The following is a 106327-nucleotide window of genomic DNA, read 5'->3' as shown; positions in this document are numbered from 1 at the left end:
GATATCAACTTAGTCAGAACTTACCCTTTGTTAGATAAGGCTGATATCAACTTAGTCAGAACTTACCCTTTGTTAGATAAGGCTGATATCAACTTAGTCAGAACTTACCCTTTGTTAGACAAAGCTGATATCAACTTAGTCAGAACTTACCCTTTGTTAGATAGGGCTGATATCAACTTAGTCAGAACTTACCCTTTGTTAGATAAAGCTGATATCAACTTAGTCAGAGCTTACGCTTTGTTAGATAAGGCTGATATCAACTTAGTCAGAACTTACCCTTTGTTAGTCAAAGCTGATACCAATAATTTCAAAAATATTCTTAGATTTCTTTTGATCAATCAAACTAATATATGTATCCATCTAACATAAAAAAATATGGATAGAATGTCGACGAGCTTGTAAGTATAAGGGTTTACAGTCGTAGAAAAAGCCGTTAGGTTAAATGTATCATTAATAATCCAAATCATTTTATATTGAAATTCGAATGGGGTTAACTTGAAATAGGGGTAAAAACAAAAAAGGTGACTCTAGGAAGAGCCACCTTTTCAAAATAACATATTATGCGCCAAAATCAGAGAACATACCGCCCAACATACTAAACCCAATTGTAAGGATAAAGAATATAGAAATTAAAATTATTGCTTGTTTTTTACTTAAACCAGCAACGATATGCAAGCCTAAGCCAGTTAAAATTAAGCTCCAAATGTTAAAGACTTCAAATGCAGAACCAATGCCATATGCAATTGTTCCTTGTTCAAATAAAGGCCCTAAACTTGTATATTTATCAGCGCCATTCCCACCAAGAATATATCCTAAAGCTACATTGAGAAGACTACCAACATAAAAGACAACATTGGCATATATATAAATAGATAATATCTTCATATATGGAGTATCATTGCTCATAAACATCATAATAACTTTATAAAATCCTGCTACCACAAAAAGACCAACAGCTGTTCCAACTAGACCTCCAATAGCTCCAAATCCAAGTGTAGTCCATTTCATTATCCCCGCCGTATCATCCTTAACCAACTTCGCTAGCTCCGGAGTATTAAGTAACCCTAAATAAGCTACCGCTGCTGATAAGATTGTCCCCATTAAAAGAAATAAGAAAAATCCTCCCCAGACTGGGCTTTTCGTCTTCATTCTCTCAAACTGTAAGCCTGGAGAAGTAACCATTCCAAATAATGACGGCTTCTTCGCACCTTCATCTTGCGTATTAATATTCATTTCCATTATAACGCCTCCTTCTATTTATATATCCCGTTCTAACGGGCGGTTCACATCCTCATTTAGAGGCTACGAACCGCCCACTAGAACGGTAATGTGTAGTAGAGAGTCCCTCTCTACTACAACTTATTCATAACGCAGTGCTTCAATCGGATCTAACTTCGCAGCTTTGTTTGCTGGAATTAATCCGAAAATAATACCTAGTGTCATAGAGAACAGTACGCCTCCAACGACAACTTCCCATGAAACGAGCGGTGGCCATTTTGCGAATGTAGAAACGATATATGCCCCACCATATCCAAGACCAATTCCGATTAAACCACCTAGAAGCGTTAACATAACGGCTTCAATTAAAAACTGTAATAAAATTTTACTACGCGTTGCCCCAAGTGCTTTACGTATTCCAATTTCGCGCGTACGCTCCGTTACAGATACGAGCATGATGTTCATAACACCGATACCACCAACGACTAATGAAATACCAGCGATACCGCCGATGATCATCGTCATGATACCAGTTACTTTAGAAACATTTTCTTGGAATTCTTTTAAATTCACCAGTTCATATTTACCTGGAATTTCACTTGGCTTACGACTATTTAATACATCGATAGCTTTTTTCCCAGCTACCTCTAAATCGTCTACATTTTTAGCTTGAATTGCGATATTTTGAATATCATCGGTTCCGTATAAAACAGGCCATAACGTAAGGGGGATTAACGCTTCTTCCATTTCAAAGCCCATAAACTCATTATCGGATCTATACACACCAATAATTTGCATTGGCTGCCCCTTCATCTCAATAATTTGTCCAACTGGGTTTACGTCCTTAAATAACGTCTCTTCTGTTTTTGTACTAATCATCACGACGTTATTTGCATGAGAAATATCTGATTCATTTAAAGTACGTCCCTTTACGACCTTTACTTTATTAACTGCAAAATATTCATTATCAAGACCAATAACATTCAGATTTGCTTTTTTATCATTTACATCAAGCACCTCTGAATTCTGGTTTGTCGTAATAACGTGTGAAACATCTTTCACTTGTTTTACTTCCAAAATATCCTCTTGAGTTAACTTTGGTATTTCAAATCCACCCATAGCAAACTCATCATTAATATCTGGTTTAAATTGAATTGGCATAAGGTTATTACCGCCAGAACCTGCGAATTTCGACTTCAGCATCGCTTCCCCGCCTTGCCCAATCGCAACGACAGTAATAATAGAACCTACACCGATAATAATACCGAGCATCGTAAGGGCAGAACGCAGTTTATGAGCTAGAATAGAAGATAAGGCGATTTTCATACTATCTAGTAAACTCATACCGCACACCTTCTATCTTCTGTAATTTTCCCATCTCGCAGTACAATACGGCGGGATGAATAAGCTGCAACCTCTTCTTCATGTGTAACCATAACAATCGTCGTACCTTCTGCATTGAGCTTCGTGAAAATATCCATAACTTGCTCACCAGACTTCGTATCAAGCGCACCTGTCGGCTCATCGGCCATAATGAACGTTGGATTATTCGCAATCGACCTCGCAATAGCGACACGCTGCTTCTGTCCACCTGATAACTCATTCGGCAAATGATGAACTCTGTCGGACAAACCAACTTTACTAAGTGCTTCCAGAGCTCTTTGACGTCGCTCTGCTTTCTTCACGCCACCGTATACGAGCGGAAGTTCAACATTTTCTACTGCTGAAAGACGCGGCAGCAAATTAAAATGCTGGAACACAAAACCGATATATTCATTACGAATTAAAGCAAGCTTTGACTCGTCTGCTGTTAAGATATTCACATCATTCAGCATATATTCACCTTCTGTTGGACGATCTAAACAACCGATAATATTCATAAGCGTTGATTTACCAGAACCAGACGGCCCCATAATCGAAACAAATTCACCGCTCTGAATCGTTAAACTAATACCGTGCAAAATCGGCACTGCCAATTTCCCTTGATAATACGTTTTAGCAATATTATTTAACGTAATCATTTCTCTTTCACTTCCATTCCGTCATACACGTCGTCGGAAGGATTTTTAACCACCTTTTGCCCCACTTTTGCGCCTTCAGTAATCTCTGTCCAATCTCCATCAGTAGAACCTTTTTTCACATTTTGTTTACGAAGCTTTCCTTTATCCTCAACATAAACAAATACATCATCGCCTTTTTCTACAATGCTCTTACTTGGGACAGCAATCATCGTCTTATTCTCTAAATTTACTTGCAATGAAACATGGTACCCTGGAGATAAACCATCTTGGCTATCCAGGCTTGCCTTATATGTATATTGAGACATATTTTGAGTCGCTTCGCCTACACCACCAGCTTGAGCCATCTCTGTACTCGTTGGGAATTCACTTACCTCTGTAATCTTACCTGTCCACTTCTTCTTATTATTTGCTTTCGCAGTTACAGTGAATGTTTGATCTTTTTGAATTTGTGACTTCTGAAGCTCTGTTAAAGTCCCTTGAACTTGGAACGGATCTTTAGAAGCTACTTGTAAGAATGCTTTTCCTTGACCACCTAATGCTTGTGATGAACTTTGTGCTGCATCTTTATCTAACTTTTGAACAACACCCGTAAAGTTACTATAAATCGTAAGTTCTTTCTGCTTTTTACTTAACTCTTCTTTTTGCAAATTCCCTTTTTCCTTCTCAAGATCAGTTGTTTTCTGCGTCATCTCTAACTCACTTACTTGCTCTTCCATCGGATCTGTTACTTCTTTCCCAGCTCCGCTATCTTTCACCTTCTTAATTTCTTTCTTCAACGAATCAATCTTCTTCTTCCCTTGATCGTAACGCATATCTGCCATCTTTTGATCAAGCTCAGCTTGCTTCATTTGCAAATTAATCTCTTCATTATCATAAGAGAATAACTTCGTACCTTTCTCTACCTCTTGCCCTTCTTTTACCGCAATATCTTTCACTTTTCCTTTGGTCGGATCCGCATAGAAACTTTCAATATTACCCGGCTTCACCTGACCAGAAATTAACTTCGTATTATTCAGCTTACGCTCTGTTACTTTCTCAAAACTTACAGCATCAGCCGTTGTTGATGCACCCTTCTTCTTGCCTTGCATAATAAAAATATTAACTGCTGCCACAATAACAATTAGTGCGATAACACCCATAATGATCCATTTCTTCTTCTTGTTTGGAGTACGAACCGTATTTGGTACCATATTCTCTCTCCCTTTATAAATTAATAGTTTAATAAACACTCAAATTGTATAAAACTTTCTGAAAACAAATTACATATTATTACATTCTTTTTACAAAGTTTTACACATTCATTTATATTGTAACAAAAATTCCAATGATTAGAAATATGACATCCTATCTTTTAAGATAGTTTTAAGGAAAGATTATATTATATAGAAAAAGCCATCCAAAATGATAATTGGATAGCTTTTCTATATAAAATATTACGCCGCTTTAGGATCTTTTCTCTCATGCCCACGTTGAACGATGAACAAGAAGACTGTTGATAAAATTGCACCTGTTAATAGTAAGATAAAGCAACCATCCCAGCCAGAACGATCAACAATAACACCAATTGCTGCGTTTGCTACAAGACTTCCGCCTACATAACCGAACAGACCACACATACCAACTGTCGTACCTACTGCAAATTTCGGTACTAATTCCATCGCACTTAAACCGATTAAAAACTGTGGTACGTAAATTAAACAACCGATAATAGAAACTGCAATACTTACAACAAGTACGCTAGTTGCTTGCCAATATACAAACGTACCAATAACAACTCCAACCATACTAATAATACACAATGGCATACGTTTCCCTTTAAATAATTTATCACTTAAAAGACCAACGATTAATGAACTTGGAATTGCCATACCTTCAAAGATTGCGTATGCTGCATGTGCTTCATTTTTTGAAAAACCTTTAACTGTCGTTAAATAAAGTGGAACCCAGTTAATAACACCGAAACGAATTAAATAAACAAATGCATTCGCAATACATAAGAACCATACAAATTTATTTTTCACTACGTATTTCATTAAAATTTCTTTTGGCGACATCTTGTTAGCATTATCTGCTTTTTCAAGATTTTCATAGTCATTACGATACTCATCAATTGGAGGAAGACCTTCAGACTCTGGTGTATCCTTCGCATTGATCCAAACAAGAACTGAAATTACCATTGCGATAATCGCTGGAAAAATAAACACGCCGCCTTGCCAATGACTTTCACCGAAAATACCTACACCAATTCCGACAAGTGGTGGCACAAGCATTCCGCCAACGTTATGTGAAATATTCCAAATGCCTGTTTTCGTACCACGTTCTTTCTTTGAGAACCATTTCGTCATAACGATACTACAAGGTGGTGCTCCCATACCTTGTACAATACCATTCAGGACAAGTAATGTAACGATCATCCCAAATGAAGATGCAAACCCGAAACAAATATTTACAAGCCCCGATAAGAATAATCCGACTGCGATAAAGCGCTGGGCAAAAGCTTTATCTGATAAATTCCCCATAAAGAACTTACTAAATCCATAAACAATCGCCATTACTGAACCTAGTAGTCCAATTTCAGCTGTACTAAAACCATATTCTTGTACTAAATACGTACTTGATAACGTAAAGTTACTGCGCACTAAATAATAAGCAGCATATCCAACTGAGATTCCGATTAGCACACGAATACGTAGTAATGTATATACTTTCGCGATCATATCCGCTGGTAATCTCTCAATTGCAGGTGCTGGCTTAAGCCATTTAAACATATACTCTCGTCTCCTTTTCTCACTTTTGAGAGAGACGCTGTCTATTCCATATCTCGATTATTCCACTATTTGATATATTTTGGTTCGTCCTTCTAACCGGCTGTCCTTCTATTTCTTTCTCATTCTTCGCAAACATCGTCGGTACGCCAAACGAAACTTTTTCTAAAATGTGACCCGCTTCTTCTGATAAACAATAATCAATAAATAAATCCGCAATAATACCACTCGGTGCACGTTTTAGTTTGGAAATCGCATTGACAGATAACCCTGTTTGCTCAGGTTCCTTACTTAAAATAGGAAAGCCTTGTTTCTGAAGCATTCTCTGATCTCCCGCAAAATTGATGCCTATCATATATTCACCGCTTGCAACTAGTTCTACAGGCATATAGCCATTCACCGTTACTTCACCAACTTGCCGTGCAAGATTCTTAACATACTCTTTCGCTTCTTCTTCACCTAAAGTATCAATAAGTGCTTGAAACAAAGTATATGCTGTGCCGGAAACATTTGGATCAGGCATTGCAATCTTCCCCGTATATACCGGATCTAATAAATCTTGCCACCTTGATGGATATGGAAGACCGAGCGGCGCTATTTCTTCATTCCACCGCTCTTTATTAATCGCGATTGCTAGTTTCTCCACTTCATAACCGTACCAATAACCATCTTTATCTTTAACAGACTTTGAAATACGGTTCGCATGCTGGCTCATAACAGGAATAGAAAGGTTCTTTTGCTTCATCATTTGATGCGCATCTACTGTACCGCCAATAATAATATCCGCCTTCGGATTTCCAGCTTCCTCTTCTACTCTCCGAAGAAGTTCTTCTGTCGATAGACGAATAAATTCATATGTACACCCGCGTTTTTTACAAAATGATGAAAGCAAAGCTTCACCAACTTCCTCGCGGGCCGCTACATACGCAACAAGATGACGATCATCCAAAATAGGGAGACCACTTTTATTATATTTAATAGAGGTTGTATCTCGAGAGCAACTAGACATCGCTCCTCCAATTACTAGCAAAAAGAAGAAAAAGGCTATCTTTCTCATGACGCATTCTCCTTTACGAATAACTCTGCTAGAGAGCCTTTCATATACATGACATTCCCGTTATTATCACCGAGATATTGCACAACAAAGTACGATGGATACACAGAAATAGTTAGAATATCCTCCCGCTCATTCTTTACACGCTTGCCTGTTTTATAGGCAGTAATATAAGCAATCGGCTCATTCTGTGATTGTAATAATTTCTGAATTTCTCCGTAATCTGTAATTTGCTTTGCGTATCGAATAGAATCAAATATTTGCGTAAGATCTATAGTACGTATTACATCCCCTTGCCTCACTACAACTTCCTTTGCCTCCGCAAAGAAATTACTAATGCGCTCTGGTGTATAATACAGACTTAACAAATACGTTTGCAATGCTGAGATCATCGGATCCGTACCATTCTTTCCGTATACATTATCCTCATACTGGAACAAGTCACCTACTGCAAAAGTACGTTTATGTCCATTCAAGTACGTTACTTCTCCAGTAAATACTTGTTCTTGATTCCTCGCTTCTCTCGGTTCTACTCGAATTCGGTCAAAGAATGAAACAATCGTATGCAAACGAACTTCATCCGTTACAACAATTTCTCCCCACTTCTCATGCCTTACTTTCACTTCAGTAGGAAGGGATTCATTCACTCTTTGTAAAACGGCTTGTTTGTCATCTACAATCGTGATTCGATTATATATTTGCTTCTCAATAACATAAAACAAAATAAGAGAAACGATCATACAAAAGACAAACACAAGAATTTGAAATGATAGCCTTTTCATTTCTGCCTACCTCCAAGATAAAAAAACGTTGTTTCGAAAATACCGCATAATTGTTTCATAAATGTATCATTTAACCGCTTTCAAGTTTTTTATGTCTTCCATCCGTCTTGGGAGTAAAAATGTCATACATATTGTAGTTCCCATTTCTTCACTACTCTCAATTCGCATACTCCCGCCTTGCTTCTTCATAATCTCCTGACAAATGTATAAACCATAGCCATTCCCGTAACTAGAAGGAAGCAACTTACCTTCCGGAGACTCATTCCACTCTGCAAGCACACCTTCATCCATACCAATACCATCATCATGAACAAAAACCTTTGCTTCCTGCTCATTTATAATTACATTCATACGAACTCGCGTAGCATCACTATATTTAATCGCATTATCAAGCACATTCAAGAAAATTTGCTTCGTCTTATCAAAATCCGCAACGACGTGTACTTCCGTTAACTCATTCATAACTTCAATTTCAAACTGCTGTAATCGCAGTTTCACAATCGAAATTGCTTCTTCTGCCAACTCCTTAATATTCACAACCGTAGGTGACACTTCAAACGTGCTCGTCCCATACTTCGAAGATTTAAGTAATTCCTCTACAAGTGATAATAGACGCTCACTTTCTACAGCCACATAATGAAGACTCTCCTGAACATCTTCTTTTGATTGTAACTTCGGAATTAAATCGACATAACCGATAATCGCTGTTAGCGGTGTTTTCAGCTCATGCGTAATTCGGTCTAAGAAATCTTTCTGTTTCTCTTTCTCTTCCTTCAATTGCTTAATATAAAGTTCAATTCCATCAGCCATCGCATTAAAGGACGCTGAAAGCTGTGCAATTTCCACATACTCATTTAGCTCAATCTTACTTTCATAATCTCCATTCGCAAGCCGATGTGCCATTTGTCTTAACTGATCAATTGGTTTATGAAGAGACTTCGCCAAACGAATCGCAAAGAAAATACCGGCAGCCACTAAGCAAAGAGACGTCATTAAAAACGTCCAACTCACATTTGTTAAAACTTCCTTCTCATCCGTTAACTCATTTATAAAACGAATACTCCCGATGACATCGTTTCCATAATAAACTGGACTTGAAAACAAAAGAATTGGAGCTGGGTCTCCCTCTTCGAAAACATAAGATTTCTTTCCCTTCAAAGAACTCTCAATATCGATATTTCGATGAAGTAATGCTCCCTTTTGTGTATCTGCAACAACATCTCCATTCTTCCCAATCATCTGCACTCGGACATCCATTCGCTTCGCTAAATAAGAGGCAATTAAAAGCGAATTCGGGCCTAGCGTCTCCACTTCTGCTTCCTTCTCTAAATAATTCATCGTATAAATTTGTGCTTCCACACTTAATTTTTCTAAGGAATCTGCCGCATTATGATACACATTCTTCTCCAGTGCAATATACACGACTGCATACAAAAGAACAAGAATTGGAATCAACAATCCAACTATTCCAAACACCATATTTCGTTTTAAAGACATATCATCACCTTTTAGCAATCAAGCTTATACCCTACGCCATAAATTGTCTTAATATACTCCCCGCTCTTCCCTAGTTTCTTCCGAAGTCTTTGCACCATAATATCAACCGCTCTCGTATTTCCGATATACTCAAACCCCCATACTTTCTCAAGCAACTCATCTCTCATGAACACACGCTGAGGATTCGAAACAAACAACTGACATAAATTAAACTCTCGATACGTTAACTGAATTTCTTGCCCACTCACATGTACCTTTCTTTCCTTTGGACAAATTACCAATTCCCCTGCTCGGATCACCTTATGAGTAGAAGACACTTCCTCCTTCCTCACACGCCGACTCATATTTTTCACACGAAGAATAAGCTCCGCATAATTAAAAGGCTTCGTCACATAATCGTCCGCACCAAGCTGCAAGCCAAGCAATTTATCATTCATCTGACTCTTCGCTGTCAGCATAAGCACTGGAATATCACGATCCTTCTCTCGGAATAAACGTAATAACTCATACCCATCCGTATCAGGAAGCATCACATCTAAAATGAGTACATCCGGCTGCTCATTCCATCTCTCTAAAGCTTCTCTCCCATCAGCTGCCGTCAATACTTCATATCCTTCCATCTCTAACTGCATCCGAATTAAATTGCGGATACTCGATTCATCATCAACTACAAGTATTTTCATCCTCTTCCTCCTTCCATCCTGTATTATAGTACAGTTTAGTATAGCAAAAATCATACAAAAAAAGAGAGGGTATTGTCGAACATATTTTGTCGACGATACCCTCTCAAAACTTTCTATATTTAAACTACTGCTTAGGTAACTCTAAATGCTCTCTTAACTTATTTGAAAGGTCCTTACGATCTTTCTCTGAAACGAAATAGTACCAAATGCCATCTTGCTTACGACCATCTCCAGGAATTTGGATTTCTTCTTTCTTATTCATCGCAGCTTTATAGTTGCTTTGAAGATCCCACATTTGATCCTGGTTTAAATTTGTTTTTACGTTTTTCTCAACAGCCTCTAACATCGTGCCAAGTTTTGTAATAGATGATATATTTGCACCTTTACTAATAACCGCTTCTAGCACTTGACGTTGACGCATTTGACGACCAAAGTCACCGCGCGGATCTTCCTTACGCATACGCGTATATTTCAGTGCTTGTTCACCATTTAGATGAATAGTTCCTTTTTCAAATGTTTGTCCTTCAAGCGTGAATGCTAAATCATTATTCACATCCACTCCGCCAACTGCGTCTACAATATCTTGGAAGCCTTCCATATTCACTTCAATATAATAATCAACCGGTACATCTAAGAAATTCTCAACTGTATTTACAGACATTTCGATTCCACCAAATGCATACGCATGATTGATTTTATCCTTCTTTCCTTTACCAACAATCTCCGTATATGTATCACGAGGAATACTAACCATCTTCATTGAACTATCTTTCGGATTTAACGTTAACAACATAATGGAATCCGAACGCCCTTTATCTGCGCCACGCTCATCTGCCCCTAATAATAGGATAGAAACTGGTTGACTATTACCAAGCTTCACATCTGTAGATCGTTTTGTTGAATGATCTCGCTCAAGTGGCGTATGCATCTTATCCAATGTACCCGTAACAGATGAGTACATATAATACGCATAACCGCCTCCGGCAATTACAAGAAAAACAATAATACCAAGTATCCATAATAGAATTTTTTTCATCATGTAACCTTCTTTCTTAGATCAGCCTTATAAGCGTACAAAGGAATAAAGTTCCAATCCTATTATACATGGGATTGGCGCCCTCCATCAAATACTGATATGTTTCATATCTAACATCTAACTTATATATTCCCTCATATAACCACTTATCTATACAAAAAACTCTCCGACTTATCCATGCACTGAATAAGTCGGAGAGTTTCTTCTACCAATACAAAGAAAGCCCAGTTGCACAAATGGCAATTGGGCTTTCCACTTCAAACTAAGATTGTTTCTCTAAATCTGGCTTAGACACAAGCTTTGTATACACGATAAAGCGATCTGGTGCATCACCAATATACTCAAACGGATAACATGTTGTTAACGTCAGTGTCTCATAATCAGTTGGAACGATAATTGTATCATCGTTTGCTCCCGTAATTTTAAAGTCTGTTATTTCATACACAAACTCACCATACGGTGTTCCGAATTTGATTTGATCACCCTTCTTCAAATCTTCCAGCTTACGAAAACTCGTATTTCGGTGTCCGCTTAGTACAACATTTCCACCTTGTCCGGGTAACATACTTCCAGCAAAATGTCCCACTCCTGATTTTAATTCTTTCGGATGCGTTCCTTCTACAACAGGAACTTCATACGAATGAGAAGGAAACTTCAATTCACCAAGCTTCTCTCCTGGATCAGGAATTTTAGACCAAATTTGTTTAAACTCTTTTTCAGCCTCCGCTGGCTTATACGGTGTAATCACTGTATGAGCTAACAATGTTGTTTGCTTTGTTAATTCCCATCCGAAAAAAGCAACAATTCCAAGGCCTAACAAAATAATGAAAACGGGAATCCCAATGATTACCCATCTCCATTTTGACTTACGCTTACGTACTTTCTTTCTCTTTTCCATTAGACGTATTACGCTTGTTCTGTCTTACGAGCTAATCGTACTGCTGGAACTAATGCAGCTGCACCTAGAAGTACAATTAAGCCACCAATTAACATATACGTTTGTTCATTAGATGCTGTATTTGGCAGTTCAGCATTTGTCATCGGAACAAAGTGACCTGTTGCGTTCAGTTCACGTTTCGCTTCCATCGCAACTTTTAAAGAATTTACCAGATTTTTAAAATTAGCTGCTTGTACCATTTCTCTCGTTGGATTAATTGTCGCAAGTAACTTTCCATCTAAATCTTTTAATTGAATTAATAAGTTATTATCCTTGCTAATTGTATAATTTAAAAGATCTAACGACTTCCCACTTTCATCTACAAGTGAAACTTGTAAATGTGCAAGTTTCGCGCTATCAAGAAATAAGCGAAGCATTTCTACTTTTTGCTCATTCTTTAAACTCATAACATCCTTCGCACCTGAAAGAATTTCGCTCACTCGAGCTGCATTTGCATTAATTTGAGCTTGCTCTTGATCAGTTAAGCTCGTTTTTTGTAAATAAGTATATAAGTAGTCCACGTGATCAAGATTTAAAGTTTTTAATGAATTTACTAGCTTTTGTGAAGCTTCTTTTCCATTCGTATCTGCATGTGCAGCTGTTGCAGCGAACGCTGTTAAGCTAAGACTAAGCGCAGCCACTAATGAACCTTTTTTCATAACATCTTTGAAATTCATGGTTATTTCTCCTTTTTATAGAAATTTAATCATTTAAATATATCATAAGTACTCCAATGAAGATAATCTATATTTTATTTTTCACTATAAACAAAAAAGAGCTTCTACTTGAAGTACCTCATTCTATCCTTTTTTAAAGCTTGGAAAAACTACTTCTCATAGCCATAAGGTTTCTTTTGATGCCAATTCCACGCATGTTCAATAATTGTTTTAATCTCTACATACTGTGGATTCCATCCTAATTTCTCTTTCGCCTTTTGTGAAGAAGCAACTAGACGCGCTGGATCTCCCGCTCTTCTTGGTGCTACTTCTGCTGGGATTTCATGATTTGTAACTTCACGAACAGCTTCAACGATTTCTTTAACGCTAAACCCATTGCCATTTCCTAAGTTATAGAAATCACTTTCCCCACCGTTTTGTAAATCTTTAAGACCAAGGAAATGAGCTGCTACTAAGTCTTCGACATGAATATAATCACGGACACAAGTACCATCTGGTGTATTATAGTCTTCACCAAACATCATAATCTTCTCACGTTGTCCTAAAGCTACTTGTAAAACTAAAGGAATAAGATGCGTCTCAGGACGATGATCCTCACCAATAATGCCACTTGGAGTTGCACCAGCTACGTTAAAGTATCTGAAAATCTTATATTTTAAATTAGAAGCTTGACTATACCAATGAAGCATTTTTTCAATTGCTAGCTTCGTCTCTCCGTATGTGTTCGTTGGATTTGTCATAGTTTCTTCAGTAATAAGATCAACATCTACCTCGCCATAAGTAGCTGCAGTAGAAGAGAAGATAAACTTATCTACTTTAAACTCGTCCATTACTTCTAGTAAACAAAGAGCACCGTACACATTATTGTTATAATATTGAAGAGGCCTCTCCATACTAACGCCAACTAAAGAATCAGCTGCAAAATGCATAACCGCCTCAATATTTTCTTGTTTAAAAACATCTCTTAAAAATGCTTTATCACGAAGGTCAGCATTATAAAACTTCGCACCTCCCGTAATTGCATCTTCATGACCAGTTTGTAAGTTATCTACTACTACTACAGATAAACCTTCATCCACTAGTTTTTTAACAGCTTGAGAACCGATATAGCCTGCTCCACCGCAGATTAAAATTGAGTTCATTGTTTATCCTCCTGCATATATACTATAATTTCTTAAGTACTTTCTTATTACAAAAGGTATACGATTGCTCGTATACCTTTTGTATCCCATTCATTACTTAGCCACAAAATAATCTGTTACATATTGCGCCCAAACTTCGTGCCCTTTTGCACTAGGGAAACCGAATTCCTCTTGTAAGTATGGTACAATTGCCTTTGTTGATGCATCAGGCCATGCTCCCCAATGATCAATATATATAACCATTTTGCGTTGCAAATTGTTTTAATGCCTCAATCGCTTTCGAATAATTCTTCCCACTATACACTGGGTTTGGCGGTTGAATCATGATCTTAGCGTCTTTTGCACTAGTAGAAAGTGCTTGAACAAATTTCTGTGTATTCGCTACAGAATTTCTATCCCCTGTTTTTCCATTGTCAGTAATAAATGGTGGTTCAAATAAAATTACATCTGGATTGTCTTTCGCAATCTCTTGATCACGTTTTTCAGACTTATCACGATTTAATGGCCTTTGTACTGCATCTAAAGTATTAGAAACAGGAGAATAAATGGTATATGTATAAACACCACCAGCGATAATAAGAAAACCCACAATACCGAGAATCCAGAATAGAATTTTCCTTTTCATAACTATCCTTCTTTCATCTAAAAAAATTTTAAATGAATTTATAAATCTGGGATAAACGGAACTATAGTTGTCTGTTATGTAAAAAAACCAAGCGAACCCCCATTAACTAACAAACAAGAAACTACTTTAACTTACATACACAACATTTCCTAAAATTAGATCCCCATAGTTTCATATAATATAAAATTTATTTACTAATAAATTTTATAATATCATTTACCAATTCTCCTTCAGAAAAGCTGTACGTATTAAATGTTTCCGAATGGATATCGCTAATTTCCTCACCTAATTTCTTGATATCCCAAACTACACTTACATAACCTTTCTTATCTAAAACATTACAAATTTCAATTTGATGGTCATCTACATGTTCATCAAATTGCTTCAAACGAGGTATTACAATAACTTTTTTCTTTTTTTTCAGGCCATTAAAAATACTACTTGTTCCCCCATGAGAAATCAGCAAAGATGCATTTTCTACGTAGTTATCCATCTCTTCTGGTTTAAGCAATTTATGCACTTCAAAATGAGTGGGTACATATGTTGAATATCCAACCTGAGCAATGACCTTTTCTTTAATTACACCTGTTGAACACAGTTCATCTATCTCTTTTAAAAGCCTGTTAAACTGAAATTTTTGTGTTCCAACTGTTATAAAAATCAATATAATCTCCCCTTAAATTCTGCATCCTCATATACCTCAAGAAGCTCTTCCCACTGAACATAGAACTTATCTGCAAAACGATATAAAATTCTTCCTGTTATGGTAGGTGTCTGTACTTTAGCAAAACTTTCAATAAAAATTAGCTTTCCTCCAAAAATTTTCCCAAAAATACAAAAAGGAATAACAGCTCCTGCCCCAGTAGATATAATATACTGGGGTCTTATTTTTATTACGTACCAAAATGATAAAATAATATTAATAAAAAATATAAGAGGAAAGAAAATATTTTTCCTTTCCTGTTGAGCTAAATATGAAACATCATAATTTTTTTGTAATGATACTGTAGTTTCATTTTTCTCTGTAATCACCTTAATTTTTGATGAATCAAATGACTTTATTATATTTTTTAATTGAGTTAGGTGCCCACCTGTGGAACTAATAAAACATACTGTCTGCAAAGAATGCCCCTCCATTTTTTAAAATTTAATTCCTCTATAAAAAGAATAAAATACTTCTTCTTAAACCAATATTAATATACGTAAATAAATCTATTAACACTCTGCTTTTGGTTTTCCAAATATGAAATTTTATTTTATGATACAATGTACCTTCATGATACATAAACTTCTTAAACGCTTCCTCTTGAACAATAATTTCTAATTCATCTAAATATTGTTTATTTTTAATTCCTCTTCCCCACCATTTGAAGAGATAATTACGTATAAAATTTAAAACAACCTTATCATCTGAAACATATAATAAATCCTTATATGTCACTAATCTATCTCGAGCATTCCTTCCAGGATTAGTCATAATTGACCCTTCTCTATATCTCCTTCTATATATATTCAAATTCAAATATTTAATAGAATCTGTTTTCCCTATACATGTAAGCCAAAATGATACATCTTCACCATATATATTTTCATTTGAAAAATATATATTATTATCTTCTAAAAAGCTTTTAGACTGAACTTTTAAACATGCTGGTTGAAGATCTAATAAACAATATTTTTTTAAACTACCAGTATATTTATTCACACTAGAATTAACATTGAAATACTTCTTCTTACATATCTTATAACTTTCATCGTAAAAACCTTCACCATTAAAAATGATAATATTTTGATTAGATTTTTTCATTTCTTCTATTAAATTTTCTAGTGAATTAGGTTGAACATAATCATCTGAATCTAGATACATAATATATTGCCCTTGTGCTTTTTGGGTTCCTAGGTTTCTTGTAGGACCTAGTCCTTCATTTTCCTTATATATGCAAGTAATTCGCTTATCAAGTTTTGAATACTTCTCCATAATACCTTTACTACCATCAGTAGATCCGTCATCAATAAGGAGAATTTCTATATTTTCTATATTTTGTTGCAATAAAGATACTATACACTCTTCCAGGTACTTCTCCACATTATAAATTGGAACGACTATAGATAATATGATTTCGTTTTCTGTTAATTTCATATTTATTTAATCACCTACCCTTTTAACTTGACTATAATTCTATATATACTTAAAGGCATAAAACATTTAATTATCCCTTTACCAAGAGCACTTAGTCCGATTACACCATTTTTTTTCCCATCCAAATAAATTGATAATGCCTTGTTTCTTTGTTTATTAAATATTAATGGCTTTGTCATAACCCTAACTAAAAAAGCATGTTTTACTTCATTAGAAATATCATTACTAACACTATTAATCCATTCTAATGATTGTTTATATTTTAAATTATTACCAATTCTACCTTCTCGATCATCAGAATAATATATAGCTAGATGTTCAGGGAAATTTACAAATTTAGCACCATTCTTCTTTAACCTCAGGCAAAAGTCCCAATCCTGATGTTTTTTTAAAGTAGGATTAAATAGCGTCTGTTTACCTAACTTGCTTGAGAACATATATGTACTAGTTTGAACCCAATTCTTTCCTAAAAATATATATTCCAAAATATCTTCTTCTTCAAAAAGAGCACGATTATTCGAATAAACCGTTTTCTTTGTACCTTTTAGAATCAAATCTGTAAAACACACTAGACTATCATCATTGAATGTTCTCATAAAATTCAATTGATTCTCTAATTTATTTGGTAACCATTCATCATCTGAGTCTAATAATGCAATGTATTCTCCTTTACTTTCTTTAATACCGACATTTCTAGGCTTTGTGCCTTTAGAATTTCCATTTAATTTTATAAACTTAATTCTATCATCATGATACTCATTAACTATTTCCTCTGTATTATCTGTAGAAGCATCATCCACAATTATTAATTCAAAATTAGTATACGTTTGTGCTAATACACTATTAATTGTACGTTTAATAAGCTCACTTCTATTGTATGTTGGTATAACTATACTAACTAATACCTCATTTTTTTCCACAAATATATCCTCCTAAACTTTAAAATAAAAAAGAAAGTTTATTCAACCCTCTGTGAATAAACTTCCCATAATTTCCACCCACTCTTCAAAATGGCCCCTCTTAACTCTTTCTAAATACTTAAGTCACTTGTTTATGATACAATTAAAACTTGAGTATGAAATTTTCCCTTTATTTATTCTTAAGCAGAACACTAAATCCACCTACTCTTTTTAATAATCACCATTTTCCTCATATTATACAATCAATTAAACTCATTAGTTTGTCATGTTCTTTATTCATTAACATTTACCATTCGTTTTCTGAATGAATATTTGGAATTAACAATATTATAAAATATAAGAGAGACACTTGAATTGAATGAATTAATTGTGAAGTCAAAAAAGCACATATAACTATAAAAGGGATATATACTAGACTCACAATTAAAAAATAAACCTCTTTAGTATCCATTGTCTTTTTAATATTAATTATTAAACCATAGATCATTAAAACTACTAATGCTATCGCTCCTATTATTCCAAATTTAGAGTATATAGACAAAAGTAAATTATCTATCCAACTTACTTCACTTACCACACTTCCACTAGCACTAAAAAATTTCAAAGGGTATCCAATGCCATTACCTAAAATAGGAGATTCCATAGAATCGATGATATATTGATTAGTATATACTCTGGAATCTATTGATTCAGTACCACTCTCATTAAATCTTTTTGATACATCCGCTAAGAATGAAGTCTCCATTATATTTATTTTCTGAAAGCAAATGATACTAACAGATAAAATCACTGCACTTCCTAAGAATAGGGAAGCTAACACTTTTAAATTTAAACGCTTAGTAAACATAACCTTAATTACAATAATACATACTATAATAAACAGGCATCCGTAATAAAGCATAATTATACTTCTAGTTTGTGATAATAGAATTGCTATGTTATTCAAGGCAAGTGCACACAACATATTTTTTTTATTTTCCGTTTTAAATATAATATATATCGAGAAGAAACTAATTACAAATAAGGCCGTAACATTTTGAAAAGTAACCCTTCCTGTATCTCCCCATATTGTTCCATAAAATTCCCCATAAATACTTGGTAAAAAACCCTTTCCAAATATAGCCAAGAAAATAGCGATAATGCTATATAGAGCCCCCCCAAATATACACATTCTTAATATGTTTAAAATATGTATTTTAAACATATTTATCCATAGACCAATAGTAACTATGGTCATAAAAAGTTGAATATACAATACCAGCTCAGATTTTATTAATGGGTTATGATTAAGAACTCCCTGTATTAAAGCAATGCTAAAAATACATAAAAATAAAAGTACAATAATTAAATTAGGAATTTTTATTTTCAACACATATTTATTAAGCCTAAATAGCATGTAAATAAACATAATGCTTATCATTACAAAACGAAAATCAAGAAATATATTCCCTTTAATGTCTATACCCATTCCTATCATTTTCTCTATGTGAGTATTCCTAGGAATCCCAAATACACTTACTATATATATCCCTAAAGCTAAATTGTAATTTTTTTTTACTAAAAAGGATATTAAGACTAACAATAAAATAATTCCCATGTTCTTCTCCTACTAAAATAATAATTAACATACTTATTTTGTGAATTTCAGCTTATTTGGTAAGTACTCTTTGATTATCCCTTTATATAAAAAATTTAGTAACACTAAATTAATACCACATAAAATAACATAAAAATGATCAAAATCATTAAATGTTGCATAACTCGCAAATAAAACTAACATTAATGTCATAATATAAAATTTAGTTAAAGAATAATTAACATGATATAAAGATTTTGAAATTATAGTTCTTATAGAAAAGAACACAATATATGCTATCCCCGTTGAAATAGCAGCTCCTTTTGCCCCTAAGCTTGGAACGAGTAATAAGTTACCAATTATATTAACTACAGCTGCTGAAAGTGCTATTATTACATGGTATTTTGATTTCTTTTTAAAACTTATTCCTAAGACTGTCGTTTCTGACACTGTAAACATCAACGGCATAAACACTAAAAATGGCATTATTACGCTTGCTTCTCTAAAATTCTCACCTAATAAAAGGACTATCAAATCTTTAAACATTATCATCATAATACTTACCAAAAACATTACATAAGTAACTAATTGGTTCATCTTTTCGAAAAACTCTATATTTTCACTGTCTTTAATATATTTTTCATAAGCTACTGGTACCCAAAACATCGTGAACGCACTTTGTACAGCGTTTAATAAAGCTATAATAGAAAAAGCTGCTGCATATAGACCTAACTCATTATAATCATTAAAGTATTGTATAAAAATCCGGTCAATTGATTGGAATAACCAAGTAATTAAGAAAGTAAATACTAAAGGCACCCCAAACTTAATAAGCTCAGAACTCTTAGTTTTTAATTCACTTTCATTCTTTGGAAATATCCACACCTCTCTTTCTACATAAATTGCTATTAGTGTTACCAACATATTAGAAATTACGAATGCGTATACCAATACAATAAAATTACTATTAAGTGGTAAACAGAATAAAATGATCAATAGAATATTAGATAATTTTTGAACTACTTGTAACGTTGAATATAATTTTCCTTTTTGTTGCATACGGATGACCAATAGTGAAAATCTATTGAGTAACATAAAAAAATTATTTAGAATTAGCAATATTAAAAGTTGCAAACTGTATGTTCCAAATATTTTATAAAACATTTGTTTGTAAAATAGGACTGTTGCAATACACACAAAAAAACACGCTAACAATGGCACCTTTAGATTGCTATATAGTAGTCTTCCCCTATTTTGAGCTTCTTCTTCATGAAAATACCTAACAAATGATTGATCTAATCCAAACAAAATAATCGCATTGATAATATTGGCTATCAATAAAAACATGGAAAATTTACCGAACTCTTCCGGTGTAAACAAACGTGTATTTAAAGGTGATGAGATAAAACCCAATACTAATACTATCCCACTCCCTAAAGCGTATTCCATAAACTTCTTAAAGAGATTATTCTTTTTACTCAATACTTTCGCCTCAATCTTTATTGTTTACTTATTAATACAATTTTTTATAAGTAAACAATCTTATCTAATTCTTTTTTAATTGTTGCCTCATAATTACATTTTTCATTTATACTAATAGATGTTTTTTTAGACATTTCTTTAAAAACCTCGGGCCGATCATATAAATATAAAATCGCTTCAGCTATTTGGCTTGGATTCTCAGTTAAAAATCCTGTATCCAAATTTGTCACGAACTCTGGAATTGCCGTATTATTTGTAGTAATAGGTATTAATCCACTGGACATAGCCTCGCACATAGAAACCCCCTGTGCATCTTGTCTAGTAGGACATAAAAATATACCAAATCTCTTATGGATACTTGATATTTCCTCTTGTGTTAAAAATTTATTGTGAATTTTCACATTTGAAAAACTAGTTAAATCCCTTGTCTCTTTATCAAAATATGCCCCACTCCCATAGATTTCAATTTCAAAATCTTCAAAGAAACTTCTTTTACTTAATTCCAAAATCGCTTTAACCGCAATATCGTTTGCATATTTTTTATTATGAAAAGGACGAATTAATAATATTTTTTTTCGTTTTTCTACTTCTTTTTCTTCATATTCAAATAAATCTGTATTAATATAGTTAGGAATAATGCAATTTTTTCCGAATTTTGTTTTCACATCTTTTTCAGCAATCTCTTTCATCCAATTAGATACGAAAATATAGCAAAGGTTCTCTAGCTTATTTTTTTCATTAAAATACTTGAACGCCTGTAATTGCTTATAATTTTTTTTGATTTTCAGCCCCCTCCAAGCATCTACACTCAAAGGATTAAAAAGTCTATGATACCACCTTAAGGCTTCAAATCCATGGACCCAAACTATAACAGGGATACGGGTATCTATTTCCAACAAAGAACCAACCATATTTTCTAACAGAAAGTGAACCAGAATCCTGTCTACCTTTGTTTCTTTAATATATTTATTAAATTCTTCTTGATTCCCCTCAATAACCCTAACATCATCAAAAAAATAAACTTCCTTTGTTTCTTTTTCATGCATAACCCATACTACTGGATTATGCCCACATTCCATATAAGCTTTAACTCGCTGATGGACAAAACCATTTCGATATAAATTATTTTCTTTAGGATATTGATGCGTTAAAATAAGAAATTCCATCCTTAACCTCTACTTTCAAGTTATTTGAATCTACCATTTATTATCTTATAATTAAAAGAAATAAGGTGCAGTAAATCTACACCTTATTTCTTTTAATTTTTAACAAGCGAATCTATTAAAATAGATTCTCTTCCCATTGAAATATAGTTCAGCTTAGCGTTCTTGACACTCTCTAGACTAAAACAATTTCTTCCATCATATAAATTAGGAGTTTTCATTTTTTCAGCAAATTTATTTAACGGATATTGTTTGAATTCATCCCACTCGGTTAAAATAAATACTAAATCAGTATCCTCAATTGTCGTATCTGTCCCTTCACAGTATACCACATCATTTGGTAACACTTTTTTCGCATTATCCATAGCTACTGGATCAAATGCTTTTATATTAGCTCCCATTCTAATTAATTCTGGAATAATAACTAGAGCCGGCGATTCACGAATATCATCTGTATTTGGCTTGAAAGATAAGCCTAAAATTCCAATATTTTTATTGCCAAGCGATCCAAGGTCATTAACCGCCTGCTCTAATAATTTTCGTTGTTGACGATTATTGAATTCAATGACTGCGCTAAGCAAATTAAATTCATAATCTACATTATCCGCAATTTTCTTTAATGCCTTAGTATCTTTTGGAAAACATGAGCCACCATATCCAATTCCTGCTCTTAAAAATTGATTACCCACACGACTATCCATGCCCATACCTAATGCCACTTCTTCTATATTAGCATTCACTTTCTCGCATATATTGGAAATTTCATTTATAAATGAAATTTTTGTAGCAAGAAATGCATTTGAAGCATATTTAATCATTTCAGCACTACATATATTTGTACGATAAATTGGTAATCCAAATGGTTTATTAACAACTTCTATGATATCCCCAGCTGCTTTATTATCTGCACCAATTACGATTCGATCACCGTGAAAAACATCATAAATTGCTGAGCCCTCGCGTAAAAATTCTGGGTTCGATACTACTTCCACCTTAAAATCTTTCCCATTCAAACATTTTTCAATATAGGTCTTAACTTTATGATTTGTTCCAACTGGAACAGTACTTTTAACAACCACTGTGACATCTTTATTAATAGAAGTAGCGATATCTTCACATACTTGATAAATATAATTCAAATTAGCAGACCCATCCTCCAACTCGGGTGTACCAACAGCAATATATATCACATCAGCTCCACTATACGCCGATTCTCCTGCGGCTTCAAAAGACAGCGTTCCACTTTCCATATTTTTTTTCAATAACTCTTCAATACCTGGTTCATAAATCGGTGAAAATCCCTGGCGTAACTTTTCCACCTTACTTTTATCTATATCTAGACACGTAACGCTGTGCCCAATTTCAGCAAGCGATACTCCCGTTACTAACCCTACATATCCTGTACCAACGACTAATATTTTCATATTTTTAATCTCCCTTGTAAACTTATTAAGATGCACCATTAGATTTAACCATAACTAGAATTGTTTTAAGAATAATTTTTACATCATAAATTAATCCTCTTTTATTTATATATTCTAAATCTAACTCCACCATCTCTTTAAAACCAACGCTATTTCTTTCTGTAACTTGCCAAAGTCCGGTACACCCAGGAATTACCAATAATCTCTGTTTGTCATAAGAAGTATATTTTTCTACCTCTCTTGGCAATGGTGGTCTAGGACCAACTAAACTCATATCACCTTTTATCACATTTAATAATTGTGGTAATTCATCAATACTCGTTTTACGAATAAACTTACCAATCTTCGTCACACGAGGATCATCTTTCATTTTAAACATTGCACCAGATACCTCATTGTGTTCTAATAAATCTCTTAATCGGTCTTCTGCATCTGTTACCATTGAGCGAAATTTATACATTCCAAACTCTTTTTCATTCTTTCCAATACGAATTTGCTTAAAAAAAATAGGACCTTTCGGATCTTCTAACTTAATAAGTACTGCCACAATAAAAAAAACAGGAGATAACAAAATAAGACCGCACAGTGAACCAAATATATCCATAAAACGTTTCGTAAATAAATATAACCCGTTTTGATTTACCTCTTCAGCAGCAAGCAATCGTTGTTTTTTTACAGTTCCACTTGATACTTTAGTTAAGGCCAATGCCCTTCCACCTCACTTTATACGTGTACATTTTCTTTTTTTACAAGTTCGTTCATATACTGCATTAATTCATCTTTCAATTCTTCATGCTGAAGTGCCATTTCAATTGTCGTCTTAATAAATCCAAATTTCTCACCAACATCATAACGTGTACCTTCAAAGTCATATGCAAACACGCGCTGAATTTCATTTAAACGCTGAATCGCATCTGTTAATTGAACTTCCCCACCAGCGCCTGTTTGTTGATCTTCAAGGAACATAAAGATTTCTGGTGTTAATACGTAACGACCCATAATTGCTAAGTTAGATGGCGCTGTTCCTGGCGCTGGTTTTTCTACAAATTGACGTACTTGATATTGACGACCACTTTGCGTGATTGGATCAATAATTCCATAACGATGCGTCTCATTTTCTGGTACTGTTTGTACACCAATTACAGACGAATGTGTTGCCTCGTACTCATTCATCAACTGACGTAAACATGGCATATCAGCTTGTACGATATCATCACCAAGTAATACTGCAAATGGCTCATTACCGATGAATTTACGTGCACACCATACTGCGTGACCTAATCCTTTTGGTTCTTTTTGTCTTATGTAATGAATATTAATTTTTGAAGATGCTTGTACTTTTTCAAGCATTTCATACTTTCCTTTTTCTAAAAGGCTTTGTTCTAATTCAAAAGAATGGTCAAAATGATCTTCGATTGCACGTTTTCCTTTTCCAGTTACAATAATAATGTCTTCGATTCCTGATTCTATCGCTTCTTCTACTATGTACTGAATAGTCGGTTTATCAACGATGGGTAACATTTCTTTTGGCATTGCCTTCGTCGCTGGTAAAAATCTTGTCCCCAGTCCAGCAGCTGGAATAATAGCTTTTCTTACTTTCTTCAAACTTATTACCCCCAAGAGTATTATTTTTTCCATATGTAGCTATAACAAAAACCCTACCTATAGAGTCATATTTATAACTCCATAGGTAGAGTTTCTATCATAAATAAATTATGGGCATCTAACCCTACCTCACATCATGCTTTTGACAACAAACGCGTCTAAGGTAGAAATTTACTCTACCCACAGCATAGCCGAGTGTCTCCATTGATATTGGTTAGGAGGCATCACCAAGTGGTTTTCTCTTTAAAAGAGACCGAATATTTTTTTCCGTCTTATTTTCTCGGGCTCTTCTCGATAAATCATTTTCCCACTTATTAGTTCATATGTATTTTCCTTGAAGTAGTACAATGTAGAACTCCCAAATGTTTTCTCTACTGTTTCATACGCAGCTTGCAAGTGAAAGGAGCGCGTTGTTGTGTTATGAGCATCTGATGATATGACATGTGTTAAGTGATGCTCAATAAGTTGCAATGAAAACTTCTTGATTTTCTTTCCGAACTTCCCTGTGACGCTTCCTGCGGTAATTTGTGTTAGTGCCCCTTGATTGACGAGCTTATACAACACATCGGGGCGTTCAATAATTTCCATATTCCGTTCTGGATGAACAATAACCGGCGTGATCCCTTTCACACGTAATTCATATAACATTTTTTCTGCATAGCGCGGGACATGGTTTGTTGGAAATTCAATTAATATATGTTTATCCATACGATTCAATGTAACAATACGACCCGAATCATAGTCTTCTAGTAACTCTCCGTACAACCTGATTTCTTGACCAGGTAAAATGGTTAAATTGATAGCCTCTTCTTTTAATCTTCCATTTAACTGCTTTACCTGATGAAGAATGCTTTCTGCTAGATTTATATAAACCCCATTTTGGTGATGAGGAGTAGCAACGATTGTATGAATTCCTTCTTCGCATGCTGCCTTTGCCATTGCAATGCTGTCTTCGATTGATTGTGCTCCATCATCGACATTAGGCAAGATATGACAATGTAAATCAATCATTCTATTTCATCCCCTCTCCACATATTCTTCACATACTGAATATAAGAAGAAAAGATGAATGTTCACCTTTCCTTCTTTTGCATTTAGTTAGAACCGTAATAGTAATATTCGGATCCATTTTGTTCTTTATCGTTTAAGACAACGCCAAGTAATGTACCTTTTGCGCTATCTAATGATTGTTTTGCTTTAAGTGCCGCCTCTTTTTCTGTTGCACCACTTCGAATAACAAGTACAGAAGCATCACATTGATTTGCCATAATTTGTGCATCTGTAACTGGTAAGATTGGTGATGTGTCAAAAATGACAAGGTCATACGTGCCATAAGCTTCTGAAAGTAAATCTTTCATCGAGCTTGCACCCAGTAATTCCGCTGGATTTGGTGGGATTGGACCACATGGTAAAAATGTTAAATTACCGATTTTCGTTTGTGTCACACATGTTTCTAGTGTTTTACTACGTGTTAATACGTTTGTTAAGCCAAATATATTATCCACTTGCATCATTTGATGTAATGCTGGTCTACGTAAGTCTGCATCGATAAGTAATACTTTCTTACCTTGTTGTGCGAAAACAATTGCAATATTAGCAGCCGTTGTTGTCTTTCCTTCACTTTGATTCGCAGATGTTACGATAAGAGAACGAATCTTCTTATCAACAGATGCAAATTCAATATTTGTTCGTATATTTCGGTATTGCTCTGACACAGATGATTTTGGTTGTTCATATGCAATCAGCTGACGGCGAGCACGTAATATTTTTTTCTTAAGAACCAATTGTATGACCCCCTACTCTCTTCGTTGCTGATAAACTATCGCTCTTTGTGCCATCTTCCTCCATATGAGAAACGACGCCAAGAACTGGTACACCCAGTAGTTTTTCAATATCTTCTTCTTTTTTCATCGTGTTATCTAAGTACTCTAGTAAGAATGCAATTCCAACGGAAGCCATTAATCCAACAACAAATGCAATTGCTATATTTAACTTTTTATTTGGTTTGATTGGTGACTGACCTTCTGCTGCTTCTGCTTTTGATAAGATCGTTACGTTATCAATACTCATAATTTTTGCAATTTCACTTTTGAATATTTCCGCTGTTGTATTTGCGATATCACGAGCTAGTTTTACATCTTTATCTTGAACTGTAACAGCTATTACTTGTGAATCTTTCTCATTTTCTACATTAATTTTTCCATTTAACTCTTGAGTAGACATGCCTAACTTTAATTCACTCTTCACCTTATCTAAAATTACAGGGCTTTTTACAATGATCTTATATGTATTAGTTAATTGCACATTGGTTTGCACTTCGTTATACTGAATGATTTTCTCATCTTGTTTCTTTTGGTTAACAAGAATTTGCGTCGAAGTCTGATAAATCGGCGTTATAAAGTAAAAACTTACGATCGCGCTTACAAGTGCTGCACCAATCGTAATTACAAGGATCATAACTAATCGTTTTCTTAAAATAGCAAATAACTCTTTCAAACTTATTGTTTCTTCCATGCCTTCCTCCAGCTTCCAATAATTTGTTATAAAAACTTCTGAAAATAAATAATTTGTCAGGTTTTAGGCTGACAACAAAAATCTGGTATCTAGCCCTAAAGTTGTTTAGCGATAAATAACTATTTAACATATTACATAACTTACATTAGTATAGCAAGAATAGTTGAGAAAATTGTTGGAGAAGTTGACAAATATTATACTACCGAATTTGACGGATTTCGACACAGTTTTTAATGTATAAGTTTTCATTTGCTATATACTGTCGATATATGGGGATTATTAGTATTACTAGTGAATGTACCATTGATTGATCTGTGTATTTATACTATCCTGTTTATAAAAATCTTACCATTGTTAATTTTTATTTTGTTTTTTCTTAATCTTTCGATATCTTTTTTTCAGACTTTAGTTGATAAACTATTTTTTCGAAAGTCCCCTATATTTTTTAATCAAACGTTTGTTTAAAAGTAAGAGAACTTACCTATCGACAAATCCTCTTACCTTTCGTCCATTTCTTCATAATTCGCTTCAATAACAATAAAAAAGATGAATGACTATACTCTCTTCATTCATCTTCTAACATAAAGTTATGTTAACAAATCTTTATTCTTTCTTATCACCAATTGCAAATGTGATTTCAGCTTCACAAGCGATTTCACCATTTACAGTTGCTACTGCTTTTCCTTTTCCAATCGGTCCACGGACACGTGTCATTTCGACTTCTAGGCGAAGTTGATCACCTGGGCGAACTTGACGTTTGAAGCGGCAGTTATCAATGCCAGCAAAGAATGCAAGGCGACCGCGATTTTCTTCCTTCTTTAGTACCGCAACAGCACCCACCTGCGCTAATGCTTCTACAATTAGAACACCTGGCATCACAGGATAATCTGGAAAGTGTCCATTAAAGTATTCCTCATTTGCCGTTACATTTTTAATCCCAACCGCACGCTTTCCTTCTTCTACTTCTAAAATTTGATCGACTAGTAGAAATGGATAACGATGTGGAATAATTTCTTTAATCTGTTGAATATCTAGCATATCATTCTCTCCTTATATACCAAATTGGTCATACCACCAACGCACTGTCCTTATTATCCCATTCTCCATTGTTTTTGTCACGAAAAACAAGAAATGCTTTCTACCCAAAATATCTATTAGGACTATTCATACAAAAAAGATACACCCTTTTCCCTTCGCTAATCGGCATAACAAAATAATAGCAATTAACACGGAGGTTGGAAAAAGGTGTATATCAAAGTTAGGGAGAGGAAATATACATTATTTTCCTCGTATGTCGTATTCATAGCTCATTATAAAGGACAAAAATAAGAAAGAAAAATTTAATATTTACTCCTTTTTACCATTATCCCCTTAATTTTCTACAAATTTCTACAAATTTCTTCATTTTTCTTATATTATCTTAAATAGCATATCTAGAAATTAAGATTCGTAATCCAGAACACTATGCTTTATAAAAAAATAAATCTTCGTGGATTAGCCTTTAATAAAAACCCTATAAAATATCATCACAAAAGATACATTTATATTTTACAGAAATATCCAATATTACATATGAATTCTTTTAAATCTTTTTAACAATACATAAGAATAAAGTATAACTAATAAGAAATTGTTGCTGTTCCTTGTTTATCTATTAAATAAGGCATTCCGGAGTATTTGAGAGAAAAACTCAAATGAAATAAATAGAAATACTTATATAATATTCTTCACTATCTCTCTTTCATCTCCTCAAATCGTTTCCCTTCTTAATTACTTATTTAAAATTAGTAGCAATTCATTAGGTACTACCTCTCATTAATCACTGACCATAAAAATGTCTACAAGGTGGTTCAAAATATATTATCACAACTACACTAATAAACCTTTATATACAAAAAGCAGCGAGACCTCTAGTCCTAAAGACAAGGGGTCTCGCTGCTTTTTGTTATATGGTATAAATAAAATCAGGTTCTATGTTGAATTATAACACGAATATTTATACATGCATATAGACGATATATTAATAAACCACAAAAAGTATTTCTAATTTTTTTACTGGTCACACAATTGAATTAAGCTCATATTTCCATAAAAAGACCAGTACACAAATACCAATTATCCCCCGAACCATAAATAATCAAATTGTGTTACCGGCCCGAAAGAAATAAAGGCAGTGTATTCCTTAAATTTATAAAAAATAATTGTGACTAGTCATATTTAAATGTTTACCTTAGCCTGTTGTCCAAGTAGACTACTAAATAAACCACTTTCATCTTTTGCCAGTTGTGCGAAACTACCGTGTTGAATAATTTGTCCTTGATCCATTACAATTACTTGGTCAGCTTTACGTATAGTAGATAGTCTATGTGCAATGACAATAATTGTCATGCTTCCTTTCAATCTTTCCAATGCTTCTTGTATTTTCGCTTCATTTTCAGCATCTAATGCACTTGTTGCCTCATCTAATACTAAAATAGAAGGCTTTCGAAGTATTGCTCTAGCCAGAACAAGACGTTGTCGTTCTCCCCCTGAAAGTTTGACTCCCCTATCGCCAATCAGTGTATCCAATCCTTGCGAGAGCCTGCTAACAAACTCAGCGGAAGCAGAAAATTCCAAAGCTTCCCAAAGCTGCTCCTCACTTGCATTTGGTTCAACCATTCTCAAATTATCCCTTATACTGGCATTGAATAGAAATGGATCTTGAGGAACATAGCTAATAGATTTCCTCAATGATAATAGGTCCTTACTTGTCAACGGTTTGTTATCTATTAATAACTGCCCGCTCTCCGGCTGCATAAGTCCCATTATGATATCAATTAATGTACTCTTTCCAGCACCGGAACGCCCTGAGATAGCTGTCATACAATTTACAGGAATATGCAAATTAATATCTTTAAGTGAGTACACAGCATTTTCTTTATTGTAGCGGAAAGAGATATTTTGACACTCAATAGATTGTTCTATCTGCATAGGATTTATACAATCATAATCCTGCTCTATATCTTGCAATTCTATACTTTTCTTACACTCTTCCTGTAATTGCAGCAAATCTTTAAAAGCGGGAAGATTCGCTGCAATTTGTTCCATGTTTGATTGTATACCTGCAAATCGTGGCCACAAACGAGAAAATATAAGAATAATTAATAATAATTGCTCCGTTTTCGTCTGAAACAGCTTAACAGATAGAAAGATAAGAATAGCAATGAAAACAGCTGATGCAATTTTATAAAAGAGTTGAGAATTATTTCTCACCTTAATATATGCAAACTGTTCACGTTCCACATCTTCTACCCAATTACGTAACCACATATAACGAGATCGTTCTAGTGTATTGCTCTTAATATCCTTAATTCCATTAAAATGATCAGTTATACCTGCAAGATACGCTTTTGAATTCTCTGAGGTTCGACCACCTAATCTTTTTGATTTTTTAATAAATCTTCGTGAAAGAAAGGCAAGTACCACAGCGCAACATAGTACAAAAATTGTTATATCTGCCGCTAACCAAAAAGCGAAACCAATCTGTATAAATGTAAACATTAAAGAAGTGAGCAACTGTAAAAATAAATTAGTGCCTGCGCTAACACGCCCTAATTCCGTTGTCAAAGAATTGATAAGATCTGATTTTCTCTTTTTCACAAAGAAACTCCAGTTGGCCTGCAACAATCCACGATAAGTTTCCAATCTCAAATGATTAATAAAACGTATCTGGATTTTCGCATTACGAACTGTTATATTCCTTTGCAAAAGCGCTTGTCCCACGACCAATATAATATATATTCCTAATACAAGTGGTAATCCTAAAGTAGTTGGAATCTCACCTAGGAATCCAAGAACCCCTGAAAGAGGACTTGTCTGTTCATTCATCTTCGCAATACCGCTAATACTTATCATAGGAATTAATAATAAAATGCCGATTCCTTCTACGAGACTGACCAATACCATTCCCATGAGATTAACAATGAGAATGTTTCCAGTAAAAGAGTATAACCGCTTTGTAAAATATAAAATATTTCTCATTTTCACTTCTCCTTACGGTACCTCATTTCCCTCCAAATCCATAAAAACGGCCGCAAAGGGAAATATAAAACATGCAGTTGTTTTGGCAGTGGTAAAGTTTCCACATCCTGAGGATAAGGATACAACCAACTAAGATGAAACAGTAGCTTTTGAGAGCTTGTCTTTAACAAATATAAATATCGCTCATGATATTTTGAAACTTCTTCCGGGACAGGATCTGTATGCAAGTTAATCATATTTTCCAAGTAATATATAGCAAGCTGCGCTAATTGCGTTACCTTTCTCCCTGACATTAATACTTTTGCCTCTTCCGCTATTATAAGAGTATCTAAAAGCTCAGAAGATAAAATAAGCGCCTGACCTACCAGTTGTTTACATCCATATCTCCCCAACATAACAGTGAGTTCTTCCCAATCTATTTCTTGCCTTACCATACGGTCAATGTCCGTTAACCATCGAAGCCTGGACCAACCATGCCTAGTTCCATGAGTCACAAGAAACATAAACAAATCCTCTCTACCTAAAAAATAGACAGGATAATTTGTGACAGGACTCGTCCTCTTTCGCCCCCATAACTCATCGAAGTGTGGTTCCTTTCCCGGTCCTGGGTGTAGTCGCCAATGAATCTCCAATTTCACCTTACTTATCGGATGCGTGTAAGTTGTATGGTGGCGTCTCCACTTCCATTCATTCATAACCGTCGGAAAATCATCCTCTTTGACATAACCATTCTTTACAAGTAATTCGTTCACTTTTCCAAGATCATCTATAGGAACAAGGGCATCCAGATCCCCTGATGTTCGAAGGGAAACATCTCCATATAGGTCTGCGCCAAGAATAGGGCCCTTCAAAAATAGAAGTTGAAGTTGGTTTTCAGCAAATAATTTACTTACTTTTCCCATTTCTCCACTTAAATGAAGCATATGGAATGTATTCCTTTTAAAATATGTACTTAATACTTGCACAACATTTGATGGAACTAACTGTTTATCAATAGATTTCATTTTTGGGTAAATGAACGCGTACATGCGATGATGCAGCGCCAGTTTCAAAAATTTGTTCCAATCAATATTTATGAACCAGTCTCCCGGGATTTCTTGTATCTCTTTATCTTCCTTCTTTATAATTTCAAGTAACAATTTTAGTTCTTTAGGTAAATGACTCAAATCAAGATTACAACCGGTATACATCTCATTCTCCTTCAAGATTTTTTTACCCTATCCTTTTTGCAAATTTACCAACAACGGTAAATCTCTTCATTTCTTCTACGCCAGTAATATAAAAGGGCCCGCTACGTAACCACGCATGGGCAATCATATTTCCCGTCTCATCTTTCGCGGTCCCTAAGTAAAGGGTACTTTCAATTTGACGCTTCTCCAACATTTTCATTGCAGCGATAGCTTTAACGAGACACTGGCTTTCCCAAAATGTATAACGGCTCATCATATGCACTGCTTGAGAAATTTTCCTTAACGTAATCTTTTCCGATTCATCATAGCTTAAAGACGTTTCTGCCATATGAATTCCTAATATAGGAGCAGCTTTAGAAAACGGTATACTTTTCAGAATACGAGCCCAGCCTAAATAAAAGAAAGCTTCTATAAGTAATAATTTTGTTCCCATATCGAACGACAAGAAAGCTTTGGCTTTATTTATGATATTCATCGATCCTACTCCTAATCTATTAAATCTGGAACGTTCAATTAAAAATCAAAGTTTTTCATCTACCGAAATTAACCCTTCTGCATACAAATGATTTAAGAAAGAGAGTACTTGTTCCTTACATTCTGCCTCTTCAATCATATATCGAGACAATAATATATCGATCACTTGATTGACAGATATTAATTCATTAATTAAACTCCAAATTTCACCACCTATACCTCCTAAGTTATAGTATTTCCCATTATGGATGCTCATCATCACTTTCTCCCCATCCATATCGCTCACTACATTTTCCTGACCTTGTACAACAAAACTGTGTAATGAAATTGTTTGTTTACTACTCATTATTTTTCCTCCTCTTTTAAAGACTCTAGAATTTTGGATACTAAATCATGTGCCGTAAACTTTGAAATAGGACGTCTCAATTGACACATATCTATTTTGTTGACGATATTTGTTGAATGCATAAAATGCCATTCCATCATCCCCAATCGTGGGATTAATGAATTCCTATATGTATGACGTAGCAATGTGCGTAGTCTCTCCAGTCCTTCAATCTGCTGAAGTTCAACATCACCATTTTCTACTTTCACTAATTCGAATACACCTGCCAATGGTAATGGTTCCTCGAAAAAGTTAGCTGTAACGGGGACAGCATATTTAGTTTCCCTTTCAAATAATGGCTGATAATGCGCTGTCTTCATTCCAAACTGATCAAGACTCTCTTTCCATAACTTTTGTTGCGGGTAAGATGGTGTAACAAAAGGAGTATTATCCTCAGAAAGAGACACAGCAATTACATCATCACTTAAAAGCTTATAGCCTTTGCTTAAAAGGGCTGATGCAAGAGTTGATTTTCCAGCTCCTGATCTTCCTACAAAAGCATACGCCTTTCCATTGATGGCTATTACACTTCCATGCAGAGGGAGTATTTTTCTCTGCATCAACAATGCCCCCATACAAGTCCCAAGAATATAAAGCCGAATCTTATCTTGATCAGACCCTTTCATAGGTGAAACAATGATTTTTTCTCCATTTTTAATACAAAACGTAGCAGTTTCGGGGATTTGAAACATAATTAATTCTTCTTCAACTACAAACACTGACTTCGGAGAAGATAACTCTCCCCATAATTGGGACAAATCTGCAGTTTCTATTTTTACGTCTACTTCATTTTCGTAATTACTTACTTGAGGCAATTCCGGCAGGGGAATCTCACTTAATAGGGCTAATCCGAAGGCTTTGTAAATCTCTTTCTTTACAGTATGTATCATCTTTCTCACTCCAAATAGTTGAAAAATTGATTAAAAAAAACCCTTATACCGTAATTAAACTATATAAGGGCTGTAAAGCATATAAATCTCATTTAAATATTAGTGCATTAGCTGTGGTGAAGAGCGCCTTGCTCATCCTCATCTTCAAAAACTTGGTCAACAAGTCTCTTTCCAGGTCCAGCCATTGTCATGTTGATATCAAGTACTTCTAATACTGGTGATTGCCATTCTTGTTTCATAATTTCACCCCCTTTCAAATATATTTTTTGATAAATCGATAGACAATAAGACTACGCATTAAAATTCTAAAATCTGGATCAAACACGTATTCTACTCGTGGTTCTCCTTGAATTTTCAAAATCGCGCTCTTAATAATCTCCATATTAAAAAAGTTAGAGGCCACTGGGTCTTTACTAAGCTGCTGAAGTTCCTCGATAAACATTTTCCATGAAGGAATCATGCGATGAACCACATCAGCTGCCTGTATTCCCCGCACACGCTGATTTAACCTTACTTTGTCAGGAAGAAATCCTTTTGTGGATCTCCGGACAAGTGCACGATTTAAGCCATTTTGAACAAATTGTTCGAGTGGTAACGATAAACAGAATCGAATTACCCGTAAGTCATTCGTTGGATCATGCCCTTGTAAACCATAACGTAAGGAGAGCTTTGTTCCACTTGTACCCGTTGTATTCCACAAGTTTAGCTGTTCAAAATGTTTCTGCCTTATTTCATATATATTTGGGATAGAGGCCCCTGTTACTTTCACACCATGTTCTTCAAGCTTTCTAAATACATCAGTACGTTTTGCAAGTTCTGGACTAACTAACGTTGGCAGTTCGTATTGCTGTTCTGAGGAAAACATGTTTTTTATCGATGGAAATGCTTTCTCCCCTACAACTTTTAGTATTCTCGATTTTTTGACCCCAACGTTCTTACCATACAAATCAATTTCACGATAAAGCTGCAACCAGCTGAACTTTTTAAGTAAAATCGCATAATAATCTAAAGCTGGCCCCCAAGAGATTGTGAAATTTCCTCTCGCTCCATTTAAGAGCACCCCAATCCCTTGTTGTTGAGCTTTTTCATAAATTCCTTTCACCCAGACGGAATTTTCGAAAAATTTATATGGCATCTCCATAATCTCAAGCCAATCATCAATTTCTGAGAAAGAATTTTCTCCCGGAAAATTCAAATAATTCCCTTTAATATTCCCTACATGTTGTACTGTAGTTTGAATAAATGGCTTTTCATCAGCAATCGTATGACCACGAGTCCAATCAGTAAACCCTTCCGCAGGTACCGAGCTGAATGTATATAATTTTTTGTTCTCTTTTTGCAGGGCTCTCGCAGCAAAGCTAGCAACAGCTCCTGAATCTAATCCCCCACTTAAATGAGAACCAACATTACGATGAGTACGTAACCTTGATGTTACTGCGCTTTCAAATACGTCCCTGAACGCCTCTTCATAATCTTCATTTGATTTGAGTTGCAACTGCTCCTCTACAAATAACGTGTCGTATTTCGCAATACTAATTCTTCCCTTAACTACGGAGATAGTATGAGAAGGCGGGACTTGCTCTATATTTTTATGCACTGTTGAAAATGCATCTATTGTATCAAGCATATTAGGTATCGCTAAATATTCAGCTAACCATTGCTCATTCAATTCCTTCCCAACGTACGGTAAAGAAAACAGTGGTTTTATGCTAGTACAAAAAGCAAATTGATTTTGATTGCGGTAAAAGTAAAAAGTCCGACTTCCTGAAAAATCACGTGCACCAAAGAGCAATTGCTTTCTCTCATCCCAAATCATAAAAGCAAAATCACCAATTAGATACTTTGGTACATGCTCTCCCCACTTTTGATAAGCGAGTAAAATCAACTTACTATCAGGCATCTCTCTTCTATGTACCTTGTCTACTTGCAATCTATCGAATAATTCATTGCGATTATCAATAATAGCATCAGCAGTTATAACCAACTGTGTTTCATAATCATAGTATGGTAATTGTTCATTAATAGATTCAGATGTTATCCATTTTGCATGGGAGCCAAAAAAAACATTTTCCTTGTGCCATATATCGGTATTGTCACCTGGATAACGAGATAAATCTTTCATGATTCCAATCCTATGTTCAGGCGGTATCGGTTCTCCATTTAAATGATAAATTCCGGTTATTGCACTCATTTTTTCCTCCCACTACGAGATAATTAAGGGAAAACCCGATGGATAAGCAAATTACTAGATATATCAAGAAAATGTTATTAATATACCAGAAAACCCTTTCCTCAAACTACCTCGTTTACGCATAACAGATTTTAAAACCCAATTTTATAGCCTTAAATCTTTTTCAGTTGAAGTATTCAAGCTTTCAGGCTACCTATCCTATTGTAAACCCTTGCATTTTAATTTTCTCAAAAAAGAACAAAGGTGTGATTTCCTTAATTCGAATCAAAATATTACCATCTGAATTTTATATAAATAAAAATCACTGAATTTAATATATCAATAAAACGTTTATATTCTTTATAAAGAATATAAACTCAGATTACCATTTCACTATTGCATTGTCAAGTATCTATATACTCAATAAAGTGAATATTTATGTATCTTTTTTAGTAACTGTAAGAACAAATAATACAGTACAACTTTAATCGGTAGGAGGCTTTACATCCCTACCGACTATTAATCTCATCAATCGAGCTTTTACGACCATTCCATCTATCTTCTAAGTTTCCCTAAAATCTTAAGGTAGTGCTCTTAATGCTCATAAATAGCAGGATAAACGTTATATCTTACAAATACACAGGAGAATTTTCATCTTTTTATATTTTTAAAATTTCTGTGCTATGATATTTTATATAATTTATTATTAACCCACTAATTAAAGTTGATTTTTCACTTGTTATGTTCTCTATTACTTTATTCTCCCGCTTCTTTAATCGAAACCGGAGAATAACCTTTTTATATTTATACCATTTTCACAAAGGGGATGATATAATATGCGTTTACCACTAATAAAAAATACCATTCGCATTTACCACAAGATTATGTACGCTTACTATTTCACTCTTTATAGGGATTGCCGTGACTTTCATTCAAAGAAAATTTTTTTCAGTAAAATGAGATTTCACAAAAACAGCACTGAATGAGATATTAAATCCTCCTAGTTCATTAACACCCTTCTTAATTAAAGCTGTTTCTATTTTTTATCTTTACATGCCAGCACTTACCATCAATATATTCTTAATACATGTAATAACTCTTGTCTGATCTTTTTCTGTCATACCTGATCCAGACGGAAGACATACGCCTGTTGCAAATAATTTTCTAGAAACATCCTCACTCTCACTATGCGGATAATACATTACATCTTCAAATAAAGGTTGCATATGAAGAGGCTTCCAAACAGGACGCGCCTCAATGTTTTCATTTTCCAGTTGTTTCAGTAATGCCTGAATCGGTACTCCTGTTTTTTCTTCATCTACAGTAAGAACTGTAAGCCATCGGTTTGAATAAGTATCCTCTAACTCAGGCATAAACTGTATCCCTGAAATATGAGATAATTCTTGATAATATCTATCAAATATTCGTCTTCTTGCATGTACTCTCTCTTGTAAGACCTGCAGCTGTGCTCTACCTACACCTGCTAAAATATTACTCATACGATAATTATATCCAACCTCACTATGTTGGTAGTGTGGAGCCGGATCTCTTGCTTGAGTAGCTAAAAATCTTGCTTTTCTCAATGCCTCGACATCATTTGAAACAAGCATGCCTCCACCTGAAGTTGTAATGATTTTATTGCCGTTAAACGAATAAATACCAAATTTTCCGAATGTCCCGCTTTCTTTACCTTTATAGGAAGAACCGAGCGATTCTGCCGCATCTTCTATCACTGGGACATCATATTCATTACATAACGAAAGAATTTCATCCATTTTAGCGCTTTGTCCATATAAATTTACAACAATGACAGCTTTCGGAAGTATTCCTTTCTCATTTGCATCACGTAATGCACGTTCTAAAGCTTGTGGCGACATATTCCACGTTTCAAGCTCAGAATCAATAAATACTGGTTTAGCCCCTAAATATAAAATTGGATTTGCGCTCGCTATAAAAGTAAGACTTGAACAAAACACCGTATCTCCATCATTTACATCCAGTAAGCGAAGTGCCAAATGGATAGCAGAGGTTCCTGAACTAACTGCAGCCGCATCAAGAACTCCAACATGGGATGAAAGTTCACTTTCAAACGCATCTACATTTGGACCAAGTGGAGCAATCCAATTCATATCAAATGCTTCCCCTATATATTTTTGTTCATTACCGCTCATATGTGGAGCGGAGAGATAGATTCTTGTTTTTTCCTGTGAGTATACCACTTTAAACACTCTCCTATAATTCTTTGTTTATTACTCTAGCTGGAATACCAACTGCCTTACAATTCGCTACAATGTCACGGATCACTGTTGCTCCGGCACCGATAACGGACCAATTGCCAATTGTAATATTTGGAATCACATTAACTCCTGCTCCTATATGTACTCCTATTCCTACAGTAACGGATCCTGTAAGCACTGCATTTGGGGAAATATGTGCAAAATCATTTATCTTATTATCATGTTCAATAATAGCGCCTGAATTGACAATAACGTGATTCCCAATTTCAACATCTGCATTAACAATTGCACCTGGCATAATAACCGTACCAGTTCCAATCTTTGCACTTAAACTAACAATAGATTGTTTATGTATAAGCGTCGCATAGCGATGACTGGGAATCTCTAACTGCTCCATAATTATCTTTCTTGTTCTGTTATTCCCTATAGCTATCACGAACTTTGTATCTACATGCTCATCCATTAACTTTACAGCTGCAGAAATAGGTCCAAAATAGACACCATCCTCAATTTTTAACTCTTTATACACATCATCTAATTGCGCAATGATTTCATAATTTCCATACGATAGGATAATATCTCGGATTACTTTACTATGACCACCTGCCCCAATCATAATTATTCGCATCCATCTCACCTCCTCAAGAATTCTTTGTACCATTAAATTTTTCCACAGTTACATGCCCAACCTGATTGATTCCTTCTGACTTAAATACTTTCTTTACCGTTAACAACAAAATTTTCATATCAAGCCAAAAAGTCCGTTTTTTTGCATACCATACATCAAAATCAAATTTTTCCTCCCAAGAAATCGCGTTTCTGCCATTTACTTGGGCCCATCCCGTAATCCCTGGTCTGACATTATGCCGCTTGGCCTGCTCTTCTGTGTATAGTTCCAAATACTCCATCAATAATGGTCTTGGACCTACCAAACTTAAGTCCCCTTTTATAACATTAAACAACTGTGGCAATTCATCTAAACTATATTTTCTCAGAAACCCTCCGAAACGGGTAAACCTTACATCATCGGGCAACGCATTCCCCTCACTATCCTTCTCGTCAGTCATAGTTCTAAACTTATAAAGAAAAAAAGGGACACCATGCAATCCCGGGCGTTGCTGCTTAAATATGATAGGGGAACCCAACTTAATTCTAACTAAAACAACCACTATTATAATAAGAGGTAAAAGAAACACCAATAATGACAAAGAAACGAACAAATCGAAAAGTCTTTTCATATATAATCATACTCCTAATTTGGTTTATGTATTAACCTCTACTCCATAACTGCCTAAAACTTCTATCTTCATAAAAAGCAGCCCCATTCATAGTTGAAAAACAACGAATTGATTTACTTTTTTATTTAAGGACATGTCATGCAAAATAATTAATTAAAATACTCAGTAATAAGAACACCACCATATTCAACAGAGCATAGTGGTGTTTCATTTCTAAAAGATTCTTAATACTTTCCTTTTATTTACTTGCTCTTACTTTAAGCATTATAATTTTGTGTCAATTCATTAGGCGCTGGTGCTCGATGGATTGGGTCAGTAACGGGATTATAGAAATGTAGATTTCAAATTAAAAAGTGCCCTTTTTGTGTGACTGAATTTTCACCCTCAGGTTTCCAATTATACTTTTAACAACTCCAAATAAATACTTAAATTCATCTGTCTTATAAAAAACAAATACATAAATAGCATTTGGAATTATTAAACAAATCATCCCTCTTAATATTAATTCTAGTAATCCATTATACGGAATAAGACCACATATTAAACTTGTGATAACACAAGCTCCTAACCCTATCATCACATAGTAAGTATATTTTAAAAAATAATCTCTAACCGGTTTACGGAATACTTTCTTATATACTAAATAAGGAGCAATCCAAAATGGAACCACTAGTGTACTTATAAGTGTTCCAATAAAAACACCTGTTATGCCCATATATTGCACCAAGACAATAGAAGCCACCAGATTCACGGCAGCCTCTAAAAAGGGCGCATACCTATCTTCATGAAAAATCCCTGATGTTGTTTTGACCATAGATATAGAACGTCTCATTCCTGATATATAAAAATTTATCATTAATATAATTAATACACTTATATCCATAATAAATTTCGAACCAATCCATAAAGTAATAAAGGGTTGCATTATAATATATAAAAATATGGAAAAAAATGAGTATATCCAAAAATTACAAAGCATAGTAATCTTAAATATGCTATAAATTTTTTCATCGCTTTCTTTTGCAACCAAATTCCCTACACTATGATTTATATTATCAAAGATTTGATTTATAAAAGTTCTACAAATGTTAATTAACATATAATAATTTGAATACAATCCAACAGCTGTAACACTGACAAAAGACGCAATTAACATGTTATCAGTACCAAAGACAATATATCCGCCTATATTATGTAGCACTAAAGCCTTTACATTTTTAACAATATTACTTTTGGTTTCACTATCTAATTTGCTTGCTGCTTTATTTTTTAAAAATGGGTACATCTTATCTACCAATATAGCCAAGAACGCAGAGGTACTGATTGTTATAATAATATCGATTATTAGATATAAAATATAACTATGCGTAAAGTATAAAATTCCTATTTTAATGCAAGTAGATATAATAGATGAGATAGAATAAATCCCTGTAACAATATATCCCTTTTGACAAACATTTAAAAATGAGGTTTTATAAGAAAATAGATAAGATGAAGCTGTATTAATTAAAAATATAATATAAATAAAATGAATATTGTCTACCTTTGCATCTTTAGCGATATATCCAAGAAAAGGTAACAAAAGTAATCCTAGTAACAATACTATTAAAGCTATTGCCATATATGCCTTTCTATAAAAATTCATAAGCATATTGATTCTATCCTGATTATTTTCTGCCACTGGTTTATATAGATTATATATGATAGCAGATCCTATTCCTGCTTCAGCTAAAGATAACATTCCTAATATATTAGTAAATAATCCATTTACCCCCAGATACTCAACACCTAAATAAGTAATAAATATGGTTCTGGAAGCAAAACTTAGTAACGTAATAATAACTTGACTGCCTATACCGGCTGATATATTAATTATTGAATTTTTAACTCTCATTTTTCCTCCCACTTCAGAAAGTATGAAAACACTTTCAACCCAAGAGCATTACCTGATTTCTCTTTTATATGCTGCAACTATTAAAGGATACACTTTAAACTTTATTGCTAAATAATATATATACTCCTTAAAGTTATTGCATCGATATGAAAAACCAATTCCTTTTACACTATCTGAGAACATTTCATAATTCACTATTCTACGAAAAGCATTATTAACATCCACATTAGGGTCGCTTTTTAAATTATTAATCAAGAGTCTATATATGTGATTTATATAATAATTAGCCATATCTTTTTTAAATTGCTTATCGTGTAGTAAACCAAATTCTTGTGAAAGTTGTCTTCTCATTTGATATTGTAAAACTAAACTGTTCTCTAAATTTGGTTTATACGGAACCCTCATTAAGCTATTTGGATTATTAATAGTATAAAAATAAAGAACTTCTGAGACTGCACATACCCTTTGTGAGTGCAATAAAAACTCTAAATTAAAAATAACATCTTCTCCAATAAACACTTGTTCATTAAATCTGATGTTTTTTTCTTTTATAATGCTTAAATTGTATATATACCTCCATGCGAAGCATAGATCATTCTTGGAATGAACATTTGGAGAGCTCAGTATAAAATCTCTCCCATTCATAACAGTATCTAATTTGAAGTTAGGAATAATACTATTATTATTTGGAACAGTTTTGTATCCGCATATTACAGCATCACACTTTTCATCTTCCGCAATACCATATAACCTAGTAAAATAGTTTTCGCTTACCACATCATCGGGATCTATAAACACTATATACTTCCCTGTAGCAGCCTCGATCCCTGCATTCCTTGCGCTACTCACTCCTCCATTTTCTTTATAGATTACTTTAATTCTATTATCCTTTTCTACATATTCTTCACATATTTCACCACATTTATCTGTTGAACCATCATTGACTAGAACTAATTCAATATTGACGAAAGGCTGTTTTAAAACACTTTCAATACATCTAGCTAACCATTTTTCCACATTATATATGGGAACAATAACACTTATTAATTCATGCAATCCTTTCACCTCTACATTACTTACATAAGTTAAACCCTCATGCCTATCTTATTACAGCTTTAATTTCGCTTAAATATTTCTCATCTTGAATATCGCCCACATTTTGTCCAGCACCTGCTTCACATACGTACTTATTTTCAATTTTGATTTTAGTTTTTGCTTGTCTTAAAAACCATTCGTATTCAATATCCACATGCCCTATATCAATTGCTTGATATCCCTCTTTATACAAATCATATGCTAATATAGTAGCAGTAGGCCCTATCGCTAATAGAATCAATTTAGATTTATTATTTTTTTTTGCTGCTGTTAAGATTTTATTGTAATGTAAGAATGCGTGCTCCTCTGGTACTAAAATCCTTTCAATTGATTTAGCATTGTCAAACAGATCATTTCCAATACCTAATCTACTCTTACTACCCTCTATTAAAACTATATCCCTATCTTTCCATATTAATTTTAATAATATAAACCATTCTTTACATTTTGACTTATCTCGAAAGGGATAATAGAATCTCGATATAAAGGAATTATAATATATTTTTCCCTTCTTCAAGTCTTTATACCACTTTAATCTATATTTTGCAGTATGAAGACTCCAATAATCCTTTGGTTCATCTGCATATTTTGATAAACCTTGAAAAACATCCGGCAAACAAACTAAGAACTTCTCATCTTCACTTAGCAATATTTCTTTTAATCTTTTTGATAACAAATGATCAGCCCGTTGAAATGTTATATCTAGATTATGAATTAATTTAAATTCACCATCACCATACCTGGCTACGGAAGCTTTATCATGAATAATTTTTTTTAAAGTTTCATCTATAGATTGAATTCTAGGGGGCTTGAAAAAGCACTTCGTGAATCGATCTTTTATGATAGTTAATCGATTCAAACTCTGAATTTTGATATCGATCAATTTATTCCAAATAAAAACTAACATACTTTTTATTTTTATTTGCACCATACCAAGCTCCTTTCTAATACTTTTCTCGATAGAGCATTAGATTATCTTTCCTCTTTTTCTTAAGAAAATTACTCTTATCCCTCTATTCACATCTTACATACTATTTATTCTTATTATTTTCCAATTTTTCAACTAGCCTTTTTTCTCAACGAAACATCGCCTCTAGAATTTTTAGTGGCAAGTTTCCGGCCTATTTTTATTGATGGAATTTCAATAAATTTATAACATAAGACCGACACAACCATAGTAAATAAGAAAGAAATTAATAAAATTAAAGGCACTGATATCTTTCCATAGAAAATATGAACTGTTGTTAATAGAACAATTGGATGTACTAAATAAAGACTATATGATATTTCCCCTATAAATTGTACTGGTTTAATCAGTAATAATTTAGAAAATAGTTTTGAACTTAGAGCGGATAGAATAATTAAAACTGCACCAAAGCATATATACCAATCGATGATAATAAGATACAAATCATAATCGATTTCACCAATTAGTTTGGAAAGTAACATAAATGGGATACGGGGATAGCTAAAAAATAAAAGACCTAAAGGCAATAATATATATTTTACTTTTGAATTAATAATTTTACTCACTAAATATTCTCTGTTTTTGGCTAGTAGTGCACCAATAATAAACATTGAGCTATAATGTAATGTGATAAAGTAATTGGTGGATACTGGCATATTAAATTCGCTTGGAATGTTCTTCATTAATAAATAACCAATAACTGATAAAAACATCGCTATCCCAATACTTACTTTCCAGTTTACTCTAAGTAAAAGAAAAATAATTAAAGGAAACACTATGGAAATTCGCATCTCGTGAACTAATGACCAAATCACCATAATAAACGCATCAGAATTAAATTCTCTCAAGAATAAAATATGATCTATTACTCTATTAAAAGAAACTTCTATGTTCCATGAACCCCATTGTACCAAACCAGGAATGGTACCAATTTTAGAATGAATCCCCAATTTAATTCCTATTGCAATAAAAAGAATCATAATATAAGGAATGTAAATCCTACAAACTCTTTTAATAAGATACTTTAAATAATTAAATTCCGTCCCTTTATAAAAAGGCAAGGATAGAACAAATCCACTTAACACAAAAAATATAATAACAGCCGAATGACCTTGCCATAATATAGAAAAATAGGTCCCAAATGTTGAATACATTACCTTTTTACCTAATATCGGAAATAATGCTAAGAAGTGCCCTAATAGAACAATGATTGCAGCAATACCCCGAAGGGAATCCAATTCTTTATAACGTCCCGTCATAATTCTTCCCTCTGTTCTAAAATAAAATTTATTAATCTAACTATTTAAATTTAGTCATCTTTATAAGGATGACTAAATTTTATAATTATTACGTAAATTAATTAATCTAATACAAAACCCTTGTGTGAATGGCAAGATATCGAATAACGTAGAATATACACCTATATCCTTCGTATCACCTTGAGAGAAGTCGACCGCTCCGTTTCTTCTTGTCACTCCCATCAAATAACCGATAGCTTTATCTGCACTTTCCAAACATTCCTTTGAAATATCTTCTATCTTTGCTGCATTTAACATAAACCACCCCAGTGTGGATGTAGCGGAAGAATCTGGTCCGCATTCGTTCCTGGTTACAGTCCAATTCCAATTGCCTTGTTGTTGAAATTTCATCGTAGCTTTTGCAAATTTACGTACACTTTCTTCTAATACAGGTTTATAGCTGTTGTTTTCTGGTAATTCATTCCACGTATCTATAAGACCTATAGCAAACCATCCAAGACCTCTTCCCCAGCCATATAAACCTAGAGGAACTTTATCTTCTAATCTATAAGCATGACATGGTATATGACTTAAGTTTAACATTCCATATGTTTCATATTCTTTAATCTGCTTTACAGCCAAATCTATACACTCACTTTTGTTATACCTAATGCCGTAAGTCACTAAAAATGGACATATGAAACCTATGGTATCTACATAGCGATACCCTTTCATAAACTTCCTATATTCTATTGTACCATCTTCACCTAAATGCTCTTGTATCATTTCCCAAGTAGCATCCAAGGCTTTTTTATATTTATCTATATCCTCAAAATCCAGCTTCATGATCGCATAAGCAAGTATTGCCCCATCTACATACTGAGGTTTGTGCGCCCACTGACCATTATGATCAAATTTAGAGTTCAAAAACTTCGTAATTTCATGTTTCACTGCTTTGTCATCGTTATATTTCAGGTATTCAGACAACCCTAATAGTAACGATGCTTCTTGCCAATGCTGTATAGCACTTTTCGTATAATTTCCTTTCAACATATCAATTGCTATTAATCTTGTGTTATCAGTTACCTTAATCTTTGGTGTTTTATTTAGCCACTTAACACCTATATGAGTGATTGACTGATTCCATAAGCTTTTATCCGTATATCTTCCTATTTTTATTCTTCCCAACCAATTCTTTCCTATAGGAATGAAATCAATCACTACAATAATTGCGATTACAGCAAGTAACACAAAGCACGCTGCCTGTATAACCATATAATTATGTCCTTTCTATACTACTCAAATAATATATATAATTTTTTTATCTCCGACTCGGTTCCTAGCTCTTCATCTGATAAGTTCTTTATTAACTTATTTCTTAATTCTTCATTATGTATTAATTTCTTAATTCCCTCCGAAAGTGAGTGAGCATCCATGTCTATAATCAGCCCATTTTCTTCATTTTTAATTTGGTCTTTAGCTGTACTGAAGTTTGTTACCACTATTGGTTTATGCAGTATTTTTGCTTCGTCTATTGCGATAGACTTTCCTTCGAACCTGGATGGTTGTACATATATATCTGCTTCTCTTATATACGGATAGGGATTTTCTTTCAGTCCTAACAGTAAAAAATGATCTTGAAGGTGATTTTCTTCTATCATTTTTTCTAACTTACCTCGCCCTTCCCCTTCTCCAATGATATACCACTTTATTTCATATCCATCTCCAACCAGATTCTTACAGGCTTCTATAGCCAAATCAAATCCCTTTTCATGACTTAACCTTCCTACAGAAACAAGCTTTACCCCTTTACGCTCTAGATCTATCTTTTCCTGTGACATTTTATTTATCGTACTTGGAGATACGATGTTATGAATAACACCTATTTTGTCGTTATATATAGAAAATCTTTGTTTTAAAACATTGGCACATTCCTCAGACACCGTCACTATATGATCCAATGAACGAAAATAACCCCTATCAATGTTAGGATCCATTCCTAATTTGTCATAATCAGTGTGTATAAAACCAATTTTCTTATTCGCATTTACTTTGTCTATACAAAAGTAAACTGGGTTCTTTTCTAAGTACCCAATCGCTACATCATACTTTTTACTTATATTCTGTAAAGATTTTGATAGATATCGCCATACTCTCTGTTCACAACGAGCCTTGTTTTTTTCACTTTTAAATATGTAACCTGCACAAACCCTTGATAAGGCTATATCTAGTCTTCCTTGTCGCAAGCATTTCATGATAGCTGCTTTTATCGGCATATCAAACAACTGATACTCAGGAGGTTCTTCTAATACATTCACTTGTTTAGGAATTTTATTAAGGAATAAACCTTCATGCTTAAATAAAAATAAATCCACATTATAGCGAGAGTAATCCATCGTATTCAACAGAGAGATTAATGACTTCTCAGCCCCACCGCAGTTCAAATTATTGATAACAAATAATACGTCTTTTTTCATAATAATCACCTTTTAAAGAATTCCGTAGAGCTTATTTATTTCTTTTTCGGTTCCTAACTTTTCTGTAGATAAATTATTTACGATTCTTTCCCTTAATTCTATATCTTTGATAAGCCTTTCAATTTCAGTTGCTATTCCTTCTTCAGACATCTCAGCAATAATTCCGTTTATTCCATGATTTATTTGATCTTTTGCAGTTTCAAAGTTAGTCACCACTATCGGTTTATGCAATATTTTTGCTTCATCAATTGCTATAGACTTACCTTCATACCTAGATGGTTGCACATATATATCTGCTTTTCGTATATAAGGATAGGGATTTTCTCGAACCCCCAAAATTGTAAAATGGTTTGATAGATGATGATCTTCTATTAAACGTTCTAATGCATCTTTTTCATTTCCATCCCCTAATACGTACCAATTTATCTTGTATCCTTTTTCAAGAAGTAACTTGCAAGATTTCACTGCTAAATCTAAACCCTTTTCATGACTTAATCTGGCGACAGTAATAATATTGGTATAATGTCTATCAAACAAACTGTCATCTTCTATATCTTCTTTAGATAAATCATATATAACGCCAGGAGCTACTATATTATATATAATCGTAACTTTATTTTTTAGTTGTGGAAAATTTTCTTGTAACGATTTTGCACACTCTTCTGAAACCGTTATTAGATTATCTAGTTGTTCAAAATATGAGTTATCGAACTGGCAATCCATACCTGAATTCGAATAGTTTGTATGTATCCATCCAGCCTTTTTTTTGGCATTGACCTTATCAACTACGAAGTATATTGAAGACTTTTCAAGATAGCCTATCGCTGCATCATACTCTTTTTCTAACACTTCAAATGACTTACTTTGATATTCCCATGTATACTGTTCTGAAATTGCAGCTTCCTTTATCAATCTATTTTTAATAGTGAACATCAATCTTGAATATGCTAAATCAATTTGTCCATTCTTTAAAAAGCCCATTATTGAATTTTTAAGGCTAGATGCAAATATTTTATAATCACTTGGCAGATCTAATATATTTACCTCTCTTGGTATCGAATTTATGAATATTCCTGTTTTATTAAACAAAAATAAATCTACATCATATAAACTGTAATCTATCTGAGATAGTAAATTTATCAAGCTTTTTTCTCCACCACCAGCAGATAAACTAGGCATAACAAATAGTAGTTTTTTTTTCATAATGTACCCCAAATTACTTAGACAATTCTTTCAAATATTCTACTGCTTTGTAAGACATTTTCTTTATATTAGGTATAGATTGTCGTAGCTTTTGCCTTATCTCCTCTTCCTCTCGTACCATCTCATCAAATCTTGCTTTTAATTTATTACTATCAGATATCTCCTCTATATCTAAAACTAATTTTTCTTCCCCAAATATATCTTTAGATATCCCTTTGGACTTTACACTATATCCCAATACCATAGTCGGAATAAAACTAGAGTAAGCAGCTATAGTTGCATGCGTTCGAGCTCCTATAAAGAAACGCATTCTAGCTATATACCCCTTATACTGTATTGCATTTAAGTTATCTGGTAACAGAATCACTCTGCCTGTGTCCTTAAATTCTTTGTAATATTTGTAGAGAACTTCGTAATCATTGTTCCCATCTTCAATAACGTGAGGTGTAAGAGCAATCGTCATATCTGTCGTATTTAATATATGATTAATTAACTCTCTTACCGCAACTTGAGAATTCTCATTTCTATTCCATACAAGCGGGCTAAAATTAAGACCCATTGTATTTCCTTCCTGCCATCCATTAGGCAACTCCAATTCTTCTTTTTCCATTGTAAATGCAGCATCAGCACACAATTGAACGTTATTTAATCCTTGTTTTTTTAACATATTATAGGTAAGACTTTCGCGTGCTAATATTAAATCAAAGAGCTTTAGATCTTCCAACTTTCTTTCAGACATATCCTCTTCTCCTATAGAACATCCCCATAGTACTAGCTTTTTCCCCTGCATTTTTACTCTTCTATCAATCTCATACCACCCAGGTTGCTCTCCATAGCAATAATTATCCCCCCCGATAGATAAACATACATCGGAACTTTTTATATGCTTTATTATGTTATGATGAATTTTCCCTAATGCATAAGACTCATCGTTAAAGAGTTTTACTTTAACTGAGGACAATAACCAATCATATGAATATTTTTTCAGACTGCGGCTAGAACCATCATATATATAATCTAACTTATTGATTACCTTATCTGTTTCAGGTCTATCTGATGCCAAACATACTTTTGCTCCATCTATTTTTTCTTTTATAATATTTGTAGAAGCTCGAACTATCGCTTCGCACCCTCTATTTAAACTGCCCCCATGGGCAAACATCATAAACTTCACACTAAATTCCTCCAGTTTTATTTATTTCTAAGCCTGCTGTAAGAGACTGCGAAGTATAACCCCACAGTAGATTTTCTTTTAATCATATTTATTAAAAATTTCTCATATCTACCAAGCTTGCTATAAGTTACTTCACAATATAGCGGCAATGCCTCTCTAACATATTTATTGCATATCATTTTTTTTATGTATTCATATCTCTCACTAAACCGTATTTCCTTAGACGGTTCAAAATAAATATATACGTAGGAAATTACACTATTTATAAACTTTCTTGATTTCAATTCACGTATCTTTGCCTTATCGACCTTTTCGATGTAAATTTTCGGTAGTTCCATATTATATACTTCCACAGCTCGCTTGAAATAATCTTTTTTTGAGATATCCCGAGTTGCGCTACCCGCTACATCCCTATAATAATATCCCGTATAATCTATATATTTCATATTAGTTGCATTACTAAAAAATTGAATATTAAACATTCCATCTTCTCCTAATGCGACCTTCTCTGGAAACTTCACATTATTTTTCGTTATTATGCTATTTTTATAAATTTTGTTTACAGCAGTATTTAAATTATCGCTTTTAAGAAAATAGGTTAATATCTCTTTATTTATATATTCTTTTTTTAGAACGATATTAGTTGGAAATGGATATTCAATTGTTACCTTATGCCCTTCAATCTCACTTCTTAAATTTGATATAATTACATCACAATTGCTTTGTTTTGCTGAATTATACAGAGTTTCATACATATCCGCTTCTACATAATCATCAGCATCAACAAATCCAATATATTCACCATTAGCTATAAGAAGTCCTTGATTCCTTGCAATACTCACACCTTGATTTTTTTGATTTATAAGTATAATCCTGTCATCTAGTGCCCTATACTTTTCAATAATCTCTACGCTATTGTCCGTTGAACCATCATTAATAAAGATAAATTCGCAGTTATGAAGCACCTGATTTAACAGTGATTCTATACACCGAGTAATATATTTACCAGCATTATAAACCGGTATAATTACACTGACATTTCTATTCATGGGCAATTCACCCCTTTGCTTTGAATCCCTTATACTTTCATTTTTAAAAATTTTTGTAGTTGTACCAATACACTTAATAAACTTTTAAGCCTCTATAATTTCATACAACTTATTTAATTCATATTTATTACTATAATCAGTATTACTACAATTGTTAGCTAACTGCTTTCTTACGGTAGCATCCTTATACAATTTTTCTATTCCATCTGCTATTCCTTCAACGGATAATTCCGTAATATATCCGTCAACCCCATTTTTCACTTGACTGTTTGCGGTTGTATAATTTGTAATTAGGACTGGTTTTGCAAGTATCTGAGCCTCTCCTACTGTAACAGCTTTTCCCTCATATCTAGATGGTTGGACATATAAATCAGCTTCTTTTATATATGGATATGGATTGATTTGCTTTCCTAGCAACACAAAGCTATTTTCTAATTTCAAATCCCTTATTAGATTTTTAATCATTGTTTCGTCTCCACCATATCCAACTACATACCAGGCTATATTCTCATAGCCTTTATCTTTCAATATCCTTAAAGCCCTAACAGCATTATCGATTCCTTTTGCATGAGATAGTCTAGCCACAGTTATAACTTTAAAACGGTTATCAAGAAGCATAGGGGTATCTATTTCTTCATTCGCCATATCTCTAATAAACTGCGGGGAGGTTATATTTTCCATTACTATAACCTTATTTTTTAATGCACTATATTTTTTTAAAAATGAATTTTTGCATGCCTCTGATACAGCTACAATACAATCAAATTTATTCCATACTTTTAAATCCATCTCTATATCTGTCTCAATTGTAGAATAATCTGTATGAATCCATGCTATTTTTTTCTTAGCCTTGACCTTATCTGCTACAAAATAATGTGGCCACAAATAACTAATTGCAACATCATACTCTTTATCTAGTTTAGGTAAAAATGGAATAGCATATTTCCACATTAATTGCATTTGATAATATCCTGTCTCTACTATTCCTTTAGCTTTTCCTGCAAAACGAGTATTTATCTTAGATAAAATTCTAGAAAATCCAATGCCATACTCTTTATCCTTTAATGTTTCTCCGATTGACTTCCTAAAGGTGGTGTATTGTGGAATTTCTTCTAATAAATTTACCTTGTTACAAACTAATTCCATAAAATCCCCTTGATGCCTATACAGCATTAAATCAACAGCGTATTTTTTGTAATCAAAACCCTCAAGCATACTTATAAGGCTTCTTTCTACTCCTCCAACTTCCATATCAAATGAGGCCACCAGTATATCCTTCATATATGCCTCCTAATTTTTTGTAACAAATTTTCTTATCCGCGCTATATTTTCTCCACCTATAACCTTAGATGCTAACAGTTTTAAACCACTCTTCAATCTTGCTTTAGGTGGTAACCAACTTTTATAAAAATGATGCATTGCATATGTATTTGGAGTAATAAATTTTCTACAGTTAATATAATCATATGGAGAAAAATATGTTTGAGGATAGAAGGCTCCTATCCCACTTATTTCTTGATATTTTCCATTCAACTGTAATCCTTTATTTTTTAGTATCTCGCTTATAATGGCCACATTGGTTAAACTGTCATACTTTCCGTCCTCTTTAATAAAACTTTTTTCTTCGTATGAATCTAGAAACATTCTTATTAACACATTTCCTTTAGTCGCTCCTATTGTACTTGTAGCTATATAGTTCTCTTGTTCAAATCCCCAAAATGAATCATGATGTAGCATATCATCAAAAGATTTGAATACCTCCACATCCGTATCTAAGTAAATTCCTCCAAATTTATAAAGAGCGTATACTCTTACATAATCACTTACAAATGCAAATTTTTTGTATTCATAGGCTTCCTTGACATATAAATTACAATTTATATCAAAATTATCTTCATTCCACTCAATTATTTCATAACCAGCTAAATTCTCTTTCCAGCTATCTATACATTTTTTTACTATTATAGGTTTTTCTCCTTTACCAAACCAACAATAGTGAATGGTGCGTGGAATCTTTTCTGTAAATGCCAACTCAGTATCCCCTTTCTAAACTATATAGAATAATATACCTATACACCTAAATTTCCATATTTCATTGATCAACTAGTCATTAACATATTTCACCTTAAAAAACTTAGAAATTTAAAAAATTACTTTTATAAATAATGTTTAATGTTATTACATTCTCGTATGCATAGAAAATAAAATAAAATACTAATATTGCATAATAAACTAGTTTTTGGTCTTTATCAGTAAATAATTTTATAATCCATGAAATTAAAATTAATTGGTATAATCCAAAATATATAGAAAATCTTGCAAAAATCCAATTTTGTGTTGAAATTATCATGAATACAAGTCCTAATATAGACATATTTACTACATAGTCACTTTTAGGAAATATTTCCCTAAGTTTCTCTCTTCCAATGTAAGCAATAATAATTGGAGGAATATTAACTCCAACTCTAAGTATATTTGCTCCGCCCTCAGAAAAGTTCTTGTAATCTCCATACTGACTATCTCCTATGACTGAGAATAACGTATCTAAAAATTGATTAAACCCTATAACTATGAATACAGAGCAAAAAAGGGTTACATACGTTTCCCATGACCATGCTTTTCTCCTAATCATAAAATATATTGGAATAAGGATAAGTGCAGTTTGATGTATTGTTGATGCAAATAGAATAATTAGAATATACTTTTTCCAGTTACCTTCAAATATATATTTTGTTGCAGCAAAAATAATTGCTGCTGCAAGAAATTGCCTTATCCCATTCATTGATATTAAATACATTCCACCTGTTATATATACATATAAACTTAATTCGAACATTCTTGTATATTTATATAAAACCAACACAATAAGTACATTTGTTATTAGTGCCGTTACAAAAATCAATATTTGAGGGTCATTAGAGAACTGTTTTAAAATCATCTGAAGCACATTAAAACCCATATCTTTTCCTTCTTTTATATGTTCCCAATCAAACGTATCTTTTTTATAAGAATACATATAAAAAAAAGTATCCCCGATATTATTACGGAGACCAGACACCATTACAAGAATAACTATTGTTAAAAATACTAACAGCTTATTTGGCTTTGATTGAACAATGTGTGGTCCCATTATTACAGGAGTAGAAAAATATCTTGCTAAAAAAGAAAGAATATAAACTAAGACCAGCGTAACCCAAAATATAAACATTTTTAAATTCCTTTCATATTATAGATTGTAAATATAAAACTCTTTGCTATTCTTTAACCAAATAATTCAATAATATAGCCTATCAGTCCTATATTTCTCTTACAATCTAAATACATGTGACAATAAAATACATAGTTAATTAAAGACCTACTATTTATTTTTCAAAACAGTAGCTTTACTCGTCTTTTGAATATAAAAATGAAGCATAATCCCAAAAGGTGTAGCCACCAAAGTAATAAGCTTACATGGGGACTCAATAAGAAATTTATAGTTTTTGATCATCAAGTTGCTAGATACATAATGTATAGATTCTCGAAATTTTTCTTTTAATGTAGGAGCATATTTCATAGCAACTTTTCTAAAGAATGAGAACCCTTGGGGGTTTTTTCTATATTGCTTAATAATGTTCATGCTAGATCCATCTGCTAAATACTCAACATGACAAAGAACTTTATTCATGATGAGTAAAGGCTGCTCTTGATCAATAAGAATATATTTATAACTTAAAGGACAGTACTTTTCGCCCGGAAATATTGGATATGGTGGGGTTTTTCGTGTTAACTCTGATCGATAAACTAACTTTTTATCACCTGTGACTTTATATTTCGCATGCAAATCTGTCAGTTTAGATTCCTTCACATGTTCCGGCATCATCGTTCCAATAACTTTTCCATTTGGATTAGCGTCTAATCCTATTATGCCAGCGTAATCATTACTTCCATACTCCTTCCAAAAACGAGTGATATTTTCAACGGCATCATCCGCCATATAATCATCAGAATCAATACAAACATTAAGTTCCGTATCAATTAATTCGTAAGCAGTATTATGTGCCCCGTGCATTCCCTGATTCTCTTGATAATGATACTGAATTGAGATACTGCCTTGGGAAATCCAATTTTCTATTAACTCTCTTGTGTCATCTGTAGATCCATCATCAATAATTAACCAAACAAAATCCTTACTTGTCTGTCGCTTTAAACTTTCATAACATAAATGCAGCGTGTAAGCACGGTTAAATGTAGGTGTAAAAATTGTAAGAGTAGGTTTCAATTTACATCTCTCCATCAATCATCTAATCTATTAAAATTCATTCCCTAATATTGTTAATATACTATTTAATACTAATCTATCAGGTCTTACATATTCATGGTAATATCTATAATTGTTAATCATCATTTGATATCTATAATTTTCATCATTTGATAAAGTATATATTTGATTTATACATTCTTCTGGTGTTTTAAAAACAAGATAATTTTGACCATCACGAAAATCACCTGGGACTTCATAATGTAATTCTTCTGTTACTATAGCCTTGCTTGCTGCAACATACTCTGCAAATTTCCAACCAATAGATTGATGTAATCCCATAGTTGCAATACAAATTGCAGATTCTTTTACCTTTCTTAGGTAATTATTCCGTTCAGTAGCTTTTCCGTCTTCTATAACAATATCTGCATAATTTTTATATGCAAATTCTGATGGTGCTACTCCTCCATAAAATTTATCTCCAAACTCTTTTCGACAAAGTCTAATGCATGTTGCTCGAAAATCATTAATATATGCACGTTCTTCCTTTTTATTCGAAGAAATTTGCCCTTCATAATCTCCATTTACATCCCATAACCTAGCCATAAAAAGAATTTTTGAATCTATTTCTTTATGAGGTATATCTTCAAAAGAATTAATACGATATAAACCATTGTAATATTGAGACAACGGAACCTTCCGTATTACTTTCTTAATTTTCTCCCTAAGTGGATCTTGAGGCATCGGTGAATGCGCAATATTTCCAGGTATTGTAACCATATAATTTAATCCAAGAGGATAAATTTTTTCCTTATGCCTTAACTTTGAATTATAAAAACTATTAAAACTTCGCTTAAAGTAAAAGTCGTATTTTTCTAACAACACATTCATAAACTCAACATAATCCTGATTTTGCTTAAGCAAATTATCATAACCATCATTAACATCATATAACACTCGAGTTTTCCCGTTGATTATAACTTCCATCATATTATAAGGTAATTGATCTTGATGATTCTTACTAAGTTTCTCTATCCTCAAGTCTATTACTCCTTGTTGAGCAAGTAGAACAAAACCTGCAGTTATATTATAGAGATGCAGCGGAACTTCTCCTAGCCTAAGACAACATGAAACTCTTGACATCATTGTGCTCCTTTTTAATCCTTTAGACATTATTTAAAATATAGAAGTTACTATTAATTAAAGCGCTTGAAGATAAAAATTCTCAAGCCAAGTAGCCGATTCACTTATATCATATCCTTCTTTCTTGATATATCCTTCTACATCTTGCATACGTTTATTGACATCCAATATATCCTGCGCCCATATTTCGGGAGAGGTATTTATGCTTTCAAAACTCACTAGACCTGCTCCCATGTCTACTTCTTTAGTTATCGCATCCGAGATTACACAAGATAACCCAGCTCCTTGCGCTTCTATAAGAGTAACAGGCAATCCTTCATGAATGGATGGGAATGCAAATACATCAAAAGCTTGAAGTAAATGGTCGATATCGCTCCTTATGCCAAGAAACTTTACATTAGCCCCTAAATTTAATTCTTCCACTTTTTGTTCAATCTTTAACCGTAACGGACCATCCCCCACCAAAACAAGAACGGAATCTCTTCTAAGTTTAACTAACTGAGCAAACACTTCGATAAGGAATCCATGATTTTTTTGATGCGCAAACCTTCCTACATGCCCTACTACAAAGTTATCAACTGTAAGATTTAGTTCCTCTCGTATCTGTTTTCTAATTTCGGGGGAAAATGAAAACTTTTCAGGCTCAATTCCATTTTTTAAAATCGTGGCAGTATCTGTTTTACCTGCAAATAACCAGCGAGATGCTGCATCCGAACATGCTAAAAGATGTGTCGCACTTCGTAATATATACTTCCCTGCATACCACTTATATACTTTCGCAGCAACTCCACCTTCACTGCTAGTATTGTGACTATGTGCGATACGAACTGGTATACCGGCTTTCTTAGCTGCACGTAACACAAATCCACTCATCTTATCCATGTGTGAGTGTACAATCATATATTCTTGATGAGATTCAAAAAAATTATCTAAAGACTTTATGTATTCGTTATGACCACCATCAGTAATATATGGAATCCTGTGCACTTTCCCACCTAATTCCGATATTTCTGTATCGAAAACACCTTCCTTACAAGTAAGAAAATCAAACTGCACTTTATTTCGATCTATATTCCGGTACAAGTTCATAATAAGGGTTTCTGCACCACCACGGTTCATATTGACTACAACATGTAAGATTCTTAATGGACAATCCAATCTAACGCCTCCGTTCTACTCATAAACATGGTGTAAATATAGCTCTTTTCTTCTAATACTTTATTGACGGCATAATTATTTTTAATAATCTCACGACCAGACTCTCCGAATATGCCTTGTAAGCTACTATTTTCAGCAAGATATTTTATCTTTTCTGCCATTGTCTGTATGTCTTCACGACCTACTGTCCAACCATTTACACCATTTTGAATTAACTCTTTATGGCCCCTGTTCTCACTGGCTATAACAGGCAATCCGCAAGCCATCGCTTCCATAATATTAACTGGTAACCCCTCACGTAGACTGGATGCAACAGAAATATCACAAATAGGTAAAATTTTTGCAATATCATTCCTATAACCAAGGAAATCTATCATTTCAAATACACCCATTTGTTTAGCTAAATTTTTGCAATCATTTATCAAAGGACCATTCCCAGCCAATAGAAGCCTCGCATTGGGAACATGATCTTTTATTAAGGCCAATGAACGAATCAAAAACTGCTGATTTTTATTTTTATTAAACTCAGCCGCATAAAACATTAAAAAATCATCCGGTTTATAACCCATCTCAATCCTTAGACAATTCTTTTGAGCCTCACTAACTGGTTTAAAATATTCTGTGTCCACTCCCACCCCATGAATTTGTTCAATTTTAGGTACTTTAAACTTTCGCTGAACAGCCAAGTTATAATCTTCTTGGTTAATTGTAATGAGGCAATCTGTATAATTTGCTAGCATTTTTTCAATTGGATAATATAACAGCCAATTTGCAAGCGGGGCACCTTTACAAAAATGAAATCCATGCGCAGTATATAAAACTTTTGTTCCATGCTTTCTAGACTTTCTTGCTGCCAAACGTGCAACGGCTCCCCCCATCGGGGTATGGCAATGAATAATTTTATATTGATTTTCATCAATAATATCTTTCAGCTCTTTATAAGCCTTAATATTCTTAAATTGCAAAGGTGACCTTTGAATAGAAATGTCATACTTCTTATCCACATATGGAAGTTCCATGTTGCCAGCAGCAGCAACATGGACTTCCCAGCCTTGTTCTTTAAACCATTTCATATACGGCAAATGAAATGCTTTAAAGTGAAAGTCTACCGTCGCACAAAATAATACTTTATTTTCCATATATATCACCCTACAATTGTTATATTGTAACTAACCACCTGTTCATACTTCATTCTCATTTCTCTACATAGTAAAACATAAGTCTAAGCATATATATGCAGATCAAAATCCATATTTACATCATATTTTGTGGAGTTATATGACTATTTGCCAATGTCAATACACGTTTTCTTAATTCCGTCTTCTCCAGATTCTTATAAGTTTGGAGAACTGATTCAATTTCGTTTATACAAAGGTTCGATGTTTTACCTATATAAATTTTAGGATGAATTTGTTGTTCATGTATTTCTTCTTTTTTCAATAGTTCTTCAAAGAGCTTCTCTCCAGGTCTTATTCCAGTAAACTCTATTTGTATTTCTTCTAGCGAATTTCCTGATAATGTAATTAAATTTTTCGCAAGATCTACTATTTTCACAGGATCTCCCATATCTAATACAAATATTTCTCCTCCTTTAGCTAATGCACCAGCCTGTATTACAAGCTTGGATGCCTCTGGAATTGTCATAAAGTAACGAATCATATCTGGATGTGTAACCGTAACTGGACCACCTTGCTTAATTTGTTTTTTAAACAACGGTATAACACTACCGCGGCTTCCTAATACATTACCAAATCTTACAGCCACAAACTTTGTATTACTTGTTTTGTCCAAGTTTTGAATTACCATTTCAGCAAGCCTTTTTGTTGCTCCCATTACACTTGTCGGATTCACAGCTTTATCTGTAGAAATCATTACAAACGTCTCGACCCCATTCCAGCTTGCCGCTTTTGCCACGTTTGTTGTCCCAATTAAATTGTTTTTGATAGCTTCTTCGGGGTTACGTTCCATCAATGGTACATGCTTATGTGCAGCGGCATGATAAACAACTTGAGGCTGATATTGACTCATTACTGACATCATTTTCAGATCATCCTGTACATCAGCAATTTCTGTGGTAACGACAATATCTGTGTCACCGTATAGCTCTTTCAATTCCATTTCGATAGAATAAATACTATTTTCACCATGACCTAATAAAATCAATTGTTTTGGGTTGAATTTTGCAATTTGACGACAAATTTCAGATCCAATTGAACCACCAGCACCAGTTACTAAAATAATTTTATTAGTAATAAATTCTGAAATACTTTCAATATCCAATTCAACAGGATCACGTCCTAATAAATCGTCTACTTGGACATCACGAAATTCATTCACTGAAACTTTTCCAGTCACTAAATCCTCTAGCATTGGAAGAATTTGTGTTTTTACTTTTGTCTTGGAACATTCTTGAAAAATCATATTTAATGCTTTCTTGCTAAGTGAGGGAATTGCTATTATGATGCTATCGATATCTAATTGCTGAACAGCAAATTCAATACGATCAATTCCTCCAACTACCGGTATTCCAAGAATATCCAAACCTTGTTTCTTTATATTATCATCTATAAATACCACAGGCAGTAATTCAGTATCATTACTATTCAAAAGTTGCCTTACAACCATTGTACCTGCAGAACCCGCACCAATGATTAGTGTTCTTTTTTTGTCGTCCCCTTTTTGAATATAAGCATCTCTGAACATCCGCCATAGAAAACGTGATCCTCCAATCAGTAAAATATGAATCATCCAAGTTACAACAAGAAGACGGAAATAAATATCTTGAACCAATATTTGTTGTACTACTGCTGTTGTGATAACAGAAAGTGTGATTGCTTTTAAAATAATTAGCAATTCCCCTACACTTGCATACTCCCATGCTTTTTTATAAAGCTTATAAATAAACGAAAAAATATGATGGCTAAGTAGCAGCGTCATTGCACTCACTACGATGGGAAATGTTATGACATTGAAATCAGCACTTACCAAGAAGCGACTAAAGAAAACCGTAGTTAATACGATTAAGGAATCAATTAAAATTAATAAGGATAATCTCTGACGATATGTCATAATAGGCCCCCCTCTCTAAATTTTTTATATATAACAAAAGGAAATCCTCATAATTGTTATCTTAGAATTAAAAGATTTATATATTGAATATGTCTAGCTAAACATATAGACAAGGAAAATAATCAATAACCAACTAATACAAAGTTCCTATCTACAAAATCCTTTAGAAAGACTTTCTAGACAAGAACCTCAAATAAGTTTGGGCATCTAACCCTCCCTCACACCACACTCTTGACGACTAACGTCTAAGGTTCTTCAACCCACAGTATGATCGAGTGTCTCCATTGATAGTGGTAAGGAGACATCACCGTACCCTATAATTTTTTATAGGTGGTCTTTCATTCTCTACTATAAAACATATGAAAAGCTTCTCATCCTTACGTCACCCATTAGGAAAGCGCTGTATTATCATTTTATGTATAATCAATTCTAATAAATCTCTTATACTTTTTTATTTAGAATAGCCCCTACAAGCTTTCCTTTTGTTAAATCTAAGGCCCTATTCGCTTCAACAACTGCTTCACTAGCAGTTTGATAGCAACTTAACACCAATAATACCCCATCACATTGACTAGCTAGTATATTTGTATCTATAACCTCAAGAAGGGGCGGAGAATCAAATAAAATAATGTCATACTGCTCTACGGCTTTGCTAATTAAGTTTTGCATAGATGGTAAACTAAGCATCTCAGCTGGATTATTAACTTCGGGACCACTTGTCAATATATGTACATTTTTGATTTCTGTCTGCATTACCACTTTTTCTAATGCTGATTTTCCCTCCAAAATATTTGTTAATCCAGATTTATTTTCCATCCCAAAAATCGCATGTAGTTCCGGAGTTCGCAAATCCGCATCAACAACTAAGACTTTTTCATCTCGCTGAGCCATAGAAACCGCCAAATTTGCCACAGTGGTGGTTTTACCTTCTCCATATCCAGGAGAAGTAATAATTATAGTTCTTGTTTTGTCCGTGCCGATTGCAAATTGAAGGTTAGTACGAATTGTTCGATATTCCTCAGCCATCTTCGATTTCGGAGCGATATGAGCAATTAAATGACTATTATCAAGGATACGGCTTTGCTTTTTATTATGAATCAAATGTTTTCCCCTCCACTATTACACTTTCTCTCTTACTTGTTTTATCTACTATATTATTTTTCTTCATTTGAGAAACACTTCCTAAAACGGGAACCGGTAATAATTTTTCAATGTTACGTTCCGATTTAATTGTTTCATCAAGAGAATCCAATACAAAGACTACTCCGATACTCAGTATAAGACCGGCAGCCAAGGCCATCTCAATCGCTTTTGCATGATTCAAGTTTATCGGTAAAGGATGCTCTTGTACTTTTGCTTCTGTTAAGATGCGGACATTCGAAAAATTTAGGATAGCATTGGCTTCTTCTTTATAAACATTTGCTGTAGCATTGGCAATTTTGACTGCCTGGGCTGGATTAGTATCCACAGCCGTAATAACAAAAACCTGTGACTCTTCAATCTTTCCAACACTGACCTGTCCGTTCAATGCATCTGCTGATTTTTGCGAATTTAATTGCTGGGCCACTTTCTCTAAAACAATAGGTTCCTTTATCATCACTTTAAGTGTAGCTATAGCATCGGCATTAGCTGGAATGAGGATTCTTGCAGAAGACGCATATAAAGGCGTTTTCATGAAAATGCTATATATACCACCAATACATGCCGCTAATATCGTAATTACTGCAATAATCCAAAATTTTCTTTTTATAACATTAAATAATTTTTTTAAGTCTATTTCCTTTTCCATGTTTCCCCTCCATTACTGTCTATTTGATTAATAAAAAAGCAAATCGTAGGTAAATTAAATCGTATAACCTAAGTTAATTTTGATTATACCGAACATAACTTACTAAATCATAAACAGGATGAATTTTCCGAGTATATATTTTATTCAGAAAATATATACCTTTTTTCATTAATCTTAATATACTCGATATTCATTTTAGTTCTTGATAATGAACCCGTCAATATAAATTTATACATCAAACCCATCGATTACCTTAGTATATTTCATTCAATTATCCTTATATAAATTCAAAAATAACGGAGTTAGTATAGTCATATGGACACAACTTAGTTAAGTCCTTACACTGGATTTCAAGGAGGCAGTGTCCGGATGACAAACAAGAAATTTAATGAAGAGTTTAAAAAATGGTGGTTGAATTATATCATTCGGGACAATCTGTAAAAGCATTAAGCAGCGAGTATGGCGTATCAGAAGTAACCATTTACAACTGAATTAAATAATGTTCTACAAGTACGATGACCGAAAAAAGAAATATCATTAAAAGGTTAATCCCCAAAACAGATTTACCTTAACTTTTTACCAAGTATATTGACTCTAATTCATAAAAATTTAGCATCCTTTTCTAAAAAAAGACTTCATTTCTAATGAAATAGAAGTCTTTTTTGTGTCGTTAAAACTTAATTATAAACCATTTCGCTTTCTACTAACTTTTTCATATAGTCTAATAGCTCTTTTCTTAGGTTTTCATGTTGCAGTGCCATTTCAACAGTTGTTTGAATAAATCCAAGCTTTTCTCCAACATCATAGCGTATCCCTTCAAAGTCATAAGCAAACACACGTTGGATTTCATTTAAACGCTGAATTGCATCTGTTAACTGAATTTCTCCACCTGCTCCAGTTTGTTGATCTTCTAGGAACATAAATATTTCTGGCGTTAATACGTACCGTCCCATAATTGCTAAATTAGATGGTGCTGTTCCTTTAGCAGGTTTTTCCACAAATTTACTCACTTGATAACTACGATCCTTTTTCTCTAATGGATCAATAATGCCATAACGGTGTGTTTCATTTTCTGGAACCGTTTGAACACCAATTACTGATGATTTTGTTACCTCATATTGATCCATTAATTGACGTAAGCATGGCGTTTCAGCTTGAACAATATCATCGCCAAGTAATACAGCAAATGGTTCATTCCCAATGAATTTACGTGCACACCATACAGCATGTCCTAGACCTTTAGGCTCCTTTTGACGAATATAATGAATATTGATTTTCGAAGACTCTTGTACCTTCTCAAGAATTTCATGCTTTCCTTTTGATAATAGGTTTTGTTCTAATTCAAAAGAATGATCAAAATGATCTTCAATTGCGCGTTTTCCTTTTCCCGTTACAATAATAATATCTTCAATTCCAGACTCAATTGCTTCTTCCACAATATACTGAATTGTTGGTTTATCAACAATTGGTAGCATTTCTTTCGGCATAGCCTTTGTCGCCGGTAAAAAACGAGTTCCTAATCCTGCAGCCGGAATAATGGCTTTTCTTACTTTTTTCAATGAAAATCCTCCTAGTAATCTAAAACGTATTTATATAAATCATAAATCTAACCACTAATAAAAAGAAATAGAGAATTTAATTACAATCCTATATAAAATAAATTATCTATATATTTTATATTTTTAATTTTATGATGTCTACCTATTCATATTTCACACGTTATTATTCTATGACTAAAGATATTACTAATACAACATCAATAAAATATTATATCGATATCTCTGTTAATGCCTTCTTATTCTGTTTTATTTTTTTGTACTTGCTCTTCTAAAATATTTTCCCACTTGTCACCAACGATATTAAAAGTATACCCCTCAACATTCTTTTTAGCCTTGTGACCATATTCTTTTCTTAATTCTTCAGATCCTATTAAAGTCATTAATGAATTAGCAAGATCATCAATATTTCCTTCTTCTACAAGCAATCCGTCTTCTTTATTTTTAATTATTTCAACAGGACCTGTACAAGCAAAACTTACACAAGGAACCCCTACTGACATGGCTTCAATGATACCCCCCCAAAAGGTTCCTATCTGGAACTTAAAACATAAATTGATGAATTAAGCATCTCACCAATAATATCATTCGTCTTTGGCATTAGAAAAATATTATTATAAGCTTTATGATCAAAAATCTGTTGTCGAAGAAGTTGTTCATCTTCTCACGAACCAAACATTCCCAACTTCCAATCCGGATATTTCTCTATAACTTTAGAAAAAACAGGAACTAAAAGATCGAAATCTTTCTGAGGTACATATCTACCTGCAGCAATCACTACCTTTTTATCCAATCCAGCTGTTTTCTCAGGGATTGCTGTAGCATTTTCTGCTTTATATAACTTTACCCGAGTTCCTTCTAATAGTAATTGATAGTCATTAATTTCTGAATCTGTCAAACAAGTTAACAATCTAATTCCCCATGATATTGACTCAAATCCACATTATCACATTAAAAATTTCCCTTGTTATATTAAATATTGATTCCTTTAAATAAGATCAAATGTACCGTATGTAATTACCTTTTTCATACTTCATTGTCCCCTGTGAAATATTCCCTTTATAATTGGTTAAAGAAAGTAAATTAAAACAGAGATTTCCCCGCATCATGAAATCATAAAAGCCCCTGTAAACCTAAACAAATTTACATATAATTTACATCAGGTTCGCATAAAATTCACAATAGTGATTATCGCATACTTTTCATTTACAAACTATTACCATTAATATGCAGTTTTTGTCATACACACTCTAGGAAAGCGCTTTCTTAGTTAATTCTACAAAGTTCTATTTATCTTCTTCAACTACAAAAAAATCAGGAAGAAAACATCCTCTTCCTGATTTTTACTACTTTTATACGTTTTTGAACCTTATCGTAATGCACGACGTGGTAATTTATCGATGTTTTCTAACATGATACCTGTACCAACAGCAACACATTGCATTGGGTTTTCAGCAATTAATACTGGTAATTTTAACTCTTCTGCTAGAAGCATGTCGATACCGTGTAATAAAGCTCCACCGCCTGTTAGAATAACACCACGGTCAATAATGTCCGCAGATAGTTCTGGTGGTGTGCGCTCTAGTACGCCTTTTGCAGCTTGTACAATGATAGCCGCGTCTTCTTTTAGTGCTTCTGTAATTTCTTCAGAGCATACTGTAATTGTACGTGGTAAACCAGTTACCATGTCACGTCCGCGAATTTCAAGCTCTTCACTACGTGCACCTGGGAATACTGTACCAATTTTAATTTTAATATTTTCTGAAGTACGTTCTCCAATCAATAGCTTATACTTACGTTTAACGTAGTTTAAGATCTCCATATCAAACTTATCGCCAGCCATTTTGATAGAGGAAGAGGTAACAATGTCACCCATAGAAAGTACGGCAATATCTGTTGTACCTCCACCAATATCAACAACCATGTTTCCGCTTGGCTGGAAAATTTCCATACCAGCACCAACTGCAGCTACTTTTGGTTCTTCTTCTAAAAATACTGTTTTACCACCTGAACGTTCAGCAGCCTCACGAATTGCTTTTTGTTCTACAGATGTGATATTTGTTGGGCAGCAAATTAAAATGCGAGGTTTTGAAAAGAAGCTCTTCACGTCCAATTTGTTAATGAAATACTTTAACATTGCTTCTGTAATTTCGAAATCTGCGATTACACCATCTTTAAGCGGACGAATTGCCACAATATTACCAGGTGTACGTCCCACCATACTTCTTGCTTCTTCACCTACTGCTAATACTTTTCCACTATTACGATCAATTGCCACAACAGATGGCTCATTTAATACAACACCCTTACCTTTAACATGAATTAATACGTTAGCCGTACCTAAGTCAATTCCGATATCTCGCGCAAACATTCCCGTCTTTTCCTCCTCGATATTCAAAATCAGGTTACACCCGAATTCTTTTACACCTAATTTCTGATTTTATCATAAATTTAACAGAAACGTAATATTCGCAAAAAGAATTTTTCTGAAAAACATTACCGAATCTGTAAGGAATGTTTGCTGTTTTGCATTTATTGACGTACAGGCTTTTCTATATCTTCTTTTCTATACTTCTGCTTCGTTGCTTCTCCCCCTCTTAAATGACGAATAGACTTATGATAATCAAGAATTTCTTTCACTTCATTTGCGAGCTCTGGATTAATTTCTGGCAAACGTTCTGTTAAATCTTTATGGACTGTACTCTTTGATACCCCAAACTCCTTTGCAATTACACGCACTGTCTTTCTTGTCTCCACGATATACTTGCCAATCTTGATAGTTCTCTCTTTGATGTAATCGTGCACACCACTCGCCTCCCTAAATTGGATGTGAGAAGTGTGAAATGAGACTCGCTGCATACGACTATGAAGTAAATGTGAGTGCTGTTTGTAAGCGTTAAACATTCTTGGATTTATAATGAAAGGATTCACGATTTCTCACCTCAAACACTCTCTTTGCATTGGTTTATACCATTGTATTGCCCGCACTACTGATATATGCTACATGTTCACTATTTTTGCGGACTAAGTTAAGAAAAATTACATTTTTTTGTGAGAAATACGTTAAAGATGACAATTATAGCGAAAAAAAGTGACACCTCTTTATAAAAGGTGTCACTCTTCTCGGTCACAATCTTCTTTCAACAACTGTTGGTGGGGAACTTCCTTCTTACTGGCAATATAATAATATAAAGCGAATAAAACAAACAACAAAATAATAGCAATCGACAGAACAGATAAAAATGACACAGTATCCCCTCCCTTTTGTAATATATATTCGAGAATCTCGTCATTTTTCCTTGTTATTGCAACTTTTTTCTCGAAATTGATTATTTTTATATGAAAGTGAAAAAATCAGCTCTCCTAATGAGAACTGATTTTTTCACTTTATTATTCTTGTGAAGAAGAACCGTTAGATGATTCTGTAGAACCATTCGTTGATTTTTCTTCTTTTTGAGATTGCTCATCTTGTTTGCCATTCGTTTCTTTATCACTAGTCGAACCGCTTGTTGATTTCTCTTCTTTTTGAGACTTATCTTCTGTTTTACTTTCTGGTTTCGTGCTTGTTGACTTTTCTTCTTTTTGAGATTTGTCATCAGCTTTTTTACCAGAAGCATTTGTCGCCTTTGCAGCACCTGCATCAGCTTTAATTTCTGCTACTGATTTATTTAAATAACGCTCAGGATTCACAGCCACATTGTCTTTACGTACTTCAAAGTGAACGTAAGAACCTGCATCTTTATTCATTGCACTTAGACCTGATTTCCCTAACACTTCACCTTGCGCAACTCTTGCACCTTTTTCTACTTTCACACTGCCTAAGCTTTGATAAGATGCTGCTACACCATTTCCACTATCTACTGTTACAACATAACCAAGAAGTGAATCTTTTTCAGCTTTCGTTACTGTACCACTTAAAGCAGCTGTAACATCAAATTCTTTTCCGTTCTTCGCAGCAATGTCGATTCCTTTATTAGGGGAATATGTGTTGTTATAAAAGACAAGTGCTTTTTCTTGTTCCGCCTCTGATGCTGCATCTTCATAGAATTTCTTCTGTACTACTACTTCTGCATTTGCTGCAGCTGGCATTTTCACTACTTCTGAAGACTTTGTTACTGGTACTGCTGGATCTTCCGTTTGTGTATACGGCGTTGCTTGATCTTGGTTCGGAGCTTTCTTTGGATTAGCTCCTTGGAACCATAGCGCAACCATTAAGATTACCGCTGCACAAGCAATGTATAGTGCCGGAAACACCCATCTTCTTTGAAATAAATGTACTACTTTTCGCGACTTTTTATTATTTCTTCCTCGCATTCCATCATCACCTCAGCAATCATTTTGAACAATATTCAATCATCCTATACAACCTATAACTAATTAATTTTCGACAAAATATGCGAAAATATGTATAGGAATTGCAAAATTTCCGAGGAAATGATAGAAAAAGGAAAAAACTGAGCGTTTGAGCTCAGTTTTTAGTCCATTTGTTTCTTTCTATAAATGAAGAGCGTAATAACAAGTACTGCAACTAACCAAATAGTTATGTTCAATAAATTACTAGTAATTGCACTTAAACCTCCACCTTTTATAACACCGCTAACTGCAAGACCGATATGACGAGTTGGTAAATAATCGATTATTTTTGTAACGACTTCATTCTTCACAAACATTCCAATTAAATCACCGAAAAGAAATGTCATTAATATTGGTAATCCAATTGTTGATGTTTGCGGCACATTTTGAGCTAATAATCCAATACAAGTACCAATGAGGTTAAATATTAGCATTCCAAGAACAAAGATGAGTAATAATAATGCAAAATTACCTTCTAATTTACCTAAAATAAGTAGATTAATAAAACAGATTGCAACTGTAATCATACCTGTTAATGAACTTTTACCAATTAATACTTCAATAGATGATGCTGGTGATAGCATAAGAACACGAAGCGTATTTTTTTCCTTTTCTTCAGCGATAAGCATCGCCTGTACAAAGCCTCCAACCATAACTAACGCCATCGCAGTTAACGTACTTGCTCCAACTTCTCTCATATTATCTGAGCGACTAAATAATACCGAAAAGACAAGTGGCATTACCAACATAATTAAAGTTTGTGAATTCGTTTTAAAATCCTGTAACTCTTTCCGGAAAATCGCTGAAAATCGTCTCATTGAAAATGTCATTATAATCCCCTCCCAGTAACTTCAATAAAGATATCGCCTAACGTTGGTTCGTGCGAATGAATAGATAGTAATTCGCCTTTTTTCATCCATTCTGAAATGCGTTTTGCCCCTAATTCATCTTTTTTCACAATTTCTTTCTTCTTATCTGTTAACACAACTTGTATTTGATCTTTCGCATATTGCAAGCGAAGGTTTTCTGGTGTATCAAGAGCTACTATTTCTCCTCCACATAGAAAGGCAATGCGGTTACAAAGCGTTTCTGCTTCGTCCATGTTGTGCGTTGTTAAGAAAATCGTTGTTCCTTCTTTATTTAAGTCTTTTAAGATTTTATGAATGTTTTGTACGTTTACTGGATCAAGTGCAGATGTTGGTTCATCTAAAAAGAGGATATCTGGTTTATGAAGAATTGCTCTCGCTAGTATGACGCGCTGCTTCATTCCTTTTGATAACTTTTTCACTTGTGTTTTTTTATCATCTAGTAAGTTCACTTGTGCTAACACTTCATCAATTCGTTCTTTTTTACAATCGTATAAGTCACAAAATAATAGTAAGTTATCATAAATGCTAAGTCTTTCATATAAGCCGCTATTGTCTGTTAAAATACCAATTCGTTTGTAATCGATGCTACTTGGTCCCGTAATGTCTTTCCCTAACACTCTTACTGTTCCAACGCTATGAAGCAATTGAGATGTTAATATTTTTACTGTTGTTGTTTTCCCGGATCCACTCGGTCCGAGGAATCCAAAGATTTCTCCTTGCTTCACCTCAATATTTACATTTCGAAGGGCCGTTTTTCCATCGAAACTTTTCATTACATCTTTCATTTCAATTGCCAATGTCATTTCGTCATCCCCTTTGTTTTTTCTTTTTATAGATGAAAGTCGCCTTAGCGCTTTTCGTTTGTTTGTTTCGCTTTTCTTGACTCAATCATATGAAAAACAAAGGGTTTACGCAGTAAAATACCGGTAAAAGGAGTATTTTTACCGGTGAACGAATCGTATTTTGAGCTTATTGGAGCATTTTTTATAGCCCAATTACACCTTTTAATTCATCCATTCGCCCTTTCGAAAGCGGAATCGAACTTTTTCTTTCATCATCCAAAATTAAACTGAAACTATTACGTGTCCACGTAATGACTTCTCGCACCCTTTGTAAATTAACAAGGTACGAGCGATGACATCTAAAGAAACCGAATCCTGTTAATCTCGTTTCTAGTTCACTTAATGTTAATGCACATACGAAATCGCCTTCACGAACGTGAATATGTGTTACTCCGTTTTGCGTTTCAATAAAATGAATCTCCATTGGGTCTAATAAAATGATTTTATCGTTCACTTTCGCTGGTATTCTTTCTAACTTCATTTGCGGAATCATTTGAACGACTTTTTCTCCGTCCACTTCTTCAACTTCTTCTTGCTCAATTTCTACTTTTTTCACACCATCGTTATTTAATATGTATACATCTTCTGTTAACGAAAGGGCGTCCGATAAGAAAGATGACGTAATAAAGATTGCCTTTCCTTGCTCTTTCATTTTCATAATCGCTTTTCGAATAATAATTGTACTCTCTGTATCTACGTTTTGCTCTGGTTCTTCCAAAATAACTAAATAAGGATTATGAATCATAACTCGCCCGATATGAAGACGGCGTTTCTCTGAAAAGGACAATTTTTCTATTTTAACGTTTAACTTATCTAGGAGACCGACATATTGTACTACTTCTTCTATACTCATATGTGATTCATAAAGCCCTAATAAGAACTTGAAGTATTCCTTCACCTTCAAACGGTCGTATGCTTCATCTTTCAAAAAACAAAAACCGATGTGTGAATATACTTTCTTTCCAATCGGCTCCCCTTCAAATAACACACTGCCCGAAGAAGCCTCTTCTTCTCCGATAATAATGCGATGCAACACTTTAGCTGTATGATTATTACACTGCAAAACAACACATTGTCCTTTTTCAACCTTCAATTCAACTGCCGGTAACTGGTTCGTCTTCCCTAATTGTTTCAACTCCAATAACGCCATTCTGTCTCCCCCAAATGTTTTTTTATCCTATTATACCAAACAATTAATGGAAAATTATGATATTTAATACAATGTTTTTATACTATATCAGCAAAGAAGGCTATCCATCAGGATAGCCTTCTTCTCTATTTCTGCTCTACCATATAAGTCTTCAGCTGATCACGAAGTGCTCTTTTTAGGAATTTCCCTACAGATGTTTTCGGAATTTCATTTACGAATAAAATATCATCTGGCATCCACCATTTCGGGAATTCGGCTTCTAGTAAAGCATACAGCTCTTCTCTTTCTACTGCTTGTCCTTCTTTTAACACGACGCAAGCAACAGGACGTTCTTGCCATTTTTCATGCGGAACTGCCACGACAGATGCTTCTAATACGTTATCGTGTGACATTAAAGCATTTTCTAAATCTACTGAAGAAATCCATTCACCGCCGCTTTTAATTAAGTCTTTCGTACGATCAGCAATTTTAATAAATCCTTCCGAATCAACTGTAACGATATCTCCTGTATGGAGCCAACCATCTTTCATCGATTCCTCTGTACGCTCATCTTTATAATAGCTACCAGCGATCCATGGGCCTCTTAGGCAAAGTTCTCCCATTTCTTTCCCGTCCCACTTAACTTCACCGTCTTGTCCAATCGCTTTCATTTCTAGCCCAGGGAATAAATATCCTTGGCGAGAGCGCAAGTTATAATATTCTTCTTTCGGTAAATCGCGTTGATATGATTTCGGACAATTAATTACAACAGCAGGACTCGTTTCTGTCATTCCATATATTTGTCTAAATGCAATTTCGTATTTCTCTTCATACGTACGAATCATACTTTGCGGAGCCGCTGATCCACCTGACCATATCGTTTTTACGCTACTAATATCATATGGATGCTTCTCAAGTTCTTGTAATAAGCCAATCCAAATTGTCGGCACGCCAGCCGTAATTGTTACTTTCTCACTTTCAATTAACTCCGCTAAAATTTTCGGTGTGAAATGCGGTCCTGGTAATACGAGTTTTGTCCCAAACCATGTACTCGCAAACGGTAATCCCCATGCATTAACATGGAACATTGGAACGATAGGCATACAAGTGTCTACTTCTGATATATTCCCGCCATCCGCAAGCCCAAGTGTATAACTATGGAGCGCAATACTACGGTGTGTGTAAACTACACCTTTCGGTTTTCCTGTTGTAGCTGATGTGTAGCACATACCGGCTGGTTCTTTTTCATCTAAATCTTTTACAAACGGAAATGTCTCATCGCCTTCTTCGAGTAATTGGTCATAATGATATGCTGGTGATAGTGTTGTGTGAAGTAGTTTATGATCGTCTGTCATAATAATAAAGGCTTTTATATGCGGGATTTCGTGTTGAATGCTCTCTAATATGGGTACCATATCTTCATCGACAAGAATGATTTTATCTTCTGCATGATTAATAATATATGAAATGTGATCAGCAGAAAGCCTTAAATTAATCGTATGTAGCACCGCTCCGATTCCTGGAATCGCAAAGTATGCTTCCAAATGCCTATGATGGTTCCAAGCAATTGTCCCTACTTTATCCCCTTGTTCAATTCCCATTTTCGTTAATACACTAGCAAGCCTTCTCGTCCGCTTTGCAATTTCTCCGTATGTTAATGTATGAATACGCGATACAGTCCTTGAAACAACTTCCTTTTTCGAAAAATATTTCTCCGCTCGTTCCATCATGGACGGAATGAGAAGTGGTACATCCATCATCATTTTTCATTACCCCCTGTTATTATATTTTATATATTCACATAACTGTATTATAACACGCGGTATACAGGGTAACTTCCATTTATTTCTACAAATAATGACAAAAAGGACGTTCCAAAATTGAACTTCTGACTAAAGCTATTTTCTTCTTTGTTACGATTGCAATGATAATCGAATTTAAATCAACGCAAATTGAATTATATCGACTTAACTGCAGAATACGACAAAAATAACCTACCTACCAACAAAAGAAAACCGTCCCAACTACCATTTGGGACGGCCTCTTTTTCACCCTACTTCTTCACCATCAATTTTCCTTCATAATCATTCATCGTCTTTATTTCAACGCCTTTATAATAATGAGCGACGATATCTGTATATTTCTTACCTTCCGCTGCCATGCCATTCGCTCCGTATTGGCTCATGCCAACGCCATGACCGAATCCTTTCGTTGTAACGACGATTTTATCCCCCTGTTGTTTCCACGTGAAGTCCGACGAGCGTAAATCTAATTTTTCACGCACTTCTTTTCCTGTTAATGTTTTTCCTTGAAACGCTACATCTTTTACTCGTTTGCCTTCTGTAAGGTCTTTAATATCGCCGACTTTTCCGTCCGCTAGTACTTTCACACCGAGACGTTTTTGAAAGTCCGCTACTGTAAATGTTTGCTCGCTCGTAAATTTTGGAGATGCTTGATCCCACGGACTATCTACGCTTTTCAGGTACGGATAATCATTTCCCCAATAATCAGCTGCATTTTCCGTCCGGCCGTTACTCGTTGAGAAGAAAGAAGCTGAAATTGGTTTTCCATCATACGTTAAAACTTGTCCTGCGGTTTTCGAAACGGCTTCCTCGATTTTCTTTAAATTATTTTCGTAGTTATTACCCCATTGTTTCTTCAATTCTTCTTTGCTTTTGTACACTTGATCTTTCACCGTATCTGTCACGTCCGCATTGTTTTTCTTACCTCCGCTTAGCATACGCTGGACTACAAATGTTCTCGCTGCTAATGCCTGCGCCTTTAGCGCCTCTATTTCAAAGCTGGCATTCATCTCAGAAGCTACTACACCGGTCACATACTCCTCCATAGGTAATGTGTCTACCTTCTTCTGCCGATCACGATATACAGCAACCTGAACCGCTGTATCCACTTTCCCTGGAGCTGGTATACTTTCTATCGCTGGAGGAGTTTTAGAAGCTGCTTCTTCTCCTACTTTTGCTTTCGCAAACGGAATAACAAGAGCAGCAGGTACAATGATGACGAGCGCTATTAAAAGCGCTACTGTAATGAAAAGTGGCTTTGAAAATTTCATCCTATTCCCCCAATATAAAGTTGGCTTCCTTTCATCCTTATGAATCTATGGAATCTTTTAGAACATGCTTTGGGATATCGATATAAAGTGAAATTTTAATGCGGTGAAGTTGTACTGACCACAAATAGCGAAATAAAACGAAAATTTTCTAAATATTTTTACTGAGACGTGCATAAGTATTGAATTTCTTGACTATAACAGTAATAGTAAAAAAAATAGCCCCTATGTCAAAAGACATAGAGACTACTTCAATTAAGCGTGAAGATCAGAAACTTCTTGTTCTGTCACTTCTTCTACTTTTTCGTTTACACGTTCAATAGTTGCACCTAATGCAGCTAATTTCTTATGGAAGTTTACATAGCCACGGTCAAGATGTTTTAACTCTGTTACACGAGTATAACCTTCTGATACTAAACCAGCTAAAATTAATGCTGCTGCTGCACGTAAATCAGTCGCGCCTACTTCAGCACCTTGTAAGCTGTTTGGACCGTTCATAATTACAGAACGACCTTCAATTTTAATATCAGCATTCATACGACGGAATTCTTCAACGTGCATAAAGCGGTTTTCGAATACCGTTTCAGTAATCATGCTTGTTCCTTCAGCTTGTAATAATAATGCCATCATTTGTGATTGCATGTCTGTTGGGAAACCTGGGTGAGGCATAGTTTTAATATCAACCGCTTTTAACTTATCTGGGCCGATAACACGTATACCTTCGTTTTCCTCAATAATTTTAACACCCATTTCTTCCATTTTCGCTGTAATTGAGCGTAAATGTTCAGGTACAGCATTTTCAATTAAGACGTCTCCACCAGTAATTGCTGCTGCAACCATGAATGTTCCTGCTTCAATACGGTCAGGAATAATAGGGTGGTTTGCACCATATAATTTATCAACGCCTTCGATACGAATCGTTCCAGTTCCAGCTCCGCGTACTTTCGCTCCCATCGCATTTAAGAAGTTAGCTAAGTCAACGATTTCTGGTTCTTTCGCTGCGTTTTCAAGGACTGTTGTCCCTTTTGCTAATGTCGCTGCAGACATAATGTTTTCTGTCGCGCCTACACTTGGGAAGTCTAAATAAATTTTAGCTCCTTTTAGTTCTCCCTCTACGTACGCCTCAACAAAACCGTTACCAACTTTTACTTTTGCTCCCATTGCTTCGAAGCCTTTTAAATGTTGGTCAATTGGACGTGAACCAATTGCACATCCACCAGGAAGTGCAATACGAGCACGACCGTTACGTGCTAATAATGGGCCCATTACTTGGACAGATGCACGCATTTTACGTACATACTCAAATGGTGCTTCAATGTTTAATTCTTTAGAAGAATCGATTGTTACTTGGTTATTTTCAAATACGACTTCAGCATTTAAATGACGTAATACCTCGTTAATTGTGTATACATCAGACAAAACTGGTACTTCAGATAGTACATTCTTTCCATCACTCGCTAATAGGGCTGCAGCGATTATAGGTAATACAGCATTTTTTGCGCCCTCAACACGCACTGTGCCGTTTAACCGCTTTCCGCCACGGACGATGATCTTTTCCAAATTATTCCCCTCCGTGTCCTTTTTTCAGTATCTATTCACTCAATACTCAGAAGTTATGATCGGTGTGCCAACCACAATTATATCTTTGTTGTCTGTAGAACGTATTGCTATTTGCACATTTATTTTCTCTCTATTTATCGAAAGAGCGTCATTCCACTTTTTATTATATGCGGAGACTGACACAAATGCTCTTTCTTCTGTCTGTTCGATCGCTCTTGCTGAAAGATCTTTCAAAACCTGATTGGTTTTATTTTGCAAAACACCTTCAATCTTATCATTCAATACACCTTGAACACAAGTATAAATTGTAGGTTTTCCGTTAAAAATTTTATTCATTTTCTGAACGTACTTCGGGTCCCATTTCGCCCCGCTTACTTCAAATATAATGAAAGTGTTTTCTTTAGTATTTTCCTTAGTCCAAGTTACTACTACTCGTTCTTCATAGGAAGAAGATTTTTTATAGGATGTAGCTTTATATCCATCTGGAGATTGTTCTAATTCCCAACTTTCGATATTTGCCTTTTCCTTCACATCGTTTAACAATTTTTGAAACGTATGTATATTAGAAATTGTTTTTGTTTCTCGCGCTAACCATGACCACCGCTCTACTTTTGCATCATTCTTCTCTAAAGCCTTGATCATGCTCTCCATCTTCTGTTCATCGCTTATAGGTTTCATCTCTCTATATCCAACCAAAAATAAAACAACACTTAAGACAACGATAAGAATGGCTTTAAGCTTCAATTTCATCCCCTCCTATCCCCATTGTTAACGGAGATATGAGGTTCTATACACTTACTTTACTAAATACGTTAAACTCTTTGAATAGCCTAAATAATCAAGGAAAAAGTTACTGACAGATGTCCCAATTGCAATCGTAACTAGGATGAGTAATACCCTCGTCTGCACCACTTTCCCAGACTTCATTAAACGCTCAATGTGAATACCTTGCAAGGCCCACCACGTAATAGTAATAAACAATAAATGCGAAACAATGGCAATCAGTGCTTGTTGCCCTAAAAGTTGTGCCAAAAAATCGACCCCTTTTTTGTTTGGCTACTACTTACGCAAAATGTAAAAACGATACCATAATAAGTAGGAGCCACACTTTTTCAAACGCGAATAGGCTTCTTACATTTCAAATCGTAATTTCCTCTCAAAAAACATATACTTATATACGTTTCCGTTTGCTGTTACTCCAAAATAAAAAGCGCAGAGTATGGACTCTACACCTTTTATTTTCACTATTGTACCACGTTCCCCAAGAAGAAGAAATCCTTCATTAATGGAAAATATTCATAAAAGAAATTGTAACCAATCATCGGCATAATTCCCAGTATTACAATCGAAATTGCACAAAAACTCATGACAATCTTTATATTTAACGGTAACCGAAGCTTTTCTTCTGCCCCTCCTGTGCGGAAAAACATTTGCTGTAATATCCGGAAGTAATATACGAATGAAACAACTGTTGTCCCCATCATAATAGAAGCTAATACGTAATGAGCAGGTTCAACATGGAGTGCCCCTAAAAAGATGTTAATTTTCCCGATAAAACCAGCTGTCCCCGGTATTCCAGCTAACGATAAAATAAAGATTGTCATCACTATAGCTGTAAATGGAGATCGCTTGTATAATCCTGTAAAAATCGTCATATTTTCCTTATCATTTTGTAAGATTAATCCGTGGATGATTGCAAATGCCCCTATATTCATAAGCATGTATGCAAGCATATAAAACCACATACTATCCATCGTGAACTGCGATAGCGCCACAAGAGGCACGAGCAAATACCCAGCGTGCGCGATACCTGAATAGGCAAATAGACGTTTTACATTGTATTGCTTTAACGCTACTACATTCCCAATAATCATCGTAATACTAGCTAGCACAGCAATGTATATACTCATACGCCCGTACAAAGATTGTGCGTCTCCTTGGATTGCCACTCCTGCAAAAACCATAAGAAACAAACGCGTAATGAGTAGAAAACCAGCAATTTTAGAAATCGTTCCGAGAAAAGCAGTGACAGGTGTAGCCGCTCCCTCATACACATCCGGTGCCCACATATGAAAGGGAACTGTTGCAATTTTGAATGAGAGTCCAACAAGTAAAAGTAGAAATGCGAGAGCTAACAATAACTGAATGCCCCCGGCCAATCCTTGCGTAAATGCCTTTTGCATTTCCACTATGTTGGTCGATCCTGTAATACCGTATAAATAACTCATTCCAAAGAGCGTAATTGCTGTTCCAATTCCTCCGTTAATGACGTATTTCATCGCCGCCTCATTCGATGCGCGGTTTCTTTTCCGGATTCCTACAAGAATGTAGGAAGAAAGCGACAGCAATTCTAAACCGACGAATAGTGTGATGAAATCAACGCTTGAAGCCATGAACATCGCTCCAAGAAGCGCCATTAACATTAAGTAATAATATTCTCCCTTATCCTCGATAGGATCCTTTTCATCATCGCTCATTGCCATACATAAGACGAGAGCTGCCCCGATTAATAACAACGTTTTAAACCCTTTTGAAAATCCATCTAACACAAACGATCCATTTAAAATATCTCCCGCTGGTTCACTATATAGCGTAATTAATGACACGGCCGCTAATACGACGGCTGCGATTGCACCAATCGCAACGTGCCTATGGTTCAGCTTAAAAAACAAATCACATATGGAAAGAAGGATGGCTGCCCCAAGAATAATGAATTCCGGCACCATCAGATGCCACGACAAGCTAAGTAACGTATTCATATCCATCCTACTTCACCCCCAATGTTTTCAACGTATTTTGAAGCGGATCCCCTAGTAGTTCTGGCATTACTCCAATTGCGATAATACAAACGATAAGTAATATAACAGGAACATACTCCCATCCGTGTATATCAGATTTCGCTTCCCATTCTTTCTTACCAAATGTCACTTGAAGTGTCGCTCTTAATACGTATACAGCGGTTAAAATAATTCCAAGTACACCTACGGCAGCTATAACTGGTTTCCCTTGAAATAAACCGAGAAAAGCAAGGAATTCGCTAATAAATCCAGACATCCCTGGCATTCCAAGCGATGCCATACCTCCCGCTAGGAAGAAGCCGCTAAGCACAGGAACACTTTTTGCGAGTCCACCAAGCGCTGTAATATCTGAAGTCCCAAAACGCTCTTCAATCCTGCCAAGTAAGAAAAAGAGCAATGCCGCAATTAAACCGTGAGACACAACCTGGAACAGTGCCCCTTGTATACCTGGTGCGTTTAACGCCGCAAGCCCCATTAACACAATGCCCATATGCGAAATACTAGAGTAAGCAAGCACCTTTCTAAAGTCCGTTTGGATGAGTGCTAGAAAGGCCCCGTACAATAAATTAATGACTCCTAAAATCGCAATTAGCGTTGCAAAATCACGAAAATGTTCTGGAAATAATCCTTTCCCGAAGCGAATAATACCGTATGCTCCAATTTTCAGTAAAACTCCCGCATGAAGCATAACTACAGCAGGATGCGCTTCTATGTGTACATTGACCATCCAGCGATGCAAAGGGAAAACAGGAAGCTTAATCGCAAAGGCAATCATTATGGCAAGAAACAAGCCGAACTGTAAGCTACTTGAGACAGCCATCCCTCCCCCAGCACCTACACTCGTTAATATTTCTTTAAGCTCCGTAATATTTGTTGTACCTGTTTTCGCAAATAAAACCGAGAAAACGATAAGTAAAATAGCTGATCCGATACCGTTATATATTAAATAACTATATGCAGCCTTTTCACTCGACAATTTCCCCCACTTGCCAATTAATAAAAACATTGGTGGCAGCGTAATTTCAAAGAAGATGAAGAACAGCATTAAATTTTGAGCAGCGAAGACACCGAGCATCCCTATTTCTAGCATGAGTAATAGCATGTAGAATGCTTTTAAATTTCGTTTAATGGAAAATGCCGCAATTGTTGCAAGCATTGCTAGTAGGGCCGTCAGCACCATCATTACAAGCGATAAACCATCAATACCAATCTCGTAATAAATGGAGAACCATCTTTTATCTACCGCTGTAAAATCCCCAAATTTAATCCATTTCACTTTCTCATCAAATATCGATAAACTCTTTCCTGAAGCATATGTACAAGCGAGGACGATAGCGATACCAAATGGAAGCGCCGTCCCAAATAAACCAAGCGCTCGCACTGTACGCGATTCTTTTTTCGGCGTTAATACAAGCAAGAGAATCCCTAAAAGCGGGGAGAAAATGAAGAACGTTAATAGCAATCCATTCATCGTAAATCCCCTCCCGTATATAACAAAATAATTATGAGCACAGCGAGCGAAACGGCCGTTACAGTTCCGTACACTTGTACATTACCATTTTGAAGCCGCGATCCTAGACGGCTCATACCTTTAACCAATCCCGCAATTAAAACTGCAATTCCTTCTACAACGTATACTTCAAATAAACGAAGTACATGAGCGATTCCTTTCGTAATAGGAAGCACCGTAACATTGTAAAGTTCATCCACATAATATTTTTCTTTCAAAAGGTTATAAAGAGGCGTCCCTTCTCCGCCTGCCCAATCTCTAGAGATAGCTTTCTTACCATATATGAAATATGCGAGGACAATTCCCGCAAATGCAACGAGCGTTGCAACAATCATAATCCAAACCGGTCCATGTACTTCCTGCACTTTGAATCCTACATCTTTCGTGAGCCAATCCCCAAGAAACGTTCCGAACCACGGTGTATTTATATAGCCTGCCACTACCGCAAGAACACCAAGGACAATCATCGGATACGTCATTGTGCGAGGTGATTCATGCACCGCTTCCTCCGTCTTCGTTTCCCCTGTAAAAACAAGAAAGTATAGACGGAACATATAAAATGCTGTTAGAAATGCCGCAATTACTGCTAAAACGAATAGAAAGTAATTGCCGTTCATCCAAGTCGCCACTAAAATTTCATCTTTACTAAAAAATCCGGAAAGAAGAGGAACACCACTAATTGCAAGTGTGCCTATTAAAAATAGTGCACCGGTTACTTTCATCTTTTTCTGTAAACCGCCCATTTTATTAATGTTTTGCGTATGGACTGCATGAATTACACTTCCTGCCGCCAAGAACAGTAATGCTTTAAAGAAGGCGTGTGTCGTTAAGTGAAAGACACCAGCTACATAACCAGCAGAGCCTAGCGCAAGCATCATATACCCGAGCTGACTAACTGTAGAATAAGCAAGAACCCTCTTAATATCCGTTTGTACAAGACCAATAGAGGCCGCAAAGATTGCGGTGAAAGCCCCAACGATTGCAACAGTTTGCATCGCTACCACACTTGCTGAAAATAGCGGGAACATCGTCGCTACTAAATATACGCCGGCAGCAACCATCGTTGCTGCGTGAATAAGCGCCGAAACAGGCGTCGGTCCTTCCATTGCATCTGGTAACCACGTATGAAGCGGAAACTGGCCCGATTTCCCCATCGCACCGATAAAAATTAATATCGCCGTTATTGTAATCATAGAAGGAGAGAGATCGCCCGTATGAATCGCTTTAAAAATCGCGTCATATTCAAAACTACCTGCATGCCAAAAAATTAAAATCATCCCAATAAATAGCCCAACATCCCCAATGCGTGTCATAATAAAAGCCTTTTTCGCAGCAGCCTTCGCTTCTTCTTTAAAGAAGTAAAAACCGATGAGTAGAAATGAACCGAGTCCTACTAACTCCCAAAATATATAAAGCTGTAATAAATTCGGCGATATAACAAGCCCGAGCATCGCAAATGTAAAGAGCCCTAAATATGCATAAAAGGTCGGTAATCTTTCCTCCCCTTTCATATAACCTTTTGAGTACACATGTACAAGAAAACTCACAAGCGTAACGATAAACAACATTAAAGCTCCTAATGCGGTAACTTCAAAACCAAATGATATATCTATATCTCCTGTTCTAAGCCATACCCACTTATGCTTCACTGCCTCGGATGAAAACCGTTCTATTAGTACCACTACCGCGGAGAGAAAGGAGAGAAAGGTAAAGAAAATACCTAGTACACTACTTCCCTCTCTAATTTTCTTCCCGAACATAATAAGTATCAAAAACGAAACAAGCGGGAAAAGCGGTATGAGCCATGCATAATCGATCATTGTTTCCTTCCCCCTTTTCGGTCACAATGCTATCCTTTGAGCGTATCCATCTCATCTACATGAACTGTCGGGCGATTACGGTACAAAGCAATCAAAATTGCAAGCCCTACCGCTGCCTCCGCTGCCGCTACAGACATCGTAAACAGCGAAAAAATTTGTCCTGTTAAATTCGGAAACAAACCTAATTTACTAAACGCGACTAGATTTAAATTAGCGGCGTTTAACATCAATTCGATACAAACTAATACAATTACTGTATTTCGCTTTGTTAAAGCTCCAAATAAGCCGATGCAAAACAAAATAATCGCAAGTGTTAAATACGCAGAAGCCGGAACGCTACTCATGGGAATCCTCCTCTCCCTCATCCTTCTTCGCAAGGATAATCGCTCCTACAAGTGCTACAAGTAAAATAACTGAGGTTAATTCGAATGGAATAATATATTTTGAATAGAGAAGTGTACCGATTTGAAGTGTGTTATTTTCATGGAGAGGTAAACTTCCTTGTGTGCTTTGATTTGAAAAATCGATACTATTAACAGCGAAATACATAACTGCTCCAAATGCTACAACCGCAAAGAAGATAATCCATTTTCGAAGAGTAAGGCGCGACTCATTTTCCGCATTATGTTTCGTTAACATAATGCCAAAAATCATAATAATAGTGATCGCACCAGAGTAAAGTAAAATTTGTGCAACTCCGATAAATTCGGCCGATAAAAGAAAGTACAAACCTGCAATGCTAAGGAATGTAAGCACAAGGGCCAGCATCATATGCATTACTTTCGTTAAGTTCAGCATAAGAACGCCGCCGATAATCGCAGAAAAGGATAGGATAAAGAATGCTACAAACTCGCCATTCATGCTTTATTCTCCTTCCTGACATTTTCGTCGTTTTCGTCGAGCCACTGCAAATTTTTAAATAAATCATCACGTGAATACTCTGCGAGTTCGAAGTTATTCGTCATTACAATTGCCTCTGTCGGACAAACTTCTGTACATAAATCGCAAAGAATACAAATTTCAAAATTTATATCATACGTGTCGATAATTTTTCCTTTTTTCATAGGATCAGGATGTTTTTTTCCCGTTAATTGAATGCAATCTGTCGGACAAATGTTAGAACACTGATTACAAACAATACATTTCTCTGGATAAAACTTTTGAATACCCCGAAAGCGATCTGGTAATGGTAACGGCTGGTTCGGATAATCATACGTCACCTTTTTCTTACTTAAATTACTAAGCGTATATTTTAACCCTTTAAATAGTCCCTTCATCTCTTACTGGCACCCCCTTTATAGATTAGAAGAATAACTCCTTAATCAATGCCGTTAAGAAAATATTTGCAAGTGCGATCGGTAATAATACTTTCCAGCCAAACTCCATTAACTGGTCACCTCTTATACGCGGGAACGTAACACGGAACCAAATTAACAGAAAGACCACACTACTGAATTTCAAAGCAAACCATACGGATCCTGGAATAAATCCAAGGAACATAACTGGGTTCCAGCCTCCTAAAAAGAGTACTGTAATTAAAGATGCCATCCCGAAGAAATACACATACTCTGAAAGCATGAAAAACGCCCAGCGAAACCCTGAGTATTCCGTATGGTATCCAGAAACAAGTTCTGACTCCGCTTCAGGTAAATCAAACGGCGTCCTATTTAACTCTGCAACTGCCGCAATTAAGAAAACGACGAAACCAATCGGCTGTGCGAAAATGTACCATACCTTCTCCTGCGCCGCTACAATCTCATTTAAATTAAGGCTACCCGCTAACAAAACGACGCCAATTACACTCATCACAAGTGGAATCTCATAAGAGATCATTTGTGCTGCTGCGCGCATCCCTCCTAAAAGGGAATATTTATTATTTGATGCCCATCCCCCAGTTACAACTCCAATCGTCGTAATCCCAGAGACGGCAATGTAATACAGCAATCCTACGCCAATATCCGCGAACTGAAATTTATCAGTAAACGGTATAACCGCAAGCACCATAAATGCTGGTGCGAATGCAATAACAGGCGCTAATATAAACAACGGTTTATCTGCAGCTTTCGGAATACTATCTTCTTTTAATAATAATTTCAAAACATCAGCTACCGTTTGTAGTAAACCGAATCGGCCTCCAACTTGGTTTGGTCCAATCCGCCCTTGCATAAATCCCATCACTTTCCGTTCCGCCAAAATACCGTATGTAACGAAGCCAAGGACTGCAAATAATAGAAGCACCGCTAATCCGAAAAAAATAAAGAAATTCGTCCAGCTTGAAGGTGATTGTAAGAGCGTCTCAATCATTAGCCATCGACCTCCCCAAGTACAATATCAACTCCACCTAAAATCGTAATTAAATTGGCGATGTTCTCACCTTTCAATAACTTCGGTAAGATTTGCAAATTATAAAAAGACGGTCTGCGAAATTTCAAACGGTACGGCTCTTTCTTTCCATCACTAGCAATATAGCAACCAATCTCTCCCCGCGGTGACTCTATACGGACAAACGCTTCTCCCTTAGGTGCTTTAATAATTTTCGGCACTTTTGCCAGCACGGCTCCATCTTTTGGGAACTGCTCAGCTGCTTGCTCAATAATTTTTAATGACTCCTCAATTTCCTTCATCCGGCAAACGTAGCGGTCCCAAGCATCTCCCGTGCTCCCAACAGGAATATCAAAGTCAAAACGATCATAAATAGAATACGGCTCGTCTTTGCGAAGATCAAAGTGGACTCCCGTGCACCGCAAATTTGCGCCGCTTAAAGAATACGAGATCGCCTCTTCCGCGCTATATATGCCAACGCCTTTCACACGATTTAAAAAAATTTCATTTCCGCTAACAAGGTCGTGATAACCTTCCAATTGCTCTCTCATATACGGAACAAACTCTTTCACCTTTTCAATCCAGCCATCTGGCGCATCCCACTTCACGCCGCCAACTCTCATGTAGTTGAAAGTAAGCCTTGCACCACACAATTCATTTAATAAATTAATAATCATTTCCCGTTCACGAAACGCGTATAAAAATGGACTAACCGCTCCTATATCAAGAAGATTCGTCCCCCACCAGACGAGATGACTTGCAACCCTTCCCAGCTCCATCGCAAGCACACGTAAGTATTCAGCACGCTCGGGAATCTCAAGCCCTATCATCGTCTCTACAGCATGGCAAATGACGTAATTATTCGTCATCGCTGATAAATAGTCCATTCGATCTGTATACGGGATAATTTGCGTATACTGCAAGTTCTCAGCAATCTTTTCTGTTCCGCGATGCAAATACCCGATAACTGGTGTAGCCTCTTTAATAATTTCCCCGTCAATCTTAATTACAAGCCGAAACACACCATGTGTACTCGGGTGCTGCGGTCCAACATTTAAGAGCATCTCTTCCGTACGGATCACAAGCTACACCTCCACATCATACGGTTCATAATCTTTCCTAAGTGGATACCCTACCCAATCATCCGGCATTAAAATACGAGATAAATTCGGATGACCTTTAAATACAATACCTAGCAAATCATACGCTTCACGCTCCGGCCAATCTGCCCCTTTCCAAAGCGGCGTCACCGATTCTACTTGCGGCGCTTCCCTATCCAGCTTTACCTTCACTGCTACTGACTGTTTCTTTCCATATGAAAATAAATGAACATATACTTCCATATGTGTCACAAAATCCGTCGCATGTAGCTCTGACATATAATCAAAAGCAAGTCCCTCATGCAATCGCATTAACTCCATCACTTCATAATATTTTGAAGGCTCCGCCACAAGAGTTGGAACACCTTTTGAAAGTTTATTAATATAGGAATCTACTAATGCATATTCCCCTAACTTCTCCTTAACAACCTCCACATATCGATTTAAATATGGTTGGTTAACTGATGGTTCTTCCTGCTGCGGTTCATCTTCTACCTTATTTACAGCCCCCTTTGCTCTTGCCGCAGCAGCGGCTTTCGCTTTTGCGGCTGCAATAGCCTTTGCTTTTTCATCTCCAGAATTCCCATCACCTTGCGAAGATTTTGCTTTTGCTAGTGCCGCCGCCTTTGCCTTTGCAGCTGCTACAGCCTTTGCCTTCGCTTTTTCTTCGTCCGTTACTTCTTCTGTTCCTCCTCGCTTTTGCTTCGCTAGTGCCGCCGCTTTTGCCTTTGCAGCTGCTGCGGCCTTTGCCTTCGCTTTTGCTTTTTCTTCGTCCGTTACTTCTTCTGTTCCTTCTCGCTTTTGCTTCGCTAGTGCCGCCGCTTTTGCCTTTGCGGCTGCTGCGGCCTTTGCCTTCGCCTTCGCTTTTTCTTCGTCCGTTACTTCTTCTGTTCCTTCTCGCTTTTGCTTCGCTAGTGCCGCCGCTTTTGCCTTTGCTTTTACTTTTTCTTCGTCCGTTACTTCTTCTGTTCCTTCCCGCTTTTGCTTCGCTAATGCCGCCGCCTTTGCCTTTGCAGCTGCGGCTGCAAGACGTTTTGCTTCTTCTACATTAACTTTTTCATCATTTGGTAGCGCTTTCTCTTTTTCTCGATGTTCTCCTTCAAGTTTAGACATTTCCGTCTCATGTTTCGCGGCAAGACGTTTTCGCGCTTCCTCTTTCGCATGACGGGCTGCTTCTCTCTTCATACTTTCTAAATCTTTATTTGGATCACTCATTTATTCGTCACCTGCTTCCCTGTCTTCGCCTCGTAACGAATTTTTTCTTTTAATTTATTAATTCCATAAATTAAAGCGGCAGGGTTTGGTGGGCATCCAGGAATATATACATCAACTGGTACAATTTGATCTACACCTTTCACAACCGCATACGAATTCACATACGGACCACCAGCTGTTGCACAAGATCCCATCGCAATTACCCACTTTGGTTCAGGCATTTGATCATATAAGCGCCGAACAATAGGCGCCATTTTCTTCGTTACCGTTCCTGACACAATCATGACATCCGATTGTCTTGGTGACGTCCGAAAAAATGACCCAAATCGATCTAAATCGTAATGTGATGAACCTACTCCCATCATTTCAATCGCACAGCATGCCAGTCCAAATGTCATCGGCCATAAAGAGTTGCTCCGCGCCCATCCCTTGAGCTGTTCCAGTGTAGAAAAAAAGATATTCCTTTCTAATTCCGCTCGCTCCTGTGGGTGTAATTCCTCAAAATTTATAACCATTGTAACACCTTCTTTTTCCAAGCATACGCTAATCCAACCAACAACATCACAACAAAAATGAGCATTTCAATCAGTGCAAATAAACCCAGCTTGTCATATGCAACAGCCCATGGATATAAAAATAAAGTTTCTACATCAAAGATGACGAACAATAAAGCAAAAATATAATAACGAGCATGAAACCGAATATTCGCATCATGAAAAGGCTCAATTCCACTCTCATACGTCGTTGCTTTCGCTGCACTCGGTTCATTTGGACGCAGCATTTTCCCTAATGTAAGAGCCACTACCGGCAGCAATATACCTAATAGCAAGAAAATCAAAACAATCATATAACTATTTTCATATACACTTGCCATTGTGAAACCCTCCCCCCTGAATTAAGAACAAGTTCACATAGTAAACAATATGTCTTACTTGCATCATTTATTATTTTTAAATTTTTCTAAATAATGAAACTATTTTAATCATTATAGCAAACTTCAAATTCCTATGTCGATATATTGGGAACAGAAACAACAATTAATACTTGCTAAACAAATCTATTTTTACAACTCATTATAAATGTGTAAAATAAATATAGAAATTCTATATATTTTTCAAACAATCCTAAAAAACATAAACTACAAAAGGTGGTTCTTATGTATATACAGTGGGTGATATAAATGACAAAACAAGCACACGTAAGTATTCTTATAAGCATTTCATTATTGTATATAGCTATTCATTACGTATCAATGTCCTTTTTATATGAGTACGCACTCCCATTTCAAATATTAACTGGCATCAGTACCATATTAATTGATATTACAATTTGCAGTTATATATTTTATTTTTCAAATGTAAAACAAGGGTTATCTCGTTTGTTTTGGATAACATTAACTATCGGATCCTTCTCTTATTTTATCGGCGATATAGTAGTTGCTTATCAACGCTTAATTCTGCATGACTACTATACATTCGTTGATCCATCAGACTTTTTTTACTTATTATTTTTAATTAGCTTTGCATTTGCCTTTCTATATGAAATTATTTATGGCCGAAACTTATTGGAACAGCTTTCTACAATATGTGATATTTGTATTATTGTTACAGCTCAATTTACTTTAAGCTACTATTTACTTATCGAAAGAACCATTCATATTTTCACAACATCATATATCGACATGTTTGTTCAACTCACGTATCCAATGGCTGATTTACTCTTTCTTTTAATAGGAATCAATCTTTTATTTAGACCATTATTCTTACTACCAAAACAAGTTGGTGCTCTTCTTGGTAGTGCTTTAATTTTGTATGCTACTACGGATGCTATTTATGCTTATATAAAATACTTCCAGCCTGAGCACTCTATGTTCACAGTTGCTCCATTCTATCAAGTAACTTTAGTATTGGTAGCAATCGCTTGTATACTTCACACAAAAGAGCCCGAAAAACAAGAACAAGTATTACTAACACCTCGATTGGGTGAATCCATCCGATTATCATTACCTTATATTTCTGTAGTGATGCTTATTGTTTTTATATTGGTCAAAAATGTTTTTGCACCTATCTTAGTAATTGGACTGATGGTAACCTTCGCCTTCGTTCTCATACGCCATATGTTAGTCCGAAGACAAAATAAAATATTATTGCTAGCACAAATGCAATTCAACTCGGAACTCGAGAAACAAATTGAACTACGTACAGAAGATTTAGTAGAACAAAAAAATGAGTTATATCATAACCAACAAATGTTTAAATCTTTATACGAGCATCATCCAGATCCAATTTTCACATTAGATTTGTATGGTAATTTTCTAAATGTGAACAACGCTGGAACTACTTTACTCGGTTATCAAACGAATGAATTATTAAACCAACCATACTATTCACTTATGTATGAAGAAGATTTGGAAGAAATCATTAATGCCTTTCATCACGTAAAAAAAGGGAACTCTATTTCTTTAGAAATACGGGCATATCATAAAAATAAAGATATTTACTATTTGCATGTTACGGCTGTTCCCATCTTTCTAAAGGAGCATATTTCTGGGGTCTATTTAATGATTAAAGATATTACGGAAAGTAAACAACAACAAGAACAAATTAACTTCCTAGCATATCATGATACTTTAACGGAGCTTGCAAATCGTCGTTCATTTCATCAACATTTAGAAAAAGCGATTGCACAAGCAAAAATATCGAAAAGACCTTTTGCTGTTATGTTTATCGACCTAGATCGCTTTAAAGTTATTAATGATACCCTCGGTCACCGAGTAGGGGATCTCCTATTAATTGCAGTAGCAAAAAGGCTCGAACGAATATCGACACAGAATATGAAACTTGCTCGACTAGCTGGGGATGAGTTCACAATCCTTATCGAAAATTATAACAAAAGAACAGATGTACAAAGGATAGCTGATATGATTGTAGTGACCATGAACGAACCATTTGAAATCGAAAATCAACATTTACACATCTCACCGAGTATCGGGATTGCCATATACCCTGAAGCAGGCGAAGACCCACTGTCTATTTTGCAACATGCCGATATGGCCATGTACGAAGCAAAAAATAAAGGGAAAAATCGTAGCTCTCTTTACACGAAAGAACTATATAAGAAAATGGAACGAAAAGCTCGAATCGAAAAAGACTTGCCACTCGCTTTAGTAAACAACGAATTTTATCTCGTCTATCAACCCCAAATTGATACGACAACAAATACAATTATCGGTGCTGAAGCATTAATACGTTGGAAACATCCACTATTAGGTGACATTTCACCATGCGAGTTCATTCCAATTGTAGAAGAGACACCACAAGTCGTTCCGCTTGGACATTGGGTGTTAAGAGAATCTTGTCGTCAACTAAAAATATGGAAAAGTTTTGGATACACAAACTTAAAAATGAGTGTCAATTTATCAGCGAGAGAATTTCAACAAAATCAATTAATCGAAAATATTTCACGAATACTAAAGGACGTTGAGATTGACCCGAAAGATGTAACACTTGAACTAACAGAACGAATTGCGATGATTGATGAAAAAGAAACATTATCTAGACTAAAGCAATTAAAAGAATATGGTATTCAAACGTCCATCGATGACTTCGGTACCGGCTATTCTTCTCTTGCTTATTTATCAATTTTCCCTATCGATACATTAAAAGTACCAAAAGAATTTACACAACTAGCCGATCATCGACCTGAAGAAAGAGCCATCGTTTCCACTATCCTTTCTCTGGCAAATACTTTAAATCTCTCAGTCGTTGCTGAAGGAATTGAAACAGAAAAACAGCTTAAATTTTTGAAAAAAAATAACTGTAAATACATGCAAGGTTACTATTTCAGTAAACCTCTAACAAGTAAAGAATTTATAAGATTTCTACAAAAAACACCCAGTATGAACCAATAGTTCACTGGGTGTTTTTATCTCGCTATTTGCGGGCAGTAAGATTCCCACCTCAAAATTAGACTGGAGCGAAGAAGTTAGGTGGGAGATCAACTGCCCGTAAATGCCCGATTGGTTCAACTAATAATCAGTGGGATACCCCCCACTGATTAAAGTTTCACTTTATAGTGTTGGAATTTTTTTCTCGTAATATTCTTCTGCAATCTCTTCGTAAAAAGCTGCTGACGTAGTATAAAAATATGGAATTAACCATAAAAATCCAATCCCTAATGTAATACAACTCAATATAAACCAACCAATAAAACTTAAACATAAAATGAAATACTCCATTTTATGTCCGTCCATCATACGACGGCTTTCTGTAATAGCTTGATTTATGGAATACTCCGGATGATCATTTATTATAAAGTACGTCATTGCATAAGAAAATGATTTAATAATACCTGGAATAATAAATAGTAAGCACCATAAGAAAATATAAATGTTTACTACTATATATAATAAAAATGACTTTATAAACTTACTTCCTTCTGTAAACCATCTGAATATATGCCCAATACGCGCTTCTTTTTCACGAATAAAATGTAGCGCTAAATAATAGCCACCTAGCGTTAATGGACCTACCAGAAATATTGTAATAACGTCTACTGTAAGTGAGTTATTTACTTCTTTCCAATCCCAAACCTGAGAGAAAATGAAATCAATACTAAAACTAAAAGCTGACATAAGAATCGAAATAAGTAATGTTGCCCCAACAGCTAATCCCCATTTTCCTTCTAGTGAGTCCAGCGCTTCTCCTTTTAAATCACTAATCATACTTGGCCTCCTATACGTAACAATTCTATTAGTATAGCATGTTCTTACCGCAATTCATCTTTTGAAATATAGCGATAAAAATGAGATGTCGTTGTACCCATATACGGACTAAGCCAAAGAGATCCTATTCCAAGAGTAAAAATCGCTAAGATAGCCCATCCTATGAAGCTAAGCCATAAAAGAAATAAATCTAGTTTATGCCCCTTCATAAGGTTCTTACTTTCTTTCATCGCCTGTGAAACACTATATGCTGGTTTTTCAACCATCACATAATACGTCATCGAATATGAAAAATACATCACAGTCATACCAACGATGGAAATAGCTAATAGTACGAAGAAAGCAATCGCAAACGATGTATTCCCTTCTTCACCTAAAAATGCGAATAGGCCTAATAACAACATCGGAATCCATGTACCTGTATATAACAAAATCGCAAGCATTGCCCACATTGTTTTCATCATTCTTTTAAAACCACGAAATCCTTCGAATAAGTGATCTACTGTAGCACCTTCTCGTTTACTAATCTGTAGACATACATTCGTATAACCGTATGATGTAATACCAGACGATGCGTTACTCAAAAGTATCATGATACAATAAAATACCCCAAAGGTAATACCTGCTCCAATTGATATTGTTTCCCTTTCAATTGAACCAGCGAAGCTAACAATTAAAAAAAATATAATAAGTCCTGGAATTAAAAGTATAAACATTGCAGCCATTGAAACAACATAACTTAAAATAAAATATAAAATCGTCGATCCAACACCTAAGCCCCATTTCCCCTTCAAGGAATGTAATGCTTCTTGTTTCATTTCACCGATCATTTGTTCATCTCCTTTATAAAATATAAATTGCTCTATATTCTCTACTTATACAAGCAATAACATAATTATACCATTTTTGTTAATTCATTCATAAACAACAAAAAAATCCGTGAAGGCGAAGCCCTCACGGATTTTTATTTCATATCGGAAACGTTTAAACGGTTCACAGCACGCTGCAAGGCCATTTCTGCACGTCTAAAGTCAACATGTGCTTGTTTATCTTGCATACGTTGCTCAGCGCGACGTTTCGATTCATTTGCACGATGGATATCGATATGGTTTGCTTCTTCAGCAGATGATGATAATATAGTTACTTTATCTGGACGAACTTCGATAAAGCCACCACTTACTGCTACATAATCAGTGTGCCCACCATTTTTCAGACGAACCGCACTAATTTTTAATGGTGCAACAGTTGGAATGTGACCTGGTAAGATCCCCATTTCCCCACTCTCTGCTTTTACGCTTACCATTTCTACTTCTTTTTCGTAAACCGGTCCATCAGGAGTTACAATACTGACTGGAAATGTCTTCATAATTCGTCCCTCCTAAGGCCTTACGCCATCATTTTCTTCGCGTTTTCAATAACTTCTTCAATGCTACCTACTAAGCGGAATGCATCTTCTGGAAGGTCATCATATTTTCCTTCTAGAATTTCTTTGAAGCCACTAACTGTATTTTTTACAGGTACATAAGAACCTTTTTGACCTGTAAACTGCTCAGCTACGTGGAAGTTTTGAGATAAGAAGAATTGAATACGACGAGCACGATGTACAACTAACTTATCTTCTTCAGATAACTCATCCATACCTAAGATAGCGATGATATCTTGAAGCTCTTTATAACGCTGTAAAGTTTGCTGTACTTGACGAGCTACTTCATAATGCTCTTCTCCTACGATTTCTGGAGAAAGTGCACGAGATGTAGATGCTAATGGATCTACGGCTGGGTAAATACCCATTTGTGTTAAACGACGCTCTAAGTTTGTTGTTGCATCTAAGTGAGCGAACGTTGTAGCTGGTGCTGGATCCGTATAGTCATCGGCTGGTACATATACCGCTTGGATAGACGTGATAGATCCTTTATTTGTAGATGTAATACGCTCTTGTAATTGACCCATTTCTGTTGCAAGTGTTGGTTGGTAACCTACCGCAGATGGCATACGACCAAGAAGGGCAGATACTTCAGAACCTGCTTGCGTGAAACGGAAGATGTTATCGATGAACAATAGTACGTCTTGTCCTTGCTCATCACGGAAATGCTCAGCCATTGTTAAACCTGTTAATGCAACACGTTGACGTGCTCCAGGTGGCTCATTCATTTGTCCGAATACCATCGCAGTTTTCTTGATTACGCCAGAATCGCTCATTTCATGGTATAAGTCATTACCCTCACGAGTACGCTCACCTACACCAGCGAATACAGAGATACCACCATGCTCTTGTGCGATGTTATTGATTAATTCCTGAATTAATACTGTTTTACCTACACCGGCACCACCGAATAGACCGATCTTACCACCCTTAATGTAAGGAGCAAGTAAGTCTACTACTTTAATACCAGTTTCAAGAATTTCTACTTTAGTAGATAATTCTTCGAATGCAGGTGCTTGACGGTGAATTGGATCACGGTGTACATCCGCAGGAAGTTCACCATCTAAGTCAATTGCATCACCTAATACGTTAAATACACGACCAAGTGTTGCATCACCAACTGGTACAGAGATTGCTTTACCAGTATCTTCTACTTCTGTGCCACGAACAAGTCCATCTGTGGAAGACATTGCAACTGTACGAACTGTGTCATCACCTAAATGAAGTGCAACTTCAAATGTTAAGTTAATGCTTGCTCCGTTTTCGTTGCTTTGTTTTACCGTAAGGGCGTTGTAGATTTCTGGTAGCTTTCCGCCATCAAACTTAACGTCTACAACCGGACCCATGATTTGCGTAACGCGCCCTTTATTCATCGGGTTCCCTCCTAGCTTTCTTTTAATTAGCCAGCTTTCTAAGAGAAGTCGGCTTTTAATTTTTTATTAGTTTATAGCGTACGCGACTCTCCTAAAAGAGCCGCTTCCATTTTTTATTGAATCTAGCTCCGGTGGCTAGAAGGGTCGGTCATTTCACCCCTTCTGAGCAAGCCACCTACGCTTTTTATTACTATTCTAACGCTGCTGCTCCACCAACGATTTCCGTAATTTCTTGCGTAATCGCTGCTTGACGTGCACGGTTGAATGAAAGTGTAAGTGAATCGATAACTTCCATTGCGTTGTCTGTAGCACTCTTCATTGCTGTCATACGCGCTGCGTGTTCACTTGCTTTACCGTCTAGTAATGCACCGTACACTAAGCTTTCTGCGTATTGTGGCAATAATACTTTTAAAATTTCTTCTTCAGAAGGTTCGAATTCATAAGCTGTCGTCGGTTTGTCAGACGCCACATCAGTAAGCGGTAAAATTTTATTTTCCGTTACTTCTTGTGAAATTTTACTTACATAATGGTTGTAGTAAATATACAGCTCATCATAAGCACCATCTGCGAACATCGCAATTGCTCGAGAAGCAAGATCTTTAATATCAGTAAATGATGGGTGGTCAGATAATCCAACTACTTCATCAATGATGTTAAATCCGCGACGTTTTAAATAATCACGTCCTAGTCGGCCAAGCACAATAATTGAATATTGGTTTGAATCCATATTATGACGTTCACGAATCACGTTACTAACTGTACGTAATACGTTACTGTTATAACCACCTGCTAGTCCGCGATCAGATGTAATAACGATGTATCCTGTACGCTTTACAGGACGCGCATTTAGCATTGGATGATTAATTCCTTTACTTCCTTGCGCAATGCTCGCTACTACTTCTTGAATCTTTTCCATATACGGAACGAAAGATTTAGCATTTTGCTCTGCACGGTTTAACTTAGATGCAGATACCATCTCCATCGCTTTCGTAATTTGGCTCGTTTTCTTTGTCGAGGTAATCTTCGCTTTTATATCGCGTAAAGATGCCACAGGTTTTCACCACCTTTTTTCCAGAAGTTGGCACGATTAGTAAGAATCCTCTTCCTAATCTACGTTGCAAGATATTCTTGCTCATGATTGAAGGAAAAGAATAGGTGCACCTACTCTTTTCCTTTACATAACCGTCAGCAATCTCAGAAATTGAGATGCCTATATATATTATCTAGCTCCAGCAGCTTGACGAGCCGCTTACGCTTTTATTATTCAGAAGCTACGAATACTTTTTTAAATCCGTTAATTGCTGCTGCAAATTTGTCGTCATCCGCAAGTTTCTTAGTTGTGCGGATTTCTTCTAATAAGTCAGTCGCATTTGAATCTAACCAAGCATGGAATTCTTCTTCGAAACGAGTGATATCTACTACTGGGATATCATCTAGGAATCCACGTGTTAAAGCGTAAAGAATGATAACTTGTTTCTCTACACGTAACGGTTTGTGTAATCCTTGTTTTAATACCTCAACTGTACGAGCACCACGGTTTAGTTTCGCTTGTGTTGCTTTATCAAGGTCAGAACCGAACTGAGCGAACGCTTCTAACTCACGGTAAGATGCAAGGTCAAGACGAAGTGTACCTGATACTTTACTCATCGCTTTAATCTGAGCAGATCCACCTACACGTGATACAGAAGTACCCGCATCGATCGCTGGACGTACGCCAGAGAAGAATAGGTCAGATTGTAAGAAGATTTGTCCATCCGTAATCGAGATTACGTTTGTTGGGATGTAAGCTGATACGTCCCCTGCTTGTGTTTCGATGAAAGGTAGTGCAGTTAAAGAACCGCCGCCTCTTGCATCACTTAATTTTGCTGCACGCTCTAATAAGCGAGAATGTAAGTAGAATACATCCCCTGGATATGCTTCACGACCTGGAGGACGACGTAATAGTAATGAAAGCTCACGGTAAGCCGCTGCTTGTTTTGATAAGTCATCATATACTACTAATACGTGTTTACCATTGTACATGAACTCTTCACCCATTGTTACACCAGCATAAGCAGCTAAGTATAATAATGGAGCTGGTTGAGAAGCTGATGCAGTTACAACGATTGTGTAATCTAATGCACCGTGCTTACGTAGTGTTTCTACTACGTTACGTACAGTTGATTCTTTTTGTCCGATAGCTACATAGATACAAATCATATCTTCATCTTTTTGGTTAATGATTGTATCAAGTGCAACTGCTGTTTTACCTGTTTGGCGGTCACCGATGATTAACTCACGTTGACCACGGCCAATTGGTACAAGAGCATCGATCGCTTTAATACCTGTTTGAAGTGGCTCATGAACAGATTTACGATCCATTACACCTGGTGCTGGACTTTCGATTGGACGAGTGTTTGTTGTATTGATTGGGCCTAAACCATCAACTGGTTGACCTAATGGGTTTACAACACGACCGATTAGTTCTTTTCCTACTGGTACTTGCATGATGCGACCAGTACGACGAACTTCGTCACCTTCACGAATTTCTGTGTAAGGTCCTAAAATAATGATACCTACGTTGTTTTCTTCTAAGTTTTGTGCTAGCCCCATAACGCCGTTAGAGAACTCTACAAGTTCACCAGCCATAACGTTATCAAGACCATGAGCACGCGCGATACCGTCACCAACTTGGATAACTGTACCAACATCACTAACTTCGATTTCAGACTGATAGTTCTCGATTTGTTGCTTTATCAGTGCGCTAATTTCTTCAGCTCTGATGCTCATGTGCTTCACCCCTATCTATTCTTCATTAATTCACGTTGAATACGTGCTAATTTTCCTTGTAAACTTCCATCATAAATGCGATTTCCAATACGTACTTTAATGCCGCCTAGTAAATCTTCATCTACAACATTTTTCACGCGAATTGCATCTTTTCCCGTTCTCTTTGCAAATGCTTCTGCAACGTTAAGCTTCTCTTCTTCAGATAGAAGACGAGTAGAATATACAGTTGCATCCGCTACGTTACGTTCTTCATTAGCAAGAACAACATATTCATCTGCAATTTCAGGTAAGATTTCAATGCGCTTGTTATCAATTAAAATATATAACGTATTTAAAATAGATTCAGAAACAGATCCGAATACGTTTGCAATAAACGTTTTCTTCTGCTCTTTTGAAATGTTCGGTTGCGTTAAAAAGCTATGTAGTTCTCCGTTCTTTACATAAACGTTTTGTACAAGGCGTAATTCCTCTTCAAACATTTCTAATACGTGTTTTTCTTTTGCAATTTTAAAAAGAGCGACAGCATAACGTTTTGCTACAATCCCATTGCTCATCGCGCTTCTCCTACTTCTTTAATATAATCGCGAATTAACTTCACTTGATCTTCTTCTTTTAACTCTTTTTCAATTACTTTAGAAGCAATTTGAACAGATAAAGAAGCGACTTGTTCTTGTAAAGCAGCAATCGCTTGCTCTTTTTCGCGTTGAATTTCTTGTACAGCAGATGCTTTAATTGATTCTGCTTCTTCTTTCGCAGCAGCAACAATCACATCTTTTTGATCTACAGCTTGTTTTTTCGCTCTTTCGATTAACTCTTGTGCTTCAACACGCGATTGTTTTAACATTTCACGTTGTTCTTCTACTAATTTCTTCGCTTCAGCGTTACTTCTTTCTGCAGCGTCGATTTCACTAGTAACATGCTCTTCACGTTCTTTCATAATTCCCATTAAAGGACCCCACGCAAATTTGCGTAGCATTACTAATAGAAGTAAGAAAATGAACAATGTATAAGCAATCGTTCCAAATGGAATGGCAGCCCCTAATAATAAAGTTGGCACAAGGATTCACTCCCTTCAAAATATCTAAATTGATCATATGAAAAAAAAAGACATACGTTTCGTTCATAAAGCAATGGCGAAGAAAGTTCAAAAAACACTCTTCGCCATCTATGTAAGGGGAGTCTCCCTTATTTGTTCATTACGATGAAAGCAATAACTACACCGATGATTGGAAGTGCCTCAACTAAAGCAACCCCGATGAACATAATTGTTTGAAGTGCGCCTTTTAATTCTGGTTGACGAGCAACACCTTCGATTGTACGTGATACGATAAGACCGTTACCAATACCTGCACCTAATGCTGATAAACCAATTGCAATTGCAGCTGCGATTACACCTAAACTCATTTAATTTGTCCTCCTTTGTATTATAAAAAATTAAATTTTTTCTTACTTAAATTATATTAATGGTCATGGCTTACTTTATGGGCCATATAAACCATCGTTAACATAACGAAAATAAATGACTGGATTGATCCAACGAATACGCTGAATCCCATCCATGCTAACATTGGTACAAGTGCACCTAATGCTCCAAGGAATGATGCTCCGCCTAACTTAGCAAGTAATCCTAACAGGATTTCACCTGCATAAATGTTACCGAACAAACGAAGACCTAACGTTAATGTGTTAGCAAACTCCTCAATAACCTTTAATGGGAATAAGAATTTCATAGGTTGGAAATAACCTTTAACGTATTCTTTCGTACCCTTCATCTTAATTCCATAATAATGGGTGAGGGTAACTACCATCACGGCTAATGTTAATGTAACTGCTGGATCAGACGTTGGTGATCTCCACCATGCAATATGTTCGCCAGCCTCAACTGTTGAATACATGAATGGTAAACCAAGGAAGTTCGATACGATGATAAACATGATAAGCGTAACGCCAAGCGTTAAGAAACGTCCACCTGTTTTCCAGTCCATCGTACTATTGATAATCCCTTTCACGAAGTCAAATACCCATTCCATGAAATTTTGCATTCCTGTTGGGCGAAGAGCTAAACTGCGAGTTCCGATAACAGCGATTAAGAAAACAATAACTGCTGCTACAGTAACCATCATAACTGATGACAAATCGAACGTTAAACCTAGAAATTTAACTAATTTACCGTGTTCCACTAGTAATTCACCTCTCTTCCCTGCTCTTATACTCTAAATAAAGAAAATCTATGATCATGACAAGGTATCCTGTCAGCAATCCTACACCTAGGCCCCACATCGCAATTAACTCTTGATATTTGGCTGCAAATAAAATTAATAACCCAATCGTCGCGAATCTCGAATATGTACTTACCGCTGTTGCCTTAAACTTCACGTTTTCTCCATTTGTTACGCGATCTAATAGCTTGTCTGTTCTACGTGCAATGATGCGCAAACTAAGAAAACTGAAAATCGTTCCGATAATCAGCCCAAGAAATACATCCTTGTAAGAGGTAAATCCCCATCCTAGCACTAGAAGCGCAAGCAAGTAGTACATATATTTCTTTTGTCTTTGGACAAGTCCATGTACGTCTATCATCATTGCTCTCCCGAATAGTAATGTCGAATGAGTCGAATCATTGCGTATATCCCTGTTCCTAAACCGAGTAATAACCCTATAATAAGAAACAATGGAAACGTTCCAACCTTATTATCAATCCATTGCCCACCAAAGATTCCAATAAGAATAGAACCGACTAACTGAGCAAGAATTCCTGACATTAAAGCATATGCTTTTATATGGCTGCGATCGTTTTTTTGCAAGGATTCATCCCTCCAATATGTAGCCCTCATTCACGATGTGTTAATAATAACTCATTTTTCTGCATAAATTCTATACAAAATAAAAAGTTTACATTTTCGTCACGGAATAGATGTATTTTTGTCACTGAAAGCCCTACCATCTATCCCCGTTGTTAGCATACAATAGGGTATTAACAGTGTCAACGAGAAATCGTAAAAAATCAAAAAATTTGAGTATTAGTCATTTACTCCCAAAAATGAAAACGTTCCCCTTCTAAATACTGGTTAGAGATATGCAATTTCTAACAGTTTTCTCTTTATAATAGAAGGAAATGTTCACAAGTTTGTCACTATTATATTTTTAAGATATAGCGCTTTCCTTCCATAATATAGTGTTCCCAAGACGTAAGACTTCTATATTATATGTGATGTGTATGCAACTTATGTTGTATAGACCCTGTATATTTATCTCCCCCTCCCCCGCACGCTCAGGGCGAAAAAAAAAGACGAGCGGGGACTCCCCTCTCGTCTGTTGTCTTACTTCGTTCCGAATAAACGGTCACCAGCATCACCAAGACCTGGAACTACATAACCATGGTCATTTAGCTTCTCATCTAATGCCGCTACATAAATATCAACATCAGGATGCTCTTCTTGTACTACTTTTACTCCTTCTGGAGCAGCTACGATACACATTAATTTAATTTGCTTTGCACCGCGCTTTTTCAGAGAATTAATTGCTTCAGCTGCAGAACCACCTGTTGCTAGCATTGGATCTAGTACGATAAAGTCACGCTCTTCTACATCCGTTGGAAGTTTCACATAGTATTCTACCGGTTGCAATGTTTCAGGGTCACGGTATAAACCAACGTGTCCTACTTTTGCTGCTGGAATTAATTTCAGAATTCCATCAACCATTCCTAAACCTGCACGTAAAATCGGAATTAAACCAAGTTTTTTACCAGCGATCACTTTTGTTGTCGCTTTGCTTACAGGCGTTTCAATTTCAATGTCTTTAAGTGGAAGGTCGCGAGTAATTTCGAAAGCCATTAAGCTTGCTACTTCGTCCACTAATTCACGAAAATCTTTCGTACCTGTATTCTTATCGCGAATATATGTAATCTTATGTTGAATTAACGGGTGATCAAATACATACAGTTTTCCCATGTGAATCTCTCCTTTAGATGATATTCATGCGTTTACACGCTTTTTTACACTATTTACGATTGTAAAGAAAACGCTACTAATATTCAAGGGCAAATTTGGCAAAATCATGATTTTGTGATGAATCTATCTAGTATCTTTACCAATTATGGGAGGTGTATCCTTCATTATATCGCCAAAATTTATTCATCATTTGTATACATACTTTAAAAACAATATATGTCCAAAAAAAGACTACTAAAACAATTACGTTTCAGCAGTCTTTTTCAATCTATTATAGATCTGTATACATTGGAAATTTGCTCGTTAACGCTTCTACACGTTTACGCGCTTCTTCTAATGCAACTTCATTCTCATGATTTTTTAATGTATAAGCAATTAGTGCTGCAATTTCATCCATTTCTTCTAAACCGAAACCACGAGATGTTACAGCTGCCGTACCGATACGCACGCCGCTTGTTACAAATGGGCTTGCTGTTTCAAATGGAATTGTATTTTTGTTCACTGTAATACCAACTTCATCTAATACGTGCTCTGCTACTTTACCTGTGATTTCTAAGTTACGAACATCAATCAAGATTAAGTGATTGTCTGTTCCACCAGAAACAAGTGTAAGTCCTTCTTTTTGAAGGCCTTCAGCTAAGCGATTCGCATTATTAATGATATTTTGTGCATATGTTTTAAACTCATCTTGTAGTGTCTCACCAAATGCAACAGCTTTTGCAGCAATTACGTGCATAAGTGGACCACCTTGGATACCAGGGAAGATTGATTTATCAATTTGTTTTGCAAATTGCTCTTCACATAAAATCATACCACCACGTGGACCACGTAATGTTTTATGTGTTGTCGTTGTAACGAAATGTGCATGTGGTACTGGGTTTGGATGTAAACCAGCAGCTACTAAACCAGCGATATGTGCCATATCAACCATAAAGTATGCACCCACTTCATCTGCAATCTCGCGGAATCGTTTGAAATCGATAACACGAGGATATGCACTTGCACCTGCAACGATTAATTTTGGTTTATGTTCTTTCGCTTTTGCTAATACATCATCGTAATTAATACGGTGAGATTCAGCATCCACGCCATATTCTACGAAATTATATTGTACTCCACTGAAGTTAACAGGGCTTCCGTGTGTTAAGTGACCACCATGAGATAAATTCATACCAAGTACTGTATCGCCTTGCTCTAAAATTGTGAAGTATACTGCCATATTCGCTTGTGCACCAGAATGTGGTTGAACATTTACATGCTCTGCACCAAAAATTTCTTTCGCGCGATCACGTGCGATATCTTCAACTACGTCTACGTGCTCACAGCCACCATAGTAACGTTTTCCAGGATATCCTTCAGCATACTTATTCGTTAAAACAGAACCTTGCGCTTCCATTACCGCTTCACTTACGAAGTTTTCCGAAGCAATTAACTCAATCTTTGAACGCTGTCTTCCTAGTTCTGCCTCAATTGCAGCAAATACCTTTTCATCTTGACGTTTTAAATGATCCACCAAAATCCCCCTTTTCTGAACGAATTACATCGATTCCCAATAGTTTTTTCTCATTTATTCAGAAAAAACGAAAATTCAGGTTGTAATTCTTTCGAACCTTCATGTTTTCAACTACATTCTAACATGACTTTCTATATCATAAAAGAAAAAAAAAGACCGAAATCGGTCTTTTCTTTCTTCTATTATAAAGTCAGACTACATACCTTTTATCTTTCGATATAAAGCTATTATGCGACTTTATAATTTTTCACGTTTAACGGCAAGGAATAACTTCTTCATTTGCCGCATAAACAGCACGTGCTCCACCTATTAGTTTTCCACGTGTTTTCGCCATTGTTACATGCGCATTTCCTATTTCCTTCACACTTGTACGAACCGGAACAGCTACATGTTTTAAATGCATACCGATAAATGTATCGCCGATATCCATTCCTGCATCTGCTTTAATAAACTCAATTACTACCGGATCTTTAAAATTGTGATACGCATACGTCGCTAATGCACCACCTGCTGATCTAACAGGCGTAACTGTTACAATTTCAAATTGATATTTCATCGCTACATCTCTCTCAACTACTAAAGCACGATTTAAATGCTCGCAACATTGAAACGCCAATTCAATACCTGTTCGCTCGTGAAATTGTTTTAATTCAGAAAAAATCGCCTCTGCCACTTCCATCGTTCCTGATGTTCCAATTCTTTCACCTAGCACCTCGCTCGTGCTACATCCCACTACAAAAATTTGGCCACTTTGCAGCGTGGCTTGTTCTTGGAAATCAGAAAGCGACATTTGTAGCTGTTCTCTTACCTTTACGATTTCTGTCATTACGCCTCTTCCTTTCACAGGTTGGTTCACCAAATTATATTTCATACTATTTATAGTTAGAATCTATTACTTTGTTTCGTACGTTTTAATTTTTCCTACGCGGTTTTCGTGACGGCCACCTTCATAGTCAGTTGTTAACCAAATTTTTGCGATATCACGCGCTAGACCAGCCCCAATTACACGCTCGCCCATAGCTAGCATGTTAGTGTCATTATGCTCTCTCGTCGCTTTCGCACTAAAAGTATCATGAACTAACGCACAACGAATACCGTTTACTTTGTTTGCCGCGATTGACATGCCAATGCCTGTCCCACAAACTAAAATACCACGATCTACTTCACCATTTGCGACCATTTCTGCTGCTGGAAACGCAAAATCAGGGTAATCAACAGAACCAGCTTCACATTCACAACCTAAATCAATATATTCAATATTTAATTCTTCTAATAAACTTACAAGTTCTTTACGGATATTCATACCGCCGTGATCAGATGCTACTACTACTTTCATTTTTACCCCTCCAAAGTTTCAATCAATTATCTTCATTTCACACTCGCTTCCTTAATGGAACGAAGTGATCTCCAATATCGTATTATACACGAAACATTAACCTTCTGAATGTTTTTTCAGGAAAGTTTGTACAAGTTTTTCCATCTCTTCTAGCGTTTCTTTATAAATAGAAAGCGATCCGCCAAATGGATCTGAAATATCCTTACTTATACCCTCAGCTAATCCATATAATGTATCCAATTTCTTTTCAACACTCGGATAATGCCCAAGTACAATTTGCTTATGGTTTTCCGTCATTGTTACTACAATATCCGCCCAATCAACCAAAGTTTCATTTACCTGCTGCGCGGCATGATCGATTGCAATCCCCTTTTCAGCTAAAGCTTCCTTTGCACGTACCGACGCATCGCTTCCAGGATAGGCGAAAACACCAGCAGATTGCACTTCAAATTTACCTTCTCCGTAATGACGAAGCAAAGCCTCAGCCATCGGACTACGGCATGTATTTCCAGTGCAAACAAATAACACTCGTTTCATCTAAACCCACCCCTTTTTTTCTGTTTCCTACCATTTATCATAGCGTACATTAGAATAGAACAAAAGAAATGTGAATATACGAAAGGCGCATTTCTCTTATATTTTTTCTAAGAAAAATGCGCCTTATCCACATATATGTGAAACCCTATTTCCAAGTGCCCAAAGTATTTTACCATACATGATGAGCACACTACAAAACAAAATAAGGAATCCATTTCATACGAAACAGATTCCTTTCATACAATAATTATTTCATTGTAACTTTCATTACTTCTGTTGAACCTTTTGTAGCTGTTACACCTACAGTTGTCTTAATAGACTCAGCTGCATCTGTGTTTGTAATAACGATTGGAGTAATTGTACTTTTCGCTTTTTCACGAATTAATTCTAAGTCGAATGAGATTAATTTATCTCCAGCTTTTACAGCTTGTCCTTCAGAAACGTGAGCTTCGAAACCTTCACCTTCCATTTTTACAGTTTCTAATCCAACGTGGATTAAAATTTCTGTACCGTTTTTCGCTTTAATTCCAATAGCATGTTTCGTGTGGAATAATTGTACGATTTCACCATCAACTGGAGATACAACTACACCTTCAGTAGGATCGATCGCAACACCGTCACCCATCATACGACCAGCGAATACTGGATCTGGTACTTCTTCAATATTTTTCACTGCTCCAGTTAATGGAGCTACGATTGTTTCTTCATTTGTTTTTGAACCAAAACCGAATAATTTTTTAAACATAGGATAGTCCTCCTTATAATTTACCTAAAAGTTTATAGGGCAATCTCTATTCAAGATCGAAATACACGTAAGACTTCATACTTCGAATGTTATACTGTAAAAACGCTTTCGAAATAAATTATGCCATTACTACTAGACTCTTATTGTAGCGCCTCACAAAATTCCAGTCAATTCTGATTGTCTGAATAACAATAAGAAGTTAACTTCTACTTATATTTTCTCTTTTTTTCACTTACTTGTCTAGAGGTCTTTACCACATTTTATTTTTTGTTGTTAATTTGTAAAATTTCTTTCATAATTTCTTCAAAATCCACTTGACTAAAGTAAGTAACTACTTTATTATTACTTACATAAGGTAAGTTAATAACTTTTAGGAGGTTTTTAAAAATGATGGATTTCGGTCTTCTTATTATTCGTCTTATTATAGGTATTACATTCATGGGTCATGGTGCTCAAAAATTATTTGGTTGGTTCGGTGGTTACGGTTTAAAAGGAACAGGTGGCTGGATGGAGTCAATCGGTTTACGTCCTGGTGTATTCATGGCATTTATGGCTGGCGCAACTGAATTATTAGGTGGTTTCTTATTCGCATCAGGTATTTTCACTGCAGTTGGTTCACTATTTATCGTTGGAACGATGTTAATGGCAATCTTCACTGTTCACGGAAAAAATGGTTACTGGGTAACACAAAACGGATATGAGTATAATTTAATGCTAATCGCTGTCGCTATTGGAGTAGCTTTAATCGGACCTGGCGCATACGTTTTACTTTAATATTTATCTCGATTTCAAGATGTTTACTTAAAAAGAGATTACTTCAGTATAATTGAGGTAATCTCTTTTTTACATCATTAAAAAAATATTATTTCCAGCAGGAGTTTCCCACTAACATCTTGTAAACAAACAATAAGTCGTCATATTCAGAAAGGGGATTACAAACATGCTATCAATTAATCCAAACGAACAAACTGAAAAAGATAATTACAAATTACTTACAGGAAGTATCATTCCACGCCCTGTCGCTTTCGTTACTTCTGTAACAAAAGACGGCGTATTAAACGGCGCACCCTATAGCTACTTCAATATCGTCGCAGCCAATCCACCACTTATCTCAGTTTCCGTACAACGAAAAGAAGGAAAACCAAAGGATACTTCCCGAAACGCAATCGAAAAAGGCGAATTTGTCGTACATATTTCTGATGAATCTTACGTAGAAGCAATTAACGAAACAGCAGCTAACCTACCTCCTAATGAAAGTGAAATCGAATTAGCAAAACTAACACCGATTGACAGTGATGTCATTTCAGTACCTGGGGTGAAAGAAGCAAACATTCGAATGGAATGTGTATTAGAACGTGCTATCCCACTCGGCGGAACTGAAGACTCACCAGCTTGCGACCTACTAATTGGCCGCGTCGTTCGCTTCCACGTCGCAGAACACTTATACGAAAAC

General features: G+C 35.4%; 105 protein-coding genes and 3 pseudogenes (1 of these 108 only partly in view). 5 read left to right on the top strand and 103 right to left on the bottom strand.

The window, feature by feature from the left end:
- Nucleotides 1–369 (top strand): hypothetical protein (locus tag JDS80_RS31245; protein WP_206774544.1); only part of this gene is annotated, 369 nt, incomplete at its 5' end.
- Nucleotides 370–558: 189 nt separating this feature from the next.
- Here JDS80_RS31245 and yknW read toward each other — a convergent pair.
- The 58 genes and pseudogenes from yknW to JDS80_RS11090 form a co-directional block, all read right to left on the bottom strand.
- Nucleotides 559–1239, bottom strand: a complete 681-nt coding sequence (yknW, locus tag JDS80_RS11375; RefSeq protein ID WP_199638455.1) for a YknW family membrane protein — start codon at nt 1237–1239, stop codon at nt 559–561.
- A 120-nt stretch (nt 1240–1359) separates the two neighbouring features.
- The gene (locus tag JDS80_RS11370; RefSeq protein WP_199638453.1) at nt 1360–2562 is read right to left on the bottom strand and encodes an ABC transporter permease; all 1203 of its coding nucleotides are present in this window, start codon (nt 2560–2562) and stop codon (nt 1360–1362) included.
- Nucleotides 2559–3239, bottom strand: coding sequence for an ABC transporter ATP-binding protein (locus JDS80_RS11365; protein WP_071734692.1), 681 nt, complete (start codon nt 3237–3239; stop codon nt 2559–2561). The genes JDS80_RS11370 and JDS80_RS11365 overlap by 4 nt, the downstream gene beginning before the upstream one ends.
- Complete coding sequence (locus JDS80_RS11360) at nt 3236–4429, bottom strand: efflux RND transporter periplasmic adaptor subunit (RefSeq protein ID WP_199638451.1); 1194 nt, start codon at nt 4427–4429, stop codon at nt 3236–3238. Before JDS80_RS11360 ends, JDS80_RS11365 begins: the two co-directional genes overlap by 4 nt.
- 243 nt (nt 4430–4672) lie before the next feature.
- Nucleotides 4673–6007, bottom strand: a complete 1335-nt coding sequence (gene pgtP, locus JDS80_RS11355; protein ID WP_000477572.1) for an MFS transporter — start codon at nt 6005–6007, stop codon at nt 4673–4675.
- A 19-nt stretch (nt 6008–6026) separates the two neighbouring features.
- Complete coding sequence (locus JDS80_RS11350; RefSeq protein ID WP_199638449.1) at nt 6027–7061, bottom strand: ABC transporter substrate-binding protein; 1035 nt, start codon at nt 7059–7061, stop codon at nt 6027–6029.
- Nucleotides 7058–7840: a DUF3919 family protein gene (locus JDS80_RS11345; RefSeq protein ID WP_199638447.1), complete on the bottom strand. Its 783-nt coding sequence runs from the start codon at nt 7838–7840 to the stop codon at nt 7058–7060. Before JDS80_RS11345 ends, JDS80_RS11350 begins: the two co-directional genes overlap by 4 nt.
- Before the next feature lie 66 nt (nt 7841–7906).
- Nucleotides 7907–9337 carry a HAMP domain-containing sensor histidine kinase gene (locus tag JDS80_RS11340; protein WP_199638457.1) on the bottom strand — a complete coding sequence of 477 codons (1431 nt, stop codon included), beginning with the start codon at nt 9335–9337 and terminating at the stop codon, nt 7907–7909.
- Between the two features lie 11 nt (nt 9338–9348).
- Nucleotides 9349–10020, bottom strand: coding sequence for a response regulator transcription factor (locus JDS80_RS11335; protein ID WP_199638445.1), 672 nt, complete (start codon nt 10018–10020; stop codon nt 9349–9351).
- A 124-nt stretch (nt 10021–10144) separates the two neighbouring features.
- The gene (gene tagU / locus JDS80_RS11330; RefSeq protein WP_033658499.1) at nt 10145–11059 is read right to left on the bottom strand and encodes a polyisoprenyl-teichoic acid--peptidoglycan teichoic acid transferase TagU; all 915 of its coding nucleotides are present in this window, start codon (nt 11057–11059) and stop codon (nt 10145–10147) included.
- Nucleotides 11060–11318: 259 nt separating this feature from the next.
- Nucleotides 11319–11954, bottom strand: a complete 636-nt coding sequence (locus tag JDS80_RS11325) for a class D sortase (RefSeq protein WP_199638443.1) — start codon at nt 11952–11954, stop codon at nt 11319–11321.
- Nucleotides 11955–11962: 8 nt separating this feature from the next.
- Nucleotides 11963–12670 (bottom strand): LPXTG cell wall anchor domain-containing protein, encoded by a 708-nt coding sequence (locus tag JDS80_RS11320; RefSeq protein ID WP_199638441.1) that lies wholly within the window; start codon nt 12668–12670, stop codon nt 11963–11965.
- Nucleotides 12671–12819: 149 nt separating this feature from the next.
- Complete coding sequence (galE, locus tag JDS80_RS11315; protein ID WP_088008420.1) at nt 12820–13812, bottom strand: UDP-glucose 4-epimerase GalE; 993 nt, start codon at nt 13810–13812, stop codon at nt 12820–12822.
- A 93-nt stretch (nt 13813–13905) separates the two neighbouring features.
- Nucleotides 13906–14299: pseudogene (locus JDS80_RS31430) on the bottom strand (SGNH/GDSL hydrolase family protein); the annotation flags it as partial.
- Nucleotides 14276–14437: pseudogene (locus JDS80_RS11305) on the bottom strand (LytR family transcriptional regulator); the annotation flags it as partial. The pseudogenes JDS80_RS31430 and JDS80_RS11305, both read right to left, overlap by 24 nt.
- A 187-nt stretch (nt 14438–14624) precedes the next feature.
- Nucleotides 14625–15101 carry a PssE/Cps14G family polysaccharide biosynthesis glycosyltransferase gene (gene pssE / locus JDS80_RS11300; RefSeq protein ID WP_180228671.1) on the bottom strand — a complete coding sequence of 159 codons (477 nt, stop codon included), beginning with the start codon at nt 15099–15101 and terminating at the stop codon, nt 14625–14627.
- Complete coding sequence (gene pssD, locus JDS80_RS11295) at nt 15098–15559, bottom strand: PssD/Cps14F family polysaccharide biosynthesis glycosyltransferase (RefSeq protein ID WP_180228672.1); 462 nt, start codon at nt 15557–15559, stop codon at nt 15098–15100. The genes pssE and pssD overlap by 4 nt, the downstream gene beginning before the upstream one ends.
- 34 nt (nt 15560–15593) lie before the next feature.
- Nucleotides 15594–16577: a glycosyltransferase family 2 protein gene (locus tag JDS80_RS11290; RefSeq protein WP_098589391.1), complete on the bottom strand. Its 984-nt coding sequence runs from the start codon at nt 16575–16577 to the stop codon at nt 15594–15596.
- A gap of 14 nt (nt 16578–16591) precedes the next feature.
- Entirely contained in the window at nt 16592–17497 is a 906-nt protein-coding gene (locus tag JDS80_RS11285; protein ID WP_180228673.1) for a glycosyltransferase family 2 protein, read from the bottom strand.
- A gap of 286 nt (nt 17498–17783) precedes the next feature.
- On the bottom strand, nt 17784–19094 hold the full coding sequence (locus JDS80_RS11280; protein WP_144466368.1) for an O-antigen polymerase: 1311 nt from the start codon (nt 19092–19094) through the stop codon (nt 17784–17786).
- 33 nt (nt 19095–19127) lie between these two features.
- Nucleotides 19128–20555: a lipopolysaccharide biosynthesis protein gene (locus tag JDS80_RS11275; protein WP_142277912.1), complete on the bottom strand. Its 1428-nt coding sequence runs from the start codon at nt 20553–20555 to the stop codon at nt 19128–19130.
- A 44-nt stretch (nt 20556–20599) separates the two neighbouring features.
- Nucleotides 20600–21721: a glycosyltransferase family 4 protein gene (locus JDS80_RS11270; RefSeq protein ID WP_199638439.1), complete on the bottom strand. Its 1122-nt coding sequence runs from the start codon at nt 21719–21721 to the stop codon at nt 20600–20602.
- Between the two features lie 92 nt (nt 21722–21813).
- Nucleotides 21814–23142, bottom strand: a complete 1329-nt coding sequence (locus JDS80_RS11265; RefSeq protein ID WP_088008406.1) for a UDP-glucose dehydrogenase family protein — start codon at nt 23140–23142, stop codon at nt 21814–21816.
- 25 nt (nt 23143–23167) lie between these two features.
- Nucleotides 23168–23848, bottom strand: a complete 681-nt coding sequence (locus JDS80_RS11260) for a sugar transferase (protein WP_098589394.1) — start codon at nt 23846–23848, stop codon at nt 23168–23170.
- 17 nt (nt 23849–23865) lie between these two features.
- Nucleotides 23866–24747 (bottom strand): UTP--glucose-1-phosphate uridylyltransferase GalU, encoded by an 882-nt coding sequence (gene galU, locus JDS80_RS11255; RefSeq protein WP_088008402.1) that lies wholly within the window; start codon nt 24745–24747, stop codon nt 23866–23868.
- Nucleotides 24748–24990: 243 nt separating this feature from the next.
- Nucleotides 24991–25758, bottom strand: coding sequence for a tyrosine-protein phosphatase (locus tag JDS80_RS11250; protein WP_199638437.1), 768 nt, complete (start codon nt 25756–25758; stop codon nt 24991–24993).
- Nucleotides 25759–25841: 83 nt separating this feature from the next.
- Complete coding sequence (locus JDS80_RS11245; protein WP_016130925.1) at nt 25842–26531, bottom strand: CpsD/CapB family tyrosine-protein kinase; 690 nt, start codon at nt 26529–26531, stop codon at nt 25842–25844.
- Nucleotides 26521–27261, bottom strand: coding sequence for a YveK family protein (locus JDS80_RS11240; protein ID WP_199638434.1), 741 nt, complete (start codon nt 27259–27261; stop codon nt 26521–26523). The genes JDS80_RS11245 and JDS80_RS11240 overlap by 11 nt, the downstream gene beginning before the upstream one ends.
- A gap of 603 nt (nt 27262–27864) precedes the next feature.
- A complete protein-coding gene (fabZ, locus tag JDS80_RS11235) occupies nt 27865–28299 on the bottom strand; it encodes a 3-hydroxyacyl-ACP dehydratase FabZ (RefSeq protein WP_002184592.1) in 435 nt (144 codons plus the stop codon).
- A 1179-nt stretch (nt 28300–29478) separates the two neighbouring features.
- Entirely contained in the window at nt 29479–31281 is a 1803-nt protein-coding gene (locus JDS80_RS11230; protein WP_001244409.1) for an ABC transporter ATP-binding protein, read from the bottom strand.
- Between the two features lie 2 nt (nt 31282–31283).
- Nucleotides 31284–32471, bottom strand: a complete 1188-nt coding sequence (locus JDS80_RS11225; protein WP_088008392.1) for a nucleotidyltransferase domain-containing protein — start codon at nt 32469–32471, stop codon at nt 31284–31286.
- Nucleotides 32472–32493: 22 nt separating this feature from the next.
- Nucleotides 32494–32946: a lasso peptide biosynthesis B2 protein gene (locus JDS80_RS11220; protein WP_001021513.1), complete on the bottom strand. Its 453-nt coding sequence runs from the start codon at nt 32944–32946 to the stop codon at nt 32494–32496.
- Nucleotides 32947–32991: 45 nt separating this feature from the next.
- Nucleotides 32992–33291, bottom strand: coding sequence for a lasso peptide biosynthesis PqqD family chaperone (locus tag JDS80_RS11215; RefSeq protein ID WP_000095761.1), 300 nt, complete (start codon nt 33289–33291; stop codon nt 32992–32994).
- Nucleotides 33291–34220, bottom strand: coding sequence for an aldolase (locus JDS80_RS11210; RefSeq protein ID WP_199638432.1), 930 nt, complete (start codon nt 34218–34220; stop codon nt 33291–33293). The genes JDS80_RS11215 and JDS80_RS11210 overlap by 1 nt, the downstream gene beginning before the upstream one ends.
- Nucleotides 34221–34327: 107 nt before the next feature.
- Nucleotides 34328–34459: a paeninodin family lasso peptide gene (locus JDS80_RS11205; protein ID WP_000808480.1), complete on the bottom strand. Its 132-nt coding sequence runs from the start codon at nt 34457–34459 to the stop codon at nt 34328–34330.
- Nucleotides 34460–34473: 14 nt separating this feature from the next.
- On the bottom strand, nt 34474–36411 hold the full coding sequence (locus JDS80_RS11200; RefSeq protein ID WP_088008387.1) for a lasso peptide isopeptide bond-forming cyclase: 1938 nt from the start codon (nt 36409–36411) through the stop codon (nt 34474–34476).
- A gap of 1028 nt (nt 36412–37439) precedes the next feature.
- Nucleotides 37440–38609: a DegT/DnrJ/EryC1/StrS family aminotransferase gene (locus tag JDS80_RS11195; RefSeq protein WP_098417194.1), complete on the bottom strand. Its 1170-nt coding sequence runs from the start codon at nt 38607–38609 to the stop codon at nt 37440–37442.
- Nucleotides 38610–38622: 13 nt separating this feature from the next.
- On the bottom strand, nt 38623–39255 hold the full coding sequence (locus tag JDS80_RS11190; protein WP_098219373.1) for an acetyltransferase: 633 nt from the start codon (nt 39253–39255) through the stop codon (nt 38623–38625).
- 13 nt (nt 39256–39268) lie between these two features.
- On the bottom strand, nt 39269–39865 hold the full coding sequence (locus tag JDS80_RS11185; RefSeq protein WP_000825092.1) for a sugar transferase: 597 nt from the start codon (nt 39863–39865) through the stop codon (nt 39269–39271).
- A 346-nt stretch (nt 39866–40211) separates the two neighbouring features.
- Complete coding sequence (locus JDS80_RS11180) at nt 40212–41759, bottom strand: lipopolysaccharide biosynthesis protein (protein ID WP_199638430.1); 1548 nt, start codon at nt 41757–41759, stop codon at nt 40212–40214.
- A 48-nt stretch (nt 41760–41807) separates the two neighbouring features.
- On the bottom strand, nt 41808–42815 hold the full coding sequence (locus JDS80_RS11175; RefSeq protein ID WP_016130938.1) for a glycosyltransferase: 1008 nt from the start codon (nt 42813–42815) through the stop codon (nt 41808–41810).
- A gap of 43 nt (nt 42816–42858) precedes the next feature.
- A complete protein-coding gene (locus tag JDS80_RS11170; RefSeq protein ID WP_016130939.1) occupies nt 42859–43785 on the bottom strand; it encodes an SP_1767 family glycosyltransferase in 927 nt (308 codons plus the stop codon).
- A gap of 128 nt (nt 43786–43913) precedes the next feature.
- Nucleotides 43914–45080 (bottom strand): acyltransferase family protein, encoded by a 1167-nt coding sequence (locus tag JDS80_RS11165; RefSeq protein ID WP_016130940.1) that lies wholly within the window; start codon nt 45078–45080, stop codon nt 43914–43916.
- Between the two features lie 72 nt (nt 45081–45152).
- Nucleotides 45153–46334 (bottom strand): glycoside hydrolase family 88 protein, encoded by a 1182-nt coding sequence (locus JDS80_RS11160; protein WP_071734717.1) that lies wholly within the window; start codon nt 46332–46334, stop codon nt 45153–45155.
- Between the two features lie 20 nt (nt 46335–46354).
- On the bottom strand, nt 46355–47536 hold the full coding sequence (locus tag JDS80_RS11155) for a glycosyltransferase (RefSeq protein WP_199638428.1): 1182 nt from the start codon (nt 47534–47536) through the stop codon (nt 46355–46357).
- 12 nt (nt 47537–47548) lie between these two features.
- Complete coding sequence (locus JDS80_RS11150) at nt 47549–48739, bottom strand: glycosyltransferase (RefSeq protein ID WP_016130943.1); 1191 nt, start codon at nt 48737–48739, stop codon at nt 47549–47551.
- Between the two features lie 13 nt (nt 48740–48752).
- Entirely contained in the window at nt 48753–49913 is a 1161-nt protein-coding gene (locus tag JDS80_RS11145; protein ID WP_000671003.1) for a polysaccharide pyruvyl transferase family protein, read from the bottom strand.
- 17 nt (nt 49914–49930) lie between these two features.
- Nucleotides 49931–50962 (bottom strand): glycosyltransferase, encoded by a 1032-nt coding sequence (locus tag JDS80_RS11140; RefSeq protein WP_199638426.1) that lies wholly within the window; start codon nt 50960–50962, stop codon nt 49931–49933.
- Nucleotides 50963–51046: 84 nt separating this feature from the next.
- Nucleotides 51047–52243, bottom strand: coding sequence for a glycosyltransferase (locus tag JDS80_RS11135; protein WP_000651828.1), 1197 nt, complete (start codon nt 52241–52243; stop codon nt 51047–51049).
- Between the two features lie 9 nt (nt 52244–52252).
- A complete protein-coding gene (locus JDS80_RS11130) occupies nt 52253–52993 on the bottom strand; it encodes a glycosyltransferase family 32 protein (RefSeq protein ID WP_000885932.1) in 741 nt (246 codons plus the stop codon).
- Between the two features lie 103 nt (nt 52994–53096).
- A complete protein-coding gene (locus JDS80_RS11125) occupies nt 53097–54170 on the bottom strand; it encodes an EpsG family protein (protein WP_000469601.1) in 1074 nt (357 codons plus the stop codon).
- Between the two features lie 150 nt (nt 54171–54320).
- On the bottom strand, nt 54321–55223 hold the full coding sequence (locus JDS80_RS11120) for a glycosyltransferase family A protein (RefSeq protein ID WP_070145562.1): 903 nt from the start codon (nt 55221–55223) through the stop codon (nt 54321–54323).
- 30 nt (nt 55224–55253) lie between these two features.
- Complete coding sequence (locus JDS80_RS11115) at nt 55254–56345, bottom strand: hypothetical protein (protein WP_016130947.1); 1092 nt, start codon at nt 56343–56345, stop codon at nt 55254–55256.
- 57 nt (nt 56346–56402) lie between these two features.
- Complete coding sequence (locus JDS80_RS11110) at nt 56403–57503, bottom strand: glycosyltransferase family 1 protein (protein ID WP_000340571.1); 1101 nt, start codon at nt 57501–57503, stop codon at nt 56403–56405.
- Entirely contained in the window at nt 57488–58642 is a 1155-nt protein-coding gene (locus JDS80_RS11105) for a glycosyltransferase family 4 protein (RefSeq protein WP_071769870.1), read from the bottom strand. The genes JDS80_RS11110 and JDS80_RS11105 overlap by 16 nt, the downstream gene beginning before the upstream one ends.
- Nucleotides 58643–58757: 115 nt before the next feature.
- Nucleotides 58758–60572, bottom strand: a complete 1815-nt coding sequence (locus tag JDS80_RS11100; protein WP_016130949.1) for a polysaccharide biosynthesis protein — start codon at nt 60570–60572, stop codon at nt 58758–58760.
- A 441-nt stretch (nt 60573–61013) separates the two neighbouring features.
- The gene (locus JDS80_RS11095) at nt 61014–61673 is read right to left on the bottom strand and encodes a CpsD/CapB family tyrosine-protein kinase (RefSeq protein ID WP_000581658.1); all 660 of its coding nucleotides are present in this window, start codon (nt 61671–61673) and stop codon (nt 61014–61016) included.
- Nucleotides 61663–62361, bottom strand: coding sequence for a YveK family protein (locus JDS80_RS11090; protein ID WP_000409967.1), 699 nt, complete (start codon nt 62359–62361; stop codon nt 61663–61665). The genes JDS80_RS11095 and JDS80_RS11090 overlap by 11 nt, the downstream gene beginning before the upstream one ends.
- A gap of 369 nt (nt 62362–62730) precedes the next feature.
- Between JDS80_RS11090 and JDS80_RS11085 the strand changes: the two are divergent.
- Nucleotides 62731–62846 (top strand): annotated as a pseudogene (locus tag JDS80_RS11085) (transposase); the annotation flags it as partial.
- A 192-nt stretch (nt 62847–63038) separates the two neighbouring features.
- Here JDS80_RS11085 and galU (JDS80_RS11080) read toward each other — a convergent pair.
- From galU (JDS80_RS11080) to nuoA, 26 genes are all read right to left on the bottom strand, one after another.
- Nucleotides 63039–63920: a UTP--glucose-1-phosphate uridylyltransferase GalU gene (gene galU, locus JDS80_RS11080; RefSeq protein ID WP_000757802.1), complete on the bottom strand. Its 882-nt coding sequence runs from the start codon at nt 63918–63920 to the stop codon at nt 63039–63041.
- Between the two features lie 236 nt (nt 63921–64156).
- The gene (locus JDS80_RS11075) at nt 64157–64420 is read right to left on the bottom strand and encodes a glycosyltransferase (RefSeq protein WP_071743866.1); all 264 of its coding nucleotides are present in this window, start codon (nt 64418–64420) and stop codon (nt 64157–64159) included.
- Between the two features lie 161 nt (nt 64421–64581).
- A complete protein-coding gene (locus JDS80_RS11070; protein ID WP_002094341.1) occupies nt 64582–64827 on the bottom strand; it encodes a glycosyltransferase family protein in 246 nt (81 codons plus the stop codon).
- A 459-nt stretch (nt 64828–65286) separates the two neighbouring features.
- Nucleotides 65287–66288 carry a rod shape-determining protein gene (gene mreB, locus JDS80_RS11065; protein ID WP_000457994.1) on the bottom strand — a complete coding sequence of 334 codons (1002 nt, stop codon included), beginning with the start codon at nt 66286–66288 and terminating at the stop codon, nt 65287–65289.
- 161 nt (nt 66289–66449) lie between these two features.
- Entirely contained in the window at nt 66450–66722 is a 273-nt protein-coding gene (spoIIID, locus tag JDS80_RS11060) for a sporulation transcriptional regulator SpoIIID (RefSeq protein WP_000544010.1), read from the bottom strand.
- A 309-nt stretch (nt 66723–67031) separates the two neighbouring features.
- A complete protein-coding gene (locus tag JDS80_RS11055) occupies nt 67032–67166 on the bottom strand; it encodes an ABC transporter ATP-binding protein (RefSeq protein ID WP_199638424.1) in 135 nt (44 codons plus the stop codon).
- Nucleotides 67167–67307: 141 nt separating this feature from the next.
- Nucleotides 67308–68231, bottom strand: coding sequence for a stage II sporulation protein SpoIIQ (locus tag JDS80_RS11050; RefSeq protein ID WP_016130953.1), 924 nt, complete (start codon nt 68229–68231; stop codon nt 67308–67310).
- 161 nt (nt 68232–68392) lie between these two features.
- A complete protein-coding gene (locus JDS80_RS11045; protein WP_071769875.1) occupies nt 68393–69100 on the bottom strand; it encodes an ABC transporter permease in 708 nt (235 codons plus the stop codon).
- Entirely contained in the window at nt 69100–69942 is an 843-nt protein-coding gene (locus tag JDS80_RS11040) for an ABC transporter ATP-binding protein (protein WP_000170828.1), read from the bottom strand. The genes JDS80_RS11045 and JDS80_RS11040 overlap by 1 nt, the downstream gene beginning before the upstream one ends.
- 181 nt (nt 69943–70123) lie before the next feature.
- Complete coding sequence (locus JDS80_RS11035) at nt 70124–71131, bottom strand: LytTR family transcriptional regulator DNA-binding domain-containing protein (protein ID WP_098888482.1); 1008 nt, start codon at nt 71129–71131, stop codon at nt 70124–70126.
- Nucleotides 71132–71256: 125 nt separating this feature from the next.
- Nucleotides 71257–72873, bottom strand: coding sequence for a long-chain fatty acid--CoA ligase (locus JDS80_RS11030; RefSeq protein ID WP_199638422.1), 1617 nt, complete (start codon nt 72871–72873; stop codon nt 71257–71259).
- A 290-nt stretch (nt 72874–73163) separates the two neighbouring features.
- Nucleotides 73164–74183, bottom strand: coding sequence for a stage II sporulation protein D (spoIID, locus tag JDS80_RS11025; RefSeq protein WP_090813728.1), 1020 nt, complete (start codon nt 74181–74183; stop codon nt 73164–73166).
- A gap of 252 nt (nt 74184–74435) precedes the next feature.
- On the bottom strand, nt 74436–75740 hold the full coding sequence (gene murA, locus JDS80_RS11020) for a UDP-N-acetylglucosamine 1-carboxyvinyltransferase (protein WP_071748397.1): 1305 nt from the start codon (nt 75738–75740) through the stop codon (nt 74436–74438).
- Nucleotides 75741–75779: 39 nt separating this feature from the next.
- On the bottom strand, nt 75780–76484 hold the full coding sequence (locus tag JDS80_RS11015; RefSeq protein WP_412676988.1) for a YwmB family TATA-box binding protein: 705 nt from the start codon (nt 76482–76484) through the stop codon (nt 75780–75782).
- 51 nt (nt 76485–76535) lie between these two features.
- On the bottom strand, nt 76536–76772 hold the full coding sequence (locus JDS80_RS11010; RefSeq protein ID WP_098888484.1) for a DUF1146 family protein: 237 nt from the start codon (nt 76770–76772) through the stop codon (nt 76536–76538).
- A 212-nt stretch (nt 76773–76984) separates the two neighbouring features.
- A complete protein-coding gene (gene nuoN, locus JDS80_RS11005; RefSeq protein ID WP_346011363.1) occupies nt 76985–78499 on the bottom strand; it encodes an NADH-quinone oxidoreductase subunit NuoN in 1515 nt (504 codons plus the stop codon).
- Between the two features lie 7 nt (nt 78500–78506).
- Nucleotides 78507–80009 carry an NADH-quinone oxidoreductase subunit M gene (locus tag JDS80_RS11000; protein WP_199638420.1) on the bottom strand — a complete coding sequence of 501 codons (1503 nt, stop codon included), beginning with the start codon at nt 80007–80009 and terminating at the stop codon, nt 78507–78509.
- Nucleotides 80006–81868: an NADH-quinone oxidoreductase subunit L gene (nuoL, locus tag JDS80_RS10995; RefSeq protein WP_199638418.1), complete on the bottom strand. Its 1863-nt coding sequence runs from the start codon at nt 81866–81868 to the stop codon at nt 80006–80008. The genes JDS80_RS11000 and nuoL overlap by 4 nt, the downstream gene beginning before the upstream one ends.
- A 29-nt stretch (nt 81869–81897) precedes the next feature.
- Nucleotides 81898–82212: an NADH-quinone oxidoreductase subunit NuoK gene (gene nuoK / locus JDS80_RS10990; protein WP_000100081.1), complete on the bottom strand. Its 315-nt coding sequence runs from the start codon at nt 82210–82212 to the stop codon at nt 81898–81900.
- Nucleotides 82205–82729 carry an NADH-quinone oxidoreductase subunit J gene (locus tag JDS80_RS10985; protein ID WP_199638416.1) on the bottom strand — a complete coding sequence of 175 codons (525 nt, stop codon included), beginning with the start codon at nt 82727–82729 and terminating at the stop codon, nt 82205–82207. Before JDS80_RS10985 ends, nuoK begins: the two co-directional genes overlap by 8 nt.
- The gene (nuoI, locus tag JDS80_RS10980; protein WP_199638414.1) at nt 82726–83145 is read right to left on the bottom strand and encodes an NADH-quinone oxidoreductase subunit NuoI; all 420 of its coding nucleotides are present in this window, start codon (nt 83143–83145) and stop codon (nt 82726–82728) included. Before nuoI ends, JDS80_RS10985 begins: the two co-directional genes overlap by 4 nt.
- 25 nt (nt 83146–83170) lie before the next feature.
- On the bottom strand, nt 83171–84172 hold the full coding sequence (gene nuoH, locus JDS80_RS10975; protein ID WP_071748393.1) for an NADH-quinone oxidoreductase subunit NuoH: 1002 nt from the start codon (nt 84170–84172) through the stop codon (nt 83171–83173).
- Nucleotides 84172–85272, bottom strand: coding sequence for an NADH-quinone oxidoreductase subunit NuoD (gene nuoD / locus JDS80_RS10970; RefSeq protein ID WP_098888488.1), 1101 nt, complete (start codon nt 85270–85272; stop codon nt 84172–84174). The genes nuoH and nuoD overlap by 1 nt, the downstream gene beginning before the upstream one ends.
- 3 nt (nt 85273–85275) lie before the next feature.
- Nucleotides 85276–86505, bottom strand: coding sequence for an NADH-quinone oxidoreductase subunit C (locus tag JDS80_RS10965; protein WP_199638412.1), 1230 nt, complete (start codon nt 86503–86505; stop codon nt 85276–85278).
- A complete protein-coding gene (gene nuoB / locus JDS80_RS10960; RefSeq protein WP_000236333.1) occupies nt 86502–87020 on the bottom strand; it encodes an NADH-quinone oxidoreductase subunit NuoB in 519 nt (172 codons plus the stop codon). The genes JDS80_RS10965 and nuoB overlap by 4 nt, the downstream gene beginning before the upstream one ends.
- Nucleotides 87011–87379, bottom strand: coding sequence for an NADH-quinone oxidoreductase subunit NuoA (gene nuoA / locus JDS80_RS10955; RefSeq protein ID WP_098889050.1), 369 nt, complete (start codon nt 87377–87379; stop codon nt 87011–87013). The genes nuoB and nuoA overlap by 10 nt, the downstream gene beginning before the upstream one ends.
- A 306-nt stretch (nt 87380–87685) precedes the next feature.
- Here nuoA and JDS80_RS10950 point away from each other — a divergent pair, with 306 nt between their 5' ends.
- On the top strand, nt 87686–90415 hold the full coding sequence (locus tag JDS80_RS10950; RefSeq protein WP_199638410.1) for a putative bifunctional diguanylate cyclase/phosphodiesterase: 2730 nt from the start codon (nt 87686–87688) through the stop codon (nt 90413–90415).
- 159 nt (nt 90416–90574) lie between these two features.
- Here JDS80_RS10950 and JDS80_RS10945 read toward each other — a convergent pair whose 3' ends face one another.
- The 19 genes from JDS80_RS10945 to JDS80_RS10855 form a co-directional block, all read right to left on the bottom strand.
- Nucleotides 90575–91228 (bottom strand): DUF975 family protein, encoded by a 654-nt coding sequence (locus JDS80_RS10945; protein WP_071744071.1) that lies wholly within the window; start codon nt 91226–91228, stop codon nt 90575–90577.
- A gap of 44 nt (nt 91229–91272) precedes the next feature.
- Nucleotides 91273–92058, bottom strand: coding sequence for a DUF975 family protein (locus JDS80_RS10940; protein WP_199638408.1), 786 nt, complete (start codon nt 92056–92058; stop codon nt 91273–91275).
- A 134-nt stretch (nt 92059–92192) separates the two neighbouring features.
- Nucleotides 92193–92594, bottom strand: coding sequence for a F0F1 ATP synthase subunit epsilon (atpC, locus tag JDS80_RS10935; RefSeq protein WP_002123795.1), 402 nt, complete (start codon nt 92592–92594; stop codon nt 92193–92195).
- Nucleotides 92595–92614: 20 nt separating this feature from the next.
- Entirely contained in the window at nt 92615–94024 is a 1410-nt protein-coding gene (atpD, locus tag JDS80_RS10930; RefSeq protein WP_002123794.1) for a F0F1 ATP synthase subunit beta, read from the bottom strand.
- A gap of 190 nt (nt 94025–94214) precedes the next feature.
- Nucleotides 94215–95075 carry a F0F1 ATP synthase subunit gamma gene (atpG, locus tag JDS80_RS10925; RefSeq protein WP_000157703.1) on the bottom strand — a complete coding sequence of 287 codons (861 nt, stop codon included), beginning with the start codon at nt 95073–95075 and terminating at the stop codon, nt 94215–94217.
- 209 nt (nt 95076–95284) lie between these two features.
- Nucleotides 95285–96793 carry a F0F1 ATP synthase subunit alpha gene (atpA, locus tag JDS80_RS10920; protein ID WP_000027511.1) on the bottom strand — a complete coding sequence of 503 codons (1509 nt, stop codon included), beginning with the start codon at nt 96791–96793 and terminating at the stop codon, nt 95285–95287.
- Nucleotides 96794–96804: 11 nt separating this feature from the next.
- Nucleotides 96805–97347, bottom strand: coding sequence for a F0F1 ATP synthase subunit delta (atpH, locus tag JDS80_RS10915; RefSeq protein ID WP_071744069.1), 543 nt, complete (start codon nt 97345–97347; stop codon nt 96805–96807).
- Complete coding sequence (gene atpF / locus JDS80_RS10910; RefSeq protein ID WP_001142619.1) at nt 97344–97850, bottom strand: F0F1 ATP synthase subunit B; 507 nt, start codon at nt 97848–97850, stop codon at nt 97344–97346. The genes atpH and atpF overlap by 4 nt, the downstream gene beginning before the upstream one ends.
- Nucleotides 97851–97978: 128 nt before the next feature.
- A complete protein-coding gene (atpE, locus tag JDS80_RS10905) occupies nt 97979–98197 on the bottom strand; it encodes a F0F1 ATP synthase subunit C (protein WP_000052064.1) in 219 nt (72 codons plus the stop codon).
- 56 nt (nt 98198–98253) lie between these two features.
- Nucleotides 98254–98973: a F0F1 ATP synthase subunit A gene (atpB, locus tag JDS80_RS10900; RefSeq protein ID WP_048542682.1), complete on the bottom strand. Its 720-nt coding sequence runs from the start codon at nt 98971–98973 to the stop codon at nt 98254–98256.
- A 7-nt stretch (nt 98974–98980) separates the two neighbouring features.
- Entirely contained in the window at nt 98981–99373 is a 393-nt protein-coding gene (locus JDS80_RS10895; RefSeq protein ID WP_000567600.1) for an ATP synthase subunit I, read from the bottom strand.
- Nucleotides 99373–99597, bottom strand: coding sequence for an AtpZ/AtpI family protein (locus tag JDS80_RS10890; RefSeq protein ID WP_001171218.1), 225 nt, complete (start codon nt 99595–99597; stop codon nt 99373–99375). Before JDS80_RS10890 ends, JDS80_RS10895 begins: the two co-directional genes overlap by 1 nt.
- A gap of 26 nt (nt 99598–99623) precedes the next feature.
- Nucleotides 99624–99737, bottom strand: a complete 114-nt coding sequence (locus tag JDS80_RS10885; RefSeq protein ID WP_033712414.1) for a DUF4024 domain-containing protein — start codon at nt 99735–99737, stop codon at nt 99624–99626.
- A 376-nt stretch (nt 99738–100113) separates the two neighbouring features.
- Nucleotides 100114–100743, bottom strand: coding sequence for a uracil phosphoribosyltransferase (upp, locus tag JDS80_RS10880; RefSeq protein WP_000517536.1), 630 nt, complete (start codon nt 100741–100743; stop codon nt 100114–100116).
- Nucleotides 100744–101014: 271 nt separating this feature from the next.
- Nucleotides 101015–102256, bottom strand: a complete 1242-nt coding sequence (glyA, locus tag JDS80_RS10875; protein ID WP_071744067.1) for a serine hydroxymethyltransferase — start codon at nt 102254–102256, stop codon at nt 101015–101017.
- Nucleotides 102257–102509: 253 nt separating this feature from the next.
- The gene (locus tag JDS80_RS10870; protein WP_071744066.1) at nt 102510–103082 is read right to left on the bottom strand and encodes a TIGR01440 family protein; all 573 of its coding nucleotides are present in this window, start codon (nt 103080–103082) and stop codon (nt 102510–102512) included.
- Between the two features lie 66 nt (nt 103083–103148).
- The gene (gene rpiB / locus JDS80_RS10865) at nt 103149–103592 is read right to left on the bottom strand and encodes a ribose 5-phosphate isomerase B (RefSeq protein ID WP_000869917.1); all 444 of its coding nucleotides are present in this window, start codon (nt 103590–103592) and stop codon (nt 103149–103151) included.
- A 96-nt stretch (nt 103593–103688) separates the two neighbouring features.
- Entirely contained in the window at nt 103689–104129 is a 441-nt protein-coding gene (locus JDS80_RS10860) for a low molecular weight protein arginine phosphatase (RefSeq protein ID WP_071744065.1), read from the bottom strand.
- A gap of 247 nt (nt 104130–104376) precedes the next feature.
- Nucleotides 104377–104874: a PTS sugar transporter subunit IIA gene (locus JDS80_RS10855; RefSeq protein ID WP_002016294.1), complete on the bottom strand. Its 498-nt coding sequence runs from the start codon at nt 104872–104874 to the stop codon at nt 104377–104379.
- Nucleotides 104875–105261: 387 nt separating this feature from the next.
- On the opposite strand from JDS80_RS10855, the gene JDS80_RS10850 reads away from it, so the two are divergent.
- A complete protein-coding gene (locus JDS80_RS10850; protein WP_061680023.1) occupies nt 105262–105648 on the top strand; it encodes a DoxX family protein in 387 nt (128 codons plus the stop codon).
- A 166-nt stretch (nt 105649–105814) separates the two neighbouring features.
- Nucleotides 105815–106327, top strand: the 5' portion of a protein-coding gene (locus tag JDS80_RS10845) for a flavin reductase family protein (protein WP_098889048.1). The gene runs 99 nt beyond the window's last position; 513 of the gene's 612 nt are visible here — the first part of the coding sequence; it begins with the start codon at nt 105815–105817; its stop codon lies beyond the right edge, outside the window.

Origin of the sequence: Bacillus cereus group sp. N8, from assembly GCF_016483685.1 — a bacterium.
Lineage (GTDB): Bacteria > Bacillota > Bacilli > Bacillales > Bacillaceae_G > Bacillus_A > Bacillus_A proteolyticus.
Note: the sequence above shows the minus strand (reverse complement) of the source record. Positions and strands in the feature narration are given on the sequence as shown.

Bases quoted from the DNA above. Each gene is read 5' to 3' on its own strand.
- JDS80_RS11100 (WP_016130949.1), bottom strand. From the start codon at position 60,572: ATGACATATCGTCAGAGATTATCCTTATTAATTTTAATTGATTCCTTA.
- JDS80_RS11250 (WP_199638437.1), bottom strand. From the start codon at position 25,758: ATGATTGATTTACATTGTCATATCTTGCCTAATGTCGATGATGGAGCA.
- JDS80_RS11140 (WP_199638426.1), bottom strand. From the start codon at position 50,962: ATGAATAGAAATGTCAGTGTAATTATACCGGTTTATAATGCTGGTAAA.
- atpD (WP_002123794.1), bottom strand. From the start codon at position 94,024: ATGAATAAAGGGCGCGTTACGCAAATCATGGGTCCGGTTGTAGACGTT.
- JDS80_RS11105 (WP_071769870.1), bottom strand. From the start codon at position 58,642: ATGGAAAATAAAGTATTATTTTGTGCGACGGTAGACTTTCACTTTAAA.
- JDS80_RS11345 (WP_199638447.1), bottom strand. From the start codon at position 7,840: ATGAAAAGGCTATCATTTCAAATTCTTGTGTTTGTCTTTTGTATGATC.
- JDS80_RS11135 (WP_000651828.1), bottom strand. From the start codon at position 52,243: ATGAAGGATATACTGGTGGCCTCATTTGATATGGAAGTTGGAGGAGTA.
- tagU (WP_033658499.1), bottom strand. From the start codon at position 11,059: ATGATGAAAAAAATTCTATTATGGATACTTGGTATTATTGTTTTTCTT.
- JDS80_RS10895 (WP_000567600.1), bottom strand. From the start codon at position 99,373: ATGATAGACGTACATGGACTTGTCCAAAGACAAAAGAAATATATGTAC.
- nuoA (WP_098889050.1), bottom strand. From the start codon at position 87,379: ATGGCAAGTGTATATGAAAATAGTTATATGATTGTTTTGATTTTCTTG.
- JDS80_RS11225 (WP_088008392.1), bottom strand. From the start codon at position 32,471: ATGTATACCGGTTGTAATCTTGATTTGAGTCATTTACCTAAAGAACTA.
- JDS80_RS11045 (WP_071769875.1), bottom strand. From the start codon at position 69,100: ATGACATTTTCAATGAGACGATTTTCAGCGATTTTCCGGAAAGAGTTA.
- fabZ (WP_002184592.1), bottom strand. From the start codon at position 28,299: ATGCTAGATATTCAACAGATTAAAGAAATTATTCCACATCGTTATCCA.
- JDS80_RS11205 (WP_000808480.1), bottom strand. From the start codon at position 34,459: ATGAAACAAGAATGGCAATCACCAGTATTAGAAGTACTTGATATCAAC.
- pgtP (WP_000477572.1), bottom strand. From the start codon at position 6,007: ATGTTTAAATGGCTTAAGCCAGCACCTGCAATTGAGAGATTACCAGCG.
- JDS80_RS11160 (WP_071734717.1), bottom strand. From the start codon at position 46,334: ATGGTTATACAGGCAGCGTGCTTTGTGTTACTTGCTGTAATCGCAATT.
- JDS80_RS10860 (WP_071744065.1), bottom strand. From the start codon at position 104,129: ATGAAACGAGTGTTATTTGTTTGCACTGGAAATACATGCCGTAGTCCG.
- JDS80_RS11075 (WP_071743866.1), bottom strand. From the start codon at position 64,420: ATGTCAGTAGGGGTTCCTTGTGTAAGTTTTGCTTGTACAGGTCCTGTT.
- JDS80_RS11040 (WP_000170828.1), bottom strand. From the start codon at position 69,942: ATGACATTGGCAATTGAAATGAAAGATGTAATGAAAAGTTTCGATGGA.
- yknW (WP_199638455.1), bottom strand. From the start codon at position 1,239: ATGGAAATGAATATTAATACGCAAGATGAAGGTGCGAAGAAGCCGTCA.
- JDS80_RS11165 (WP_016130940.1), bottom strand. From the start codon at position 45,080: ATGACGGGACGTTATAAAGAATTGGATTCCCTTCGGGGTATTGCTGCA.
- JDS80_RS10985 (WP_199638416.1), bottom strand. From the start codon at position 82,729: ATGAATGGCGAGTTTGTAGCATTCTTTATCCTATCCTTTTCTGCGATT.
- nuoI (WP_199638414.1), bottom strand. From the start codon at position 83,145: ATGAAGGGACTATTTAAAGGGTTAAAATATACGCTTAGTAATTTAAGT.
- JDS80_RS11000 (WP_199638420.1), bottom strand. From the start codon at position 80,009: ATGAATGGATTGCTATTAACGTTCTTCATTTTCTCCCCGCTTTTAGGG.
- mreB (WP_000457994.1), bottom strand. From the start codon at position 66,288: ATGTTTGCGCGAGATATCGGAATTGACTTAGGTACGGCTAACGTATTA.
- JDS80_RS11270 (WP_199638439.1), bottom strand. From the start codon at position 21,721: ATGGAATTTCTTATTTTAACGCATCAATATCCTAAAGAAAATAATTTA.
- JDS80_RS11050 (WP_016130953.1), bottom strand. From the start codon at position 68,231: ATGCGAGGAAGAAATAATAAAAAGTCGCGAAAAGTAGTACATTTATTT.
- JDS80_RS11240 (WP_199638434.1), bottom strand. From the start codon at position 27,261: ATGGAAGAAACAATAAGTTTGAAAGAGTTATTTGCTATTTTAAGAAAA.
- JDS80_RS11115 (WP_016130947.1), bottom strand. From the start codon at position 56,345: ATGTCAAGAGTTTCATGTTGTCTTAGGCTAGGAGAAGTTCCGCTGCAT.
- JDS80_RS11360 (WP_199638451.1), bottom strand. From the start codon at position 4,429: ATGGTACCAAATACGGTTCGTACTCCAAACAAGAAGAAGAAATGGATC.
- atpA (WP_000027511.1), bottom strand. From the start codon at position 96,793: ATGAGCATCAGAGCTGAAGAAATTAGCGCACTGATAAAGCAACAAATC.
- JDS80_RS11365 (WP_071734692.1), bottom strand. From the start codon at position 3,239: ATGATTACGTTAAATAATATTGCTAAAACGTATTATCAAGGGAAATTG.
- JDS80_RS11215 (WP_000095761.1), bottom strand. From the start codon at position 33,291: ATGAGTAGTAAACAAACAATTTCATTACACAGTTTTGTTGTACAAGGT.
- JDS80_RS10950 (WP_199638410.1), top strand. From the start codon at position 87,686: ATGACAAAACAAGCACACGTAAGTATTCTTATAAGCATTTCATTATTG.
- nuoH (WP_071748393.1), bottom strand. From the start codon at position 84,172: ATGATTGAGACGCTCTTACAATCACCTTCAAGCTGGACGAATTTCTTT.
- rpiB (WP_000869917.1), bottom strand. From the start codon at position 103,592: ATGAAAGTAGTAGTAGCATCTGATCACGGCGGTATGAATATCCGTAAA.
- JDS80_RS11185 (WP_000825092.1), bottom strand. From the start codon at position 39,865: ATGAAAAGACTTTTCGATTTGTTCGTTTCTTTGTCATTATTGGTGTTT.
- JDS80_RS11170 (WP_016130939.1), bottom strand. From the start codon at position 43,785: ATGGTGCAAATAAAAATAAAAAGTATGTTAGTTTTTATTTGGAATAAA.
- nuoK (WP_000100081.1), bottom strand. From the start codon at position 82,212: ATGAGTAGCGTTCCGGCTTCTGCGTATTTAACACTTGCGATTATTTTG.
- JDS80_RS11230 (WP_001244409.1), bottom strand. From the start codon at position 31,281: ATGAGAAATATTTTATATTTTACAAAGCGGTTATACTCTTTTACTGGA.
- nuoN (WP_346011363.1), bottom strand. From the start codon at position 78,499: ATGAATACGTTACTTAGCTTGTCGTGGCATCTGATGGTGCCGGAATTC.
- JDS80_RS11370 (WP_199638453.1), bottom strand. From the start codon at position 2,562: ATGAGTTTACTAGATAGTATGAAAATCGCCTTATCTTCTATTCTAGCT.
- JDS80_RS10850 (WP_061680023.1), top strand. From the start codon at position 105,262: ATGATGGATTTCGGTCTTCTTATTATTCGTCTTATTATAGGTATTACA.
- JDS80_RS11200 (WP_088008387.1), bottom strand. From the start codon at position 36,411: ATGAGTGCAATAACCGGAATTTATCATTTAAATGGAGAACCGATACCG.
- atpH (WP_071744069.1), bottom strand. From the start codon at position 97,347: ATGAGCAATGGGATTGTAGCAAAACGTTATGCTGTCGCTCTTTTTAAA.
- JDS80_RS11035 (WP_098888482.1), bottom strand. From the start codon at position 71,131: ATGGCGTTATTGGAGTTGAAACAATTAGGGAAGACGAACCAGTTACCG.
- JDS80_RS11030 (WP_199638422.1), bottom strand. From the start codon at position 72,873: ATGATGATGGATGTACCACTTCTCATTCCGTCCATGATGGAACGAGCG.
- JDS80_RS11340 (WP_199638457.1), bottom strand. From the start codon at position 9,337: ATGTCTTTAAAACGAAATATGGTGTTTGGAATAGTTGGATTGTTGATT.
- JDS80_RS11125 (WP_000469601.1), bottom strand. From the start codon at position 54,170: ATGTTTATATTTTGGGTTACGCTGGTCTTAGTTTATATTCTTTCTTTT.
- spoIID (WP_090813728.1), bottom strand. From the start codon at position 74,183: ATGAAATTTTCAAAGCCACTTTTCATTACAGTAGCGCTTTTAATAGCG.
- JDS80_RS11090 (WP_000409967.1), bottom strand. From the start codon at position 62,361: ATGGAAAAGGAAATAGACTTAAAAAAATTATTTAATGTTATAAAAAGA.
- nuoB (WP_000236333.1), bottom strand. From the start codon at position 87,020: ATGGTTATAAATTTTGAGGAATTACACCCACAGGAGCGAGCGGAATTA.
- JDS80_RS10870 (WP_071744066.1), bottom strand. From the start codon at position 103,082: ATGACAGAAATCGTAAAGGTAAGAGAACAGCTACAAATGTCGCTTTCT.
- galE (WP_088008420.1), bottom strand. From the start codon at position 13,812: ATGAACTCAATTTTAATCTGCGGTGGAGCAGGCTATATCGGTTCTCAA.
- JDS80_RS11325 (WP_199638443.1), bottom strand. From the start codon at position 11,954: ATGGAAAAGAGAAAGAAAGTACGTAAGCGTAAGTCAAAATGGAGATGG.
- JDS80_RS11335 (WP_199638445.1), bottom strand. From the start codon at position 10,020: ATGAAAATACTTGTAGTTGATGATGAATCGAGTATCCGCAATTTAATT.
- atpC (WP_002123795.1), bottom strand. From the start codon at position 92,594: ATGAAGACATTTCCAGTCAGTATTGTAACTCCTGATGGACCGGTTTAC.
- JDS80_RS11320 (WP_199638441.1), bottom strand. From the start codon at position 12,670: ATGAATTTCAAAGATGTTATGAAAAAAGGTTCATTAGTGGCTGCGCTT.
- upp (WP_000517536.1), bottom strand. From the start codon at position 100,743: ATGGGAAAACTGTATGTATTTGATCACCCGTTAATTCAACATAAGATT.
- JDS80_RS10965 (WP_199638412.1), bottom strand. From the start codon at position 86,505: ATGAGTGATCCAAATAAAGATTTAGAAAGTATGAAGAGAGAAGCAGCC.
- JDS80_RS11220 (WP_001021513.1), bottom strand. From the start codon at position 32,946: ATGAATATCATAAATAAAGCCAAAGCTTTCTTGTCGTTCGATATGGGA.
- JDS80_RS11155 (WP_199638428.1), bottom strand. From the start codon at position 47,536: ATGAAAAAAGACGTATTATTTGTTATCAATAATTTGAACTGCGGTGGG.
- JDS80_RS10885 (WP_033712414.1), bottom strand. From the start codon at position 99,737: ATGGTAGGGCTTTCAGTGACAAAAATACATCTATTCCGTGACGAAAAT.
- JDS80_RS11280 (WP_144466368.1), bottom strand. From the start codon at position 19,094: ATGGGAATTATTTTATTGTTAGTCTTAATATCCTTTTTAGTAAAAAAA.
- JDS80_RS11290 (WP_098589391.1), bottom strand. From the start codon at position 16,577: ATGAAATTAACAGAAAACGAAATCATATTATCTATAGTCGTTCCAATT.
- JDS80_RS11350 (WP_199638449.1), bottom strand. From the start codon at position 7,061: ATGAGAAAGATAGCCTTTTTCTTCTTTTTGCTAGTAATTGGAGGAGCG.
- JDS80_RS11210 (WP_199638432.1), bottom strand. From the start codon at position 34,220: ATGATACATACTGTAAAGAAAGAGATTTACAAAGCCTTCGGATTAGCC.
- JDS80_RS10940 (WP_199638408.1), bottom strand. From the start codon at position 92,058: ATGATCGGTGAAATGAAACAAGAAGCATTACATTCCTTGAAGGGGAAA.
- JDS80_RS10855 (WP_002016294.1), bottom strand. From the start codon at position 104,874: ATGTTTAAAAAATTATTCGGTTTTGGTTCAAAAACAAATGAAGAAACA.
- JDS80_RS11150 (WP_016130943.1), bottom strand. From the start codon at position 48,739: ATGAAAAAAAAACTACTATTTGTTATGCCTAGTTTATCTGCTGGTGGT.
- nuoL (WP_199638418.1), bottom strand. From the start codon at position 81,868: ATGATCGATTATGCATGGCTCATACCGCTTTTCCCGCTTGTTTCGTTT.
- atpE (WP_000052064.1), bottom strand. From the start codon at position 98,197: ATGAGTTTAGGTGTAATCGCAGCTGCAATTGCAATTGGTTTATCAGCA.
- JDS80_RS11180 (WP_199638430.1), bottom strand. From the start codon at position 41,759: ATGAGAGTTAAAAATTCAATAATTAATATATCAGCCGGTATAGGCAGT.
- JDS80_RS10945 (WP_071744071.1), bottom strand. From the start codon at position 91,228: ATGATTAGTGATTTAAAAGGAGAAGCGCTGGACTCACTAGAAGGAAAA.
- JDS80_RS11265 (WP_088008406.1), bottom strand. From the start codon at position 23,142: ATGAAAATATTAGTCGTTGGTACAGGATATGTAGGGTTAGTAACGGGA.
- JDS80_RS11190 (WP_098219373.1), bottom strand. From the start codon at position 39,255: ATGCGAATAATTATGATTGGGGCAGGTGGTCATAGTAAAGTAATCCGA.